General features: G+C 69.1%; 104 protein-coding genes, 1 pseudogene and 2 riboswitches. Of the genes and pseudogenes, 62 read left to right on the top strand and 43 right to left on the bottom strand.

The features are described 5' to 3' along the window. Window positions 1-152: 152 nt before the first annotated feature. From RGD00_RS08985 to RGD00_RS09035, 11 genes are all read right to left on the bottom strand, one after another. Entirely contained in the window at window positions 153-773 is a 621-nt protein-coding gene (locus RGD00_RS08985; RefSeq protein ID WP_310456985.1) for an ANTAR domain-containing response regulator, read from the bottom strand. A gap of 47 nt (window positions 774-820) precedes the next feature. Beyond that, window positions 821-1,984, bottom strand: a complete 1,164-nt coding sequence (locus tag RGD00_RS08990) for a transporter substrate-binding domain-containing protein (protein ID WP_310456986.1) — start codon at window positions 1,982-1,984, stop codon at window positions 821-823. Further along, complete coding sequence (locus tag RGD00_RS08995; RefSeq protein WP_310456987.1) at window positions 1,971-3,113, bottom strand: AAA family ATPase; 1,143 nt, start codon at window positions 3,111-3,113, stop codon at window positions 1,971-1,973. Before RGD00_RS08995 ends, RGD00_RS08990 begins: the two co-directional genes overlap by 14 nt. Window positions 3,114-3,172: 59 nt before the next feature. Beyond that, window positions 3,173-4,213: an aliphatic amidase gene (locus RGD00_RS09000; RefSeq protein ID WP_310456988.1), complete on the bottom strand. Its 1,041-nt coding sequence runs from the start codon at window positions 4,211-4,213 to the stop codon at window positions 3,173-3,175. Between the two features lie 58 nt (window positions 4,214-4,271). Then, the gene (gene urtE, locus RGD00_RS09005) at window positions 4,272-4,967 is read right to left on the bottom strand and encodes an urea ABC transporter ATP-binding subunit UrtE (protein WP_310456989.1); all 696 of its coding nucleotides are present in this window, start codon (window positions 4,965-4,967) and stop codon (window positions 4,272-4,274) included. A 10-nt stretch (window positions 4,968-4,977) separates the two neighbouring features. After that, entirely contained in the window at window positions 4,978-5,706 is a 729-nt protein-coding gene (gene urtD, locus RGD00_RS09010) for an urea ABC transporter ATP-binding protein UrtD (RefSeq protein WP_310456990.1), read from the bottom strand. Beyond that, window positions 5,703-6,830, bottom strand: coding sequence for an urea ABC transporter permease subunit UrtC (gene urtC / locus RGD00_RS09015; RefSeq protein WP_310456991.1), 1,128 nt, complete (start codon window positions 6,828-6,830; stop codon window positions 5,703-5,705). The genes urtD and urtC overlap by 4 nt, the downstream gene beginning before the upstream one ends. Before the next feature lie 10 nt (window positions 6,831-6,840). After that, window positions 6,841-7,710, bottom strand: coding sequence for an urea ABC transporter permease subunit UrtB (gene urtB, locus RGD00_RS09020; RefSeq protein WP_310456992.1), 870 nt, complete (start codon window positions 7,708-7,710; stop codon window positions 6,841-6,843). Window positions 7,711-7,824: 114 nt separating this feature from the next. Next, entirely contained in the window at window positions 7,825-9,033 is a 1,209-nt protein-coding gene (locus RGD00_RS09025) for a transporter substrate-binding domain-containing protein (protein WP_310456993.1), read from the bottom strand. A 351-nt stretch (window positions 9,034-9,384) separates the two neighbouring features. Then, entirely contained in the window at window positions 9,385-11,418 is a 2,034-nt protein-coding gene (gene pbpC, locus RGD00_RS09030; RefSeq protein ID WP_310456994.1) for a penicillin-binding protein 1C, read from the bottom strand. After that, complete coding sequence (locus RGD00_RS09035) at window positions 11,415-16,856, bottom strand: alpha-2-macroglobulin family protein (protein ID WP_310456995.1); 5,442 nt, start codon at window positions 16,854-16,856, stop codon at window positions 11,415-11,417. Before RGD00_RS09035 ends, pbpC begins: the two co-directional genes overlap by 4 nt. Window positions 16,857-17,023: 167 nt before the next feature. Between RGD00_RS09035 and RGD00_RS09040 the strand changes: the two genes are divergently transcribed. Further along, window positions 17,024-19,576, top strand: a complete 2,553-nt coding sequence (locus tag RGD00_RS09040) for a hybrid sensor histidine kinase/response regulator (protein ID WP_310456996.1) — start codon at window positions 17,024-17,026, stop codon at window positions 19,574-19,576. A gap of 194 nt (window positions 19,577-19,770) precedes the next feature. Here the strand turns inward: RGD00_RS09040 and RGD00_RS09045 are convergent, their stop codons facing one another. From RGD00_RS09045 to RGD00_RS09055, 3 genes are read right to left on the bottom strand one after another with little or no spacing between them, the layout of a single operon-like run. After that, a complete protein-coding gene (locus RGD00_RS09045) occupies window positions 19,771-20,136 on the bottom strand; it encodes an ASCH domain-containing protein (RefSeq protein ID WP_310456997.1) in 366 nt (121 codons plus the stop codon). 21 nt (window positions 20,137-20,157) lie between these two features. After that, window positions 20,158-22,209, bottom strand: a complete 2,052-nt coding sequence (gene recQ, locus RGD00_RS09050) for a DNA helicase RecQ (protein WP_310456998.1) — start codon at window positions 22,207-22,209, stop codon at window positions 20,158-20,160. A gap of 24 nt (window positions 22,210-22,233) precedes the next feature. Next, complete coding sequence (locus RGD00_RS09055; protein ID WP_310456999.1) at window positions 22,234-22,521, bottom strand: YggT family protein; 288 nt, start codon at window positions 22,519-22,521, stop codon at window positions 22,234-22,236. Window positions 22,522-22,650: 129 nt separating this feature from the next. Between RGD00_RS09055 and RGD00_RS09060 the strand changes: the two genes are divergently transcribed. The 6 genes from RGD00_RS09060 to arfB all read left to right on the top strand — a co-directional run bounded on the left by RGD00_RS09060 (window position 22,651) and on the right by arfB (window position 27,861). Next, window positions 22,651-23,226 carry a thioesterase family protein gene (locus RGD00_RS09060; RefSeq protein WP_310457000.1) on the top strand — a complete coding sequence of 192 codons (576 nt, stop codon included), beginning with the start codon at window positions 22,651-22,653 and terminating at the stop codon, window positions 23,224-23,226. Window positions 23,227-23,330: 104 nt separating this feature from the next. Beyond that, the gene (locus tag RGD00_RS09065; protein WP_310457001.1) at window positions 23,331-24,689 is read left to right on the top strand and encodes an MFS transporter; all 1,359 of its coding nucleotides are present in this window, start codon (window positions 23,331-23,333) and stop codon (window positions 24,687-24,689) included. After that, entirely contained in the window at window positions 24,668-25,558 is an 891-nt protein-coding gene (gene mepA / locus RGD00_RS09070) for a penicillin-insensitive murein endopeptidase (protein WP_310457002.1), read from the top strand. Before RGD00_RS09065 ends, mepA begins: the two co-directional genes overlap by 22 nt. After that, the gene (locus RGD00_RS09075; protein WP_310457003.1) at window positions 25,531-26,415 is read left to right on the top strand and encodes an esterase-like activity of phytase family protein; all 885 of its coding nucleotides are present in this window, start codon (window positions 25,531-25,533) and stop codon (window positions 26,413-26,415) included. Before mepA ends, RGD00_RS09075 begins: the two co-directional genes overlap by 28 nt. A 98-nt stretch (window positions 26,416-26,513) precedes the next feature. Continuing rightward, the gene (locus tag RGD00_RS09080) at window positions 26,514-27,137 is read left to right on the top strand and encodes a queuosine precursor transporter (RefSeq protein WP_310457004.1); all 624 of its coding nucleotides are present in this window, start codon (window positions 26,514-26,516) and stop codon (window positions 27,135-27,137) included. Window positions 27,138-27,438: 301 nt separating this feature from the next. Continuing rightward, a complete protein-coding gene (gene arfB / locus RGD00_RS09085) occupies window positions 27,439-27,861 on the top strand; it encodes an alternative ribosome rescue aminoacyl-tRNA hydrolase ArfB (RefSeq protein WP_310457005.1) in 423 nt (140 codons plus the stop codon). 27 nt (window positions 27,862-27,888) lie between these two features. Here arfB and RGD00_RS09090 read toward each other — a convergent pair whose 3' ends face one another. After that, window positions 27,889-29,064 (bottom strand): acetyl-CoA C-acyltransferase family protein, encoded by a 1,176-nt coding sequence (locus tag RGD00_RS09090; protein ID WP_310457006.1) that lies wholly within the window; start codon window positions 29,062-29,064, stop codon window positions 27,889-27,891. Window positions 29,065-29,273: 209 nt separating this feature from the next. Between RGD00_RS09090 and RGD00_RS09095 the strand changes: the two genes are divergently transcribed. The 6 genes from RGD00_RS09095 to phoB are packed head-to-tail and all read left to right on the top strand — an operon-like array spanning window position 29,274 to window position 35,448. After that, window positions 29,274-30,326, top strand: a complete 1,053-nt coding sequence (locus RGD00_RS09095; protein WP_310457007.1) for a substrate-binding domain-containing protein — start codon at window positions 29,274-29,276, stop codon at window positions 30,324-30,326. Between the two features lie 58 nt (window positions 30,327-30,384). Then, entirely contained in the window at window positions 30,385-31,845 is a 1,461-nt protein-coding gene (gene pstC, locus RGD00_RS09100) for a phosphate ABC transporter permease subunit PstC (protein WP_310457008.1), read from the top strand. Then, entirely contained in the window at window positions 31,842-33,212 is a 1,371-nt protein-coding gene (gene pstA / locus RGD00_RS09105) for a phosphate ABC transporter permease PstA (protein ID WP_425603398.1), read from the top strand. Before pstC ends, pstA begins: the two co-directional genes overlap by 4 nt. Before the next feature lie 10 nt (window positions 33,213-33,222). Next, entirely contained in the window at window positions 33,223-34,020 is a 798-nt protein-coding gene (gene pstB, locus RGD00_RS09110) for a phosphate ABC transporter ATP-binding protein PstB (protein ID WP_310457009.1), read from the top strand. Window positions 34,021-34,033: 13 nt separating this feature from the next. After that, window positions 34,034-34,747 carry a phosphate signaling complex protein PhoU gene (gene phoU, locus RGD00_RS09115; protein WP_310457010.1) on the top strand — a complete coding sequence of 238 codons (714 nt, stop codon included), beginning with the start codon at window positions 34,034-34,036 and terminating at the stop codon, window positions 34,745-34,747. 8 nt (window positions 34,748-34,755) lie between these two features. Beyond that, window positions 34,756-35,448, top strand: a complete 693-nt coding sequence (phoB, locus tag RGD00_RS09120; protein WP_310457011.1) for a phosphate regulon transcriptional regulator PhoB — start codon at window positions 34,756-34,758, stop codon at window positions 35,446-35,448. 272 nt (window positions 35,449-35,720) lie between these two features. On the opposite strand, the gene RGD00_RS09125 is transcribed toward phoB, so the two are convergent. Together RGD00_RS09125 and irrA are read right to left on the bottom strand one after the other, a co-directional pair. Continuing rightward, entirely contained in the window at window positions 35,721-36,560 is an 840-nt protein-coding gene (locus tag RGD00_RS09125) for an alpha/beta fold hydrolase (RefSeq protein WP_310457012.1), read from the bottom strand. 213 nt (window positions 36,561-36,773) lie between these two features. Then, window positions 36,774-37,214 carry an iron response transcriptional regulator IrrA gene (irrA, locus tag RGD00_RS09130; protein ID WP_310457013.1) on the bottom strand — a complete coding sequence of 147 codons (441 nt, stop codon included), beginning with the start codon at window positions 37,212-37,214 and terminating at the stop codon, window positions 36,774-36,776. 181 nt (window positions 37,215-37,395) lie between these two features. On the opposite strand from irrA, the gene fabA reads away from it, so the two are divergent. Genes fabA through RGD00_RS09145 form a run of 3 tightly spaced genes read left to right on the top strand, consistent with a single transcriptional unit; the run spans window position 37,396 to window position 39,954 of the window. After that, a complete protein-coding gene (fabA, locus tag RGD00_RS09135; protein ID WP_310457014.1) occupies window positions 37,396-37,905 on the top strand; it encodes a bifunctional 3-hydroxydecanoyl-ACP dehydratase/trans-2-decenoyl-ACP isomerase in 510 nt (169 codons plus the stop codon). Between the two features lie 26 nt (window positions 37,906-37,931). Next, on the top strand, window positions 37,932-39,161 hold the full coding sequence (fabB, locus tag RGD00_RS09140; protein ID WP_310457015.1) for a beta-ketoacyl-ACP synthase I: 1,230 nt from the start codon (window positions 37,932-37,934) through the stop codon (window positions 39,159-39,161). A gap of 4 nt (window positions 39,162-39,165) precedes the next feature. Further along, window positions 39,166-39,954: an enoyl-ACP reductase FabI gene (locus RGD00_RS09145; RefSeq protein WP_310457016.1), complete on the top strand. Its 789-nt coding sequence runs from the start codon at window positions 39,166-39,168 to the stop codon at window positions 39,952-39,954. On the opposite strand, the gene RGD00_RS09150 is transcribed toward RGD00_RS09145, so the two are convergent. Then, a complete protein-coding gene (locus RGD00_RS09150; protein WP_310457017.1) occupies window positions 39,896-40,195 on the bottom strand; it encodes a DUF6525 family protein in 300 nt (99 codons plus the stop codon). The genes RGD00_RS09145 and RGD00_RS09150 overlap by 59 nt on opposite strands. 4 nt (window positions 40,196-40,199) lie before the next feature. Then, a pseudogene (locus tag RGD00_RS09155) lies at window positions 40,200-41,399 on the bottom strand (GTP-binding protein). 166 nt (window positions 41,400-41,565) lie between these two features. Between RGD00_RS09155 and RGD00_RS09160 the strand changes: the two are divergent. Beyond that, window positions 41,566-42,792 (top strand): glutathionylspermidine synthase family protein, encoded by a 1,227-nt coding sequence (locus RGD00_RS09160; protein ID WP_310457132.1) that lies wholly within the window; start codon window positions 41,566-41,568, stop codon window positions 42,790-42,792. A 19-nt stretch (window positions 42,793-42,811) separates the two neighbouring features. Then, window positions 42,812-43,387, top strand: coding sequence for a DUF1190 domain-containing protein (locus tag RGD00_RS09165; protein WP_310457018.1), 576 nt, complete (start codon window positions 42,812-42,814; stop codon window positions 43,385-43,387). Here the strand turns inward: RGD00_RS09165 and RGD00_RS09170 are convergent, their stop codons facing one another. Beyond that, complete coding sequence (locus RGD00_RS09170) at window positions 43,388-44,617, bottom strand: CaiB/BaiF CoA transferase family protein (RefSeq protein ID WP_310457019.1); 1,230 nt, start codon at window positions 44,615-44,617, stop codon at window positions 43,388-43,390. A gap of 88 nt (window positions 44,618-44,705) precedes the next feature. On the opposite strand from RGD00_RS09170, the gene RGD00_RS09175 reads away from it, so the two are divergent. Beyond that, the gene (locus tag RGD00_RS09175; protein ID WP_310457020.1) at window positions 44,706-45,479 is read left to right on the top strand and encodes an IclR family transcriptional regulator domain-containing protein; all 774 of its coding nucleotides are present in this window, start codon (window positions 44,706-44,708) and stop codon (window positions 45,477-45,479) included. Between the two features lie 26 nt (window positions 45,480-45,505). Here the strand turns inward: RGD00_RS09175 and RGD00_RS09180 are convergent, their stop codons facing one another. From RGD00_RS09180 to RGD00_RS09200, 5 genes are read right to left on the bottom strand one after another with little or no spacing between them, the layout of a single operon-like run. Continuing rightward, complete coding sequence (locus tag RGD00_RS09180; RefSeq protein ID WP_310457021.1) at window positions 45,506-46,306, bottom strand: crotonase/enoyl-CoA hydratase family protein; 801 nt, start codon at window positions 46,304-46,306, stop codon at window positions 45,506-45,508. A 15-nt stretch (window positions 46,307-46,321) separates the two neighbouring features. Then, window positions 46,322-47,470, bottom strand: coding sequence for an acyl-CoA dehydrogenase family protein (locus RGD00_RS09185; RefSeq protein ID WP_310457022.1), 1,149 nt, complete (start codon window positions 47,468-47,470; stop codon window positions 46,322-46,324). Continuing rightward, window positions 47,467-48,501, bottom strand: a complete 1,035-nt coding sequence (locus RGD00_RS09190) for an acyl-CoA dehydrogenase family protein (protein ID WP_310457023.1) — start codon at window positions 48,499-48,501, stop codon at window positions 47,467-47,469. Before RGD00_RS09190 ends, RGD00_RS09185 begins: the two co-directional genes overlap by 4 nt. Next, window positions 48,498-49,409 (bottom strand): NAD(P)-dependent oxidoreductase, encoded by a 912-nt coding sequence (locus tag RGD00_RS09195; RefSeq protein WP_310457024.1) that lies wholly within the window; start codon window positions 49,407-49,409, stop codon window positions 48,498-48,500. Before RGD00_RS09195 ends, RGD00_RS09190 begins: the two co-directional genes overlap by 4 nt. Window positions 49,410-49,428: 19 nt before the next feature. Further along, complete coding sequence (locus RGD00_RS09200) at window positions 49,429-50,868, bottom strand: aldehyde dehydrogenase family protein (protein WP_310457025.1); 1,440 nt, start codon at window positions 50,866-50,868, stop codon at window positions 49,429-49,431. 310 nt (window positions 50,869-51,178) lie between these two features. Here RGD00_RS09200 and RGD00_RS09205 point away from each other — a divergent pair, with 310 nt between their 5' ends. From RGD00_RS09205 to RGD00_RS09260, 12 genes are all read left to right on the top strand, one after another. Next, window positions 51,179-51,973 (top strand): enoyl-CoA hydratase/isomerase family protein, encoded by a 795-nt coding sequence (locus RGD00_RS09205; RefSeq protein WP_310457026.1) that lies wholly within the window; start codon window positions 51,179-51,181, stop codon window positions 51,971-51,973. Window positions 51,974-51,983: 10 nt separating this feature from the next. After that, window positions 51,984-53,147 (top strand): acyl-CoA dehydrogenase family protein, encoded by a 1,164-nt coding sequence (locus RGD00_RS09210; protein ID WP_310457027.1) that lies wholly within the window; start codon window positions 51,984-51,986, stop codon window positions 53,145-53,147. A 40-nt stretch (window positions 53,148-53,187) separates the two neighbouring features. Next, entirely contained in the window at window positions 53,188-53,988 is an 801-nt protein-coding gene (locus RGD00_RS09215) for an SDR family NAD(P)-dependent oxidoreductase (RefSeq protein ID WP_310457028.1), read from the top strand. Continuing rightward, window positions 53,985-55,565 (top strand): class I adenylate-forming enzyme family protein, encoded by a 1,581-nt coding sequence (locus tag RGD00_RS09220; RefSeq protein ID WP_310457029.1) that lies wholly within the window; start codon window positions 53,985-53,987, stop codon window positions 55,563-55,565. The genes RGD00_RS09215 and RGD00_RS09220 overlap by 4 nt, the downstream gene beginning before the upstream one ends. A gap of 33 nt (window positions 55,566-55,598) precedes the next feature. Beyond that, window positions 55,599-56,849, top strand: a complete 1,251-nt coding sequence (locus RGD00_RS09225; RefSeq protein ID WP_310457030.1) for an ABC transporter substrate-binding protein — start codon at window positions 55,599-55,601, stop codon at window positions 56,847-56,849. 75 nt (window positions 56,850-56,924) lie between these two features. Then, the gene (locus tag RGD00_RS09230; protein ID WP_310457031.1) at window positions 56,925-57,806 is read left to right on the top strand and encodes a branched-chain amino acid ABC transporter permease; all 882 of its coding nucleotides are present in this window, start codon (window positions 56,925-56,927) and stop codon (window positions 57,804-57,806) included. Between the two features lies 1 nt (window position 57,807). After that, entirely contained in the window at window positions 57,808-58,818 is a 1,011-nt protein-coding gene (locus tag RGD00_RS09235; protein WP_310457032.1) for a branched-chain amino acid ABC transporter permease, read from the top strand. Continuing rightward, window positions 58,815-59,585 (top strand): ABC transporter ATP-binding protein, encoded by a 771-nt coding sequence (locus tag RGD00_RS09240; protein ID WP_310457033.1) that lies wholly within the window; start codon window positions 58,815-58,817, stop codon window positions 59,583-59,585. The genes RGD00_RS09235 and RGD00_RS09240 overlap by 4 nt, the downstream gene beginning before the upstream one ends. Next, complete coding sequence (locus tag RGD00_RS09245; RefSeq protein WP_310457034.1) at window positions 59,578-60,282, top strand: ABC transporter ATP-binding protein; 705 nt, start codon at window positions 59,578-59,580, stop codon at window positions 60,280-60,282. The genes RGD00_RS09240 and RGD00_RS09245 overlap by 8 nt, the downstream gene beginning before the upstream one ends. An 8-nt stretch (window positions 60,283-60,290) precedes the next feature. Further along, window positions 60,291-61,892 (top strand): AMP-binding protein, encoded by a 1,602-nt coding sequence (locus RGD00_RS09250; RefSeq protein WP_310457035.1) that lies wholly within the window; start codon window positions 60,291-60,293, stop codon window positions 61,890-61,892. An 82-nt stretch (window positions 61,893-61,974) separates the two neighbouring features. Beyond that, complete coding sequence (locus RGD00_RS09255; RefSeq protein ID WP_310457036.1) at window positions 61,975-62,670, top strand: TetR/AcrR family transcriptional regulator; 696 nt, start codon at window positions 61,975-61,977, stop codon at window positions 62,668-62,670. Beyond that, window positions 62,651-63,508, top strand: coding sequence for a PaaI family thioesterase (locus RGD00_RS09260; RefSeq protein WP_310457037.1), 858 nt, complete (start codon window positions 62,651-62,653; stop codon window positions 63,506-63,508). The genes RGD00_RS09255 and RGD00_RS09260 overlap by 20 nt, the downstream gene beginning before the upstream one ends. Before the next feature lie 143 nt (window positions 63,509-63,651). Here the strand turns inward: RGD00_RS09260 and RGD00_RS09265 are convergent, their stop codons facing one another. After that, a complete protein-coding gene (locus tag RGD00_RS09265) occupies window positions 63,652-64,074 on the bottom strand; it encodes a MerR family transcriptional regulator (protein ID WP_310457038.1) in 423 nt (140 codons plus the stop codon). A gap of 84 nt (window positions 64,075-64,158) precedes the next feature. Here RGD00_RS09265 and RGD00_RS09270 point away from each other — a divergent pair, with 84 nt between their 5' ends. After that, entirely contained in the window at window positions 64,159-66,372 is a 2,214-nt protein-coding gene (locus tag RGD00_RS09270) for a heavy metal translocating P-type ATPase (RefSeq protein ID WP_310457039.1), read from the top strand. 234 nt (window positions 66,373-66,606) lie between these two features. Here RGD00_RS09270 and RGD00_RS09275 read toward each other — a convergent pair whose 3' ends face one another. Beyond that, window positions 66,607-67,476 (bottom strand): hypothetical protein, encoded by an 870-nt coding sequence (locus RGD00_RS09275; protein ID WP_310457040.1) that lies wholly within the window; start codon window positions 67,474-67,476, stop codon window positions 66,607-66,609. Between the two features lie 124 nt (window positions 67,477-67,600). Between RGD00_RS09275 and miaB the strand changes: the two genes are divergently transcribed. The 23 genes from miaB to RGD00_RS09390 all read left to right on the top strand — a co-directional run bounded on the left by miaB (window position 67,601) and on the right by RGD00_RS09390 (window position 86,752). Continuing rightward, window positions 67,601-68,923, top strand: coding sequence for a tRNA (N6-isopentenyl adenosine(37)-C2)-methylthiotransferase MiaB (gene miaB, locus RGD00_RS09280; RefSeq protein WP_310457041.1), 1,323 nt, complete (start codon window positions 67,601-67,603; stop codon window positions 68,921-68,923). A gap of 200 nt (window positions 68,924-69,123) precedes the next feature. Next, complete coding sequence (locus tag RGD00_RS09285) at window positions 69,124-69,666, top strand: OmpA family protein (protein ID WP_310457042.1); 543 nt, start codon at window positions 69,124-69,126, stop codon at window positions 69,664-69,666. A 1-nt stretch (window position 69,667) separates the two neighbouring features. Further along, on the top strand, window positions 69,668-70,021 hold the full coding sequence (locus RGD00_RS09290; protein WP_310457043.1) for a hypothetical protein: 354 nt from the start codon (window positions 69,668-69,670) through the stop codon (window positions 70,019-70,021). A gap of 254 nt (window positions 70,022-70,275) precedes the next feature. Next, window positions 70,276-71,292 (top strand): PhoH family protein, encoded by a 1,017-nt coding sequence (locus RGD00_RS09295; protein ID WP_310457044.1) that lies wholly within the window; start codon window positions 70,276-70,278, stop codon window positions 71,290-71,292. After that, complete coding sequence (gene ybeY, locus RGD00_RS09300) at window positions 71,276-71,779, top strand: rRNA maturation RNase YbeY (RefSeq protein WP_310457045.1); 504 nt, start codon at window positions 71,276-71,278, stop codon at window positions 71,777-71,779. The genes RGD00_RS09295 and ybeY overlap by 17 nt, the downstream gene beginning before the upstream one ends. Window positions 71,780-71,819: 40 nt before the next feature. Beyond that, window positions 71,820-72,713, top strand: coding sequence for a hemolysin family protein (locus tag RGD00_RS09305; RefSeq protein WP_310457046.1), 894 nt, complete (start codon window positions 71,820-71,822; stop codon window positions 72,711-72,713). Between the two features lie 36 nt (window positions 72,714-72,749). After that, complete coding sequence (gene lnt / locus RGD00_RS09310) at window positions 72,750-74,258, top strand: apolipoprotein N-acyltransferase (RefSeq protein ID WP_310457047.1); 1,509 nt, start codon at window positions 72,750-72,752, stop codon at window positions 74,256-74,258. 31 nt (window positions 74,259-74,289) lie between these two features. After that, window positions 74,290-74,339: riboswitch (SAM-SAH riboswitch) on the top strand. Window positions 74,340-74,345: 6 nt separating this feature from the next. Further along, window positions 74,346-75,512, top strand: a complete 1,167-nt coding sequence (gene metK / locus RGD00_RS09315) for a methionine adenosyltransferase (RefSeq protein WP_310457048.1) — start codon at window positions 74,346-74,348, stop codon at window positions 75,510-75,512. 97 nt (window positions 75,513-75,609) lie between these two features. After that, window positions 75,610-75,712: riboswitch (TPP riboswitch) on the top strand. Window positions 75,713-75,769: 57 nt separating this feature from the next. After that, window positions 75,770-76,573: a bifunctional hydroxymethylpyrimidine kinase/phosphomethylpyrimidine kinase gene (gene thiD, locus RGD00_RS09320; RefSeq protein WP_310457049.1), complete on the top strand. Its 804-nt coding sequence runs from the start codon at window positions 75,770-75,772 to the stop codon at window positions 76,571-76,573. Continuing rightward, window positions 76,570-77,523: an FAD-dependent oxidoreductase gene (locus RGD00_RS09325; RefSeq protein ID WP_310457050.1), complete on the top strand. Its 954-nt coding sequence runs from the start codon at window positions 76,570-76,572 to the stop codon at window positions 77,521-77,523. The genes thiD and RGD00_RS09325 overlap by 4 nt, the downstream gene beginning before the upstream one ends. Beyond that, on the top strand, window positions 77,520-77,717 hold the full coding sequence (gene thiS, locus RGD00_RS09330) for a sulfur carrier protein ThiS (protein ID WP_310457051.1): 198 nt from the start codon (window positions 77,520-77,522) through the stop codon (window positions 77,715-77,717). Before RGD00_RS09325 ends, thiS begins: the two co-directional genes overlap by 4 nt. 1 nt (window position 77,718) lies before the next feature. Further along, on the top strand, window positions 77,719-78,492 hold the full coding sequence (locus RGD00_RS09335; RefSeq protein WP_310457052.1) for a thiazole synthase: 774 nt from the start codon (window positions 77,719-77,721) through the stop codon (window positions 78,490-78,492). 7 nt (window positions 78,493-78,499) lie between these two features. Continuing rightward, complete coding sequence (locus tag RGD00_RS09340; RefSeq protein WP_310457053.1) at window positions 78,500-79,096, top strand: thiamine phosphate synthase; 597 nt, start codon at window positions 78,500-78,502, stop codon at window positions 79,094-79,096. Beyond that, window positions 79,093-80,076 (top strand): HesA/MoeB/ThiF family protein, encoded by a 984-nt coding sequence (locus tag RGD00_RS09345; protein ID WP_310457054.1) that lies wholly within the window; start codon window positions 79,093-79,095, stop codon window positions 80,074-80,076. The genes RGD00_RS09340 and RGD00_RS09345 overlap by 4 nt, the downstream gene beginning before the upstream one ends. After that, the gene (locus RGD00_RS09350) at window positions 80,073-81,005 is read left to right on the top strand and encodes an ABC transporter substrate-binding protein (protein WP_310457055.1); all 933 of its coding nucleotides are present in this window, start codon (window positions 80,073-80,075) and stop codon (window positions 81,003-81,005) included. Before RGD00_RS09345 ends, RGD00_RS09350 begins: the two co-directional genes overlap by 4 nt. Further along, a complete protein-coding gene (locus RGD00_RS09355) occupies window positions 81,005-81,676 on the top strand; it encodes a TenA family protein (protein ID WP_310457056.1) in 672 nt (223 codons plus the stop codon). Before RGD00_RS09350 ends, RGD00_RS09355 begins: the two co-directional genes overlap by 1 nt. Then, a complete protein-coding gene (locus RGD00_RS09360) occupies window positions 81,676-82,407 on the top strand; it encodes an ABC transporter ATP-binding protein (RefSeq protein ID WP_425603399.1) in 732 nt (243 codons plus the stop codon). The genes RGD00_RS09355 and RGD00_RS09360 overlap by 1 nt, the downstream gene beginning before the upstream one ends. Beyond that, a complete protein-coding gene (locus RGD00_RS09365; RefSeq protein WP_310457057.1) occupies window positions 82,404-83,168 on the top strand; it encodes an ABC transporter permease in 765 nt (254 codons plus the stop codon). The genes RGD00_RS09360 and RGD00_RS09365 overlap by 4 nt, the downstream gene beginning before the upstream one ends. A gap of 17 nt (window positions 83,169-83,185) precedes the next feature. Further along, window positions 83,186-83,785 (top strand): TetR/AcrR family transcriptional regulator, encoded by a 600-nt coding sequence (locus tag RGD00_RS09370; protein ID WP_310457058.1) that lies wholly within the window; start codon window positions 83,186-83,188, stop codon window positions 83,783-83,785. Next, window positions 83,782-84,522, top strand: coding sequence for an enoyl-CoA hydratase/isomerase family protein (locus RGD00_RS09375; protein WP_310457059.1), 741 nt, complete (start codon window positions 83,782-83,784; stop codon window positions 84,520-84,522). Before RGD00_RS09370 ends, RGD00_RS09375 begins: the two co-directional genes overlap by 4 nt. A 24-nt stretch (window positions 84,523-84,546) precedes the next feature. Further along, complete coding sequence (locus RGD00_RS09380; RefSeq protein WP_310457060.1) at window positions 84,547-86,040, top strand: class I adenylate-forming enzyme family protein; 1,494 nt, start codon at window positions 84,547-84,549, stop codon at window positions 86,038-86,040. Continuing rightward, a complete protein-coding gene (locus RGD00_RS09385; RefSeq protein WP_310457061.1) occupies window positions 86,040-86,390 on the top strand; it encodes a MaoC/PaaZ C-terminal domain-containing protein in 351 nt (116 codons plus the stop codon). Before RGD00_RS09380 ends, RGD00_RS09385 begins: the two co-directional genes overlap by 1 nt. Then, a complete protein-coding gene (locus RGD00_RS09390) occupies window positions 86,390-86,752 on the top strand; it encodes a hotdog family protein (RefSeq protein WP_310457062.1) in 363 nt (120 codons plus the stop codon). The genes RGD00_RS09385 and RGD00_RS09390 overlap by 1 nt, the downstream gene beginning before the upstream one ends. Before the next feature lie 109 nt (window positions 86,753-86,861). Here RGD00_RS09390 and RGD00_RS09395 read toward each other — a convergent pair whose 3' ends face one another. From RGD00_RS09395 to RGD00_RS09420, 6 genes are all read right to left on the bottom strand, one after another. Beyond that, entirely contained in the window at window positions 86,862-87,620 is a 759-nt protein-coding gene (locus RGD00_RS09395) for an alpha/beta fold hydrolase (RefSeq protein ID WP_310457063.1), read from the bottom strand. Further along, window positions 87,617-88,669, bottom strand: coding sequence for a branched-chain amino acid ABC transporter permease (locus RGD00_RS09400; protein WP_310457064.1), 1,053 nt, complete (start codon window positions 88,667-88,669; stop codon window positions 87,617-87,619). Before RGD00_RS09400 ends, RGD00_RS09395 begins: the two co-directional genes overlap by 4 nt. Window positions 88,670-88,679: 10 nt before the next feature. Further along, on the bottom strand, window positions 88,680-89,717 hold the full coding sequence (locus tag RGD00_RS09405; RefSeq protein WP_310457065.1) for a branched-chain amino acid ABC transporter permease: 1,038 nt from the start codon (window positions 89,715-89,717) through the stop codon (window positions 88,680-88,682). Between the two features lies 1 nt (window position 89,718). Next, window positions 89,719-90,441, bottom strand: coding sequence for an ABC transporter ATP-binding protein (locus RGD00_RS09410; protein ID WP_310457066.1), 723 nt, complete (start codon window positions 90,439-90,441; stop codon window positions 89,719-89,721). Then, window positions 90,434-91,198 carry an ABC transporter ATP-binding protein gene (locus tag RGD00_RS09415; protein ID WP_310457067.1) on the bottom strand — a complete coding sequence of 255 codons (765 nt, stop codon included), beginning with the start codon at window positions 91,196-91,198 and terminating at the stop codon, window positions 90,434-90,436. Before RGD00_RS09415 ends, RGD00_RS09410 begins: the two co-directional genes overlap by 8 nt. 70 nt (window positions 91,199-91,268) lie before the next feature. After that, a complete protein-coding gene (locus tag RGD00_RS09420) occupies window positions 91,269-92,453 on the bottom strand; it encodes a substrate-binding domain-containing protein (protein ID WP_310457068.1) in 1,185 nt (394 codons plus the stop codon). A 193-nt stretch (window positions 92,454-92,646) separates the two neighbouring features. Here RGD00_RS09420 and trmB point away from each other — a divergent pair, with 193 nt between their 5' ends. Beyond that, entirely contained in the window at window positions 92,647-93,342 is a 696-nt protein-coding gene (trmB, locus tag RGD00_RS09425) for a tRNA (guanine(46)-N(7))-methyltransferase TrmB (protein WP_310457069.1), read from the top strand. A 151-nt stretch (window positions 93,343-93,493) separates the two neighbouring features. Here trmB and RGD00_RS09430 read toward each other — a convergent pair whose 3' ends face one another. The 8 genes from RGD00_RS09430 to def (RGD00_RS09465) form a co-directional block, all read right to left on the bottom strand. Further along, window positions 93,494-94,882 (bottom strand): glutamine synthetase family protein, encoded by a 1,389-nt coding sequence (locus RGD00_RS09430; protein ID WP_310457070.1) that lies wholly within the window; start codon window positions 94,880-94,882, stop codon window positions 93,494-93,496. Continuing rightward, window positions 94,879-96,255 (bottom strand): aspartate aminotransferase family protein, encoded by a 1,377-nt coding sequence (locus tag RGD00_RS09435; RefSeq protein WP_310457071.1) that lies wholly within the window; start codon window positions 96,253-96,255, stop codon window positions 94,879-94,881. The genes RGD00_RS09430 and RGD00_RS09435 overlap by 4 nt, the downstream gene beginning before the upstream one ends. A 27-nt stretch (window positions 96,256-96,282) precedes the next feature. Then, on the bottom strand, window positions 96,283-97,614 hold the full coding sequence (locus RGD00_RS09440; RefSeq protein ID WP_310457072.1) for a 3-deoxy-D-manno-octulosonic acid transferase: 1,332 nt from the start codon (window positions 97,612-97,614) through the stop codon (window positions 96,283-96,285). Between the two features lie 3 nt (window positions 97,615-97,617). Next, a complete protein-coding gene (locus tag RGD00_RS09445) occupies window positions 97,618-97,857 on the bottom strand; it encodes a GlsB/YeaQ/YmgE family stress response membrane protein (RefSeq protein ID WP_310457073.1) in 240 nt (79 codons plus the stop codon). A 275-nt stretch (window positions 97,858-98,132) separates the two neighbouring features. Then, window positions 98,133-99,029 (bottom strand): methionyl-tRNA formyltransferase, encoded by an 897-nt coding sequence (gene fmt, locus RGD00_RS09450; protein ID WP_310457074.1) that lies wholly within the window; start codon window positions 99,027-99,029, stop codon window positions 98,133-98,135. Beyond that, window positions 99,029-99,526 carry a peptide deformylase gene (gene def / locus RGD00_RS09455; protein WP_310457075.1) on the bottom strand — a complete coding sequence of 166 codons (498 nt, stop codon included), beginning with the start codon at window positions 99,524-99,526 and terminating at the stop codon, window positions 99,029-99,031. The genes fmt and def (RGD00_RS09455) overlap by 1 nt, the downstream gene beginning before the upstream one ends. Then, a complete protein-coding gene (def, locus tag RGD00_RS09460) occupies window positions 99,523-100,029 on the bottom strand; it encodes a peptide deformylase (RefSeq protein ID WP_310457076.1) in 507 nt (168 codons plus the stop codon). Before def (RGD00_RS09460) ends, def (RGD00_RS09455) begins: the two co-directional genes overlap by 4 nt. 263 nt (window positions 100,030-100,292) lie before the next feature. Then, window positions 100,293-100,817 (bottom strand): peptide deformylase, encoded by a 525-nt coding sequence (gene def / locus RGD00_RS09465; protein WP_310457077.1) that lies wholly within the window; start codon window positions 100,815-100,817, stop codon window positions 100,293-100,295. 131 nt (window positions 100,818-100,948) lie between these two features. Between def (RGD00_RS09465) and RGD00_RS09470 the strand changes: the two genes are divergently transcribed. Then, window positions 100,949-102,127, top strand: coding sequence for a MalY/PatB family protein (locus RGD00_RS09470; protein WP_310457078.1), 1,179 nt, complete (start codon window positions 100,949-100,951; stop codon window positions 102,125-102,127). A 39-nt stretch (window positions 102,128-102,166) separates the two neighbouring features. Here the strand turns inward: RGD00_RS09470 and RGD00_RS09475 are convergent, their stop codons facing one another. Then, window positions 102,167-102,553, bottom strand: a complete 387-nt coding sequence (locus RGD00_RS09475) for a hypothetical protein (RefSeq protein WP_310457079.1) — start codon at window positions 102,551-102,553, stop codon at window positions 102,167-102,169. 195 nt (window positions 102,554-102,748) lie between these two features. On the opposite strand from RGD00_RS09475, the gene RGD00_RS09480 reads away from it, so the two are divergent. From RGD00_RS09480 to RGD00_RS09490, 3 genes are read left to right on the top strand one after another with little or no spacing between them, the layout of a single operon-like run. Then, on the top strand, window positions 102,749-103,735 hold the full coding sequence (locus RGD00_RS09480; protein WP_310457080.1) for a glutathione S-transferase family protein: 987 nt from the start codon (window positions 102,749-102,751) through the stop codon (window positions 103,733-103,735). Window positions 103,736-103,791: 56 nt separating this feature from the next. Beyond that, the gene (locus RGD00_RS09485) at window positions 103,792-104,964 is read left to right on the top strand and encodes a lytic murein transglycosylase (protein WP_310457081.1); all 1,173 of its coding nucleotides are present in this window, start codon (window positions 103,792-103,794) and stop codon (window positions 104,962-104,964) included. Then, window positions 104,964-105,851: a glycosyltransferase family 2 protein gene (locus RGD00_RS09490; RefSeq protein WP_310457082.1), complete on the top strand. Its 888-nt coding sequence runs from the start codon at window positions 104,964-104,966 to the stop codon at window positions 105,849-105,851. The genes RGD00_RS09485 and RGD00_RS09490 overlap by 1 nt, the downstream gene beginning before the upstream one ends. Before the next feature lie 181 nt (window positions 105,852-106,032). Here RGD00_RS09490 and smc read toward each other — a convergent pair whose 3' ends face one another. Next, window positions 106,033-109,488, bottom strand: coding sequence for a chromosome segregation protein SMC (gene smc / locus RGD00_RS09495; protein ID WP_310457083.1), 3,456 nt, complete (start codon window positions 109,486-109,488; stop codon window positions 106,033-106,035). Between the two features lie 225 nt (window positions 109,489-109,713). Here smc and RGD00_RS09500 point away from each other — a divergent pair, with 225 nt between their 5' ends. Further along, window positions 109,714-109,929 (top strand): hypothetical protein, encoded by a 216-nt coding sequence (locus RGD00_RS09500; RefSeq protein ID WP_310457084.1) that lies wholly within the window; start codon window positions 109,714-109,716, stop codon window positions 109,927-109,929. Between the two features lie 497 nt (window positions 109,930-110,426). Beyond that, window positions 110,427-111,128: a sugar transferase gene (locus RGD00_RS09505; protein WP_310457085.1), complete on the top strand. Its 702-nt coding sequence runs from the start codon at window positions 110,427-110,429 to the stop codon at window positions 111,126-111,128. Window positions 111,129-111,214 lie beyond the last annotated feature (86 nt).

Below are 111,214 nucleotides of genomic sequence, written 5' to 3' on the forward strand. Positions count from 1 at the left end.
CCCCGCAGGATCCGACACCGACGACGCATACAGACGCGCGTAGCCATCAGCGTCAAGGTGCGCCGTGGACGTGAATTCGGGAGAAGCGTGATGGATGGTTTCGTGTTGGCTATGGGCAGGCATGCTTTCTTCTCCTCGTTTCCGTCCGGGGGTCATTCCCGGCCATCCTTCTTTTCGACCACCAGCTTGCTGAGAAGCCCGTCGGCGTTGATGATCGCATTCGCGATCTCTATCGTGGAACTGCGCCGGGACATCGCATGGCTGCGGATCACGCGATAGGCGTCCTTTTCATTGATGCCGTGATGCCGCATCAGGATGAATTTCGCCTCGGTGATGATATGGACATGTTCCAGCTTCTGGCGCAGCTTTTCTTCGTTCTGCGCCGCCTCGATGCGTTCCTGCCAGGCATGGCGGGCCATCATCATCGAACTCAGCACCCCGAAGGCGCGCAGGGGTTTGGAAATCACCGCCTGCACGCCCAGTTCCAGGATGCAGCCCAGGACCGAGGGGTTTTCATAGCCGATCAGCCCGATCAGCGTCGGGCGCTGGTCGGGGCGGTGCGAGAAAAGCTTGGCCAGCGCCGGGGGAATGGATTCCTTCACCTCGACGAAAACGATGTCGACCATCGGCGGCAGGTTTTCCGGCAATAGCCAGAGCGCCTCGACATTGCAGCCGATGCGGTTGAGTTGCTGGATGAGGTCGTCCGCGTCCGAATCCCGCGGATGCAGTACGAGAACGTTCAGGCTCCGTAGATTGCTGATGATGTCTGGCATCCTGACCCAGGCTCTCCCCCATGCCCGTCCGATCCTACCCGTATTCCCTAGGACTTCGCGGTCTTTCTCAGGCGCAGCCGCCGGTCGTTGAGGTCGGGTGTGACCAGGTAGGGATCGGGCTTGACGGCCCGCACGACCTCTCGCTGCACGATGAATTCGCCGTGGCTGTCGACCCGCGCGATCCGCGAATGCAGATAGGTGTGGTTGTTGTCGGGGTCGATCTTGACCTGTCCCTGCGGCGCATCCCAGGTGGAACCGAGCAGGCATTCGCGCAGCAGGTCGGTATCGAGGCGGCCGACCTTGGAAAGTGCCGCGGCGAACATCCGGGTCTGGAAATACGCCGCCTCGGCGCAGCTTGTGGCCATGATCTCTTTCCCGAACTGTCGTTCGTAATTTTCCAGGAACCGCCGGTTCGCCTCGCCGCCGATGCTGCGGAAATAGGGGGCGGCGGTGATGTTGCCGGCCGCGGCCTCTGCCCCGATGCGGCCGATCTCTGCCTCGTTCGTGGTCAGGCTGGCGATGGGAACCTTGAGCGCGTCATGCCCCGCGGCGTGATAGGCGCGATAGAAGGCGACGGTCATCTCGCCCACCACGGTGGAAAAGATCACGTCGGGCTTCTTTTCGGCGATGTCGGCCAGAACGGGGCCGAACATTTCCGGGCCGCCGTCGAAGGGCAGATAGACCTCGCCCAGAACCTCGCCCCCGCCCTGACGCAGGATGTTGCGCATCACCCGGTTGGATTCGCGCGGATAGATATAGTCGGAGCCCACGAAGTAGAAACGATTGCCGTAGTTTTCCAGCAGATAGCTTGCCAGCGGCACGCTGTTCTGGTTGGGGCAGGCGCCGCCGTAGATGACGTTCGGGGAATATTCGAACCCCTCGTAGAGCGTGGGATAGAAGAACAGCGCATTGCGGCGTTCGACCACGGGCAGCACTTCCTTGCGCGCCGACGATTTGTAGCAGCCGATCAGCACGCGGACGTGATCCTCGACGATCAGCTTTTCGGCCATCCGGCCGTATTCCGAAGGCACCGATCCCGGATCGCACAGAACGGGTTCCACCATCCGGCCCGCAACGCCCCCGGCGGCGTTGATTTCATGGATGGCCAGCAGCACCCCGCATTTCTGCGACCGTTCGATGATCGCCGTCGGCCCGGTATCCGAAAAGAGGACGCCGAGTTTCCAGGGACTGCGTGAGTCAATTGCGCACATGCTCTGATCTGTCCTGAATGGTCCCGCTGCGGAACGTCACCTCGCCATGTCTGTATTCCGCCACGAATGGGTGAAGCTCCTCCTGCACCGATCCACTGCCCAAAAAATACCTTGCGAAGGGAATTTCGACGAACCGCCGTACCGCGCGGCGCAGCGAACGCGCGCCGAACTGGCGGTCGAACCCCTCCTGCGCGATATGGTCGCGCAACGACGGGGCGAGTTCAATATGGCACAGGTGCTTGGCGAGCCGCCGGTTGAGCTTTTCCAGTTCCAGCGAGATCAGGGTGTCGACATCGGCGCGGTCGATCCAGTCGAACACATCCACATGGTCGATGCGGTTGACGAATTCGGGTGGAAACTTCTTCAGCAGCGCCTTCTGCGCGATGGCCTCGGCCCGTTCGCGGTGGGTGCCGCGCTGGAACAGGCGGTGGAAGGGGTTCTCGGCGGCCTCCGCCTCGCGCCGCAATTCCTCGGCCCCGAGGTTCGAGGTCATGAAGATGATCGCGTTGCGGAAGGAATAGGTGCGTTCGCCCGACGCCGTGGTCAGGATCCCGTTGTCGAAGATGTTCAGCAGCGACAGAACCACCTCGGGGCTGGCCTTTTCCAGTTCGTCGAACAGCACGATCCCGGGCTTGTCGCTGGTGCCCTCGATCTTTTCCTGGTCGAGGATCGTGCGTCCCTCTTTCGACCCGACATAGCCGGGCGGGGCGCCGGAAATCGCGGCGGCGTAATGTTCCTGCGACAGGGTATTCATGTCCACCCGGCAGAGCGCATCGGCATCGCCGTGGATCGCCCGGGCCAGCACGCGCACCAGTTCGGTCTTGCCCACCCCCGTGGGGCCGAGCAGGAGCGAGGTGTAAAGCGGCCGGCGCGGGTCGGCGATGTCGGCGCGCACGATGCGCAGCATGTCGATCACCGCGGTCACGGCATCGGGCTGGCCGATGATCTCGCGTTGCAGAAGATGGGCGATCAGGTCCACGTCGAACCTGAACCGGCTGACGAACCCGCCGCTGCCAGAGGTGCGATGGGCGCCCACCACATCTTCGGCGGCAAGGGTTTCGGTCCGCAGGGCCTCGGTATCCAGCTTGCGCCGCTGTGTATCCGCCAGCATGTCGTTCAGGAACGGCATTCGACTGTCTCCTTGGTGGTGCGGCAGGCGGCCGAAGGGGGGCCGCCTGCCGCCGGCCGTCAGGCTTCCTGTTCCTTGGCGTTGTTCGGCAGGCTGCCCACCGGGCAGGATGCGACGCCGATGGTGGTGCGGGTGAAGGCCTCCACCTGTTCGCGCGCCTTCTGTGCGTCCGTGACCCAGGTCCTGTAGAACTCGAACGGGCAGTCGGCAATGCCGTGGTCGCCGTCGCCCGCCGCATGCACCCCGGTATAGCCGCGGTGCAGCAGCTTGAAGAGGTGGTTCTGCGACTGGTCGTTGGCTCGGGCGTCGCGGATTTCCGGGATCGACAGCTGCGCGTACTGGATGCCGTATTCCTCTTCGCCGCATTCGCCGAGCGTCCGGCCGTCGAAGCCGATGATCGCCGAATGGCCGAAATAGCAGTAGACGCCATCGAAGCCCGCCGCATTCGCCACCGCGACATAGCAGTTGTTCGCCCAGGCCATGCATTTGGCCATGGTGATCTGCTGGTCCTTGGCCGGGTACATGTAGCCCTGGCAGCGCACGATCAGTTCCGCCCCCTTCATCGCGCAGTCGCGCCAGATTTCGGGATAGTTGCCGTCGTCGCAGATGATCATCGACACCTTGAGGCCCTTCGGCCCCTCGGCCACCGAGGTCGCACCGCCGGGATACCAGCCCTCGATCGGGCACCAGGGCAGGATCTTGCGATAGGTGTTTACGATCTCGCCCTTGTTGTTCATCAGGATGAGCGTGTTGTAGGGCGGCTTGCGCGGGTGATCCTCGTGCCGTTCGCCGGTCAGCGAAAAGACGCCCCAGACATTGGCCTTGCGGCAGGCGCGGGCAAGGATCTCGGTTTCCTCGCCGGGGATGGTGACGGCGGTGTCATACATCTCCTTTTCGTCGTACATGATGCCTTGCAGCGAATATTCCGGGAAGATCACCAGATCCATGCCCGGCAGGCCCTGTTTCATCCCGACGATCATCTCGCCGATCTTGTTGGCGTTTTCGGCCACTTCGGCGCGGGTGTGCAGCCGAGGCATCTTGTAGTTCACGACAGCGACACCGACCGTATTCGGGCTGCTGGAAATGTCCCCGTGTCTCATGGGGTTCTCCTCTCTCTGGTTGGACGATGACTTGCCTGCCGTTCCTTCGGCTGGCGGATCAGAAGGTCAGGTGCCGTTCCGCAACCTCGTCGGAAAGGTCGGCCCCTGTCCCGCTGATGGCGACGCGCCCCTTGTCCATCACGACGAAACGGTCGGAAACCGCGCGCGCAAAGGGCACATTCTGTTCGACAAGCACCACGGTCAGCCCGAATTCGCGGTTCAGGCGGACGATCACGTCATGGATCTGCTTGACGATATTGGGCTGGATCCCCTCTGTCGGTTCGTCGAGGATCAGCAGTTTCGGGTCCATCGCCAGCACCCGGGCGAAGGCCAGCTGCTGTTGCTGCCCGCCCGACAGGTCGCCCCCGCGCCGGTCGATGAAATCCTTGAGGATGGGGAACAGTTCGAACACCAGTTCGGGAAGAACCCGCTTGCCGTCGGTGCGGGCATAGGTGCCCATCACGATGTTCTCGCGCACGGTGAAGCGGGGGATGATCTCGCGCCCCTGCGGGATATAGCCGATGCCAAGGCGCGCGCGTTCGTCGGTGCGCATGCGGGTGATGTCCTGCCCGTTGAAGGTCAGCCGGCCTTCCAGCTTGTCGGTCAGGCCCATGAAGCTGCGCATCAGGGTGGTCTTGCCCACCCCGTTGCGGCCCAGAACGCTCAGCAGTTCGCCTTGACGCAGGGAAAAGCTGACGTCTTGCAGGACCGGGCTCTTGCCGTAATAGGAATAGAGGTTGGTCGCCTCGATCATGGTTCTGCCCTCAATGTCCCAGGTAGACGGCCTTGACGCGCGGGTCGGCCTCGATCTGCGCGATGGAGCCCTCGGCCAGAAGGCCGCCCTGGTTCATCACGATCACCCGTTCGGCCACCTGGCGGACGAACTGCATGTCGTGTTCCACCACGATGATCGTGTGCGTGCCCTTGAGCCGGTTGAAGATGTCGGCGGTCTTGAGCGTTTCCTGAATGGTCATGCCCGCGGTGGGTTCATCCATCAGGATCAGCTTGCTGTCCTGCGCCAGCAGCATGGCGATTTCCAGCCACTGGGTCTGCCCGTGCGACAGGTTGCCGGCGCGGGTGTCGATCAGGTCGATCAGCCCGACAAGGTTCAGGATCTCGCGCACCCGGCCGGTCAGCGGCGTGCGGAACACCCGCAGCGCGTTCAGGATACCGGGGCGCCGCGACCGCGCGACCTCGATGTTTTCCAGCACCGTCAGGCCCTTGAACACCGAAGGCACTTGGAACTTGCGCCCGATCCCGTGGCGGGCCCGGCGGTATTCCTTCAGGTGGGTGATGTCGTGCCCCTCGAACACGATCCGCCCGCCGGTCGATTGCGTCTTGCCGCAGATCAGGTCGAGCGTGGTCGATTTCCCGGCCCCGTTCGGGCCCAGAAGGCACAGCAATTCTCCCTTGCGCACCGTGATGCTGAGGTCGTTGACGGCCTTGAGCCCGCCGAACTGCACCGTCAGGTTGCTGATTTCCATCAGGTTCATTGCGTGGCCTCCTGCGCGGGCATGGCGGCGGTCTCTGTCCGGGCGGCGGGCCGGGGGGCGGGTTTCGCCCCCCGCAGGCTGCGCATCAGCCGGCGTGCCGTCGCATCCACCAGCCCGAACAGGCCGCGCGGCAGGAACAGCACGAAGAGGATGAACAGGATGCCCAGCATCAACAGCCAGCTTTCCACGAACATGTCGGAAAGCCGCCCCTCGGCCATATTCACCAGGATCGCGCCCGATGCCGCGCCGAACAGCGATTCCCGCCCGCCCACGGCGACCCAGATCACGATGGCCAGGCTGAATGCGACGCCGATATAGGTGGGCGAGGCGAATTCGAGCACGAGTGCGTAAAGCATCCCCGCCCAACCCGCGATGGCGGCCGACAGGCAGAACACGAAGGTCTCATAGCGCGCGACGTCATAGCCGAAATAGCGAACCCGCATGTTGTCCTCGCGGATGGCGCGCAGGATCAGCCCGACCTTGGACCGCACCACCAGCATGCCCACCACCAGCGCCGCGATCAGACAGCCCGCGACGAGGTAGTAGAAGGACAGGCTGTAGGTATCGACGGTCCAGCCGAACAGCGTCAGCGGCGCAAGCCCCGTCAGCCCGTTCTGCCCGCCGGTGAAGCGTTGTTCCTCGATGAACACCAGCTGCACGGCGACAAGGAAGGCCAGCGTGATGATGGCGACGAACACCCCGGTGATCCGGGCGCGGAACATGAAGATCCCCATCACCCCAGCCACCAGCGCCGGCACCGCCAGCCCCGCGATCAGCGTCACGGGCAGCGAATGGAAGATGGTCCAGAACCACGGCAGGCTGTCGACGTTGTTCCAGCCCATGAAATCCGGCAGGCCGCCGGGGTTGCCCGCGCTTGCCTTCAGTTTCAGGTGCATCGCCATGATATAGGCGCCGATGCCGAAGGTCGCCGCCTGCCCGAGGTTCAGGATCCCCGCCGTCCCCCAGGACAGCGCCAGCGCGGCGGCGACGATGGCCAGCGACAGATAGCGGGCGAAGGTGTTCAGCTCGAACCCGTCGAAGCCGAGCGCGGCAGGCACCCCGAGCAGGATCACGGCCACGAACGCCAGATGCCCCAGATAGTCGAGTTTGTTGGTACGGTTCATCGGTCGGACCTCAGCGCCGGACGGTTTGCGGGAACAGGCCCGCAGGCCGGAAGCGGATGAACAGGATGATGGCGACCAGAACGGCGATACGGCCCGTCGTGTCGTTCATCAGCATGGAAAAGAACGCGGTGGTTTCCCCCACCACACCGGATGCGACGGCGGTGCCCGCGATGCTGCCCACGCCGCCCACGACGACGACCAGGAAGGCATCGACCACCAGATAGGTGCCCATCGACGGCGTGGTGTTGACCAGCGGCGCGATCAGCGCCCCGGCCACGCCCGCCAGCGCGGCGCCATAGGCGAAGGTCATGGAATAGACCCGTTCGGCCCGGATGCCGTAGCATTCCGAAATCTCGCGGTTCTGGATCACGGCGCGCAGCTTGCGGCCGAATTCGGTGCGCGCCAGCAGCGCCCAGGTGGCGACGAAGATCGCGATGGCGAACAGCAGCACGAAGATGCGGTAGTTCGACATCACCACATTGCCGATGATGACATTGCCGGTCAGGAATTCCGGCCCCGCGACGAAACGCGATTCCGGCCCGATGAACATCCGCACCAGTTGCTGCAACACGATGCCGATGCCCCAGGTGGCCAGGATCGTGTCCAGCGGGCGGCGGTAAAGGCGGTGGACGATCCCCCGCTCGATCAGCCAACCCACGGCCCCGATCACCAGGAACACCACCGGCAGCGCCGGCAGCAGGCCGATGCCCAGAAAGGTCTGCAACGCCCAGGTCACATAGGCGCCCAGCATGACGAATTCGCCATGCGCAAGGTTGATGACGCCCATCGCGCCATAGATGATCGCCAGCCCCAGCGCGACCATGAGCAGGATCGAGGCCATGCTGGCGCCGGCAAACAGCTGATTGATGATGGTTTCCATGTCTGTCACTCGCAGCCCGGCGGTGGACGGCGCCCGGCAAGGGGCCGCCGTCCGGTGCCGGACAGGCCGCCCGGCACCGCTGGTTCGGTTGATGGATGGGAAGCGTCGCGCCGGTCAGGCGCGTTTCAGCCCCTCGCCGGTGCAGGTCTCGCCCTCATAGGCCCAATAGGGGTCCGGGGCGACGCGTTCGGCCGACTGGCGCAGGATCTCGGCCTGCCCGTCGCTTTTCCAGCGGGCGACCTTGGGCCACAGATGGGTGTGCAGGTTCTCGTCCACCAGCACCTCGCCCTGCGGCGCCTGGATCGTCAGGCCCACCGCCGCATCGCGGATCGCGGTCGGCGTGATCGCCGCGGGGTCCAGCTTCTCCATCGCGGCCTTGAACTGGTAGATCTGGAAATAGGCCGCCTCGGACACGAAATGCGTCACGGAATCGCCGCCATAGCGGGATTTGTACGCCTCGACGAAGCGTTCGTTCTCGGGCGACTGGTGGCCCATGAAATAGGGCGCGGACGAGAAGTTGTCGACCGCCGCCTCGCCCCCGATCGCGGCGACCTCGATTTCCGAACGGGTGAGGCTGGCGCAGGGCGTCTTGGTCCGGTCGAAGCCCGCGGCATGGTACTGGCGCGCAAAGGCCACGTCGCTGTCGCCCACGAGCGTGAGGAAGATGACGCTCGGCCCGGTGGACCGGATCCGGTTGATGATCGAGCTGAAATCCGAATGCCCCATGGGGACGTATTCTTCGTGCACGACCTCGCCGCCATGCCGTTCCAGCAGCATCCGGCAGACGTTGTTTTCTTCCTTCGGGTACACATAGTTGTTGCCCAGAAGATAGAACTTGCCGCCGAAGGTCTCGATCAGCCACGGGATCAGGTCCTGTTGCTGCTGGTTCGGGCAGGCGCCGCCATACATGATGTTGCGCGAACATTCGCGCCCCTCGTACAGCGTCGGATACCAGTAAAGGCCCTGACGCTGTTCCACCACCGGCATCACCGCCTGACGGCTGGCAGAGGTGTAGGATCCGAACACGCTCACGCATTTGTCGCGGATGAACAGGCGCCGCGCGCGGTCGGCATAGGTGGCGGGGTCGGAGGCCGGGTCCTCGATGAAGGTTTTCAACTGCATGCCGTGGATCCCGCCGGCGGCGTTGATTTCCTCGATCGCCAGCAGCGCCGCGTCATGCAGCGTGCGTTCCACCACCGCGACCTCGCCGGTCAGCGAGAACAGCAGCCCCACCGGGATCTCGCCCCCCTGCGCCCAGACCTGCCGTGTGGTGGTCAGCAGCGCCGGGGCGGACAGCCCGCCAACGGCGCCAAGCGTTCCCATCGCGCCAAGGCGCGTCAAAAAAGTCCGACGTTTCATCGGATCGTACTCCATGTTGGTGATTTTTGTCGCGAACGCAAAAAACCCTGCGGACAGCATCATCATTGATGCGGTTCGCAAGGCTGCATTGCCTGATTATATGGAGATCTCTGTTGATCTCTGGGTAATATGATTGCGCGAGAACCGGATTCGATGCAAGAAAAAATAATCGAGCCGAATCATGTATTTAGTACACAGTATACGAAAGAAGGTGTGACAGCCTGCCGCGATTCGCGCCACCCCATGACTTCATCTTGCCGGAAATACTCCGGGGGTCCGGGGGCTGGCCCCCGGCACCGACCCCGCCCCCAAGACCTACGGCAGCAACCGCACCCCCACCCGCGCCGCCCGGCCCTGCGCGTCGATCACCGCCAGCGTCACGAACCCCGGCCCGGAAAGCGGCAACAACACCTCGCGCGCGCCTTCGCCCACGGCCAGCGGGCGGCCATCGGCCAGCCAGGTGAAGGGCGCGTCGCCGCCGCGCACCCGCGCCATCAGCGGCCCGCCGTCCAGCGCGACCTCTGCCCCGTCGGGGGGAAAGGCGACCTCGGGCGCGCCCGGGGCGGCGGCGAAGGCGGCGTTGCGGGGGCGGAACCGTTGCAGGGGCGGCGGCAGGCCCGCGTTCGGCACCAGCAGCGTGGCGGGCGGCGGCGGGGGCAGGGGGTCGAAGCCGGGCTTGATGCGGGTGAAGGTCTGGAACAGCACCGGCGCCGCCAGATCGCCGCCGAAGGCCCCCGGCACCGGCGTGCCGTCGGCCCGGCCCATCCAGACGCCCGCCACATGCCGCCCGTCGAACCCCACCGCCCAGGCATCGCGGTGGCCATAGCTGGTGCCGGTCTTGTAGGCCAGCCGGTCCGCCGGCGCGCCGGGCGGCGGGGCGACGCCCGACAGGATGTTGCCCACCTGCCATGCCGCCACCGCCGATACGACGCGATCCCCCGCCGCACCCTCGCCCGTCACCCGCAGGGGCAGGGCCGCCCCGCCCCGGGCCAGCGCCGCGTAAAGCTGCACCATGTCCGCCAGCGTCACCCCCACGCCGCCAAGCGCCACCGCCAGCCCCGGTCGCCCCTCGGGCAGCACCGCCCGCACCCCCGCCCGCCGCAGCCCGGCCAGCAGCCGTTCCGGCCCCATCGCATCGGTCAGCAGCACCACCGGGATGTTGAGCGAGGCTTGCAGCGCCTCTTTCACCCGCACCGTCCCCCGGAACACCCGGTCGAAGTTCTGTGGCGCATAGCTGCCGAAGGCGACCGGGCGGTCCTCGATCATGGTTTCGGGATGCGCCAGCCCCTCGTCGAAGGCCAGCGCATAGACCAGCGGCTTCAGCGTCGATCCGGGCGAACGCAACGCCTGCGTCATGTCCACGAACCCCTGCCGCGCATCCGCCTGATAGGCGGCGGAACCGACAGAGGCCAGCACCGCGCCCGACCGATGATCAGCCACCAGCAGCGCGATCTGCAGCCGGTCGCCCTGTCCCGCCACGGCCTCTGCCGCCAGCCGTTCCAGTTGCGCCTGCAAGGTCACGTCCAGCGTGGTGCGGTGGCGGCGCAGCGCGGGGTCGGCGGCGACCAGCCGGTCCGCCAGATGCGGGGCGAGCATGGGGAAGGCCCGGCGCGCCGTGGGCACCGTTTCACGCCGTGCCGCGGCGGCGGTCGCGGCGTCGATCAGCCCCGCAGCCTCTGCCCGCGCCAGAACCCGGTCGCGCCCGGCCGCAGCCGCCTTGGGGGCGCGGTCGGGGCGGCGGGATTCGGGCGCCTGCGGCAGGGCGACCAGCAGCGCGGCCTCGGCCGGGGTCAGGCGGCCGGGTTCCTTGCCGAACCACGCCAGCGCCGCGGCCCGCACCCCCTCGATATTCCCGCCATAGGGCGCAAGATGCAGGTAGAGCGACAGGATCCGATCCTTGCCCAACACCCGTTCCAGCGCCAGCGCCACGCGGATCTGGCGCAGCTTGCCGGGCAGACGGCCCGTCCCGCTGTCCTCCAGCAGCCGCGCCACCTGCATCGTCAGGGTCGATCCGCCCGACACCACCCGGCCGGCGGCCAGCGCCTGCACCCCCGCCCGCAGCAGCGCGCGCAGGTCCACCCCGGGGTGGCTGTAGAACTGCCGGTCCTCATAGGCCAGCAGCAGCGACACGAAGAACGGGTCCACCTGCGCCGGTTCCGCCGCCAGCCGCCAGCGGCCGTCAGCCACCATGTAGGCGCGCAGCAGCCGCCCGTCGCGGGCCAGAACCTCGGCCCCCGTGTCCACCGTCAGCGCCGGCAGATCGGTTGCCGCGACCCAGCCGTCCACCCCGTCCCGCGCCGCGGCGGCAAGCCACAGGCCCGCCGCCAGCGCGAAAAGCCAGCGGCTCATTCCGCCACGATCACCCGGCCCGCGTCGGTATGGGCGCGGTACGCCGGGCGGTACATGTCCTCGACGCTGGCCGCCGGGTGGTGAAAGCTGCCGGGCGTCACCGCGCGCACGATATAGGCCAGCCGGATCGTGCCGTCGCCGCGCTGATCGACCGCGGAAACGAAGCGGTCCTGCCGGAATTCGGCATGCTGCACATCCTCGGTCAGTTCCAGCCAGTCGAGCGCGGACACCTGCCCGTCGCGCAGCAGGTTGGGGTTGTCGATTTCCCACCCGGCGGGCAGGGGGTCGGTGATGACCAGCCGCGCCTCGGTATCGGCGAAGGGATCGACCTCGATCACCGTCACCAGGCGGGTGCCGGGGGCCACGTGGTCGGGCGTGGTCTCCTCTCCCTCCAGCGTATAGTGACTGCGGCGGATGGCATAGCCGTTGCCGCTGGCGGGTTCCGGCACCTCGGACACGCCGAAGGTGGAAACCGTCAGCTGCGTGGCCGCGCTGCCGGTGTTGGCCACCGTCACCGGGGCCGCCGCATCGTCCAGCAGCCGCACCAGCGGCCCGGCAACCGGCGTACCGTCCAGCACCAGCCCCTCGGCCCCCGGCTGGCCGATCAGCGCATGGGTGGCCAGCAGGGTCCAGGCGGCTTCCTGCGTCGACAGCGCCCGGTGGCCCGCCCGCGCCGCGATGCGTTCGGTCAGCGCCGCGCGGTCCACCGCATTGCTGCCCGATTCCGTCGCCAGCGCCAGCACCGCCGCCGAATCCCGCAGCGCGGTGCCATAGTCGGCCCGCCAGACCTGCCCGTCATCGGCACCGCCCGCCAGCAGGCGCGCCGCCCGGGCGAACATCGCATCCGCCCGCGGCTGGTCGCCATACATCGCCAGCGCCGCGCCCAGTTGTGCCGCACCGATGGGGGTGGTGAAGGCGTCGCCCTTCACATCCGCATAATAGCGCAGGTCGCCGATCGCCGCCGCGCCTTCGCGCGCCAGAACCATCAGCGCATAGGCCAGATCGCCGCCGCCTTCCTCGAAATCCTCGGTATAGTTCACCCGCGTCCGCAGGTTGTCGAGCGCGGCGCGGAAGGCGGTCTGCGGCACCTCGAACCCCTGCACCCGGGCGCGCGACAGGAAGTCGGTGACGTAGGAATCGAGCCACAGGTCGCCGGTATAATCCGCCGACCACAGGCCGAAACCGCCCTCGGTGGTCTGGTTCAGCAGCACCTCGGCCACCGCCTGCCCGATGCGTTCGCGCAGGTTGCCGGCGCCCGGCAGGTCCATCGCCCGCGCCACCTGATCGAAATAGAGCAGGGGCAGCGCGCGCGACGTCACCTGTTCGGTGCAGCCATAGGGATAGCGGTCCAGCGCCGCCAGCAGGCCGGGCGCGTCGAACCGCGCCACCGGCCCCGCCGCCAGCGTCGCCGTGGCGGACCCGGGCAGAAGGCCCGCGAAGATGTCGCGATCCACCGTCAGCGTCTGGCCGGGGCCAAGGTCGAACCGGCTGACGCGCACGGTTTCGGGGTCGTTCACCTGTACCGGCAGGGCCAGCGTTTTCGTCAGGCGGCGGCCGTCGGGGGTGGTCAGCACCACTTCCAGCCGCGCCACGCCGCCCACCCCGGTACTGACCGGGACGGACACCACGGCCTTGCCGCCCTCTGCCAGATCCACGCCCGAGGGCACGGGGCCGAGGCTCAGGCCCTCTGCCGTCACGTCGAGGCTCATCCGCCCCGCCGGTCCCTTGGTATGGTGGATTTCCAGCAGCAGCCGGCTTTCGTCGCGCGGGTCGAGGAAACGCGGCAGGCTGGCCGTCACCACCACCGGGTCGCGCACCAAAACGTCTGCCTCTGCCTGCCCGACGCCGGTGGGCGACCATGCGACGGCCATCACCCGCACGGTGCCGTTGAAGGCGGGCAGGTCGAAGCTGACCCGCGCATGGCCATCCGCGCCGACCTCCACCGGGCCGGTGAAATAGGCCACCAGTTCCTCGGTGGGCGGCGGGGCCTGCAACCGCGCGCCAAGGCCCGCGTCGCCGCCCGAACGCACGGCGCCCGTGGCCCCGTTCATCCCGTCGATCAGCCGGCCGTAAAGGTCGCGGATACCGACCCCCAGCTTGCGCTGGCCGAAGTAATGGCCCGCCGGATCGGGGCTTTTGAACGCGGTGAGGTTGAGGATGCCCACATCCACCGCCGCAACGGTGACATAGGCCGTCTCGCCGGGTTGCACGCCCTCCACCTTCACGGCGATGTCCAGCGGCGCGCGCGGGTCGGATTCGGCCGCGACTTCCACCACCGTGTCCAGCCGCCGCTTGCCCGGGTCGATCGCCGCATGCGCCAGCCCGATCGCACGGGCCGGCAGCCGCCCCGCCGCCGCATCCATCGGCCGCAGGACCGATGCGGTGACATAGACCCCCGCGCCCCAGTCGTCGGTGACGGGCAGGTCGATGAGGTTTTCGCCCTCGGCCACCTCGACCGCCTTCATCGCGATCAGCCGGTTCGACAGCACCGTCACCAGCGCCGTCCCCGCCGCCCGCGGCACCAGCCGCAGCCGCGCCGTATCGCCCGGCGCATAGGCGGGCTTGTCCAGCGACAGTTCCAGCGTGTCGGGCGTGCTGGTCGTATCCGCCGCCGCATACCACCCCGCGCTGAACCGCAGCGCGGAGGACGCGCGCGTACCGTCGGCGCGTTCCACCGTCAGCTCGTATTCGCCCCATTGCACCGGCACCGCGATTTCGGCGGGCCCGGCGGCGGTCAGCGCCGCCTCGCCCTCGGCCACGCGGGCGCGGGTGGTCACGGGTTCCCAGTTCCAGTCGCCGTACTGGCTGTACCACTGATAGCGCGTCTCGATCCGGTCGAGCCGCCATTTCACCGGCATCGCCGTGGGCGTCAAATCGGGCGAAACCGCCAGCAGCGAAAACCGCGCCTCGGCGCCTTCGGCCACCACGCCGTCGAAGCCGGGCCGGATGCCGATCATCGCAGCGGCGGGCCGCACGGGGCGGATGACCTCGCGTTCCACCGGGCGGCCGGACCCTTCCGACAGCCGCAGACGGATCCGCGCCTCCAGCGGGCGGCCGGGGTCGGGCAGGTCGGGCAGCACGGCGGTCACGGTCGCGGTGCCGTCGTCGCCGGTCTGCTGGCCGTATTCCACCGGCTCCATCACCGCGTTGAACGGGTCGTCCGCGCGGCCGAACCGATAGCCGGGAAAGGCGGCAAGCCCATCGGCGGCGCGCAGGATCGCCTCGCCCTCGATCGCCAGCCCGGCGCCGGGCGCGCCGAACAGATAGCGGGCATCGACGCCCAGTTCCGCCACGCCGCCCACCGTCAGCGGGGTATCGGCGAGCGTCAGGTTGAAGTCGATGCGCTCGGGCAGGAAATCCTCGACCAGAAAGGTGCGCGCGGTCAGCGGCGGGGCCTCGGGGTCGGCCAGAACCTCCATCCGCCAGACGCCGCGGGGGGCGGACCCCGCGATGGGCATCGAAAACACATGCCCGCCCGCGCCCGCATCGGGCACCAGCGCGCGGGAATATTCCACCCCGTCGGGGCGTTTCAGCACCGCCGTCAGCGGCAGGCCGGTGATCGCAGCCGCCTGTGAATCGCGCGCCAGCGCCGTGGCATGCACGGTTTCCCCGGCGCGATAGGCGCCGCGGTCGGTGGTCAGGAACACGTCGATGGGGGGTGCTGCCTCGCGCCCCTCCACCCCGCGGTCGGACAGGTCGAATTCGGGGTCCGTCAGCGACAGGAAGGCGGTGTCGGTGTCGCCCTCCGTCACCGTCACCAGCCCGGGCGCGGACGACCCCGTGCCCCGGGTCAGCCCCTCGGGGAAACGGGCATGGCCCTGATCGTCGGTCGTCACCCGGCCCAGTTCGCGGTTGGCGCGGGAAAACAGCGCGACCTCCACCCCCGCCTTGGCCCCTGCGGTGGCGAGGCTGCGCACGAACACATGCAGCCCGTCCACCCCCGACAGGGTGGTCATACCCAGATCGGAAATCACGAACCACTGCCAGCCGCGCGGCACGTCATAGGGATCGGTCCCCGGCACCTCTGCCTTCAGCGCATAGATGCCGGCGGGCAGACCTTCCAGCGCCGCATCCAGCGGCAGGCGGGTGGTCACGTCGCGGTTGACCTCCATCGGCACCTCGGCGCTGCCGGACCACAGCTTTTCGGCGATCTCGGTGCCGAAATCCTCGACCCGCCACGCCTCCATCGGGGTGCCGAAATAGCGGTTCTGGATCGACCGCAGCAGGTTGCGGTCGCTGACGCGGTAAAGTTCCAGATCCAGCGCCGTGGTGTTCACCGTTTCCACCGGCAGCGCGGCCTGCCCCGTGCGCGGCAGCACATAACCGCGGCCCGGAAACCGCACCCCGGGGTTGCGGTCGCGGACATAGGCGGTGACGGCCACCGATTTCGCCATCGCCTCGCCATTCGCCGCCGGCAGCCCCTCGCGGAAGGTCAGGGTGTAGCGTTTGCCATGGGTCAGCCCGGCGACGCACAACTGCCGCCATTCGCCCGGTTCCACCGTCAGGCCGGGTTCGGGCAGTTGCACATAGGGGGTGTAGTCGAACCCCTTCTCGATCAGTTGCTCGGTGAACACGGCGCAGACACGGGGCCGGGCCAGATCGCTTTCGACCATGTGTTCCTCGATGCGGAACCCGTAAAGGCCCACCAGCCGGTCCAGCGACGCCGCGGTGTCGTCGCGCGGTTGCAACTGCTGCGCCAGCCGCAGCGCCGGGATCCCGTCGCGGCCGCGGCCCGCGCGCTCGAACCCCCGGGCGATCACCAGCAGCGCGTTGTGGCGGATCGCGGCGCCCGAGGCGCGCAGATAGGCGTTCACCGCCGCAGTGGCGGCGCGGCGGGCGAATTCGCGCGATTCGCTGCTATTCTGGTCCACCGGGATTGCCATCAGAATGCGGGCATATTCGACCCAGTGTTCCGCCGAATCGGTCGCATTCGCCGCCGCGCCCATCAGGTTCGCGGCGCGGCGCGGGTCGCCTTCGGCCCCGGCGGCCGCCGCCAGATCGGCGCCCGACAGGCCATTCACCAGATGCGCCCGCCCCAGATCGCGCGCCTGCCGCAGCGCCGCCTGCAGGTCGGACGGCGACAGGAACGCCAGTTCCCCCGCCCGTTCCGCCGCACGCGCCTTCGCGGCGGCATCGGCGGCGATCACCCGGCCCGCATAGGCGCCGCGATAGGGGGCGGCCGCGCCCGGGTCGGCCTTGGGAAAACACGATCCGTTGCGGCTGTTGAAGGTCAGCGCCGTGCATTGCGCATTGGACAGACAGGCGCGTTCGCAGGCCTCCAGCGTGGTGTCGAGGATCGTTTGCAGATCGCCCCCGGGCAGGTCTGTATCCTCGCTCAGCACGATGCGGCGATCGGGGATCAGGTCCTGCGCGGCCAGCGGCGCGGGGGTTGCGGTCAGCACGGCCAGAATACCGAGGGCCCGAAGAATGGCACGCATCACAACCTCCTGCCTGAAATCAGCCGCGATGCTGCCACGCAGCCCCGGGGTCTGGCAAGCGCGCCCGCGGTGTTTTCGGTTCGTTCCGGTTAACCGCACGTTCACCCAGAGCGCGGATGGTGGGCCCCGGGTGAAAGACCCGCGACGGAACAGCCGGCAGAATCGGAATGGACATCACGGAACGGTTGGCAAGGGAACGCAGGGGGCGTCTGGCGGCGGAACGGCTGCTGGAACAGAAAAGCCGCGAGCTGTTCGCCGCCAATGAAAAGCTGGCGATGCATGCGCGCGCGCTGTCCGACCAGATCGTGGAACAGCGTCAGGTCGTCGCCTCCGCCCGGTCGGAGGCGGAGGCGCTGAAGGGCCAGAACACCCGCTTCCTGTCGGATCTGGAACGCGCGCATACCGCGGCGGTGATGGCCGAACGGCGGCTGTGGGATTCGATCAACACCATCCGCGACGGTTTCGCCGTGTTCGACGCGAACCAGCGGATGGTGGCCGCGAACCGCGCCTATCTGCAACCCTTCGGCGGGCATGCAGAGGCCGCACCCGGCATCGCCTACGCCGATCTGCTGCGCCTTGCGGGCGAACGCGGCGTGATCGACACCGAAGGGCAGGAGGTCGACGCCTGGGTCGCCCGCATGCTGGCGCGGTGGGACAGCGACCCGATAGAACCCGTGGTCGTCCGCTTCACCGCCGGTATCTGGGTGCGGCTGGTGGACCGGCGCGCGCGCGACGGCGACATGGTGACGCTCGCGCTCAACATCACCGACCAGATGCGCATCCTCGCCGCGATCGAGGCCATACCGGACGGTTTCGTCCTTTTCGACAGGGAACGGAGGCTCATCATGGCCAACCAGCACTTCAAGGAAATGATCCCCGCCATCGCCCCCCACGTCCAGCCCGGCGTGACGGTCGAGGATCTGTTGCGCGCCGGCATCGCCGGCGGCGCCTTCGCCGAGGCGGGCGGGCGGGAAGAGGAATGGCTTGCCGAACGCATGGCCCATTACCACGCGGCAGAAGGCGAACTGGTCGTGCGCACCAGCGACGACCGCTGGCTGCGCTTTCTCGACCGCGCGACGCCCGATGGCGGCCGGGTGGGCCTCAGGATGGACATCACCGAACTCAAGGCCCACGAGGCGGCGCTCGAATCCGCCCGCAAGGCCGCCGAGGCCGCGAACCGCGCCAAATCCGCCTTCCTCGCCAACATGAGCCACGAAATCCGCACCCCCATGAACGGGGTCGTCGGCATGGCCGAACTGCTGTGCGACACCGCGCTGACCGAGGAACAGCGGCTTTTCGCCGAAACCATCAGATCCTCGGGCGAGGCGCTGCTGGTCATCATCAACGACATCCTCGACTATTCCAAGATCGAGGCCGAAAAGCTGACGCTCTTCCCCGAACCCTTCGATCTGGAACGCACCATCCACGAGGTGGCGATGCTGCTGCAACCGCGCGCGCGGGCGAAGGGGATCGACCTCTTGATCGACTTCGACATGTTCCTGCCCACCCGTTTCGTGGGCGATCCCGGGCGGCTGCGGCAGGTGCTGACCAATCTGGTGGGCAATGCGGTGAAGTTCACCGAAAAGGGCCATGTGCTGATCCGCGTCGTGGGGATCGAGGCGGAACAGAAATGCCAGCAATTGCACATCACCGTGGAAGACACCGGCATCGGCATCGCGCCCGAACACCTCGACCACATCTTCGGCGAATTCAACCAGGTGGAGGACGAGGCGAACCGCAAGTTCGAAGGCACGGGGCTGGGCCTCGCCATCACCCGGCGGCTGATCGAACGGATGGAGGGCGCGGTCTGGGTCGAATCCGAACCCGGCAAGGGGTCCTGCTTCGGTTTCCGCCTGATGCTGCCGGTGGCAGAGGACGCCGCCCCCGGCCCCCGGGTGCCGATCACGCTTGCCCGCGCGCTGGTGGTGGACGACCAGTTCATCAACCGCACCATCCTGGAACGGCAACTGGCGACGGCGGGGGTGGCGGTCACGCTCTGCCGGTCCGGGGCAGAGGCGCTGGAGGTGCTGGCCCGCGACCCCGGCCACGACGTGGTGCTGACCGATCACGACATGCCGGAAATGGACGGGCTGGTGCTGGCCGCGCGGATCCGGGCGGCGGGGCATGCGATGCCCATCGTGCTGCTGTCGTCGAACCCCGCGCAGGCGCGCGAAGGCGCGGGGGCCGAGGAACTGGCGGCGATCCTGCAGAAACCGCTTCTGCGCAGCGAGTTGTTCCGGCGGTTGCAGGCGCTGTCCATGCCCGCACCCCCGCCGCCGCCCCTGCCCGCCGAAACCGCCGGGCGCCGCGCCATGCGGGTGCTGGCGGCAGAGGACAACCGCACCAACCAGCTGGTGTTCCGCAAGATGGTGCGCGATCTCGACATCGACCTGAGCTTTGCCGGCAACGGCCGCGAGGCGGTCGAGATGTGGCAGGAATTGCAGCCCGACATGATCTTCATGGACATCTCGATGCCAGAGATGGACGGGCGCGAGGCGGCCCGCGCCATCCGCCGGCTGGAGGAAGGCACCGGCCGCCACGTGCCCATCGTCGCGCTGACCGCCCATGCGATGGACGGCGACGACGAAGGCATCCTTGCCGCCGGCATCGACCGCTACATGACCAAACCCCTGCGCCGCAACGCGATCGGCGAAGCCATCGCCAGCCTCTGCCCGCCCGAGGCGCGGCCCATCCTGATCCAGGAGGAAACCGGGGAGTGACCTTCGGCGGTGGTGCGGGTGGAAAGGTCGGCGGCCTCCGGCGGGGATATTTGGGGACAGAAAATGAAGCCGCCGCGTCTTCATCGGATGCGCCTTTCCTCATTTTCTGTCCCTAAATATCCTCAGGGGGTGAATTGGCGCAGCCAAGAGGGGGCAGAATGCCCCCTGCACCGCTTGCTGCAGGCGCGGCGGGGTCAGCGAAGGGGGCTGTCGAGCGTGACCTCGTAGATCCCCCGTGCTGCGGCGACCCTCGGCCCGCAGGTCAGCGGTCGGATATGGGTCAGTTCCCAGGCAAGCCAGCCGTCTTCGAAAGATCCGGCGCAGGCGGCGGCCATGTCGGCGGGGGTGAAGAGGCGGATGCGGGCGACCCGCACGACCGCCACCGCGCGGCCATCGGGGTCTTCTTCGCCGTCATGGCGAAGGAAGCGGCGGTTCTCGACGATCAGCAGATCTTCGGCCGGGGACAGGCCGGGGGACCAGCGCCTGACCTCCAGCGTTTTCAGCCCCGCGGCGATCCGGCTGCCGCCCGGCTGGACGATGGAGAGCGCCTTGATCCGCATCGTCCCGACCGCCGCCGCGCGCTATTCTTCCCGCAGCGCCGCCAGAAAGGCCGCGCCGAAGCGTTCGGTCTTCTGCGGGCCCATGCCGCCGATCCGTTCCAGATCCGCCAGCGTTGCCGGGCGGGTTTCGGCGATGCGGGTCAGGGTGGCGGTGGTGCAGCCGAGGTATTTGCCCGTCCCGTCCGCGCCGCGCGCCAGATCGGTCTGGATCTGCACCAGCCGGTCCAGCAGCGCCCCCGCGGGCCGGCCGGCCAGGCGCATCCGCGCCGGATGCACCGCGGGCACATCCGCGCCGGTGATGACCTCCAGAAACGCCGCGCCATAGCTTTCCAGCTTCTTCGCCCCCACGCCGGTGATGCCCGCCATCGCGTCCAGCGTCGCCGGGCGGCGTTCGGCCATTTCGATCAGCGTGCGGTCGGTGAAGACGACATAGGCGGGCACGCCCTGCGATTCCGCCAGCGCCCGCCGCTTGGCCTTGAGCGCGGACAGAAGTGGCGCGTCCTCTTCGCCCACCATCGCCTTCACCGCCGGGCGCGCGCGCGCGTCCAGCACGTCGCGGCGCAGCCGGATCGGCTGTTCGCCGCGCAGGATGGGGCGGGCGGCGTCGGTCATGCGCAGGGCGCCGTGGCGTTCGGGGTCGGGGCGGATCAGGTCGTGGCCCATCATCTGACGGAAGACGGCGGACCAGACGGGTTTCGTCAGCTCGCGCCCCACGGCGAAGGTGGGCAGCTGGTCGTGGCCCCGTTCGCGCACCCTGGCGGTGGCGTTGCCGGTCAGGATATCGATCAGATGCCCCGCGCCGAACCACTCGCCGGTCCGCAGGATGGCCGACAGCGCCTTGCGCACCGCTTCGGTCGCGTCGAACACCTCTGCCGGGCGGTCGCAGAGGTCGCAGTTGCCGCAGGGCCCCGGATCCTCGCCGAAATAGCGCAACAGCGACTGGCGGCGGCAGCCCACGGCCTCTGCCAGACCCAGAAGCGCGTTGAGCCGCCCGTGGTCGGCCGCCTTGCGTTCGGGGGGTGCGAGGCTTTCGTCGATCTGCGCCCGGCGCAGGCGGATGTCGTCGGCGCCATAGAGCGTGAGGGTTTCCGCCGGCGCCCCGTCGCGGCCCGCGCGGCCGATTTCCTGATAATAGCCCTCGATCGACTTCGGCAGGTCGGCGTGCGCGACCCAACGGATGTCGGGCTTGTCGATGCCCATCCCGAAGGCCACGGTGGCGACGACGATCAACCCGTCTTCCTGCTGGAACCGCATTTCCACATGGCGCCGCTCGTCCGCATCCAGCCCGCCGTGATAGGCGCAGGCGGGGTGGCCGGCCTCGCGCAGCGCCTGGGCCAGCGTTTCGGTCTTGGCCCGCGTGGCGCAATAGACGATGCCGGAAAGGCCCCGGCGGCGGGCGGCGAAGGCGAGGATCTGGTCGCGCGGCTTGTCCTTGGGCGCGAAGGCAAGGTGGATGTTCGGCCGGTCGAACCCGCGCAGGAAGGTTTCGGGCGGCTGACCGTCGAACAGCCGCGTGACGATTTCCGCCTGCGTTTCGGCGTCCGCCGTGGCGGTGAAGGCGGCCAGCGGCACATCGAGCGCGCGCCGCAGATCGCCGATGCGCAGGTAATCGGGGCGGAAGTCGTGGCCCCACTGGCTGACGCAATGCGCCTCGTCCACCGCGATCATGGTGGTGCCGATCCGGCGCAGCATCGCCGCCGTGCCCCCCGCCGCCAGCCGTTCGGGCGCCATGTAGAGCAGTTTCAGCCGCCCTTCATCCAGCGCGCGGAACACCTCTTCCGTCTCGGCCTCGGTATTGCCGGAGGTCAGCGCCCCCGCCTCTACCCCCACGGCCCGCAGCGCGCGGACCTGATCGCGCATCAGCGCGATGAGCGGCGAGATGACCACCGTCACCCCGGGACGGCACAGCGCGGGCAACTGATAGCACAGCGACTTGCCCCCGCCCGTCGGCATGATGGCCAGCGTGTTGCGCCCGGCGGTGACGGCCGACACGATGTCCTCTTGCCCCGGGCGGAATTCGGAAAAGCCGAATACCTGCGCCAGCAGGCTGCGGGCCCGGGGCGGTTCGGCCATCGCTGTCTGCGCCGCGCCCACGGGTCAGTAGAACAGGGCGGCGTTGTTTTGCAGGACGATCCGCAGCGCATAGACCGCCAGCAGCACCGCCAGCGGCGCAAGGTCGATCCCCGCCACCGCGGGCAGCACCGCGCGGATGCGGGAATAGACCGGATCGAGCAGCCGGTTGATGCCGTCCCACACCTGCGCGACCAGCGGCTGGCGCAGGTTCAGCACCTGAAAGGCGATCAGCCAGCTGAGGATGATATGGGCCAGGATCAGGAACCATACGAGGTCGAGGATCAGCAGCAGGATTTGCAGGATCGAGGTCATGGTCCGGGCCCTTCGCCAAAGCGTCGTGGCCAGAGGTAGCCGCAGCCGCCGCCAAGGGCAACCCGGGATGGGCAGCGATGCTTGACCGCAGCCGCCGGATCGGGCAGGCGCAGGGGCAAGGAGACCGCGATGTACCCATTCTTCCGTTTCGCCGCCGCCGTCGCCCGCGCCCGCCGCGCCCCCCGCATCGGCCTGTTCGAGGCCACGGCGTCCGACCACTGGTGCCTGCCCTGGGATCTGGACCCCTGGGTGGAACTGAACAACGGCCGCACGCTGACGCTCTATGATCTGGGGCGGATCCCCTTTGCGGTGCGGGTCGGGTTCCACGAGGCGATGCAGGCGAACCGCTGGGGGCTGACGGTGGCGGGGGTATCCGTCCGCTATCGCCGCCGCGTGCGGGCGATGGAGAAATTCAGCATCGTCACCCGCATGCACGGCTGGGACGACCGCTTCATCTATATCGACCAGAGCATCTGGAAGGGCGCCGAATGCGCCAACCAGATGTTGCTGCGCTGGGCGCTGACCGGGAAGGGCGGGATCGTACATCCCGCGCGGCTGATCGAGGCGGTGGCGGGTCCGCAGGACAGCCCGCCCCTGCCCGGCTGGGTCGCCGCCTGGATCGCGGCGGATGCCGAACGCCCCTGGCCGCCCGAACCGGGCCCGGGGGCCGGTGCGCCGGGGGTTGCGCAGCGGCGGCCGGGGTGATCTTGTCGCCGGCGAGGGTGCCGTAACGGCAACCAGGCCGGGCAGGTGGAAACGGCATAGGCATGAGGCGTGCCACATCGGCACGGACAGGGGCAGGAAACGGCATGGCGGCGGCATTCGACAAGCGGCGCATCTGGGGCTGGTACTTCTTCGACTGGGCCAGCCAGCCCTTCCTTACACTGATGCTGAGCTTCATCTTCGCGCCCTATTTCGCCACCGTGGTCGGCGATGCCGTCCACGCGCAGGAATTGTGGGGCGCGGGGCTTGCCGTGTCGGGGATAACGATCGCGGTGCTGGCGCCGATCCTGGGCGCGGTGGCCGATACCGCCGGGCGGCGGATGCCGTGGATCGTGTTCTTCTCGGCGCTCTACGTCCTGGGGTCGGCGTCGCTGTGGTATGCGGTGCCGGGGGCGGATTCGGTGCTGTTCATCCTGATCGCCTTCGGCATCGGCATGATCGGGATGGAATTCGCCACCATCTTCACCAACGCCCTGCTGCCGGGCCTTGCGCCCAGTACCGAAACCGGGCGGATTTCTGGGTCGGGCTTTGCTTTCGGCTATTGGGGCGGGGTGCTGTCGCTGGCGGTCATGCTGGTGTTCTTCGCGGAAAACGAAAGCGGGCGGACGCTGGCGGGCCTTGCGCCTGCCTTCGGGCTCGACCCCGCGATGCGCGAGGGCACGCGGTTCGTCGGCCCCTTCACCGCGCTGTGGTATGTGGTGTTCATGGTGCCCTTCTTCCTGTGGGTGAAGGAACCCCGCACCATCGCCCCCGCGACCGCGCGGCTCAGCCTGCGGGCGGCGCTTCTGGATCTGTGGCAGTCGCTGCGCGGGATCCTGGGGCGGCGCAGCCTGATGGCGTGGCTGGGCGGGTCGATGTTCTACCGCGATGCGCTGAACGGGATGTATGCCTTCGGCGGGATCTATGCCGCGGGGATCCTCGACTGGTCGGTGACGCAGATCGGCACCTTCGGCGTCGTCGGCGCGGTGACGGCGGCGGTGGCTTCGTGGCTGGGGGGGCGCGCGGACCGGCGGTGGGGGCCGAAACCGGTGATCGTCACCTGCTGCCTGCTGCTGATCGGGGTCGGCATCCTGCTGGTGGGGATGAACCGCCACAGCCTGTTCGGCGTGGCCCTGCCGCCCGGGTCGCCGCTGCCGGATGTGATCTTCTACATCTGCGGCGCGATGATCGGGGGCGCGGGCGGTGCGCTGCAATCGGCCAGCCGCACGATGATGGTTCGCCACACCGACCCCGCCCGCCCGACAGAGGCATTCGGCCTTTACGCCCTGTCCGGCAAGGCCACGGCCTTCCTTGCCCCCGCGCTGATCGGGGTGGTCACGTTTGCGACAGGCAGCCAGCAATGGGGCGTCTCGCCGCTGATCGGGCTGTTTCTCGTGGGGCTGGTGTTGCTAGTCTGGGTCAAACCGGATGGAGATCCCCGCGCATGGTCCAGTTCCTCGCCCTGATCCTGGCGCTTGCCGCCGCCCTGCCCGCCGCCGCGCAGCCGCTGGCGAACCAGTTGTTCGGCGCCGCCAGGACCGCCTCGGCGCAGGCGCCGCATCCGGTCGGGTCCTATGCGCGGGGCTGTGCGGCGGGGCTGGTGCAACTGCCCGAAACCGGGCCGACATGGCAGGCGATGCGGCTGTCGCGCAACCGCAACTGGGGCCATCCCGCGATGATCGCCTTCCTTCAGGACCTCAGCCGCGAGGCCACGCGCTACGGTTGGGCGGGCCTTTACATCGGCGACATCAGCCAGCCGCGCGGGGGCCCGATGACATCGGGCCATGCCAGCCACCAGATCGGGCTGGATGCCGACATCTGGATGCTGCCGCCCGCGCGGGTGAACCTGACGCGGGCGGAACGGGAAAAGGTCGGTTCCATCCCCGTGCGGTCGGCCAACCAGAAATCGGTGACGCGGAACTGGTCGCCCGCGCATCACGCCATCATGCGGGCGGCGGCGCTGGACCCGCGGGTGGACCGCATCTTCGTGGCCGCCGCGGTGAAGATCGAGATGTGCCGGACGGCCAAGCGCGCCGATACCCCGTGGTTGCAGAAGATCCGCCCCATTCAGGGCCACGACACGCATTTCCACGTCCGCCTGAAATGCCCCGAGGGCGCGGGCCTGTGCCAGACGCAAAGCCCCACGGTCGCCGAACTGTCCAGGAACGGCAACGGCTGTGACGAGACGCTGATGTGGTGGGTGACGGATTACCTCAACCCGCCCAAGACCAAGGACAAGCCGAAAGAGCCCCCGAAGCCGCGCGAAAGGGGCCCGCGCGAATTCACCATGGCCGACCTGCCGCAGCAATGCGCCGCCGTACTTTCCTCGCGCTAGCGGGGGCGGCGGCGGTCCTGCCGGCGGCAGAGGCGTCTGCGGCGGGCCCTGCGCGGATCGCGGGGGTGACGCGATGGCGCGACGGCGCGGAAGGCTTCGGCGGGATTTCCGGCCTGTGGCTGGGCCCGGGGGGTGCGGCGCTGGCGCTTGGCGACCGGGGCGTGCTGTTCACAGCCGAGGTGACGCGCGACGCGACCGGCCGCATCGCCGCCCTGCGCACCACCGGCGCCCATCCCCTGCGCGGGCCCTCCGGCGCCGTGCTGCCGGAATTGCAACGCGATGCCGAAGGGCTGGCCGTCGCCCCCGATGGCCGCATCTTCGTGTCGTTCGAGGGGCGCGGCGGCGGGCGGATCCTGTCCTACGCCCACCCCGGCGCCCCCGCCCGCCGCGTGCCCGGGCCGCCGGAATTCGCCGGCCTTTCCGGCAACGCGGGGCTGGAATCGCTGGCGATCGACCCCCACGGCCGCCTGCATGCCCTGCCCGAAAAGGACGGGCCCGAGGGCTTTCGGCTCTGGGCCCAGACCGATACCGATACCGGCTGGACCGTCCGCACCCGCATTCCCCCAAGCGGCGGCTTTCGCGCGGTGGCGACGGATTTCGGGCCGGACGGGCGGTTCTACCTGCTGGAACGCCGCTTCAGCCTGCCGCTGCGGTTCGCCAGCCGCCTGCGCCGGTTCACCCTGCCCGACCCGGAAGGCGAGGTCCTGTGGCAAAGCCCGCCGGGGCGGTTCGACAACCTCGAAGGGCTGGCGATCACCCGCGACGGGGCCGGGCGGTTGCGCGCCGCCATGGTGTCGGACGACAACCTGATGCCCTTCCAGCGCACCGAAGTGGTGGAATGCCTGCTGCCCGGCTGACGCGCCCCCTTGATCCGTGCGGCGGGCAGGAGTAACAGCGCGGCGTCCCCGGGATACGGGGGCCAAGTCTCCGCCACCTTGTCAAAACGGAACCTGACATGAACCGACTTCTTTTCGCCGGCATGGCCGGTATGGCCGCCGTCGTCGTCGCCTCGAACATCCTCGTGCAGTTCCGCCTGGGCGACTGGCTGACCTGGGGCGCGCTGACCTATCCCTTCGCCTTTCTCGTCACCGACCTGATCAACCGCCTGCACGGCGCCGCCGCCGCGCGGCGCGTGGTGCTGGTGGGCTTTGCCGTGGGCATCGCCTGTTCGCTGATCGGCACCCGGATCACCGGCGACTTCGGCCCGCTGGTCACATTGCGCATCGCCATCGGATCGGGCGTCGCCTTTCTGACGGCGCAGATGCTGGACGTGGCGGTGTTCGACCGCCTGCGCGCCCGCACCTGGTGGCAGGCCCCCTTCGTGTCGAGCCTGATCGGATCGGCGCTGGATACGGTGCTGTTCTTCGGCATCGCCTTTTCCGCCGCGCTGACCTTCATCGAGCCCGCCAATGACGTGACCTGGGCGGCAGAGGTGCTGCCGATGCTGGGGATCGGCCCCATGGCGCCGCTGTGGGTGTCGCTCGCCGTGGCCGACTGGCTGGTGAAACTGGCGCTGGCGTTGGTCGCGCTGCTGCCGTTTCGCCTGATTGTGAGGCAGATCACGGCAGGGCTTGCGTGATTTCCTTTGACAACCACCAAATCTGTGTCAGCCTGCACCCATCGGCAACGCAATGAAAGGAGGTGGTCCAGTGTCTAGAGTGATATTGGAGAGAGGTGTCGGGACAGTCAGGGGGGCCGAGGCCTGAGGGCAACCCCAAGGGTTCAGAGCCCTGACTGGGAACCGGAGGACCGCTTTCTGGCCCTAACCGGACCATCTCCGTAGATCTCGGAAGGGCTGCGCGACGTGCAGCCCTTCTTCGTTGCAACCCCTGACGTTCGGGCCCCTTCCGCCGCCCGCGGCAAAAGGCTAGCCTGCGCCCATGCTGCGCATCACCGACACCCTGTCCATCGCCGAATGGGAGCTTGTAGAAAGCTTCACCCGGTCGCAGGGGCCGGGCGGGCAGAACGTCAACAAGGTGGAAACCGCGGTCGAACTGCGGTTCGAGGCAGAACGATCCCCCCATCTGACCCCCGCCGTGAAGGCGCGGCTGAAACGGCTGGCCGGGCGGCGCTGGACGCAGGACGGCGCCATCGTGATCCGGGCAGAGGAAACCCGCAGCCAGGCGCGCAACCGCGATCTGGCGCGCGAACGGCTGGCCGAACTGATCCGCGCCGCGCTGGTGGCGCCGAAACGCCGGATCGCCACCCGTCCCACGCTGGCCAGCCAGCGCCGCCGCGTCGCCGCCAAGGTGCAGCGGGGCGAGGTCAAGGCCCTGCGCGGCAAGGTCGAGGACGACGACTGACCGGCCCGCCGCCCCCGTCTGGCGATGTCACACCCGCTCGATCGCCAGCGCGATGCCCTGACCGCCGCCGATGCACATGGTGATCAGCGCGCGGCTGCCCCCGATCCGTTCCAGTTCGTACATCGCCTTGACGGTGATGATCGCCCCCGTGGCCCCCACCGGATGGCCAAGCGCGATGGCGCCGCCGTTCGGGTTCACCTTCGCCGGGTCGAGGCCCAGATCGTCGCTGACCGCCAGCGCCTGCGCGGCGAAAGCCTCGTTCGATTCGATCACGTCGAAATCGGCGAGTTTCAGCCCCGTGCGCGCCAGAAGGTTCTTGACCGCCGGGATCGGGCCGAGACCCATCACCCGCGGGTCCACCCCGGCATGGGCATAGCCGAGGATCCGCGCGCGCGGTTGCAGCCCGGCCTTCGCCGCCGCATCCGCCCGCGCCAGAACCAGCGCCGCCGCGCCGTCGTTGATGCCGCTGGCATTGCCCGCGGTCACGGTGCCGCCCTTCTGGAACACGGGCTTGAGACCGGCCAGCGCCTCGGCGCTGGTGGCCTTGGGATGTTCGTCCACCTTGAATTCCACGGTGCCCTTGCGGCCGGCGATTTCCACCGGGACGATCTGGCTTTCGAACCGTCCTTCCGCGATGGCGCGCGCCGCGCGGGTCTGGCTTTCCAGCGCGAAGGCGTCCTGCGCCTCTCGGCTGATGGAACACTGGGCGGCCACGTTTTCCGCCGTCACTCCCATATGCCCGGTGCCGAAGGGGCAGGACAGCGTGGCCGTCAGCATGTCGACCGCCTTGGTGTCGCCCATCTTCTGGCCCCACCGCGCGGTCGGCAGCAGATAGGGCGCGCGGCTCATCACCTCTGCCCCGCCCGCCAGCGCGAAATCGGCATCCCCCAGCATCAGCGCCTGCGCCGCCGACACGATCGCCTGCGCGCCCGACCCGCACAGCCGGTTGACGTTCATCGCCGGCACCGCATCCGGGATACCCGCCTGGATCGCGGCGACGCGGCTGAGGTACATGTCGCGCGGTTCGGTCGCCACCACGGTGCCGAACACCACATGGCCGATCTGGCCGGGCTCGATGCCCGCGCGTTCCAGTGCGGCCTTGGCGGGCACCGTCGCCAGATCCACCGGCGGAACCGAGGCCAGCGCCCCCCCGAAGGTGCCGATGGCGGTACGCGCGCCGGACAGGATGACGATCTCGGACATTGTGTTTCCTCCGGGGTTGGATGTGTCGGGCCTTTTGTCCGCCGCCGCCCCCTGCGCGTCAATCGGGGAATATGCCGCGGCGCAGCGGAAGGCGGTGCATTGTCATTCACATGTTACATTGATGTAGCACTACCGTCATGCGCGCTTGTTAGAGCGGCTGCCGAGGCCCACACCCACACCCGGGCCCTGACCAGATACAGGAGTGATCCATGTCCCTCGTGAAACTGACCGCCTCGGCGCTGGCCATTGCCGCGGTGTCGGCAACCGCCGCCGCGGCGCGCGACAATATCCAGTCGGCGGGTTCCTCGACCGTGCTGCCCTATGCCACCATCGTGGCCGAGGCTTTCGGCGAAAACTTCGACTTCCCCACCCCGGTGGTGGAATCGGGCGGCTCGGGCGCCGGGCGCAAGAAGATGTGCGAAGGCGTGGGCGAAAACACGGTGGACATCGCCAATTCGTCCTCGCGCATCACCCAGTCGGACATCGACCTGTGCGCCCAAAACGGCGTGACCGAGATCATGGAAGTCCGCTTCGGCTATGACGGCATCGTCTTTGCCAGCGACATCAACGGGCCGGAATTCGCCTTCACCCCCGCCGACTGGTTCGGCGCGCTGGCCGCGAACGTGGCGAAAGACGGCGCCATCGCCGCCAATACCGCGAAAACCTGGGCCGACGTGAACCCCGCCCTGCCGGCGCAGGACATCCTGGCCTTCATCCCCGGCACCAAGCACGGCACCCGCGAAGTGTTCGACGTGAAGGTGATCGAGGAAGGCTGCAAGGACAGCGGCGCCTATGACCTGTTCCTGGCGGCGGCAGAGGGCGACGACAAGGCGAAGAAATCCGCCGCGGTGAAATCCTGCCTGCAACTGCGCACGGACGGCGTCTCGGTCGACATCGACGGCGACTATACCGAAACGCTGGCGCGGATCGAGGCGAACAAGAACGGCATCGGCGTGTTCGGCCTGTCGTTCTACCAGAACAACACCGACAAGCTGCGCGTCGCCACCATCGACGGCGTGATGCCCTCGGTCGAGGCGGTGGCCTCGGGCGACTATCCGGTGTCGCGGCCGCTCTACTTCTACGTCAAGAAGGCGCATCTGGGCGTGATCCCGGGCCTGAAGGAATATATCGAGTTCTTCGTGTCCGACGACATGGCCGGGCCGGAAGGCCCGCTGGCGGCCTATGGGCTGGTGTCGGACCCGGAACTGGCGGCGACCCAGCAAATGGTTGCCGACGAGACCCCGATGGGGCCGCTGAACTGATCGACGGGGGCGCCCTTGCGGCGCCCCTTCCCCTTTCGCCCCACCACATGGATCGCAGATGAGTGCCGGGCTGATCATTCTTGTCTTGCTGGGCCTTGGCGCGCTCGGCTTCTTCTTGGGGCGGCGGCGGTCGCTGGCGGCGGCGGGGGGCGATTCGCGCCGCCTGCATTCGTTGCCGCGCTACCATGGCCAGTCGGCGCTGCTGTTCACCGTGGTGCCGGCGCTGCTGCTGATGTTCGCCTGGCTGCTGGTGCAGCCGCTGCTGGTGGATGCGCGGGTGTCGGCGGGGCTGGCGCAGGCGGATCTGCCGCCGGGGGCGTCGCAGACGCTGCTGATGGCCGATGTGCGGCGGGTGTCGGACGGCATCGGCCGGGTCGTCGCCGCGGGCCGGATGACGGAAACGCAGGTGGGCGCCCTGAACGCCGGGCAGACCGACGTGCGCGCCCTGCTGGCGCAGGTGGGCGTGGCGCTTGGCGCCGAGGTCCGCCCCGAGGTGTTCGAGGCCGCCAAGGACCATCGCGCCCTGTCGCAAACCGGCCGCAACGCGATGACCGTCGCGGTTCTGGCGCTGGCGCTGGCGGGGCTTGCCGTGTCGCTGAGCCGGATCCGGGCCGACTATCGCGCCCGCAACGTCTATGAACGGTTCGTGATGGCCCTGCTGGTTCTGGCCTCGCTGGTGGCGGTGCTGACCACGGTGGGGATCGTGCTGTCGCTGGTGTTCGAGACGCTGAACTTCTTCGAACGCTATCCGGCGCTGGATTTCTTCTTCGGCACGGTCTGGAACCCGCAGTTCCGCGGCGGGTCGGATCTGGGCATCCTGCCGCTGCTGTGGGGGACGCTGTACATCTCTTTCATCGCGCTGCTGGTGGCGGTGCCCATCGGCCTCATGGCCGCGATCTATCTTTCGGAATATGCCTCGCGCCGCGTGCGCACCGTCGCCAAGCCGCTGATCGAGATCCTCGCGGGCATCCCCACCATCGTCTACGGCCTTTTCGCGCTGGTGACGGTGGGGCCGATGCTGCGGGACTGGTTCGCGCAGCCGTTGGGACTGGGGAACAGTTCGTCCTCGGTGATGACGGCGGGGATCGTGATGGGGATCATGATCATCCCCTTCGTCTCGTCCCTGTCGGACGACATCATCAACGCCGTGCCGCAGTCGCTGCGCGACGGCTCGCTCGGCCTCGGCGCCACGCCGTCGGAAACGATCCGGCAGGTGGTGTTGCCCGCGGCGCTGCCCGGCGTGGTGGGGGCGATCCTGCTGGCCGCGAGCCGCGCCATCGGGGAAACCATGATCGTCGTCATGGGCGCGGGGGCGGCGGCCAAGCTCGACCTCAACCCGTTCGAGGCGATGACCACCGTTACCGTCAAGATCGTCAGCCAGCTGACCGGGGACACCGAATTCGCATCCGCCGAAACGCTGGTGGCCTTCGCGCTCGGCCTGACGCTGTTCGTGATCACACTGGGGCTCAACGTGCTCGCGCTGTATATCGTGCGCAAATACCGGGAGCAGTACGAATGACCGACGCAACCGGCACCCCCGCCGCGGCCGCCGCCGCCCCCATGCCCGCGCCGGCGCGCAAGTCGCTGCTGGTTCCCGACCCGCGCGTGCGCCGCCGCAACGCCGCCGAGGCGCGGTTCCGCATCTATGGCCTGATCGCGGTCGGCCTGTCGCTGGCGGCGCTGGCGGCGCTGCTGATCTCGATCCTTTCCGGCGGTCTGCCCGCCTTCCGCCAGACCTATCTGAGCTTTCCGGTGGAACTGGCCGAAGCGCGGCTGGACAAATCCGGCACCCGCGACCGGGCGGAGTTGCAGAAAGCCACCACGCTGACCTATGGCAACCTGCTGGCCGATGCGCTGCGCAAGGCGATCGCCGACCGCGGTATCGCCACCGACGGGCTGTCCGACAAGGATGTCGCGGGCCTGCTGTCGGCAGAGGCGGCGGCGCAACTGCGCAACCGCGTGCTGGCCGACCCCGCGCTGATCGGCAGGACCATCGAGGTTTCGGTTCTGGCCCATGGCCGGGTCGACGGCTATTTCAAGGGCCGGGTGACGATGGACTCGGCCGAGCGCGTGTCGAACATCAAGCCCGGACAACTGGTGCTGGCCGACCGGCTGGCGGCGGCGGGGATGTTGGGGCTGCGCTTCAACGCCGCCTTCATCACCGCGCCCGACGCTTCCGACCAGCGGCCGGAGGCCGCGGGGCTTGGCGTGGCGATCCTGGGGTCGCTTTACATGATGCTGGTGGTGCTGGTGCTGGCGCTGCCGCTTGGCGTCGCGGCCTCGATCTATCTGGAGGAATTCGCGCCCAGAAACCGGCTGACCGACCTGATCGAGGTGAACATCGCCAACCTTGCCGCGGTCCCCTCGATCGTGTTCGGGATCCTGGGCCTTGCGATCTTCATCAACTTCGCCGGGTTGCCGCAATCGGCGCCCATCGTCGGCGGGCTGGTGCTGACGCTGATGACGCTGCCGACCATCATCATCTCGACCCGCGCCGCGCTCAAGGCGGTGCCGCCGTCGATCCGCGATGCGGCGCTCGGCATCGGGGCGTCCAAACTGCAATCGGTGTTCCACCATGTGCTGCCGCTGGCTGCGCCCGGCATCCTGACCGGGGTCATCATCGGGCTGGCGCAGGCGCTTGGCGAAACCGCGCCGCTGTTGCTGATCGGGATGGTGGCCTTTGTGCGCGACTATCCCGCCGCCCCGCCGGAGGGGCTGTTCGATCCCGCCTCGGCCCTGCCGGTGCAGGTCTACAACTGGACGCAGCGCGGCGATCCGGGCTTTTTCGAACGCGCCTCGGGTGCGATCATCGTGCTGCTGCTGTTCCTGCTCGTGCTGAACGCGGTGGCGATCATCCTGCGCCGTCGCTTTGAACGCCGCTGGTAGAGGTGCCGAAATGAACGATATGCGAATCGTGGAGAGGAACGTGGACACGAAGGCAGTGAAGATCGCCGCCCGCAAGGTGCAGGTGTTCTACGGGCAGTCCCATGCGATCAAGGACGTGGACGTGGACATCCTCGACCAGACCGTGACGGCCTTCATCGGCCCCTCGGGCTGCGGCAAGTCCACCTTCCTGCGCTGTCTGAACCGGATGAACGACACCATCGATTCCTGCCGGGTCGAGGGGCGCATCACGCTGGACGACGAGGACATCTACGATCCCAAGGTCGACCCGGTGCAGTTGCGCGCGCGGGTGGGGATGGTGTTCCAGAAGCCAAACCCCTTCCCCAAGTCGATCTACGACAACGTGGCCTATGGGCCGCGCATCCACGGGCTGACGCGGTCACGCGCCGAACTGGACGAGATCGTGGAAAAATCCCTGCGCCGCGCCGCGCTGTGGAACGAGGTCAAGGACCGCCTCGCCGCCCCCGGCACCGGCCTGTCGGGCGGCCAGCAACAACGGCTGTGCATCGCGCGCGCCGTCGCCACCAACCCCGAGGTCCTGTTGATGGACGAGCCCTGTTCGGCGCTCGACCCGATCGCGACGGCGCAGGTGGAAGAACTGATCGACGAACTGCGCAGCGCCTTTTCGGTGGTGATCGTCACCCACTCGATGCAGCAGGCGGCGCGTGTCAGCCAGCGCACGGCCTTCTTCCACCTGGGCAATCTGGTGGAATACGGCGAGACGGGCCAGATCTTCACCAATCCGCACGACCAGCGGACCGAAAGCTACATCACCGGCCGCATCGGCTGACGGAGAGGGGACAATGACCCAGCAGCATATCGCATCCGCCTTCGACCGCGACCTCGAGGCGATCCAGGCGCTCATCATGAAGATGGGCGGGCTGGTCGAGGCGGCGACGCTCGACGCCGCGCAGGCGCTGGAAACGCGGGACGAGGAACTGGCGCACAAGCTGGTCGCCGGCGACAAGGCCATCGACGCGCTGGAGGTGCAGGTGAACGAGGAATGCGCCCGCCTGATCGCGATGCGCGCGCCCGCCGCCAGCGACCTGCGCACCGCGCTGACGGTGCTGAAGGTCGCGGGGGCGCTGGAACGGATGGGCGATTATGCCAAGAACATCGCCAAGCGGTCCACCGTGCTGGCCCAGATGCGCCCGATGGAGGGCACGGCGGGCACCGTGCGGCGGATGTCCAAGCTGGTGGAACAGATGCTGAAGGACGCGCTCGACGCCTATGTGCGCCGCGACGTGGCGCTGGCCGAGGACGTGCGCCAGCGCGACCAGGAGGTGGATCAGGTCTACAACGCGCTTTTCCGCGTGTTGCTGACCCACATGCTGGAAGATCCGCGCAACATCACCGTCTGCATGCACCTGCATTTCATCGCCAAGAACGTGGAACGCATGGGCGACCACGCCACCGGCATCGCCGAACAGGTGATCTACCTCGTCACCGGCCAGTTGCCCGACGACCCGCGGCCCAAGGGCGACCAGACGCCCTTCGTCGCCTCGGTGAACGACTGAGGCCCGCCATGCAGGTACAACGGCAACCCCGCGTGCTTCTGGTCGAGGACGAAAGCGCACAGCGCGAGGTCCTGACCTACAACCTCGAGGCCGAAGGGTTCGAGGTCATCACCGCCGTGACCGGCGACGAGGCGCTGCTGCTGATCCAGGAAGAGGCGCCCGACCTGATCCTGCTGGACTGGATGTTGCCCAATGTCTCGGGCATCGAGGTCTGCCGGCAGGTCAAGGCCCGCCCCGAGACCCGGCCGATCCCGGTCATCATGCTGTCGGCGCGGTCCGAGGAACTGGACCGCGTGCGCGGCCTGGAAACCGGGGCCGACGACTATGTGGTCAAGCCCTATTCGGTGGCCGAACTGATGGCGCGGCTGCGCACGCAACTGCGCCGCACCCGCCCGGCGGCGCTTGGCGAAAGGCTGATCTTCGACGACATCCTGCTGGATGCGGGCGAACACCGCGTCTACCGCGCGGGCAAGACCGTCAGCCTCGGCCCGACCGAATTCCGCCTGCTGTCCACGCTGATGGAAAAACCGGGCCGGGTCTGGAGCCGCGAACAGCTGCTGGACCGGGTCTGGGGCCGCGACATCTATGTCGATACCCGCACCGTGGACGTGCATATTGGCCGCCTGCGCAAGGCGCTGATGAAGGAAGGCGGAGACGATCCCGTGCGCACGGTGCGCGGCGCGGGCTACGCGCTCGGCTGAACGGGGGGGCGCTATTCGACCTCGCGCGCTCTGTCTGGCGAAGGCGCGTGCCTTCGCCATGGGATAAGGGTGCCGCTGCCCCGGCCGGGGGCCCAAAGCCCCCGGCCAGCGCCCGCCCCGCCCATGGCGGGCGCTTCTCGCCCGCCGGGGCAGGCGCTGGCCTATCCATTTCTTCCAGCATCACCGCCCCTGATGGCACCGCCGCGCGACGGGCGGGGAAACGCGGTGCGTTTCCTGTTCCCGCCCGGCCCGAACGGTGGATGGTGCGAATGTCAGCCCGCCGCGCACCGGGCCAGCCAGGCATGGATCGCGGCCAGGCTTTCGGGTTCGTCCAGAAACGGGATATGCCCGCGCCCCGGTACATCCGCCCGGATCATGTCGGGCCGCCGGCGTGCCATCTCGTCCGCCGTGGCGCGGGTCAGCAGATCCGAATTCGCCCCCCGGATCAGCGCCAGCGGCAGCCCCGCGCAGGCGTCGAACAGGGGCCACAGGTCGGCGGGCGGGCCGGTGAAGGCGGCCGCGAACGCCTCGCGCAGGCGGGGGTCGTAGTCGATGCGCAGCCCGCTTCCGGTCAGCACGTAGTGCCGCTGCGCCTCTTCCAGCCAGCGGGCGGGGGGCACGCCCTCGAACCCCGGCAGGGTTGCGGCCAGCGCCCGCGCCGCATCCTCATGCGTGCGGGCGGCGGGGTTGCGGCCCAGATAGTCCTGGATCCGCGCCAGCGCGTCGGTCTCGATCACCGGGCCGACATCGTTGAGGCATATCCCCAGAAGCCGCCCATGCGCCACCGCCGCCAGCATCATCGCGATCAGCCCCCCGCGCGACGCACCCAGAACCGCCGCCCGCATCAGGCCCAGATGGTCCAGCAACTCGACCGCATCGCGCCCCTCGCGCGGGACGGTATAGCTGTCGGGGCCGGTCCATTCGGATGCGCCGCGGCCGCGGTAGTCCATGCGGATCACGCGCCAGCCCGGCGGCAGATGGGGGGCGAGGTAGTCGAAATCCGTGCCGTTGCGGGTCAGCCCCGACAGGCACAGAAGCGCCCGGCCCGCGCCCCCGCTGTCACGAAAGGCGATACGCGCCCCGTCCGAGGCTGTGAAATACTGTACGGTCATGGTGGTCTGGCGTGCTCCGGCTGTCAGAGGCAGAGGGGGAGGCAGGGGGGATCGGCGACCGCGCCGGGGCCGTGCCGCGCCCCGCGCCATCCTCCGCGTGCGGGGCGCGGCGGACAGCGGGGGTCGAACGGACGGCAGCAGGCATCGGCGTTTCCTCGTCGCGCACGACTTGACCCTTGCACAGCGCGGGTCCGCAGGAAACAGGAAAGAGGCTCAGGCGCTGCGCCGCAGCCGGATCACCACATCGACGCGCGCGATCTCTGCCCCCTGCGGGGCGGGGGGCAGGCCGACGATCTGCAACGCCTCGCCCGGCGCATCGGTCAGCGTGGCGCTGTCTTCCCAGAAGAAATGCGGGTGTTCGTCGATTCGCGTGTCGAAATAGCTGCGCGCGCCATCGACCGTCACCTCGTGCATCAGCCCCGCGTCGCAGAAGGCGCGCAGGGTGTTGTAGACGGTGGCGAGCGATACCTTTTCGCCCGCGGCCTGGCTGGCGGCGAACAGGCTTTCGGCGGTCACATGGCGGTCGTTGCCGTCGCCCACCAGCAACGTCGCCAGCGCCAGCCGCTGGCGGGTGGGCCGCAGCCCGGCCTGCCCCAGCCATTGCGCCCCGCGCGTGGTCGCCCGATCGTCGATCTGAGGAACATCATGTGACATGGAATGAATATAAGTCCTGCCTTGGCACGATTTCAATTCCAAATCCGCAGGAATGCACGGCTGTTGCGCATTCCCCATTGCGGGGTTCCGACGCAGGCGCCGCCATGCCCACCGCCCTTGCCACTCTGCCAAGCGCGATGCTAGAGGATCGGAAGCATCGTGCAGAAAGGTCAGGGGCAACGTGCCTGGATACCCGACAAGCTTTGGCAAGGAAGACCTGTTGAAATGCGCCCGCGGCGAACTGTTCGGCCCGGGCAATGCCCAGCTTCCGGCGCCGCCGATGCTGATGATGGACCGCATCACCGACATTTCGGCCGATGGCGGCGCGCATGGCAAGGGCCATGTCGTCGCCGAATTCGACATCACGCCGGACCTGTGGTTCTTCGCCTGCCATTTCCCCGGCAACCCGATCATGCCCGGCTGCCTCGGCCTTGACGGGCTGTGGCAATTGACCGGCTTCAACCTCGGCTGGCGCGGCTGGCAGGGGCGGGGCTATGCGCTCGGCGTGGGCGAGGTCAAGCTGACCGGCATGGTCCGCCCGGACCGCAAGCTGCTGACCTACCGGGTCGATTTCACCAAGGCCGTGCAGACCCGCCGCCTGACCATGGGTGTCGCCGACGGGGTTGTGGAGGCCGATGGCGACGTGATCTATCAGGTCAAGGACATGAAGGTCGCTCTTTCCGAGAGCTGACCGAAGGATTCAAGGAGGCCACCACCATGCGCCGCGTCGTCATCACCGGGCTTGGGATCGTGTCGCCCATCGGCAACAACGCCGCCGAGGTCGAAGCGAGCCTGCGTGCCGGGCGGTCGGGGATCGTCTTTGCCCCCGAATACGCCGAACACGGGTTCCGCAGCCAGATCCACGGCATGCCCCAGATCGTGGTCGAGGATCACATCGACAAGCGCAACATGCGCTTCATGGGGCCGGGCGCGGCCTACAACTTCCTCGCCATGGAACAGGCCATCGCCGACAGCGGGCTGGAACCCGGCGACGTGTCGAACGAACGCACCGGGCTGATCGTGGGGTCGGGCGGGCCCTCGACCTCGAACTTCTTCCTGGCGCATCAGATCGTGATCGAAAAGGGCGCGCCCAAGCGCATGGGCCCCTTCATGGTGACGCGCTGCATGTCGTCCACCAATTCGGCCTGCCTTGCCACGCCCTTCCGCATCAAGGGCGTGAACTATTCGATCACCTCGGCCTGTTCGACCTCTGCCCATTGCATCGGCAACGGGGTGGAACAGATCCAGATGGGCAAGCAGGACATCGTGTTCGCCGGCGGGGGCGAGGAACTGGACTGGACGCTTTCGTGCCTGTTCGACGCGATGGGGGCGATGTCGTCCAAGTACAACGACACCCCCGCGACGGCGAGCCGCCCCTTCGACGCCACCCGCGACGGGTTCGTCATCGCCGGCGGCGGCGGCGTGGTGGTGCTGGAAGAATTGAACCACGCCCTTGCCCGCGGCGCCAAGATCTATGCCGAGGTGACGGGCTATGGCGCGACCTCGGACGGCCACGACATGGTGGCGCCCTCGGGCGAGGGGGGCGAACGGTCGATGCGGCTGGCGCTGGCCACCCTGCCCCAGGGGCGCAAGATCAGCTATATCAACGCCCACGGCACCTCGACCCCCGCGGGCGACGTGACCGAGGTGCAGGCCGTCCGCCGCGTCTTTGGCGAAGATGCCGTGCCGCCGATCAGTTCCACCAAGTCGCTGACCGGGCACAGCCTCGGCGCGACCGGGGTGCACGAGGCGATCTATTCGCTGTTGATGATGCAGGGCGGGTTCATCGCCGCCTCGGCCAACGTGACCCAGCTCGACCCCGAACTGAAGCCGGAAGAAATCGCCACCACCCTGCGCGAGGGGGTGGAGTTCGACTCTGTGCTGTCCAACAGCTTCGGCTTCGGCGGCACCAATGCCACGCTGGTCCTCAGCAAATACAACGGGTGATCGCATGGCCGGACTGATGCAGGGCAAACGCGGGCTGGTCATGGGCGTCGCGAACGACCGTTCGATCGCCTGGGGCATCGCCAAGGCGATGCATGCCGAAGGGGCGGAGCTTGCGTTTTCCTATCAGGGCGAGGCGTTCGGCAAGCGGGTCGAACCGCTGGCGCAAAGCCTCGGGTCCGATTTCCTGGTGGATGTGGACGTGATGGACGACGCCTCGCTGGATGCGGCCTTTGGCCGTATCAAGGCGCAATGGGGCAAGATGGATTTCCTTGTCCACGCCATCGCCTATTCCGACAAGAACGAACTTTCGGGCCGGTTCATCAACACCAGCCGCGAGAACTTCAAGACCTCGCTGTGCATTTCCTGTTTCAGCTTCATCGACGTGGCGCGGCGCGCATCGGAACTGATGCCGGATGGCGGCAGCCTAATGACGATGACCTATCAGGGGTCGAACCGCGTGACGCCCTATTACAACGTGATGGGCGTGGCCAAGGCGGCGCTGGAATCGGCGGTGCGCTATCTGGCGAACGATCTGGGGCCGCAGGGCATCCGCGTGAACGCGATCAGCCCCGGCCCGATGAAGACGCTGGCCGGCGCCGCCATCGGGGGCGCGCGCAAGACCTTTCGCCAGACCGAGGCGAACGCGCCGCTGCGGTCCAACGCCACGCTGGAATCGGTGGGCGGGACGGCGGTCTACCTCGCCTCGGACTACGGCGCCTTCACGACCGGAGAGATCATCCGGGTGGACGGCGGCTATCATGTTCTGGGCATGCCGCAGCCGGAAAACCTGTGACCGGATAGCCCGCGCCCCAGACCCGGGGCGCGTCGCGTGCCAGCAACCGGGCCTCTGCCGCGTCCAGCCGCGCCTGCGCGGCGGCCGGATCCCCCTTTCGCCACAGCCGCAGCGCCGAGGCCGGGCTCCACGGCAGGGCGGCCTGTGCCAGCCAGGCGCGCAGGTCGGCGGGCAGGCGGTCGTAACCGGCCATCGGCTGCGCCCGCCGCCGGGGCAGGGTGGTGGCAAGGTTGCGCCGCACCGGCTCAGCCCCTGCCCCAGTGCGGGAAGGGATCGGGCAGCCCCGACCAGGCCCGGGGGGCAAAGCCCCGGTCCCCCACCAGCGCGGCATCCAGCGCCGCGGTGATCGCGCCGCGGTCCATCCCCAACCCGATGAACACCAGTTCCTGCCGCCGGTCGCCCCAGGGGTCCATCCAGACCTTGCCGATTTCCGCCAGCGCCTCGGGGTGATCGGGCTAGCGGTCCAGCGGCACCCCCGCCCACCAGCGGCCAAGCGGCGCAACGCTGGACAGCGCCCCGGCAAGCGAGAATTCGGCCACCCAGTCGGGCCGGGTGGCGACCCAGAAATGCCCCTTGGCGCGGATCACCCCGGGCAGGTCGCCGTTCAGCACATCATGCACCCGCTGCGGGTGGAATGGCCGCCGCGCGCGATAGACGAAAGAGGCGATCCCGTATTCCTCGGTTTCCGGCACATGGTCGGCAAAACCGTAAAGTTCCCGCGCCCAGAGGGGATGTTCATGGGCGCGGTCGAAATCGAACAGGCCCGTGTTCAGGATCGCCGCCGGGGCCACATGGCCGAAATCGGCCTCGACGATCCGCGCACCGGCGTTCAGCGCCCGCACGATCCGCCGCGCGGCCGCCAGCCCGTCGGGCCCGGCGGCGGTGGCCTTGTTCAGCACCACCACATCGGCGAATTCGATCTGGTCGGTCAGCAGGTCCACCAGATGGCGGGTGTCGTCCTCGCCCAGGCTTTCGCCCCGGTCGGCCAGGAAATCGTGGCTGGAAAAATCCCGCGTCAGGTTCACCGCATCCACCACCGTCACCATCGTGTCCAGCCGCGCGACATCCGACAGGCTGGCCCCGGCGGCATCGCGGAAGTCGAAGGTGGCGGCGACGGGCAGCGGTTCGGCGATGCCGGTGGATTCGATCAGCAGATAGTCGAACCGCCCCGCAACGGCGAGCCGCCGCACCTCTGCCAGCAGGTCGTCGCGCAGGGTGCAGCAGATGCAGCCGTTGGTCATCTCGACCAGCTTTTCCTCGGCCCGCGACAGTTCGGCCCCCTCGCGGATCAGGTCGGCGTCGATGTTCACCTCTGACAGGTCGTTGACGATGACCGCGACGCGCAGCCCGCTGCGGTTGTTGAGGATGTGGTTGAGAAGCGTGGTCTTTCCGGCGCCCAGAAAACCGGACAGGACGGTGACGGGCAGGCGGGGGTCGGTGGGCATGGGGGCCTCGAATCTGTTATGATATAATATAACATATTTGTACCCCCCAAACTGTGCAACACCCTCTTCCCGGCGGGGCGGGGGAAATGCCGCAGGGCGGGCCTGCGCGCTGGCCCGTCCTGCGGCATCGTGCTATGGGGCGGCGGAATTCCAGTTGGCGGAGACCATGCAGAAGATCGCGCTTCCCGAACGGCCGAACTGGCGCCAGAAGGCCGAGGAACTGGGCTTTACCTTCGCCGACATGCATGGCGAGCCCTATTGGGACGAAAGTTCCGCCTATCGTTTCACCCTGCGCCAGATCGAGGACGATCTGGAGGACCCGGCGACGGAGCTGCACGCCATGTGCCGCGAGGCGGTGGCGCAGGTGGTGGCGAGCGAGGAACTGATGGACCGGCTGGCGATCCCGGCCGGGCGCCGCGATCTGGTGGCCGAAAGCTGGCGGCGGGGCGAACCCGAAATCTATGGCCGCTTCGATCTGGCCTATGACGGCACCGGCCCGGCCAAGCTGCTGGAATACAACGCCGACACGCCGACCTCGCTTTACGAAAGCGCGTCGTTCCAATGGGGCTGGCTGGAAGACCAGATCGCCGCCGACCAGCTGGATGCGGGGGACGATCAGTTCAACGGCATCCACGAGGCGCTGGTGGAACGGTTCCGCGACCTGTTCGCCCCCGGCACGGACCTGCATTTCACCGCCACGGGCGGCAACCCCGAGGATTATGCGACCGTCGAATGCATGGGCTGGGCCGCGCGCGAGGCGGGTCTGGGCGCGCATTACTGCGATCTGGAAAAGATCGGCCTGTCGGACGAAGGCCAGTTCCTCGACGACGAGAACCGGGTGATCGGTACGCTGTTCAAGCTCTACCCGTGGGAAGACCTGCTGCGCGACGATTATGCCGCGCATCTGGCCGGGTCGGGGGCGCTGCTGCTGGAACCGGCGTGGAAGGCGGTTCTGTCGAACAAGGGTATCCTGCCGGTGCTGTGGCAGATGTTCGAGGGGCACCCCAACCTTCTGCCCGCGTTCTTTGCCGATGACGTCGCCGATGCGCTGGCAGGGTGCGGCGCGCCTGCCGCCCCCGTGGCCGCCGCTTTCGGCCGCGCCGCCGAGGCGCTGCGCAAGGGCCATGTGACCAAGCCGGTGTTTTCGCGCGAAGGCGCCTCCGTCGACATCGTGGAATGGGGTGCGGTGCTGGAAACCGCGCCGAACCGCGACTATGATAATCACCCGCGCATCGTGCAGGCCTATCATCCCCTGCCGGTTTTCGATGGCTTCCGCCCCGTCGTCGGCGCCTGGATCGTGGGCGAGACCTGTGCCGGCATCGGCCTGCGCGAGGATCGCGCGCGCATCACGCAGGACCTGTCGCGGTTCAAGCCGCATTTCATTCGCGATTGACCAACCGGGAAGGCCGAAGATGAAGAAACGTTCCTCGCATGTCGCCCTCGCCATCCTTGGCGCCGCCGCCTTCACCCTTGCCGGCTGCGTCGAGGAAAAGGTCGAGGCAGAGGCCTTCCCCGATCTGACAAGCTGCAAGGCGGCGGCGAACCAGGGCGGGCTTTTTTCGCCCGCCGAATGCGACACCGCCTTTGCCGAGGCGCAGGCGCTGCATGTCGAATCCGCCCCGCGCTATGACAGCCAGCAGGTGTGCGAGGAAATCCACGGCCCCGGCAACTGCGGCAGCGAACAGCAGGCGGTCAGCGGCGGGTCGGGGTCGATCTTCATGCCGATGATGATGGGCTATCTGATCGGCAGCATGCTGGGCAACGCCCGCGGCGCGGCGGCGGCGCAGCCGCTCTACAAGACCGCCGACGGGCGCTACAGCAATGCGGCGGGCACGGGGACCTATGCGTCCAACAACGGCAAGGGCAAGCTTTCGGCGGCAGAGTTCCAGAAACCCGCTGCGACCGTGGGCAAGGCGCCGATGACCAAGGCCACGGCGCAGTCGCGCGGCGGCTTCGGTGCGTCGTCCAGCCGCGGGGTGGGCGGCTGATCAGCCGATCACGCCCCGGTCGCGTAGCGCCGCCAGCGCCGCCGCGTCCAGCCCCGCCAGCCCGCCGAGAACCGCGTCGGTATCCGCGCCAAGGCCGGGGGGCAGGCGGCGGATCTGCGCGGGCGTGGCCGACAGCACGGCGGGAAAGCGGGTAAGCGGCAGTTCGGTGCCCGCGGCGGTGACGTGGCGTTCCAACATGCCGCGCGCAATGACCTGCGGATCCTCGAACGCCTGCGCAACGGTGTTGATCGGCCCGCCGGGCACGCCGAAGGACAGCATCGCCGCCAGCACCTCTGCGCGCGGCCGGGGGGCGAGATCGGCCGCCAGCAGCGATTCCAGCGCCACGCGGTTTTCCACCCGCCCCCGGTTGTCGGCAAAGCGGGGATCGGCGGCGATGTCGTCGCGCCCCAGCATCCGGCACAGCGCCTGGAACTGGCCGTCATTGCCCACCGCGACGACGACATGGCCGTCGGCGACCTCGAACGGGCGGTAGGGCACGACATTGGGATGCGCGTTGCCCATCGGCCGCGGCACCGTGCCGCCGATCAGGTAGTTCGTCCCCTGATTGGCGAGGATGGTGATCGCCGTGTCCAGCAGCGCGCAGTCGATATGCTGGCCCTCGCCGGTCCGGTCGCGGTGGCGCAGCGCGGCCTGGATGGCGATGGTGGCATAAAGCCCGGTGAAGATGTCGACCACCGGCACGCCGACCTTGGTAGGCTCGCCCCCGTCCGGGCCGGTGACGCTCATCAACCCGCCGAGCGCCTGGATCAGGAAATCATACCCCCCGCGCGGCGCATAGGGGCCGTCCTGGCCGAAACCGGTGACGGAACAGTAGACGAGCCGCGGGTTCACCTGCCGCAGGCTGTCATAGTCGAGCCCGTATTTCGCCAGCCCCCCGACCTTGAAATTCTCGATCACCACATCGCTTTCCGCCGCCAGCCGCCGGATCAGCCCGGCGCCCTCGGGGCGGGACATGTCGATGGCCACCGCCTGCTTGTTGCGGTTGCAGGCGAGGTAATAGCCGGTGAAAAGCTGCCCCGGCCCCTCGCCCGCCGCGATGAAGGGCGGGCCCCAGGCGCGGGTATCGTCGCCCCGGCCGGGCTGTTCGACCTTGATCACCTCTGCCCCCAGATCGCCCAGAATCTGCGCCGCCCAGGGGCCGGCCAGTACGCGGCTGAGGTCGAGAACGCGGATGCCGGAAAGTGCGGCGGCGGGCGGGGTGGGGGGCATGCGGGGCTCCTGCGATATTTCAGTGGTCGAAACCGTATTTCAGCGATAGGATGGGCCGCATCACCCGCCCATCCGAGAAAGCACGACCATGCCGTCCTATCAACCCGTCGCCGCCGCCCTGCGCGGGCTGGAGATCCTGCGCCAGGTGAACGCGCTGCAACCCGCCAGCGTCAAGGCGCTGCACCAGGCCACGGGGATCGACAAGGCCACCATCGTGCGGATGCTGGAAACGCTGATCCACGCGGGCTATGTCGCGCAGCATCCGGCCGGCTATCAGGTCACGGGCCGGGTGCTGCAACTGAGCGCGGGGTTCGACCTGCACCAGAAGGCGGCGCAACTGGCGGGGCCGGTGATGGCGCGGTTTCGGCAGGCGGTGGGCTGGCCCTCCGACATCGCGGTGCGCGATGGCGATGCGATGATCGTCGTCGGCACCTCGCGCGAACCGGGGCCGCTGTCGTTCAACCGCCGCCCCGGGTTCCGCGCGCCGATCCCCCAGACCTCGATCGGCAAGGCCTATCTGGCGCATTGCCCCGATACGGAACGGGCAGAGATCCTCGCGCAACTGCGCGCAAGCGCAGAGGGCGACCCCCTGCCCGCCGACGGGGTGCTGGACCGCATGCTGGCCGGGATCCGCGAACAGGGTTTTGCGGTGATGGATGACGGCTATAGCGAACGGGAATACGGCGGCACCCTGTGGGCGATGGCGGTGCCGGTGATGGCCGGCGGGCGGCTTTACGGCGCGCTCAACATCATGATGCTGCGGCAGGCGGTGACGCAGGACATGGCGCGCGAAACCTACCTGCCGCAATTGCGCGCCGCCGCCGCCGAACTGGCGGCGGCGTTTCGCGACGGCGGGCTCTGACCGCCGTCCGGGCGCGCGCGGGTGCGTCATCTGCCGGTCAGTTGCGCGGGGCGGCGTTCCAGCATGGCGGCGACGGATTCCTTGTGGTCGGCGGTGGCATGGGCCAGCGCCTGATAGGCCGCCGACAGTTCCAGCGCCTGATCCAGCCGCATCTGCCCCGCCTGCCGCAGGATGCGCTTGGTCATCCGCACCGCATGGGTGGGGTTCGCCGCGATCTTGCGCGCCACGTCGCGGGCGGTTTCCAGCAGGTCGGCATCCGGCACCACGCGCGACACGAGGCCGATCCGCAACGCCTCTGCCGCGTCGATCATCTCGCCGGTCAGGGCCATCTCGCAGGCTTTGGAAAAGCCCACCACCCGGGGCAGCAGCCACGCCCCGCCATCGCCCGGAATGATGCCGAGCCTGACGAAGCTTTCGGCAAAGCGCGCCGATTCCCCCGCGATGCGCACGTCGCACATCAGCGTCAGGTCGCACCCCGCGCCCACCGCCGGGCCGTTGACCGCGGCGACCACGGGCAGTTCCATCGCCTCCATCGCCAGCGGGATGCGCTGGATGCCGGCGCGGTAGTTCTGCCGGGTGCGCGCGGGCAGCGGGTCGTTCAGCCCGCCGCTTTCGCCCATCTTCTTGATGTTCCCGCCAGAGGAAAACGCGCTGCCGGTTCCCGTCAGCACGATCACGCGGGCCGCCGGGTCGGCCTCTGCCGCGGCCAGCGCGGCCAGGATCGCCTCGACCATGGGCAGGTCGGAAATCGCATTGCGCGAGCCGGGGTCGTTGAGCGTCAGCGTGACGATGCCTTCGCCATCCATTTCCGTCAGAACTAGGGTCATGTTGGTCCTTTCCGTTCAACGCAGCCCAAGGCCGCGGGCAATGATGCCGCGCAGGATTTCGCGGGTGCCGCCGCGCAGGGAAAAGCTTGGGGCGGCAAGCAGGGTCCGCGCAAGCGTGGCGGCAAAGGGATCGGCGCTGCCGGGTATCGGTTCGGCCTCTATCAGGCTGCGGGCGATTTCGGGGATCTGCTGTTCCAGCGTCGTGCCCAGATCCTTGACGATGGTGGCCTGAAGCGCGGGGTTTTCGCCCCGCGACAACATGCCTGCGACGGATTGCGACATCTGCCGCAGCACCATCAGATGCGCCGACAGCCGCCCCACCGCCCGCCGCGCCGCCAGATCGGGCGCGGTGCCCAGAACGCGCAGCAGTTCGTTCACCAGCGCGAAGGACGACAGGAAACGGTCGGGCCCCGACCGTTCGAACGCCAGTTCCCCCATGACCTGCGTCCAGCCCTGCCCCAACGCGCCCAGAACCGCGGTTTCGGGCAGGAACACGTTGTCGAACGCGACCTCGTTGAAGTGATGTTCGCCCGCGATGTCGAGGATCGGGCGGATGCTGATGCCCGGCGTCGTCAGGTCCACCAGCAACTGGCTGGTGCCGCCGTGGCGGTCGTCGGAACGGTCGGTGCGGCAGAACAGGATCATGTAATGCGCCTTGTGCGCATAGGTGGTCCACAGTTTGGTGCCGTTCACCCGGAACCCGCCCGGTTCGGGCAGGGCGCGGGTGCGTACCGCCGCAAGGTCCGACCCGCTGTCGGGTTCGGACATGCCGATGCAGAAATAGCATTCGCCCGCCGCGATCCGGGGCAGGATGGTGCGGCGCTGGTCCTCGGTGCCGTGGTGCAGGATCAGGGGGGCGGACTGGCGGTCCGCGATCCAGTGCGCGGCGACCGGCGCGCCGGCGGCCAGCAGTTCCTCGATCACCACATAGCGTTCGATGGCGCTGCGCCCGTGCCCGCCATAGGCGCGCGGCAGGGTCATGCCCAGCCATCCGCGCTGGCCGAGCTTGCGGCTGAAATCCGGGTCGTGCCCGTTCCAGGACCGCGCGCGTTCGGCGGCGGGATAACCGGGGCCGAGCGTTTCCGAAAGGAACGCCCGCACCTCTGCCCGCAGCGCGGGGAAGGTGGCGTCGTCGGGCGGGGCGGGGAAAGTCAGCAGGCTCATGCGGCCTCCGTTCCGGTGAGGAAGGGCCAGAAACCCCGGGGGCCAAGGGTGCAGGCCAGATCGCCCAAGATCCCGGCCCACTGGCTTTCGGACCCGCATTCGTCGCGCCAGGCCCAGAGGCGCCGGGTCAGCGGGTGCAGCGGATATTCGGCGGTGAAGCCGATCGCGCCATGCACCTGATGCGCGATCCCGGCGGCGATGCCCGCGGCCTCGCCCGCGCGCAGTTTCGCCGCCGCGGCGGCCATGGTGAAGGCGCGGGCGTCGCTGCGGGCAAGGGGCAGGGCGGCGGCGGCCATCCCCGCCCCGGCGCGGGCGGCGGCGACTTCGGTCGCCATCACGGCCAGCGATTGCTGGATCGCCTGGAACTTGCCGATGGCGCGGCCGAACTGCATCCGTTCGTTGGCATAGGCCACCGTCCGGTTCAGCGCCGCATCCAGTGCCCCCGCCAGCGCCTGTGCGCGCAGCATGGCCATCAGCGCGTGCAGGGTATCGGCGCTGACCGGCGCCGCGGCCTGCGTGTCGGCGGGGGTGTCGAAGGTCAGGGTGTCGCGCGGTTCGGCGGCGATGTTGTGGCTTTCGTCCACCTGCCAGCCGGTGGTCAGCCGCATCAGCCGGTCGCCCGCCAGCGCCACCACCACCGCCGCATCCCGGCCCCAGGGCACGCGCGGCGCCTTCCCCGTGACCCGCCCGCCCGCCAGCGTCAGGCCGGACACCACCGCCGCCGGCCCCTCTGCCGGGTCCAGCCCCGCCGCGGCCAGCAGCCAGTTGGCCAGCATGGTTTCCGCCAGCGGCACCGGCGCGGCATGGGCGGCGGCGATCTGGACCAGTTGCAACGCCTCTGCCGCATCCAGCCCGAAGCCGCCCTGATCCTCTGACAGCAGCGCAAGGGGCAGGCCGGCGGCCTCGATGTCGGCCCACAGCGCGGCGGGGAAGGGGGCGGTGGCGTCGGCCTGCGGGGGGGCGGCGGCGCGCAGCGCCTCGGCATGCGCCCCGAACAGGCGGCGGCCGGTGTCGGCGACCAGATCGCTCATGCCCCTTGCTCCAGCCGGATCGGCGCTACCCCGGCAAGATCCGCCGCATAATCCAGCAGCGCGGTGAAATCCTTGCCCGCATAGTCGCCCGCGCGCGCCTGCCCCAGAACCGCATGCGCCGCCGCCCCCGCTGGAAGGCCGATGCGCACCGCATTCGCGGCCTCCAGCGCCAGCGTCAGGTCCTTGTGCGCAAGGTCGATGGTGAAGCCGGGCGTGGTGTCGCCCGCCAGCACCTTGGTGGCGAAGTTGAACTGGAACTGCCCGTTGGTGCCCGAGGTGCCGGCGTTCACCTCTTTCAGCATGGCGATGTCGAGCCCCAGTTTCGCCGCCAGCGTCAGCCCCTCTGCCGTGATCTGGGCGATGGACAGGATCATGAAGTTGTTCACCAGCTTGGTGCGGATCCCGCTGCCGGTGGGGCCGCAGCGGTGGATGGTGGTGCCCATCTTGTCCAGCAGCGGGCGCACGGCCTCGAAAGCCTGATCGTTCTCGCCGCCCACCATGAACAGCGATTCGCCCCGCTGCGCGTGGATCACCAGCCGCCCCACCGGCGCATCGATGAACACCAGCCCCCGCGCCGCGCAGGCGGCGGCGATGCGGTCGGTGCCGGTGGGGGCGATGGTCGACATGTCCATGACGATCCCGCCCGGCGCGATGACATCGGCCACGCCGCCCTCGCCCAGGATCACCTGTTCGACATGCGGCGTGGCGGGCAGCATGGTGATGACGATCTGCGCGCCCTCCGCCGCCTCTGCCACCGATGCGGCGAGCGTCGCGCCCAGATCGCGCAGCGGCTCCATCCGCGCCGGATTCGTGTCGAACACCACCAGTTCCGTGCCCTTGCGCAGGATGTTGGCGGCCATCGGCTGGCCCATCGCGCCAAGGCCGATGAAGGCGATTTTCCTCGACATGGTTCCTCCCTTCCCGGCGTCAGGGGCGGCCGGGGTTGATGTAATGGGTGCGGGTTTCGGTAAAGAACTGGATCGCGGCGAGGCCCTGTTCGCCGCCGCCGAAGCCCGATCCGTCGCGCCCGCCGAAGGGCACATGGAAATCCACCCCCGCGGTGGGGGCGTTGACCATCACCATCCCGGCCTTGGAGATGCGGCGAAAGGCCGTCGCGGCGGCAAGGCTGCGGGTGACGATGCCGCTCGACAGGCCGAATTCGGTGTCGTTGGCGATGGCGAAGGCATGGTCGAGGTCGTCGGCGCGAATCACCGCGGCGACGGGGCCGAAGATTTCCTCGCGGCAGATGCGCATGGCGTTGTGCGCGCGGGTGAACAGCGTGGGTGCGACGAAATAGCCGCCAGTGTTGGTTTCGACCGCATGGCCGCCGGTGGCGACTTCGGCCCCCTCGGCGCGGCCGATGGCGATATAGTCCAGCACCTTGTCGCGCTGCACCGCATTGGCAACGGGGCCGATCCGGATTTCGGGCAGCAGCGGATCGCCCGGTTTCAGGCCCGCCACCGCCGCCGTCAGCCGCTCGACAAAGGCGTCGTGGACCGGCGCCTCGACCACCAGCCGGGACGAGGCGGTGCAGCGTTGCCCGCTGGCAAAGAACGCGCCGTCCAGCGCCACCTGCACCGCAAGGTCCAGATCGGCATCCGCGGCCACCACAAGGGGGTTCTTGCCGCCCAGTTCCAGCTGCACCTTTTTCATCAGCGGCGCGGCCTGCGCCATGATCACCCGCCCCGTCGGCCCCGCGCCGGTAAAGCTGATGGCATCCGCACCGGCGATCAGCGCCGGCCCGACCGCGCGCCCATCGCCGCCGACAAGGTTCAGCACCCCGCCCGGCAGGCCCGCGCGGTGAAAGATGTCGGCCAGTTCCCACGCGCATGCGGGCGTGTATTCCGAGGGTTTCAGCACCACCGTGTTGCCGTAGACGATGGCGGCGGCGCATTTCCACGCCGGGACGACCATGGGAAAGTTCCACGGCGTGATCGCCGCCACCACGCCCACCGGCGCGCGCGTCACCACGACCTCGAACCCCTCGCGCAGGCCGGGCAGGTGATGGCCCGCGGTGCGGAACGCCTCGCCCGCGAAATAGTCGATCACGGCGGCGGCGCGGCGGATTTCGCCGATCCCTTCGGGCAGGGTCTTGCCCTCTTCGCGCGACAGAAGCCGGCCGAGGTCCTCTGCCCGGGCGGAAAGCTCCTGCGCCACGCGGCGCAGAATGGCGGCGCGGGTGTCGGGCAGCGTGGCCGACCAGGCGGGCAGGGCGGCGCGGGCGGCGTCGATGGCGGCGGCGGCCTGCGCCGCGTCGCACCAGCCGTATTCGCCGATCACCTCATCCGGCCGGGCCGGGTTCAGGTTGGGCACGCTGCGCGCGGCAGGCACCCATGCCCCGCCGATCAGTACCGAAGTGGTTTGCATGTTCCCCCGCTGTTCATTTCATTGAATGAAGCATGGTTTCATTATAGGTGTGGCGGGGCGGGCTCTGGCAAGAGAAAATTTGCGTCCAGCACATTTCGTTGAATGAAATAAAATTTCAGTTGACGAAAGGCAGATACCCGTCGTTGGATGGACGGGCCGCCGATGCAGCGCCCTGCCCGCCTCCGACGTCAAAACAATGAACACTGAACCATGGTTCATTTTTTTGTTGACCGAAGGCCGGAACCTGTGCTGACTGGCGGCAAGGCAGGGCAGGAGGAAGCCCGCCACCGGGACGAGGAGAAAGCATCACATGGCCTACGAAGCCTACCGCGAGCTGCGCATCGAGAACCGCGACCGCGTGCTGACGATCACGATGGCGCGGCCCGAAAAGCTCAACGCCGTGAACGAACGCATGCACGAGGAACTGGCGCAGGTCTTTACCGATGCGGCGCTGGATCCGGCGGTGGATGTGATCGTGCTGACCGGCGAGGGGCGGGCGTTCTCGGCCGGCGGCGACATCGAGTGGATGCAGAAGATGATCGACGAGGAAGGCGCGTTCGACAAGACCGCCGCCGAGGGCCGCCGCATCGTCTTTTCCATGCTCGACTGCGAAAAGCCCATCGTCGCCAAGGTCAACGGCCATGCCGCCGGTCTGGGGGCCACGCTGGCGCTGTTCTGCGATGTGATCTTCGCGTCGGAAAAGGCCAGGATCTCTGACCCGCATGTGTCGGTCGGCTTCGTGGCGGGCGATGGCGGGGCGGTGATCTGGCCGCAGCTGATCGGCTATGCCCGCGCCAAGGAATATCTGATGACGGGCGATGCGATCCCTGCCGCCAAGGCCGCGGAAATGGGCCTGATCAACCACGCCGTCGCGCCCGAGGAACTGGATGCCGCCGTCGACGCCTTCGTCGCCCGTCTGCAATCGGGCGCCAAGAAGGCGATCCGCTGGTCCAAGATGTCGGTCAACATCGGGCTCAAGCAGCTGGCGCATTCGATCATGGACGCCTCGCTGTCGATGGAGGCGCTGTCGAACAGGACCGCCGACCATCAGGAGGCGGTGAACGCCTTCCGCGAAAAGCGCGAACCCCGGTTCACCGGGCGTTGAGGGGCGGGTGATGAATTTCGACGAACCCGAACATATCACCATGGTCCGCGACACCGTGCGCAGGTTCGTGGAGGCCGAGATGCCCCGCGAACTGGCGCGCAAGTGGGACAAGGAAAACCATTTCCCCCGCGACGTGTTCGCGAAACTGGCGGGCCTCGGCATGATGGGCCTGACGGTGGAAGAGGACTATGGCGGCGCCGGGCGCGACATTCCCGCCACCATGGTGGTGATCGAGGAACTCGCCCGCCGCTCGCTGGCCGTCGCCGTGCCCTATATCATGAGCGCCTGCTACGCCGGCATGAACCTTCAGGAATGCGCGTCCGAGGAACAGAAGCGCGATCTTCTGCCCAGGGTCGCGGCGGGCGAACTGCTGTTCGCCTATGGCTGGACGGAACCCGACGTGGGCGCCGATGTCGCCTCGGTCAAGACGACCTGCGTGCGCGACGGGGACGAACTGGTCATCAACGGGTCCAAGCGGTTCTGTTCCGGCGCGGGGATCTGCGACTACATCTATACGCTGGTGCGCACGGGGCCTGCGGATGCGCGCTATCGCAACCTGTCGTTCGTGCTGATCCCGCCGACCGCGCCGGGTGTGTCGATCACCCCCATCGACTGCATGGGAATGAAGGGCGCGCCGACGACCGACGTGGCCTTCACCGATGTACGGGTGCCGGTGGCGAACCTGATGGGCGGCGAGGCGGGCTGGAACCGGGGCTGGGATTATGTCGTGGGCTCCGGCCTCGACGTGGAAAAGCTGGAGGTGGCGGCGATCGCGCTCGGCCTCGCCTCGGCGGCCTATGACGACGCCTGGGAATATGTGCAGGAACGCAGGCAGTTCGGCCGGATCATCGCGGCGAACCAGTCGATCCGCCACCTGCTGGCCGACATGCGCACCGCGCTGCACGGCTGCCGGCTGATGATGGCGCATGCCGCCTGGCTGGCGCAGGAAGGGCGGCCCTGCCGGCTGGAAACCTCGATGACGAAACTGCACCTGTGCGAGATGGGCAAGAAGATCGCGCTGGATGCGCAGACCATCTTCGGCGCCTACGGCTATGCCAAGGATTTCGACGTCGAGCGGTATGTCCGCGACAGCCTGCTGATGCCGATCATCGGCGGTTCGGCCGCGATCCAGCGCAACAACATCGTCAACTGGATGGGGCTGCCCAAGGGCTAGGCACGGCAGGAATTTCCGCAAGCGACTGGGGAGGAGCGACATGGCGGAAGACACGGGGGTCAGATTCGATTTCGGCGGCCGGGTGGCGGTGATCACCGGCGCGGCCAGCGGCATCGGCCTGCAATGCGCGCGCGATTTCGCGGCGGCGGGGGCACGGGTTGCGGTGAACGACCTCGACCCGGCGAAGGTTCAGGCCGTGGCGGCGGAAATCGGGGCCATGCCCCTGCCCGGCGACGTGACGGACGAGGCGGTGGTAAAGGCGCTGGTGGCGCGGGTCGCGGGCGAATGGGGGCGGATCGACTATCTGGTCAACTGCGCCGGCATCGCCGACGAGATGAAGCCGACGCTGGACCAGGATATCGACCGCTGGCAGCGCGTTCTGGATGTGTCGCTGCGCGGCAGCTACCTGATGGCGCGCGAATGCGGCCGGGCGATGACCGCGGCGCGTTCGGGGGTGATCGTCAACCTGTCCTCGATCGCCGGGCTGGTGGGCCTGCCGGGGCGCAACGCCTATTCGGCGGCCAAGGCGGGGCTGGCGATGATGACGCGGGGGCTGGCCGCCGAATGGGGCGGCCATGGCATCCGGGTGAACGCCATCGCGCCGGGCTATATCGACACGCCCATGGTCGAGGGGCTGCTGTCGCGCGGCCGCATCGGCACAGAGGGCATCCTGCGCCGCACCCCCCTTGGCCGGTTCGGCCAGCCGGCAGAGATTTCGGCGGCGATCCAGTTCCTGTGTTCGCCCGCCGCCAGCTATGTCACCGGCGTCACGCTGGCGGTGGATGGCGGCTATTCCGCCTTCGGCGGCAATGCCTTGCCAGAGGCGGGGCAATTGCAATGACGCTGCCCGCCCACCCCCTGCCGCCCGGGGTCAGATGGCGCACGCCGTTCGACCTGCTGGCGCGCAACGCGCGGCTCTACCCCAACAAGCTGGCGCTGATCGCCGCCAGCGCCATGGGGGGCGAGGCGCGGCTGAGCCATGCCGCGCTGGCCTTCGCCATCGACAAGGCGGCGGATGCGCTGCGCGGCTGGGGCCTGCGGCGCGGGGATCATCTGGCGATCCTGATGAACAACAGTGCGGCGGCGGAATATATCGTCATCGCCTGGGGGGCGATGCGCCTCGGCGCGGTGGTGGTGCCGCTCAACACCCGTTTCGCGCTGCCGGAACTGCGCGCGGCGGTCGAGGACATGGATTGCCGCGCCATCGTGCATGAGGCGGCTTTCGCCGAAACCGTCGCCGCGCTGGACGCAGGGGGCGAACGTTTCGGCCCCCGGCGGATCGCGGTGGGGCCGGGCGGCGACTGGGGTGCGATCTACGCCACCGGCCAGCCCGCGCGCGGGGGTTTTCCGGTGCTCGGGTCCGACGACCTGGCCGACATCCTGCTGACATCGGGCACCACCGGGCGGTCCAAGGGGGTGATGCTGACGCATGGCAATGCGGTGGCGACGGGTGCGGCGATTGCCGGGGGCCTCGATCTGGGGCCGCAGGACACGTATCAGAGCCCGTTTCCCCTGTTCACCTCTTCGGGCTTTCATTTCAACATCATGGCCGCCTGGTGGGCGGGTGCGACGATGGTGGTGGAACCGGGGGTGGACCTGCCGGCGACGCTGGCGCGGATGACGCGCGAACGCACGACCGTCTATTGCGCGGTGCCTGCGGTCTATATCTTCATGCTGGATGCCTACGATCCCGCGCAGCACGACCTGTCGGCGATGCGCGTCTTCGACTACGGCGGCGCCCCGATGGCGCGCGAGGTCATCCGGCGGCTGGCCGATACCTTTCCGCAGGTCGAACTGCGCCAGACCTACGGGCTGACCGAGGCGGGGCCCTCGGGCACCTTCCTTGCGGGGCGGGATGCGCTGCGCAAGCTCGGCTCGCTCGGTACCCCGATGCCGATGTGCGACGTGCGCGTCCTGCGCCCCGACGGGTCCGAGGCCGCCCCGGGCGAGATGGGCGAGATCGCGATGCGCGGCCCCGCCGTCAGCCGCGGCTACTACAACCGGCCCGAGGCGACGGCCGAAACCTTCCGCGACGGCTGGCTCTGGACCGGCGATCTGGGCCAGCGGGATGCGGACGGGTACCTGTTCTACATGGACCGCGGCAAGGACGTGATCATCCGCGGCGGCTACAACATCACCTCGATGGAGGTGGAAAACGCCATCTTCGAACATCCCGGCGTGAAAGAGGTCGCGGTCGTCGCCATCCCCCACGACCGGCTGGGCGAGGATCTGTGCGCCTTCGTCGTGCCCCAGGGCGACCCGCCGCCCGCGCCCGCCGATCTGCAAGCCTTCGCCGCCGCGCGGATCGCCGACTACAAGGTGCCGCGCCGGTGGGTGTTCGTTCCCGACCTGCCCCGCAATCCCACGGGCAAGATCCTCAAGAACCGCTTGCGGGAAAGGGCGCAGCAAGACGCCTGACATTCAACCCTTCTGAACACAGTGGAGGAGAACATGGTTCAGACCAACAGACGCAATGTGATGAAGATGCTGGGCGCCAGCGTGGCGGCCGGCGCGCTCGGCCTGCCGATGTATGCGCGCGCGCAATCGGCGCCCTACAAGATGGGCATGGTGACGGCGCTCAGCGGCCCGTCGGAAATGCTCGGCCGGCCGATGCTGGCGGGGGCGGAATATGCGGTGGCGGAAATCAACGCCGCGGGTGGCATCAACGGCCGGCAGATCGAACTGCTGGTGCGCGACAGCAAGGGCCGCCCCGACGCGGGCACCGTCGCCGCGCGCGAACTGATCGGCGAGGGCTGCGTCATGCTGCTCGGCACGGTGTCGAGCGCGGTGGCGCTGGCCATCAGCGGCATCCTGCAACAGGAAAACGCCCTGCTGATGACGGCGGCGGCGCATTCGCTCCGGCTGACGCACGAGGATTTCAACCGCCATTACTTCCGCGTCACCGACAACCCCTACATGCGCCAGCGCGCGCAGGCCAAGCTGATGGCCGAACTCAACGGCGACGTGACCGCATGGGGCGGGCTGGTGCCCGACCACGAATACGGCCGGTCCACCTGGGACAGCTTCAAGCACGGACTCGAAACCTACTACCCCGAGATCGCGGGCAAGACGCCCTCCATCTCGGACCCGATCCTGTGCCAGTACGGCGGCAGCGACTATCGCAACTACATCGCCTCGGCGATGCGCGACCCGGGGGTGGGTTTCTTCAACTCGCTCTACGGCGGCGATGCGATCACCATGTTCCAGCAGGCCAAGCCCTACGGCTTCTTCCAGCGCAAGGCGCCCATCGTGGATTCGGCGAACGAATTCATCGCCGCCCGCGCGATGAAGGCGGAAATGCCCGACATGTGGATCGGATCGCACTGGTATCACGGCGCGTTCAAGGGCAACGAGATCAACGACCGGATCTATGCCAAGTACCTTGAACAGACCGGCATCCGCTTTCCCGACGGGTTCCTGTCGGAAGGCCATGCCGCGGTCATGGCCTATGCGGGCGCGCTGGCGAAGGACGGGGCGGGCACGGCGGAGGCGCTGATCCCCGCGCTGGAAGGGCTGTCGTTCGAAACCGCGACCGGCACCCGCACCATCCGGGCAGAGGACCATCAGGCGATCAAGCCGGTGATCAACTACCGCGTGCGCAGCGCGCAGAACGAGGACGGGTTCGAGGTCGTGGATTTCCGCGTCATCGACGGCGCCGAGACGATCGAGCCCGCCAGCCCCGGCGCGCCGGTGGCCTGGTAAGCGACCGCCCGGGCGGACGGGCCCCGCGCCCGTCCGCCCGTCTTTATCCAGTTGCCATCGAAGAGGTGCCTGCTGATGCTGGCCGATTTCCTGTTGATCGCCATCAACGGCCTTGTCTGGGCCATGGCGGTGTTCCTGGTCGCCTCGGGCCTGACGCTGATCTTCGGGATATTGCATATCCTGAACTTCTCGCACGGGGGCTTCGTGATGATCGGGGCCTATCTGGCCTTCACCGCCATGCAACTGCTGACCGGCAGCGTGGGGATCGCGGCCTTTCTGGGCATCGCGGCGCTGTGCGCCGTCGCCGTGGCGGGGATGGGGTTCGTCATCGACCGGGTGGTGTTCAAGCGGCTCAAGGGCGTGGACGACAGCTATTCGCTGATCGCGACCTATGCGGTGCTGCTTTTGTCCGAGGGCGCGGTGAAATCCGTCTGGGGCCCGAACTTCGAAAGCGTCTACCCGCCCGAGGGTCTGGGGGGTGCGCTGTTTCTGGGCGACCTGTTCCTGCCCTCCTATGCGCTGTTCGTGATCGGCGCGGGGCTGGCGGTGTTTCTGGTGCTGGACTGGTGGCTGCACCGCACCGCCTCGGGCAAGATCATGAAGTCGGTGGCGCTCGACCCCTGGATGGCCAGCATCCTCGGCATCAACGTGAACGCGATCTTCACCACCGCGGTGGTGGCGGGGTTCGCGCTGGCGGGGCTCGCGGGCGGGCTTCTGGCCCCGAACCAGAGCCTGTCGCCGATGATGGGCGGCAGCTACATCATCCAGGCTTTCGGCGTGATCATCGTCGGCGGGATCGGCAATGTGCGCGGCGCCTTTCTGGCGGCGATCCTTCTGGGGCTGATCGACGCCTTCGGCACGGTCTTCGTGCCGCAGTTCCCCGGCATCTTCTTCTTCATCGCGGTGGCGGTGATCATCCTCTTCCGGCCTCAGGGCCTTCTGAGCGGGATTCGCTGAGATGACGACGAAACCGAACATTCCGCAGGCGGGCGGGAACGCGGGCATGGTGGGCCCGGTGCTGATCGCCGTGGCGCTGGCCGTCTTTGCCACCCTGCCCCTGTGGGCGGAAAAGGGGCTGGTCTTTCTGGCCGGCATCGTCATGGCGCAGATCGTCTTTGCGCTGGCCTTCAACCTGATCTTCGGGCTGACCGGGCTGGTCAGTTTCGGTCAGGCGGCGTTCTTTGCCGCCGGGGCCTATGCGTCGGCCTGGCTGGCGCGCATGGCGCCGGACCTGCCGTTCTTCCTGACGCTCGCCTTCGGCGGTGCGGTGGGGGCGGTGCTGGCATGGGTCATCGGGCTGGTGGCGCTGCGCCGCGCCAGTGGCATCTATTTCGCCATCCTGACGCTGGCGCTCGGCCAATTGGTCTATACCGCCATCGGCAAGACCACCGCGCTCGGCCGCGAGGACGGGCTGATCGGCATCGCCCGGCCGGTGCTGGATTTCGGCCTGTTCCGCATCAATCTGGCGGCGGGGGACAATTACTATTACCTGATCCTTGTCGCCTCGGTCGTGCTGATCTTCTGCCTGTGGTGGGTCTGGCACGGCAGTCTCGGCCGCATCCTGTCCGCCATCCGGCAGGAACCGGAACGGGTGCGCTTTCTGGGCGTCAACGTGCGGCGCTATCGCGAATATGCCTTCGTGATCTCGGGCACCGTCACGGCGCTGGCCGGCGCGCTGATGGCACCGTGGAGCCAGATCATCACCCCGATGATCGCCCATTGGTCCTATTCGGCGCTGCCCATCCTGTTCTGCCTTCTGGGCGGCAGCGCGCGGTTCTGGGGGCCGGCGGTGGGGGCGGTGGTCTTTGCCGGGCTCGAACATTCCACCCGCACCATGGTCGGCATGGCCGAACTGGTGGTGGGCGGCGCGCTGCTGGTGGTCGTGCTGGCGATGCCGGGCGGCATTCTGGGGGCGCTGGCGGCGCTGCGGCAGAAATACGTCACCGACCGCCGGGGGGCCGCGGAATGACCAACCTTCTGGAAGCCAAGGGCATCAACTTCGCCTACCCGTCCGTGCGCGTGCTGACCGATGTGGACATCACCGTGCAGGCGAACGAAAGCCATGTGATCATCGGGCCGAACGGCGCGGGCAAGACGACGCTGTTCAAGGTGCTGTCGGGCGAGATGTTCCCGCAATCGGGCACCGTGCATTATTCGGGTGAAAACGTGACCGGGCTGGACGCCTGGCAGCGCGTGCACCGCGGCATCGGGCGCACCTTCCAGGTGGCGCGGCTGTTCGCGGACCAGACGGTGCTGAACAACGCCATCCTCGCGCTGGAATGCCGTGAACGGATCGCGGGCACGCCCCAGGGCCGCTGGTGGCGCCTGCGCCCCGCCCCCGAACTGGTGGACGAGGCGATGGCGCGGCTGGAATCCTACGGCCTTGCGGCGCGGGCGCAGGACCGGGCGGCGGTGCTGTCGCATGGCGACAAGAAGCGGCTGGAACTGCTGCTGACGCTGTCGCTGCACCCCAAGCTGATCATGCTGGACGAACCCACCGCCGGCATGGCCCCCGACGACCGCCGCGCCGTGGTCGAGATGATCAACCGCCTGCGCGCGGAAGAGGGGCTGACGCTGCTGCTGACCGAACACGACATGGAGGTGGTGTTCGATCTGGCCACCCGGCTGACGGTGCTCAACCACGGCCAGATCATCGCCAGCGGCGACCCGGCAGAGGTCCGCCGCGACCCGATGGTGCACGAGATCTATTTCGGCAAGAGGGGCGGCCATGCTTGAACTGACCAATCTCGACGCCTTCTATGGCCAGAGCCACATCCTGCACGACATCTCGCTGCGGCTGGAGGATGGCGCGGGCGTCGCCATCGTCGGGCTGAACGGGATGGGCAAATCCACCCTGCTGAAGTCGATCATGGGCGCGGGCCCCACGGTGCGCGGCGGCGTGCGGTTCGACGGCAAGGACATCGCATCCCTGCTGCCGCATCAGCGCGCGCGATTGGGCCTTGCGCTGGTGCCCGAGGACCGGCGCATCTATCCCCATCTGACGGTGGCCGAAAACCTCGCGCTGGCGGGCTATGCCCGGATCGAGGGGCGCACGCCCTATTCCGTCGAAGAAGTGCTGGAATTCTTCCCGCTGCTGAAAAAGCTGGCCGGGCGCAAGGGGTTCCAGCTGTCGGGGGGCGAACAGCAACTGGCGGCGGTGGCGCGCGCGGTGCTGGCGCGGCCGCGGTTCCTGCTGCTGGACGAACCGACAGAGGGGTTGGCGCCCCTGATCGTCGATGCGATGGGCGACGAGATCCAGGCGATCCGGCGGCGCGAGAAGATGGCGCTGCTGCTGGCCGAACAGAATGTGGACTTCGCCCGCGCCTGCACCGAACATGTCATGGTGCTGAACGTCGGCCGGATCGCCTTTTCCGGCACCTGGGCCGAATTCGACGCCGACCCGACGATCCGCGACCGCCACCTTTCGCTGTAAGGCCCGCCATGACCCCGCTCGACTGGCCCCGCCACCACCCCGATGCCGCCGCCGCCTTTCGTGCGGCGGGCCAGTGGCGCGACCGGAGCTTGGCGCAATCGCTGGCCCTGCGGCTGGCGGAAACACCCGGGGCCATCGCCATCACCGACGATCTGGGCGCCTACAGTTACGCGGCGCTGGATGCCAGGGCGCGGGCGCTGGCGGGCTGGCTGGTGGCGCGGGGAATGCGGCGGGGGGATGTGCTGGCCTTCCAGCTGCCCAACTGGCACGAAACCGCGGCGATCGCGCTGGCCACCTCGATGCTGGGGCTGGTGTGCCTGCCCATCATCCCGATCTACCGCGAGGCCGAGGTGCGGTTCATCCTCACCGCCTCGCGCGCGCGTCTGTTCCTGTGTCCGCGCAGTTTCCGCAACTTCGACCATGCGGGACTGGCCGCGCGGATGGTGGCGGAAATCCCGACGCTGGACGCCGCGGTGCTGATCCGCGACCCCGGGGCCGAGGATCCCTTTGCCCATGCCCCATGGCAGGGCGCGCCCGCCACCGATGCGGCGGCGCCGTGGCTGTTGATGTACACATCCGGCACCACCGGCCATCCCAAGGGGGTGGTGCATCCGGCCAACACGCTCGACTGCGATCTTGACCATACCGTGCGCTGGTGGGGGCTGGCGGCGGGGCGGGATGCGGTGCTGATGCCCTCGCCGGTGACGCATGTGACGGGGTTTCTTTATGGGCTGATGCTGCCTTTCACCCATGGCGTCGCCTCGCGCCTGATGGAACGGTGGGATGCCGGGGCCGCGGTGCGGATCATCGACGCGGGCGGGGCTACCTTCACGCTGGCCGCAACGCCCTTCCTGCGCGAACTGCTGGATGCCGCGGCGGATACGGGCAGCCGCCTGCCGGGGCTGCGCATCTTTGCCTGCGGCGGCGCCCCGGTGCCGCCCGACCTGATCCGCCGCACCTGGGCCGCCTTCCCCGATCTGCTCGCCTGCCGCGTCTACGGCTCGACCGAGGCGCCGACGGTCACGCTCGGCGTCGCCTCGCGCGCGGATCCGGGGCCGGCGGCGGAAACCGATGGGCGCATCGTGGGCCACGAGGTCCGCGTGGTCGACGACGCGGGCCGCCCCCTGCCCCCCGGCGCGGAAGGCGAGATCGTCACCCGCGGGCCGGAGATGATGGCGGGCTACCTCGACCCTGCCGACAATGCCGGTGCCTTCGACGCCGAGGGGTTCTTTCGCACCGGCGATCTGGGCCATGTAAGCGCGGATGGTTTCGTCACCATCACCGGGCGCAAGAAGGACCTGATCATCCGCGGCGGCGAGAACCTGTCGGCCAAGGAAATCGAGGATGCCCTGCACCGCCATCCCGCGATCCGCGAGGCCGCGGTGGTCGCCATGCCCCACCCCCGGCTTGGCGAAACCGGCTGTGCCTTTCTGGTCACGGACGGCCGCAACCTTGACCTTGCCGAACTGTCCGCCTTTCTGGACGCACAGGGCCTCGCCCGCCAGAAGCATCCCGAAAAGATCATCATTGCCAAGGATTTGCCCCGCACCGCATCGGGCAAGATCCAGAAATACCTGCTGCGTGCCCAACTGGCCGGGGATCCGGCATGACCCGGCGGGGGGTTGCGGAATCGGTGTGCCTTGTCCACCGCAATGTGCCGCCACCCGGCGGAACGGTTGCGAGGAAAGACGCATGAAGGCCGCAGCACCGCGCAAACCCCGCAAGACCCGCGCCGAAAAATCGGCCGAGAACCGCCGCGCGCTGATGCAGGCGGCGGCAGAGGTGGTGGGCGAGGTCGGCTATCGCGAAGCCTCCATCGCGCGGATCACGCAGCGCGCGGGGCTGGCGCAGGGCACCTTCTACCTCTACTTCCAGAGCCAGCAGGACCTGTTCGATCAGCTTCTGCCCTCCATCGGCAGCGAATTGCTGGACCGGCTGGCGCGGGACGTGCACGGGTCGCGCAACATTCTGGAGGTCGAGGAGGCGGGCTTTCGCGGTTTCTTCGCCTTCCTGCGCGAAAACCCCGCCTTCTTCCGCATCCTCAACGAGGCCGAGGTCGCCGCCCCCGTCGCCTATGAACAGCATTTCAACCTGTTGCGCGCCCGCTATATCCAGTCGCTGGAACGCAGCTGGAAACGGGGCGAACTGCCCGACTACCGCCCCGAGGAACTGGAGGTGCTGGCCTATATCCTGATGGCGGCGCGCAGTTATCTGTACCTGCGCTATTCCAAGGACCAGCAGGGGCCGCGGCCGATCCCGGAATGGGTGGTGGACACCTTCATGAAATTCGTGCGCGGGGGCTTCTTGCAGGGCCGCGGCGGTCTGGACGACCCGCCGGTGCAGCAGGCCGGGACAGGGGACAAGACAGGTGCCGACAGCCAGCCATGAGGTGCTGCGCACCCGCGTCTACGACCTTTACGGCGGCGTGCTGTGCTTCAGCGAATGGTGCGGGCTGCGCTATGACCAGTCGCGCCCCGAAGATGCGCGGATGCACCTGCCCTGGGCGGACAGGATCGCTGGACCCGACGGCGCGATCGGGCCGGGGATGATGACGACGCTGGCCGATGCGGCCAGCGGGCAGGTGGCGGCGGCGATTTTCGACTGGCGCGCGCAGATCGCCACCATCAGCCTGGGGCTGAACCTGATCCGCCCCGCACCTGCGGGTGCCGGTCTGGTGGCCGAGGCCGCGCGGATCTGGTCGGACGACCGCACCGTCCTGACCGAGGTGCGCATCCATGCCGACGGGCCCGGCGGCGCGGCGCTGGTCGCGGCGGCGCGGCTGCGGATGATCGTGGTCGCGCAATGCGCGCCCCCGGAAACGCCCGGCCGCTATCCGGTGGAAACCCCGGCCCCGGGCCGCCCGTTCTGGTGCGGCGCGGGGGCGGATACCGGGGGCGTGGCGGAGGACGGGCGGCTGGTCCTGCGCATTCCGCCCGCGCCGCAGTTCCTGGGCAACCGCATGCGCGGCGCGCTGCATGGCGGCTATGTCGCCGGTTGTCTGTTCGAGGGGCTCGCCCGTCTCGGCCGTGCGACGGGGGCGGGGTTCCGGCCGCTGGACGGGGTGGTGGATTTCCTGCGCAGCGCCGCCGAGGCGGACATGGTGCTGACCGCCGAACTGCCCCGCGCCGGCGCGCGCATCGGCTTTGCCACCGCCCGGCTGGACCAGACCCCGCCCGGCCGCCCCCCGGCCCTGACCGCCCGCCTGTCGGCCACGCTGATGCGGTAGGGCGCCGAACCCGGGGCGAGCCCCGGCCTGCGGATCCATCGCGCCATCCGGCGGGTGGTGCCGGTGACGCGGGCGGCGGCCTCCGGCGGGGATATTTTGGGACAGAAAGTGGGGAAGGGCGCTGTCCGTTGAAGGCGCGGCGGTCAGGCGGCGTGGTCGTCGTGCAGGCACAGATCGTGGTTGCCCAGAACCTCGATCACCCGGCAGTCAGAGATCGTCCCGTGGGCGCATTGGGCCACCATCCGTTCCAGTTCCGTCCGCAGCGCCTCCAGCCGCGCGATCCGTTCCCGGACGGCGGCCAGCTGCCGGGCGGCGATGATGTCGGCCTCGGCGCAGGGGCGGTCGGGGTCGTCGGCGAGGCTCAGCAGTTCGCGGATCGCGTCGAGCGGAAAACCGAGGTCGCGGGCATGGCGGATGAAGGACAGCCGTTCCCGCGTGGCGCGGCCGTAGAGGCGCTGGTTGCCCTCGCTGCGTTCGGCCTCTGGCAGCAGGCCGATCTGTTCGTAATAGCGGATCGTGGGCACCTTCACCCCCGTCGCCGTGGCCAGTTTTCCGATAGTGAGCATGAGAAAACCCTTGAACCTATAGTTGCTATAGCAATTAGGGTCCCGAATCGATGAGGACAAGCCCCTTGCGGGCGGAGGACGACGATGACGGATCGGCAGGGCGACAGGCTGGAATGGACGGTGACGGGCATGGATTGCGCGGCCTGCACCGTCAAGGTGACGCGGGCGGTCGAAAGGCTGCCGGGCGTCAGCGATGTGAAGGTGGCGCTGATGGGCGAGCGGCTGTCGCTGGATCTGGCGCCGGGCACGACCCCCGCCGCAGAGGTGGAGGGCGTGGTGCGCCGGTTGGGATACGGCATCGCGCCGCGCGGGCCGGGCGCCGCCGCGCCGGGGGCGGCGGGCGGTTGCTGCGGCGCGGGGGCGCATGACCACGGCGCCGATGCGGGCCACGGCGCCCCCGGCCATGTGCATGACGATCCCGCCGACCGGGGCAAGGCGTGGTATCGCACCGCCAAGGGCCGGCTGGTGATCCTGACCGGGGTGCTGCTGGCCGCCGCCTGGGCGTTCGAACTGTCGGCCCCGGAAGGCACCGGCCATTGGGCCTTCGTTCTGGCCTGTGCCATCGGTCTTGCCCCGGTCGCGCGGCGCGCCCTTGCGGCCTTGCGGATGGGCCAGCCCTTCACCATCGAAAGCCTGATGACCCTTGCCGCGGTGGGTGCGCTGGTCATCGGCGCGGCCGAAGAAGCCGCGCTGGTCGTGTTCCTGTTCGCCGTGGGCGAGGTGCTGGAGGGCGTGGCGGCCAATCAGGCCCGCAATGGCATCCGCGCGCTGGCGAACCTCGTTCCCCGCACCGCGCTGCTGGAGGAGGGCGGGCGCACCCGCGAGGTTCCGGCGGAAACGCTGGCCATCGGGCAGATGGTTCTGGTCCGCCCCGGCGACCGCATTCCGGCGGATGGCGAGATCGCCGAGGGCGTGTCGGGCATCGACGAAAGCCCGGTGACGGGCGAAAGCGTGCCGCGCAGCAAGGGCCCCGGCGAGGCGGTCTTTGCCGGGTCGATCAATACCGAGGCCGCGCTGCGGGTGCGCGTCACCCGGGCCGCCGCCGACAACACCATCGCCCGCATCATCCGGCTGGTGGAAGAGGCCGAAGAGGCCCGCGCGCCGACGGAGCGGTTCATCGACCGTTTCTCGCGGCTCTACATGCCGGCCATCGTGGGGGTGGCGGCGCTGGTGATCCTGATCCCGCCGCTGGCCTTCGGGGCCGATTGGGGGACGTGGATCTATCGGGGGCTGGCGCTGCTGCTGATCGGCTGCCCCTGCGCGCTGGTGATCTCTGTCCCCGCCTCCATCGCCTCGGCGCTGTCGTCGGGGGCGCGCAGGGGGCTGCTGATGAAGGGCGGCGCGGTGATCGAGGCGGCGGCGAAGGTCACGCAGGTGGCCTTCGACAAGACCGGCACGCTGACCCATGGCGCCCCCGCCGTGACCGATCTGGTGCCCGCCCCGGGGGTGACGGAAACCGGATTGCTGGCCGTGGCGGGCGGGGTGGAAGCGGGGTCGAGCCACCCTCTGGCGCAGGCGATCCTGCGCCGGGCCGGGGGGGCGGCGCTGCCCGCGCAGGGTGCGAGGGCCATCCCCGGCAAGGGGGCCGAGGCGATGGTGGACGGGGCGATGGCCTGGGTATCCTCGCCCCGCCATGCCGCCGGGGCGGGCGGGATCGGCGATGCGGCAATGGCCCGCGCGGCGGAGCTGGAGGCAGAGGGCAAGACGGTCGTCGCGGTGTACCGCGAAGGCCGGCCGCTCGGCCTGATCGCGCTGCGGGACGAGCCGCGCGCGGATGCCGCCGGTGCGGTGCGGCAGTTGAAGGCCATGGGCGTCGGCGCCACCATCCTGACCGGCGACAACCCCCGCACGGCGGCGGCCATCGCCGGCGGCCTCGGCATGGGCTGGCGGGCAGAGATGATGCCGGGGGACAAGCTGGCCGCGATCCGCGACATGGGCGCGCAGGGCGGGGTGATGATGATCGGCGACGGCATCAACGACGCCCCGGCGCTGAAACAGGCGGGGGTGGGCGTCGCCATGGGGTCGGGCACCGACGTGGCGCTGGAAACCGCCGATGCCGCGATCCTGCGCGACCGGGTGGGCGACGTGCCGGCGCTGATCCGGCTGGCGCGGGCGACGATGGGCAATATCCGGCAGAACATCGCGCTGGCGCTCGGGCTGAAGGCGGTGTTCCTCGTCACCTCGATCCTCGGCATCACGGGGCTGTGGATCGCCATCCTCGCCGATACCGGCGCGACGGTTCTGGTGACGCTGAACGCGCTGCGCCTGCTGGCCTTCGACCCGGCGAAGGAGGGGTAGGCGTTCAGTCCCGGTTTATCGTGCTGGCTGGCGAAGGCGTGTGCCTTCGCCACCGTGATCCGCGTGGATTTCCCCCGGCCGGGGGCCCAAAGCCCCGTCCACCATGGCCTCGGCCCGCTTGCCGAGAATGGCCTTCGTCCCCTGCGCGGACTGCGCCGCCTGACCGGGCCGAAACCCGATCCGCCCCGGTGCAGCCCCGGGGGGCCGGTCAATGCGGAACCCGGGCCGCCCGTGTCAGAACCATTGCCCCGGTTCCATCAGCCCGAGGCTCATCAACTGCTGGCTGTGCCATTCGAACGGTTCCGAATTGCGCCAGCGGAAGGTCTCGATGTCGTATTTCGACCCCGGATTGGTGCGCAGCGCCTTGGCGGTGCGGAAGGAACAGATCGCCGCCGTCAGGTTGTTGTGCCAGGGGCAGGCGTAGGTGTTGTATTCCTCGATGTTGAAGGTGTGGTTCGACAACAGCTTCAACCCCGGCTGCGCGCGGAAGATGCCGATCCGGTCGATGCGCCGCTTTGCGGGGGGCACATGTTCCTCGAACCGCCAGCGCAGGCCGCCGAAGAAATCCAGCTGCCGTTCCCGGGGGTGGTTGTGGTTCGCCGGGTCGGGGCGGCCGAGCGCGTAATAGCCCGAACGGTCCAGCATCGCATCGTCCAGCGACACCGCATCGGGGTGGCGTGTCAGGTCGGCGGAATAGAGGTCGATGACATAGGTCAGCATCGCGTCGCGCCGTTCCTCGGTGTGGAAGGTCACGAGATCGCGGATGGTGCGGCTTTCGCAGAATGGGAAGAACAGGAACTCGGCGTTGTAGCAATAGTGGAACCATGCCCCGGGTGCGGCGGCGGCGATGCGGTTGACCGCCTCGGGCACGGCGTCGTCGGCGTAGACGTCATGGGCGATCCGGTGGACGGAGGCGGCGAACTGCACCGGCAGCGGCAGTTCGCGCGGCATCAGCGCCACCACCAGCCCGAAGCCCAGTTCCAGCGCATGCGCCAGCGTCGCGGCAACCGCCACCGGGTCTTCCACCACCACGATCGCCGTGGGCCCCTTGGCCAGCTTTGCCCGCGTCTTTTCGACGAAGGCGTCGATGCTGTCGTAGTCCATAGCCGTCCTGCCCGGGTTCTGCCGCCGTTCCTGCCGCAGAATCCGTGAACGCCGCCCAAGATGCAAGCGTTGCGGCAGCACCCCGCCTGCGTGTAAGAGAACGCCTTGAAGTCAGGAGTCGCCGATGGCCGAGGGCAAGAAGCTGTTCATCAAGACCTACGGGTGCCAGATGAACGTCTATGACAGCGAGCGGATGGCAGAGGCGCTCGGGGCCGAGGGCTATGTCGTCACCGACCGGGCCGAGGATGCGGACATGGTGTTGCTGAACACCTGCCATATCCGCGAAAAGGCGTCGGAAAAGGTCTATTCCGACATCGGCCGCCTGCGCCCGCTGAAACAGGCGAAACCGGATCTGAAGGTCGCCGTCGCCGGCTGTGTCGCGCAGGCGGAGGGCGAGGAGATCCTGCGCCGCGCGCCGATGGTGGATCTGGTGGTGGGTCCGCAGGCGTACCATCGCCTGCCGGAAATGGCCCGGCGGGTGGCGGCGGGGGGCCGCGCGCTCGACACCGATTTCCCGGCGGAGGACAAGTTCGACCACCTGCCCAAGCTGCGGTCGAGGGCCGCACCCGCCGCCTTCCTGACGGTGCAGGAGGGATGCGACAAGTTCTGCGCCTTTTGCGTCGTGCCCTATACGCGGGGGGCAGAGGTCAGCCGCCCCGCGGCGCGGATCCTGTCGGAGGCCCGCGCGCTGGTGGACTGCGGCGTGCGCGAACTCACCCTGCTGGGCCAGAACGTCAACGCCTATCACGGCGAGGGCGAGGGGGGCACCTGGGGTCTGGGGCGGCTCGTGCGCGCGCTGGCGCAGATCGAGGGGCTGGAACGCATCCGCTATACCACCAGCCACCCCAACGACATGGCCGACGACCTGATCGAGGCGCATGCCGAGGTGCCGCAGCTGATGCCCTATCTGCACCTGCCGGTGCAATCGGGGTCCGACCGCATCCTCAAGGCGATGAACCGCCGCCATACGGCGGAACAATACCTGCGGCTGGTCGAACGCATCCGCGCCGCGCGGCCCGACATGCTGCTGTCGGGCGATTTCATCGTCGGTTTCCCCGGCGAGACCGAGGCCGATTTCGACGCCACGATGCAGATCCTGCGCGAAGTGAACTATGGCATGGCCTACAGCTTCAAGTATTCCGCCCGCCCCGGCACCCCCGCCGCGGGCCGCACGCCGGTGGACGACGCGGTGGCGGACGACCGGCTGCAACGGCTTCAGGCGCAGATCACCGCGCAGCAGCGCGCCGCGCAGGACGCGATGGTGGGCCGCGAGGTCGGCGTTCTGTACGAAAAGCCCGGGCGGCTGGACGGGCAGCTTGCCGGCAAGTCCGATCACCTGCATGCTGTGCATGTCCATGACCCTGCCGGCCGGGTGGGCGAACTGGTGCGCGTGCGCATCACCGCCGCCGGGCCGAATTCGCTGGCCGGCGAAAGGCTTGGCGGCTGAGGGTTTCCTGCCGGTGGACGGTGCCCGCCGGCAACGCGCATTGTTGTGTCCTGCGCAACAGGTGGTACGATTCGAGGCGCGAATCCATAGATTTTGCTGGACTTCTGGCTATCCTGTGGCATTTCTAAGGCGTTGAATTACGAGGTGGCGTTGCAAGGGGGGCTGCGGCTGTGGAAAGGCGTTTTTCCGGCGCATTGCGAATGGCTGTGACAGGGCTGGTCCTGGCGCTCGGGCTCGGGGTCGCGTCCGAGGGCCTGGCGCAGGCCAAGCCCGAGGTCAGCGGCAGGATCGACTGGGGCGTCTGGGTGGACCCGGACGGCTGCATGCACTGGTGGGCCGACGGCGGCCTCGAAGGCTATATGGTCGAGCGGGTGAACCCCAAGACCGGCAAGCCGGTCTGCCTCAAGCTCAATACCTGCCTGGTCGAGAACACGGATACCCTGTTCGCCACCGACAGCCACAAGCTGACGGCTTCGGGCCGGTCGCGGCTGGAACATTTCTTCCGCAGCTCGGGCGCCTTCGCCTATGCCATCTACGGGCATACCGACAGCCGCGCCTCGGATGAATACAACATGGCCCTGTCGCAGCGCCGGGCCGCCAGCGTGGCAGCGGTCGCACGGTCTGTCGGTGCGGTGGTGGATCGCGAAATCGGCTTCGGCGAACGCCGGCCGATCGCCACCAATTCCACCGCCGCCGGCATGCAGAAGAACCGCCGCGTCGAAGTCGTTTGCTACAGGTGGTGACATGAAAAAGGTGAACCTCAAGGCCCTGAAACTTGCCGCTGCCGGTGTTCTGCTGGCGGTCACGGGCGCCTGCACCACCGCAGGGGGCGTCGATGCGAACGGCCAGCCGCGGCTGATCGCGCAGCCGCGCGACACCTCGTTCATCGACCGCCAGACCCTGCCGCAACAGCAGGCGGCCATCGCCTACGACCCGGACGGTTGCCAGAACTGGCTGATCGACGACGGGGCCGAAGGCTATGCCAGCCGCCGCCGGGACCCGGTGTCGGGCCTGCCGGTCTGCAACAGCGAATACCCGCCGGGCTATGTGGTCAAGAACTACAAGACCAACACCTTCATCGACATCCTGCCGGAATGACGGCGGCGCGCATCGGGCGCGAGGGATCGGGGGGGCCGCGGGGAAACCTGCGGCCCCTACTCTTTGCGGCCCCTTGTCTTTGCGGGCCCGGCATCCCATCTGCGGCCTGTCACGCGGATGTCGTGCAAATCGGCGGATGTATGCGGGGGGCGGGCAACATGCTTGCACCCGGGACCGCAAGGCCGCACACTCGATCCAAGACCCGCGCAACCGACCGAACCGCAACGCCCCACCCGCAGCAGAAGGAACCGCACTTGGGCATCAGCGCGCTGACCCCCCCGCCCCGCCCCGAAGAGTTGACAGAGACGCTTCTGGAATTTCCCGACAACCGCCTGCTGATCGAACTTTGCGGCGAATTCGACCGCAATCTGGCGCAGGTCGAACATGGGCTGGGGGTGCAGATCCTGCGCCGGGGCAACCGGCTGGCGGTGATGGGCGAGGCGGCGGCGCGCCAGCAGGCGGCGCTGGTGCTCGAGGCGCTCTATGCCCGGCTCGAAGCCGGGCGCGGCGTGGGCTCGGGCGACATCGACGCGGCCCTGCGCCCGGCCCGCGGCGGCGATCCCGCGCGCGCGGGGGATGACCAGCTGGAAATGTTCGGCGCGCAGGGGCTGGAACTGCGCACCCGCAAGAAGCCGGTCGAACCCCGGACAGAGGCGCAGAAGGCCTATGTCGCCAACCTTTTCAACCACGAACTCGGCTTCGGCATCGGGCCTGCGGGCACCGGCAAGACCTATCTGGCCGTCGCCGTGGGCGTGACGATGTTCATCGGCGGGCTGGTCGACAAGATCGTCCTGTCGCGCCCCGCGGTCGAGGCGGGCGAACGGTTGGGCTTCCTTCCCGGCGACATGAAGGAAAAGGTCGATCCCTACATGCAGCCGCTTTACGACGCGCTGAACGATTTCCTGCCGGCCAAGCAGGTCGAAAAGCTGATGCAGGAAAAGCGGATCGAGATCGCGCCGCTGGCCTTCATGCGGGGCCGCACGCTGTCGAACGCCTTCATCGTGCTGGACGAGGCGCAGAACGCCACCACCATGCAGATGAAGATGTTCCTGACCCGTCTGGGCGAGGGCAGCCGCATGGTCATCACCGGCGACCGCACGCAGGTGGACCTGCCGCGCGGCGTGGCCTCCGGCCTTGCCGATGCCGAACGGATCCTGAAGGGGGTCAAGGGCGTCAGCTTCAACTATTTCACCGCGCAGGACGTGGTGCGCCACCCGCTTGTCGCCCGCATCATCGAGGCGTATGACCGCGCGGATGGAGACGCTGGTTGACACCGTGATCGAGGACCCGAGGTGGGACGCCTTCGGCCTGCCCGCGCTGGCCGAAACGGCGGCCCATGCGGCGCTGGCCGAACTGGGGCTGCCGGCGCGGGGGTTCGCGATCTGCCTGATGGGCTGCGACGACGCGCGGATCGCGGATCTCAACGCCGATTTCCGCGGCAAGCCGCAGCCGACGAACGTCCTGTCATGGCCATCGGACGAACGCGGGGCGGACCGGCCCGGCGATGCCCCCGGCCTGCCCGAACCGGGCGATGCGGACGACCCCGAGGAACTGGGCGACATCGCCATCGCGTATGAGACCTGCATGGCCGAGGCGGCGGCGCAGGCCAAGCCCCCCCGCGACCATGTGGCGCATCTGATCGTCCATGGCGTCCTGCATCTGCTGGGCTACGACCATGTGGAAGACGCCGACGCCGCGCTGATGGAAAGGATCGAGATCAGCGCCCTTGCGCGGCTGGGTATTGCTGACCCATATTGATCCTGCGCCCCCTGCCGGGCGTGCCAGATGGAAAGGGACAATGGGAAGTAGCAACGACGCGGTGGCCGAAGGACAGCCGGGCCAGTCCGCCGATCCTGACGAGGGTAGTAGTCAACGCGGCTTTTTCGGCCGCATCCTCAGCGCGCTGTCGCCTTCGGACCACGAATCCGACGAAGAGCCACCCGCGCGCAGCGCCGCCGCCACCGCGATTTCGGTGATGCACAACTTGCGCCAGCAGCGGGTCTATGACGTGGCGATGCCCAAGGCCGAAATCGTCGCCGTGCCGCTGGACATCACCCGCGAGGAACTGGTCGAGGTCTTTCGCGAACACGGCTTTTCCCGGGTGCCGGTCTACAAGGACACGCTGGATTCGCCCCAGGGCCTTGTCATGCTCAAGGATTTCGCGCTGACCTACGGCTTCGGCAAGGAAAACGGCGCGTTCGATCTGAAAACACTGATCCGCCCGGTGATCTATGCGCCGCCGTCGATGCCGCTGGCCGTGTTGTTGCAGCGGATGCAGGCCGAACGGGTGCATATGGCGCTGGTGATCGACGAATACGGCGGCGTGGACGGGCTGGTCACGATCGAGGACCTGCTGGAAACCATCGTCGGCGACATCGCCGATGAACATGACATCGACGAGGACACCCTGTGGGTGGCCGAAAAGCCCGGCACCTATCTGGTGCAGGCCCGCATCCCGCTGGAGGAACTCGAATCCGTCACCGGGCTTAGCCTGCGCGCCGACGAGGACGACGAGGATGTCGATACGCTCGGCGGGCTGGTGTTCCTGCGCGTGGGGCGGGTGCCGGAACGGGGCGAGGTCGTGGTGCACGAATCGGGGGCAGAGATCGAGGTGGTCGATGCCGATCCGCGGCGGATCAACCGGCTGCGGCTGCGCCTGCCCGGGGCGGCCCGCGGCGCGATTCCGGCCTGAGGGCGCAGGTTGACGGGCAGGGCGGGGGCCTTCGGCATGCGTGCGCGGCAATGGGGCCTTGGGCTGTCGCGGCCTAGGGCGCTGATGCTGGCCGCCCTGCTGGGGGCCTTGGCGGCGCTTGGGCAGGTGCCGTTTTCGCTGTGGTTCGTGGCGCTGCCGGCCTGGGCGGCGGGGCTGGCGCTGATCGCTGCCGCGCCGCGCCCGGGGTTGGCGGCGGGGCGGGCGTGGCTGTTCGGCGCCGGGCATTTCGCCGTCGCGCTGCACTGGATCGTGGAACCGTTTCAGGTCGATCCCGCCCGCGACGGCTGGATGGCGCCCTTCGCGCTGGTCGGCATGGCCTTTGGGCTCGCGCTGTTCTGGGCGGGGGCCGGCTGGCTGGCGGCGCGGGTCATGCGCGATGGGCCGGGCCGTGCGCTGGCGCTGGTGGCGGCGCTGAGCCTGGCGGAGTTCATCCGCGGCCATATCTTCACCGGCTTTCCCTGGGCGCTGCCCGGCCATATCTGGATCGGCCTTGCGCCGATGCAGCTGGCCGCCTGGGTCGGGGCCTATGGGCTGACGTTGCTGACGCTGCTGGCGGTGGCGCTGCCCGCCGCGGCGGGCTGGCGCGGCGGGGCGGTGGGGGCGCTGCTGGTCGCGGGCATGGCGGCGGCGGGGTACTGGCAGGGGGCGCAGCCCGTGCCGCCCGCGCCGGGGCCGGTGGTCCGGCTGGTGCAGCCCAACGCCATCCAGTCGCTGAAATGGGACCCGGACTGGGCGCGCGAATTCTTCGGCCGTCAGATCGCCGCCACCGCTGCCCCCGGCGACCGCCGCCCCGACCTGATCGTCTGGCCCGAAACCGCGGTGCCCTTCCTGCTGAACGACCCGGGCCGGGGGCTCGACCTGATCGCAGAGGCGGCGGATGGTGTTCCCGTCGCGCTCGGCATCCAGCGGACGGAAGGGTGGCGCGGCTTCAACAGCCTTGCGGTGCTGGCGACCGACGGCGCGATGCCCGCCATCAGCGCGGTCTATGACAAGCACCATCTGGTGCCCTTCGGCGAATATATCCCCTTCGGCGACCGGATGGCGGACTGGTTCGGCATCATCGCCTTTGCCGCGCAGGAAGGGCACGGCTATTCCGCCGGCCCGGGGCCGGAACTGATCGACCTCGGCCCCCTTGGCCGGGCGCTGCCGCTGATCTGCTACGAGGCCGTGTTTCCTCAGGACATCCGCCGCCTGCCGCGCGCCGACTGGCTGTTGCAGGTGACGAATGACGCCTGGTTCGGCGATCTGGCGGGGCCGTGGCAGCACCTTAGCCTCGCCCGCCTGCGTGCGGTGGAACAGGGGCTGCCGCTGATGCGCGCGGCCAATACCGGCGTGACGGCGGTGGTCGATGCGCGCGGCCGCGTGCTGGCGCAGATGGGGTTGGGCGAGGTCGGCCATCTGGATGCGCCCCTGCCCGCCGCGCTGCCGCCCACCGTTTATGCCCGCGCGGGGGAATGGCCGTTCTTCGGCCTTCTTGCCACAGTCGCCCTTTTCGCCGCCATTCGCCGCAGGCGGCGCGATTGACCTGCCCCCGCGGCGGGCCTAAGACTTCACCGAACCGTCACAACGGCTTCCTGGCGTGACGGGGATCAACCCAATGGAGCACTTCCCATGCCGCGCAAGAACTATGTGTTTACCTCCGAATCCGTGTCGGAGGGGCACCCCGACAAGCTGTGCGACCGCATTTCCGATGCGGTTCTCGACGCGCTTCTGACCGAAGAACCCAACGCGCGCGTCGCCTGCGAGACGTTCGCGACCTCGGGCCTTGTCGTGATTGGCGGCGAAGTCGGCCTGTCGAACCAGGAACGGCTGAAGGACTATATGGGCCGCATCGGCCAGATCGCCCGCGACTGCATCAAGGACATCGGATACGAACAGGAAAAGTTCCACTGGAACACCTGCCATGTGATGAACTTCCTGCACGAACAATCCGCCCATATCGCGCAGGGCGTGGACCGGGACGGTGCGGGCGATCAGGGCATCATGTTCGGCTATGCCGTGAACGAAACGCCGGAACTGATGCCCGCCCCGATCCAGTACGCCCATGCGATCCTGCGGCGGCTGGCAGAGGTGCGCAAATCCGGCAGGGAACCCGAACTGCGCCCCGACGCGAAATCGCAGCTTTCCGTGCGGTACGAGGATGGCAAGCCGGTCGAGGTCACGTCCATCGTGCTGTCGCACCAGCACGCGCACGAGGGGCAGAGTTCAGACGACATCCGCGCCATCGTGGAGCCCTATATCCGCGAGGTGCTGCCCTCGGGCTGGATCACCGACAAGACCGAGTGGCATGTGAACCCCACCGGCTGCTTCGTGATCGGCGGGCCGGATGGCGACGCCGGCCTGACCGGGCGCAAGATCATCGTGGATACCTATGGCGGGGCCGCCCCGCATGGCGGCGGCGCGTTTTCCGGCAAGGACCCGACCAAGGTGGACCGCTCGGCCGCCTATGCCGCGCGCTATCTGGCCAAGAACGTGGTCGCGGCGGGGCTGGCGGAACGCTGCACGCTGCAACTGTCCTACGCCATCGGCGTCGCGCGGCCGCTGTCGATCTATGTCGACACCCACGGCACCGGCCGGGTGGAGGAAGAGGCGATCGAGCGGGCGGCGATGCAGGTGATGGACCTGACGCCGCGCGGGATCCGCGAACATCTGGGGCTCAACAAGCCGATCTACAGCCGCACCGCCGCCTATGGCCATTTCGGCCGCGCGCCGGAGGCGGACGGCGGTTTCAGCTGGGAAAAGACCGATCTGGTCGAGGCGCTGAAAAAAGCCGTCTGACCCCTGCCCATATCCTGCAAAGGGCGCCCCCCGGGGCGCCCTTTCGCATTCTGCACCCCGGGGGCTTGCCCGCCGCGCCGGAACGCCCTACCCTGCGCGCATTCCGTTGGGGTGCCCCGTTCCGGGGCTGAGAGGCATCGCGCCAACCCATCGAACCTGATCCGGGCAATACCGGCGTAGGGAACGGAGCAAGACCGGGCGTTCGCGCCCCTTATGCCCCCCGTGCCCTTCCCTGTTGTCCGTAACCGGAGGGGAACATGGCAAGGGTCGCAAGGCTTCTGATCATTGCGGGGTCCGACAGCGGCGGAGGGGCGGGGATTCAGGCCGACCTGAAGGCCGCATCCGCGCTTGGCGTCTATGCCATGACCGCCGTCACCGCGATCACGGCGCAGAATACGGTGGGCGTGCAGGCCGTGGCGGGCATCGACCCCGCGCTGGTGCGGGCGCAGATCGCATCGGTGCTGGACGACATCGGCGCGGATGCGGTGAAGATCGGGATGCTGGGTTCCGCCGCCGTCACCCGGGTGGTGGCCGAGGCGCTGGCGGGGTACGCGGGCCCGGTGGTGCTCGATCCCGTGATGGTGGCGAAATCGGGCGATACGCTGCTGGCGGATGCGGCCATCGGCGCGCTGCACGAATATCTGCTGCCCCGCGCCACCCTGCTGACCCCCAACCTGCCGGAGGCCGCGCGGCTTCTGGGCCTTGCGCCCGCGCGCGATGCGGCGGGGGCAGAGTTGCAGGGCCATGCGCTGCGGGCGCTCGGCCCCGGGGCGGTGCTGATGAAGGGCGGGCATGCGGCGGGGCCGGTCTGCCGCGACCTGCTGGTGACGCCCGGCGGCACGGCGGAATTCACCGCCCCCCGCATCGCCACCCGCAACACGCATGGCACGGGCTGTTCGCTGTCGTCGGCCATCGCGGCGGAACTGGCCAAGGGCGCGGCGCTGGAACAGGCGGTGCGCCGGGCGCATGGCTGGCTGCACGGCGCCATCGTCGCCGCCGACGGGTTGCAGATCGGGCAGGGCCACGGCCCCGTCCACCATTTCCACGAGGTCTGGGCATGACCCGCGTCACCGTCCTTGGCGCAGGTGTTGCGGGCCTTTGCGTGGCGCAGGAACTGGCCTGCCGCGGGGCGCAGGTCACGGTGATCGACCCGGCAGGCGCGCCCGGCCCCGGGGCCTGTTCGTGGTGGGCGGGCGGCATGCTCGCCCCCTTTTGCGAGGGCGAGGTGGCCGAACCCGAGGTCGTCGACCTGGGCCGGACGGCCGCCGCATGGTGGTGCGCGGCGGGGGCGGATGTGACCGATGCCGGAACGCTGGTGCTGGCGCTGTCGCGCGACCGGGCGGAGCTTGACCGCTTTGCCCGCCGCACGCAGGGCCACCGCTGGCTGGACCGGGCGGGGATCGCCGGGCTGGAACCCGCGCTGGCCGAACGGTTCGACCGCGCGCTGTTCTTCGATACCGAGGCGCATCTGGCCCCGCGCGCCACGCTGACCGGCCTGCGCGACAGGCTGGCGGCGCGGGGTGTGGCGTTCCTGACCGAAGGTGCCCCGGAGGGGACGGTGATCGACTGCCGCGGCCTCGCCGCCCGCGACAGGCTGGCGGACCTGCGCGGGGTCAGGGGCGAAATGGCGGTCCTGCGCGCGCCGGGCCTTGGCCTTGCCCGCCCCGTCCGGCTGCTGCACCCGCGCCATCCGCTCTACCTCGTGCCGCGGGGGGATGACGTCTACATGCTTGGCGCCACGCAGATCGAGGGCGACGGGCGCGGCCCCGCCACGCTGCGCGCGGTGGTGGAACTGCTGAACGCGGCCTATGCGATCCACCCCGCTTTCGCAGAGGCCGAGGTGCTGGAAATCGGCGCCGACGCCCGCCCCGCCTTCCCCGACAACATGCCGCGTGTGCTGCGGGCAGGCGGGCGGCTGCATGTCAACGGATTGTATCGGCACGGTTTTCTGCTGGCCCCCGCACTGGCGCGGCAGGCGGCGGATATGGTTCTGACGCAGGAGGGAACATGAACATCATCGTGAACGGCGAACCCCGGCAGGTGACGGCCCCCGATCTGGCGGGCGCGCTGGCGGAACTGGGTTACGGCGGCGCGCGGGTGGCGACGGCGGTGAACGGGGCCTTCGTCCCCGCCGGGGCGCGGGCCGGGCAGGCACTGGCCGAAGGCGACCGGGTGGAGGTTCTGGCGCCAAGGCAAGGGGGCTGAGATGCCGGTTTTCTATGGCACCGACATCGCCTCGTCCCTGATGCTGGGGACGGCGCAATACCCCTCGCCCAAGGTGCTGGCCGATGCCTTTCGCCGGTCGGGCGCCGGGGTGGCCACCGTTTCGCTGCGCCGTGAAAGCGCGGCGGGCGGGGCGGGCCGGGCGTTCGGCGACCTGATCCGGGGCCTTGGCGTGCCTGTCCTGCCCAACACCGCCGGTTGCCACAGCGTGCGGGATGCCGTGACCACCGCCCATATGGCGCGGGAAGTCTTCGGCACCGACTGGATCAAGCTGGAGGTCATCGGCCACCCCGACACGCTGCAACCCGACCCCTTCGGGTTGGTGGAGGCGGCGCGGATCCTTGCCGCCGACGGCTTCAAGGTCTTTCCCTATACGACCGAGGATGGCGTTCTGGCCGGCCGGCTGCTGGATGCGGGTTGTCGGGTGCTGATGCCTTGGGGCGCGCCCATCGGCACCGGGCGGGGGCTCGCCAACCCCTACGCCCTGCGCACCCTGCGCGCGCAGTTCCCCGATGTGCCGATGGTGATCGACGCGGGGTTGGGCCTGCCGAGCCATGCCGCGCAGGCGATGGAACTGGGCTTCGACGCCGTGCTGCTGAACACCGCCGTGGCGAAGGCGGGCGACCCGGCGGCGATGGCCGAGGCGTTCGCGCTCGCCGTCCGCGCCGGGCGGCTGGCCCATGGCGCCGACCCGATGGAGCCGCGCGACATGGCCGCGCCCTCGACCCCCGTTCTGGGACTGGCGGTGCTGGAGTGATGCTGGAATGAGCCTCGACCGTTTCTATCCCATCTTCGAGTCTGCCGACTGGCTGGCCCGCGCGCTGCCCCTTGGCGTGCGGCTGGTGCAGTTGCGCATCAAGGATGCCGCCCGCGATGCGCTGCGGGCAGAAATCGCCCGTTCCCGCGATCTCTGCCGTGCCGCCGGGGCGGTGCTGGTGGTCAACGACCATTGGCAAGAGGCGATGGACCTCGGCTGCGGCTGGATCCATCTGGGGCAGGAGGATCTGGATACCGCCGACCTGCCCGCGATCCGCCGCGCGGGGCTGCGGCTCGGCATCTCGACGCATGACGAGGGCGAGCTGGACCGCGCCTTGGCATTGGCCCCGGACTATATCGCCCTCGGCCCCGTCTGGCCGACGATCCTCAAGCAGATGAAATGGCACCGGCAAGGGGTGGGCCGGCTGCGGGACTGGAAGGCCCGTATCGGCGGCATTCCCCTTGTCGCCATCGGCGGTCTGACCCCCGCGCGGGCGGCAGAGGCTTTCGCCGCCGGGGCCGACATCGCCTCGGTCGTCACCGACATCACCCTGAACCCCGACCCCGAAGCCCGCATCCGCCAGTGGGTAGGGGCGACGCGATGACCCGCCATGCCCGCCAGATGGCCGTGCCCGGGATGGGCCCGGCGGCGCAGGCGCGGCTGGCGGCGGCGCGGGTGCTGGTGGTGGGCGCGGGGGGGCTTGCCGCGCCGGTGCTGCCTTATCTGGCGGGTGCCGGGGTGGGGGCGATCCGGTTGGTGGACCCGGACGGGATAGAGGTCGGCAACCTGCACCGCCAGACCCTGTTCCGCATGGCCGACATCGGCCGCCCCAAGGCGCTGGCCGCCGCCGACAGCCTGCGCGCCCTTGCCCCCGGCTGCGCGGTGGAACCCGTGGTGGGCATGCTCGACCCCCACAATGCCGCCGCATTGGCCGAGGGGGCGGATGTGGTGCTCGACTGCGCCGACAGTTTCGCGGTCAGCTATATCCTGTCGGACCTGTGCCTTGCGCGCGGGGTGCCGCTGATCCACGCCTCGGTCGTGGGGATGGAGGGATATGCGGGCGGCTTCTGCGGCGGTGCGCCCTCGCTGCGCGCGGTGTTTCCCGACCTGCCGCCCCGGATGGGCAGTTGCGCAGAGGATGGCGTTCTGGGCCCGGTGGTCGGCGTGATCGGCGCGCTTCAGGCGCAGATGGCGCTGGAGGTGCTGGCGGGGCTTGCGCCCTCGCCCCTCGGCCGCCTCGCCAGCTATGACGCGCGCGCGCACCGTTTCGGCGGTTTCGCCTTCGACGCCGCGCCGGAACCCCGCGCCGCGCATCGTTTCATCGCCCCCGCCGCGATCCGCCCCGGGGATTTCATCATCGACCTGCGGGCAGAGGATGAGGGCCCGCTGGCCCATCCCGCCGCCCTGCGCCTGCCCGCCGACGCCTTCGGCCCCGCCGGTCCCCGCCCCGTGCCGGGCCAGCGCGCGGTGCTGTGCTGCCGGTCCGGCCTGCGCGCCTGGACCGCCGCCGAACGCCTTGCCGCCGTCTGGGACGGCGAAATCACCCTCGTCGCGCTTGGCGACATGACCGGAGACACCGCATGAGATATGCCGCCTTTCTGGCCCTTCTGCTGGCCACCCCCGCCGCGGCGCAGGACCGCATGACCGTGATGCTGGACTGGTTCGTGAATCCCGACCACGGCCCCCTGATCATCGCGCAGGAAAAGGGCTATTTCGCCGCGCAGGGGCTGGAGGTGGACCTGATCGCCCCCGCCGACCCCGCCGACCCGCCCAAGATGGCCGCCGCTGGCCGGGCGGATCTGGCGATCTCCTATCAGCCGCAACTGCATCTTCAGGTAGCCGAGGGGCTGCCGCTGGCCCGTGTCGGCACGCTGGTGGCGACGCCGCTGAACTGCCTGCTGGTGCTGGCCGACGGGCCGGTGCAGGACCTGGCGGACCTCAGGGGCCGCAAGGTCGGCTTTTCCATCGCCGGGGTGGAAGAGGCGCTTTTGTCCGCCATGCTGCGTCCCGCCGGTCTGGGGTTCGACGATATCGAACGGGTGAACGTGAACTGGTCGCTGTCGCCTGCCCTGATGTCGGGGCAGGTGGATGCCGTCATCGGCGCCTTCCGCAATTTCGAACTGAACCAGATGGAGATCGAGGGGGTGAAGGGCCGGTGTTTCTACCCCGAGGAAGAGGGCGTGCCCGCCTATGACGAACTGATCTATGTCGCCAACCCCGCCTTGGCGGACCGCGACCGGATCGCCCGCTTCCTGGCCGCCACCGAACAGGCGGTGCAGTACATCATCAACCATCCCGTTGAAAGCTGGGAGGTTTTCGCCGCGACTTCTGCCGAACTGGATGACGACCTGAACGCCCGCGCCTGGGCCGATACCCTGCCCCGTTTTGCCCTGCGTCCCGCGGCGCTGGACCACGCGCGCTATGCGCGGTTCGAGGCGTTTCTGGCAGAGGCGGGCCTAATCCCGCAGGTGCGGCCGGTTTCCGAACTGGCATTCGATCCGGGGGCGCGATGATGGGCTACGGGCGGACCTTCGCCCTGTGGCGCGCCGCCGCCGGGCCTGCGTGGGATGCCTATACCCGGCATCCCTTCGTGCAGGGGCTGGCCGACGGCAGCCTGCCGCGCGCGGCGTTCCTGCATTATCTGGTGCAGGACTATCTGTTTCTTGTGCATTTCGCCCGGGCCTGGGCGCTGGCCGTCACCAAGGCCGACACCATAGGGGAAATGCGCATCTGCGCCGCCACTGTCCATGCCCTGATCGACGGCGAAATGCGCCTGCATATCCAGACCTGCGCCGAGGCCGGGCTGGACGAGGCCACGCTGTTCGCGGCGGAAGAGCGGGCGGAGAACCTCGCCTATACCCGCTATGTGCTGGATGCCGGGCATGCGGGGGATTTCCTCGACCTGCTGGCGGCGCTGGCGCCCTGTGTGCTGGGATACGGCGAAATCGGCGCGCGGCTGCTGCGCGAGGCGGGCGACACCCCCTATCGCGGCTGGATCGAGACCTATGGCGGGGCGGACTATCAACAGGTCTGCGCCCGGGTCGGTGCGCTGATCGACGGCGCCGCCGTCCGACGGCTTGGCCCCGACCCGGCCGCCACCCCCCGCTGGCCCGCGATCTGCCGCCGCTTCACCACCGCGACGCGGCTGGAATCCGGGTTCTGGGACATGGGCCTGCGCCCGTGATCCAGCCCGTGACCCCGCCGGGGCTGGTGTTCGACGGCCGGGTTCTGGGGCCTGCGGGGCCGATCCTCGGGCCGCTGCGGTTCGCCGCCGGGGCGGGGCGGTGGACCTGCCTTCTGGGTCCATCCGGCATCGGCAAGTCCACCCTGCTGCATTGTTTCGCGGGCACGGCGCAGGGCCTGCGGCTCGACGGTACGGCGGGCGCGGATGACGGTGGCCTGCTGGCGGGCCGCGTGGCGCTGATGGCGCAGGCGGATAGCCTGTTGCCCTGGTTGACGGCGGCGGAAAACGTCACCCTCGGCGCGCGGCTGCGGCGGCAGCGGCCGGACCCGGCCCGCGCCCGCGACCTGCTGGACTGGGTGGGGCTTGGCCCCCTCGCCGCGCGCAGGCCCGGCGCGCTGTCGGGCGGCCAGCGGCAGCGGGTGGCGCTGGCCCGCACGCTGTACGAGGACCGCCCGGTGATCCTGCTGGACGAACCCTTTTCGGCGCTGGACGTGGCGACGCGCACGCGGATGCAGGATCTGGCGGCGGCGCTGCTGGCCGGGCGCACCGTGCTGCACGTGACCCACGACCCGGCAGAGGCCGCGCGGTTGGGCGATGCGATCCATATGCTGACCCCGGGGGGCCTGCATCCGGTGCCGCCCCCCGCGGCCCCGGCCCCCCGCGCCCCCGACGCCGCCGGAACGCTGGCCGCCACCGGCCACCTGACCCGCCTGCTGCTGGAGGCGGTATGAGGATCGTCCTGCCCCTGCTGCCCCTGCTGGCGCTGGTGACGGTGTGGCAGGGCCTCGTCTGGGTGCTGGCGATGCCGCATTTCATCCTGCCCGGGCCGGGGCGGGTGCTGGCGGCGCTGTGGCAGTCGCGCGCGCTGATCGCGGAACATGCGCTGGTGACGCTGGCCGAGGTGCTGGCGGGCCTTGCCCTTGGCGCGATCCTCGGCGGGCTGTCGGCGGTGGGGCTGGTGCTGTCGCCCGCGGCGCGGCGGCTGGTGCAACCGATGCTGGTGATCAGCCAGGCGATCCCGGTGTTCGCGCTGGCCCCGGTGTTCACGCTGTGGTTCGGCTATGGCATGGCGTCCAAGGTGGCGATGGCGCTGCTGATCATCTATTTCCCCGTCACCTCGGCCTTTTTCGATGCGCTGATGGCGACGCCGCCCGGCTGGCTGGCGCAGGCGCGGGTGATGGGGGCGGATGCGCGGACGGCGCTGTGGCGCATCCGCATTCCCGCCGCGCTGCCGGGGTTTCTGTCGGGCCTGCGGATGGCCGCCGTTTACGCCCCCATCGGGGCGGTGATCGGGGAATGGGTGGGCGCCTCGCGGGGTTTGGGCTATCTGATGCTGCTGGCGAACGGGCGGGCGAAGATCGACCTGATGTTCGCCACCGTGCTGGTGGTGGCGGCGCTGGCGCTGTCGCTGCACCGGGGGGTGGATGTGCTGTCCGCGCGGCTGCTGGCGCGGCGGATGCAGGCATCAAAACGGTTGCCACATGAAACGTGAATCACTATTCAAGAGGCATGGCAACGAGAGCACCGAAAACCAAGCGCGGCACCGCGCGGCGTGAAACCCTCCTGCGGTCGGCCGAAAGGGTGATCGGGGAAAAGGGCTTCGCCGCCGCCTCCATCGCCGACATCACCCGCGACTGCGGCGCGGCCCTTGGCACATTCTATATCTACTTCACCTCGAAGGAAGACGTGTTCCGCGAGCTGGTGGGGATGATGGGCAGCCTGACCCGCCGGATGATGACAGAGGCCGTGCAGGACGCCCCCAACCGGCTGGAGGCCGAAAGGCTGGGCCTGCGCGCCTTCCTTGCCTTCGTGGCGGAACGCCCGTCGCTCTACCGGATCGTGGAGGAGGCGCGGTTCGTCGATCCCGATGCCTACCGCGCCTATTTCACCGGCTTTGCCAGCGCCTATGCCACGCATCTGGAAAAGGCCGTGGCCAAGGGCGACATCCGCCCCGGCGATGCCGAAGTGCGGGCCTGGGCGCTGATGGGCATGGCGAAAAGCCTGGGCGACCGGTTCGTGATGGCGGCGGAAAAGCCGGATCTGGACCGCGTGACGGACGAGGCTTTCGCCATGATCCGCGACGGGCTGGCCCCCGGGGGTGCGGCATGAGCGGCCCGCTGCGGCTGGACCACGGCGCGGTGATGCGCCTGACGCTGGCCGCGCCGCGGGCGAATGCGCTGGAACCGGGGCTGCTGGATGCGATCCGCCGGGCACTGGATACGGTAGAGGCCGCGGCGCCCGAGGCATTGCTGATCGCGGGCGGGCGGAATTTCTGTTCCGGCGGCGATGTGGCGCGGTTCCGCGATGCGGCGCGCGAAGGCCGGGCGGTGGACTATGCCCGGCAGGTGGTGCCGGTGTTGCAGGACATCGTGCTGCGCCTGCTGGCGCTGCCCTGCACCGTCGCGGTGGCGGCGCGGGGGGCGGTGACGGGCGGCGGGGCGGGGTTCTTGTTCGCCGCCGATCTGGCCGTAGTCGCGCCCGACTGCTTCGTCCAGCCCTATTACGCGGCGATGGGTTTCGCCCCCGATGGCGGCTGGACGGCGCTTTTGCCCGAACGGATCGGGGCGGGGGCGGCGCTGGCGTGGCTGGCGGCGGACCGGCGGGTGGATGCCGGAGGGCTTGTCGCGCGCGGGCTGGCGCAGGCGGTCGGCGACCGGCCAGAGGACCGCGCGGCGGATCTGCTGGCCGATACCGACCCCGCGACCCGCCGCCACCTGCGCGCGCTGGTCTGGGACGATGCCCGCCGCGCCGCCGCCGCGCGCCGTCTGGATGCGGAAACCGAGGCGTTCATGGACATGATCGCCCGGCCCGAAACCCTGCACAGGATGGAACATTTCCTGTCCTGACCCGCCATTCGCCTGGGAGGAGCGATGTTCGACCACGTACCCGACATGGCGGCCCGCCGCGCCGATCTGGGCCCCGACGCGCTGGCCTTGCGCGATCATGACAGCGGGCGCGACTGGACCTTCGCCGCCATCAACGCCGCCGCGAACGGCATGGCCGAAGGCTTGCGCGCGCAGGGGCTGGCCGAGGGCGACCGGATCGCCATCCTCTGCCAGAACCGGGTGGAGTTCTTCGTGGCGCTGTTCGCCTGCCAGAAGACGGGGATCATCCTCTGCCCGCTGAACTGGCGCCAGCCCGCGCCGGAACTGGTGGACGTGCTGGAACCCTTCGCGCCCCGGGCGCTGCTTTACGAGGATGCCTTTGCCGATACCGCCGCCACCGTCGCAGGTAGCCTGGCGCTGCCCGCATGGCGGCTGGAGGGAGAGGCTGCGGGCTGGATGGCCGCGGGCGGGCCCGGCAGCGCGGGGGCGATTCCGGCGGGGCGAGTGTGGTATCTCTTGTTCACATCCGGCACCACCGGGCGGCCCAAGGCGGTGATCCAGACCGCGCGGATGGCCTGGGCCAACGCGGTCAACATCGGGCAGGCGATCGGGCTGACGGGGGCGGACCGGTCGGTCAACTTCCTGCCGCTGTTCCATACCGCGGGGATCAACCTCTACACCCTGCCGGTGTTCCTGACCGGCGGCAGTTCCACCGTGCTGCGCAAGTTCGATGCGGGTGCGGCGCTGGATCTGATCCGGTCCGGCGCGGTGACGCAGTTCTTCGGCGTGCCCGCGATCTATCAGGCGCTCAGCCTGCTGGCCGAGGTGGATGGGGTCGACTGGTCGCGCCTGCGCTGCGGCTGCGGCGGCGCGCCCTTGCCGGAACCGCTGATCCGGTTCTTTGCCGCGCGGGGCTGCAAGGTACTGAACGGTTTCGGCATGACGGAAACCGGCCCCACGGTGTTCCTGATGGATGCGGCGCATGCGGAAACGAAAATCGGGTCGGTGGGCCGGCCGCAGGTGCTGACCGAATGCCGGCTGGACGGTGTGCCCGACGGCCAGCCCGGCACCGGCGAGGTGCTGTTCCGCGGCCCCAACATCACCCCGGGCTACTACGGCAACCCCGAGGCGACGGCGGCCGCCTTTGACCCCGATGGCTGGCTGCGGTCGGGCGATGTGGGGCGGCGGGATGCGGATGGCTTCGTCTGGGTCGTGGACCGGATCAAGGACATGTACATATCCGGCGGCGAGAACGTCTATCCGGCAGAGGTGGAACGGGTGCTGAACGAACACGCGGACGTGCTGGAGGCCGCGGTGGTCGGCGTGCCGGATGCGAAATGGGGCGAGGTCGGCGCGGCCTTCGTCATTCCCCGCCCCGGTGCGCGGGTGGATGCGGCGGCGTTGCGGGCGTGGTGCCGCGAACGGCTGGCCGCCTACAAGGTGCCGGCGACGGTGCGGGCGGTGGACGACCTGCCGCGCACCGCGGCGGGCAAGGTGCGCAAGCCCGACCTGCGGCTGTGGGCGCAAAGGGGGGAATGATGGAACTGACCGCGGAATGGATGCCGGTGCAGGCGGATTACGACCTGTTCGCCCGCGTATCCGGCGACGACAACCCGATCCATGTGGACCCGGATTTTTCCGCCCGCACCGCCTTTGGCCGCACGGTCAGCCATGGGATGCTGATCTATGCCAAGCTCTGGGGCATGATCCGCGCCGCCCGGCCGGGGGCGGTGCAGTTGCGGGCGTCGATGATGTTCCCCAACCCCGCCTATACCGGCGAGGCGGTGGTGCTGCGCGTGGCGGGCGACCTGCCGGGCGTGGTGACGCTGACCGCGACCCGCGCGGCGGACGGGGCGGAACTGTTTCTGGGCGAGGCGGAGGTGGCGTGATGCAGGTGGGCGATTTCGCGGAACTGCGCCGGACCTTCACGGCAGGGGACATGGCGGGCTTTGCCGCGCTGGCCGGGGTGGAGGCCGGCGACAGGGTGCCCGAGCCCCTGCTGGCCGCGCTGGTGTCCTATCTTCTGGGGGTGAAACTGCCGGGGCCGGGGACGAACTACCTCAAACAGGAACTCGCCTTCCCCGCCCCCGCGCCGCTGGACGCGCCCCTGACCGCGCGGGTCGAGGTCACGCGGCTGCGCGCGGACAAGCGCATCGCCGATCTGTGGGCGACCTGCCGGACCGCCGATGGCACGCTGGTGGCCGAGGGGCGCAGTCTGGTGAAATATGCCGACAGTGCGCATGGGCGTTGAGGGCGCGCCGGGGGCCAGCCCCCGGACCCCCGGAGTATTTGGGGCAAGATGAAGCCAGCCGCGGCTCTTGCGGGGCGGAGGCGTCGCTTTCACGAGGCGCGGGTGCCGGTCAGAGGGCGGCGGCGAAATCCCGGATCGCGGCGGCGAAGGTTTCCGGTTCTTCCAGATGGGGGGAATGGCCGGATGCCGCGAAGGCCAGCCGCCGGGCCTGCGGGGCGGTGGCGGCCAGCCATTCCGCGGCCGCGGCGGGGTAGACGCGGCTTTGCCCGCCATGCGCGACCAGATAGGGCAGGCGCAGGGCAGGGATCGCCGGGCGCAGGTCCATCGCCAGCATTTCATCCCAATAGGGGGCGATGCGGGCGGGGTCGTTGTCCAGCACCAGCGCGGCGGCGGCTTCGCGGCTCAGGTCCGCGCCGCCCTCGCGGCGGGCGAACATGGTGCGGGCGATCTTCTGCGCCGCCACGGGCCAGTCGCCGCGGATCTCTTCCACCGTCTGGCGCAGGCGGGCGGGGGTCTGGCCCAGAAGCCCGGCCTGCCAGTCCGGCCCGTTGACCAGCCGCGGCGCCATGTCGATGGTGATAAGCCCCGCCATCCGCCCCACACCGTGGCGCGCCGCATAGGTCCAGGCCACCGCCGCGCCCATCGACCAGCCCACGACCAGCGCGGGCGCGGGCAGCGCTGCCAGCACATCCGCCAGCACGCCCGCGCAGGTGCCGAGGCCCCCCGGCACCTCGCGCGCCGCGCCATGGCCCGGCAGGTCGGGCGCCACGCAGGCAAACCCGGGGCCGAGCCGCGCCGCCAGCGGCGCGAACACCGCCCCCCGCATGGTCCAGCCATGCAGCAGGACGACCGGGCGCGGGGGGCTCATCGCCCTTTCCTCAGCCGCCCGACGATGCCGGTGGGGAAGAAATAGACCGACAGGATGAACAGCACGCCGAGCCACAGCAGCCAGCGGTCGGCATCGAGGAGCCGCGACAGGAACGGGATCGCCTCGGTCGCCACGGCGGCCTTTTCCATCAGGACCTGAAGATAGGTCTGCGCCAGCACCAGAAGCGTCGCCCCGATCACCGCGCCCCAGATCGTGCCCATGCCGCCGATCACCACCATCAGCAGGATATCCAGCATCAGCCCGAAGCTGAGCGTGGTATCGGGCCCGACATAGCGCAGCCAGACCGCGAACAGGCTGCCCGCCAGCGCGGCCACCCCGGCCGACAGGCAGGTGGCGACGGTGCGGTACCAGACGACGCGAAAGCCGATCGCCTCTGCCCGGAAGTCGTTCTCGCGGATCGCCTGCAGCACCCGGCCGAAGGGGGAATTCACCACCCGCAGCAGGAACAGGAACAGCAGCAGGCAGCCGGTGAACACGACGTAATAGTTCACCACCTTGCCGGTGATCTGCACGCCCAGAAACTCGCCGCCGCGGAAGGCCGGGGTCAGTTCGCGCGGGATCTGGAAGGTGAACCCGTCCTCGCCCCCGGTCAGCCACGACAGCTGGCTGACCAGCACCGCGACGGCAGAGGCGACGGCGAGCGTGATCATCGCAAAGAAGATCGCCCGCACCCGCAGCGAAAAAAGCGCGATGACGAAGGCCAGCGCCGCGGCCAGCACCATGCCGCCGACCGTGCCCACCGCCAGCGCGCCCCATCCGCGCCCCATGTGCATCGAGGCCAGCCCGACGCCATAGGCCCCCATGGCGAAGAACATCGTATGGGCAAAGCTGACGATGCCGGTATAGCCCAGAAGCAGGTCGTAGCTGGCCGCCAGCACGATCATGATGGCGATCTTGGCCGTGGTTTCCAGCGCACGCACGCCGGGAAACAGGAAGGGCGCCAGCGCCAGCCCGAGAAAGATCGCCAGCAGCACCACCGCCAGCACCTTCGACCGGGGCCGGTCGCCCGAGATGAGGTTGATCAGCATCCCCGCCCCCCTATTTCGCCTTGACCACGGGCATCATGCCCTGCGGCCGCCACATCAGGATCACCGTCATCAGCCCGATGTTGGAAATCAGCGCGAGCTTGGGTTCCAGAAAGGCGATGTAGTTCTGCAAGAGCCCCACCAGCAGCGCGCCGATGAACGCCCCCTCGACCGAGCCGAGCCCGCCGATGATGACCACGATGAAGACGAGGATCATCATGCTTTCGCCCATGCCGGCGGTGATGACCTCCTGATACATCCCCCACATCACCCCGCCGAGGCCGGCCAGCGCGGACCCGGCGATGAACACGCCCACGAACACCAGCCGCAGACGATAGCCCAAGGCCTCGACCATCTCGCGGTTCTGGACGCCCGCGCGCACGATCAGCCCGATGCGCGTGCGCCGCAGCACCAGCCGCATGACGACGAACAGCACGATCCCGATGGCGACGGCCAGCAGCCGGTATTTTTCCAGCGCCGCGCCCCAGAAGGTGACGGCGCCCTTGAGCATCTGGGGCCGGGTGAAAAAGATCTCCTGCGGGCCCCAGAAGACGTGGATCAACTGTTCGATCACGATCAGCCCGCCGACGGTGACGAGGATCTGTTTCAGATGCGCGCCGTAGACGGGCTTGACGATCACCCGCTCGAACGCCCAACCGAGCGCGCCCGTCACCGCCATCGCCGCGATCACCGCCAGCAGCACCGCGCCGAGGTTCAGCGCCAGTGAGGGCGCGCCCGTCCAGTGGCCGAGCGCCAGCAGCACCGACACCCCCACGAAGGCGCCCACGGAAATGAACGCGCCATGGCCGAAGTTGATGACATCCATCAGCCCGAAGACCAGCGTCATGCCCGAGGCCATGATGAAGATCATCATCCCCATCGCCAGCCCCGATACCGTCAGCGTCAGCCAGCTTGACGGGTTGCCGATGGCGAGAAAGCCCAACACCACCAGCAGCGGGATCAGGATCAGCGGCATCGCCCGGCCGATGCGTTCGGGCAGCGGTACGCTGGCGAAGGTGGGTTTGTGTTCGGGGGCGGGGGCATGCGTCATGTCAATGCGCCTCCATGCTCAGGCCCATCAGGCGTTCCTGTAGCGTGGCATCGCCCGCCAGTTCCGCCATCGTGCCGGTCCAGACGATGCGGCCGTCATCCATCACCGCGGCATGATCGCCAAGCGCGCGCGCGACGGCAAAGTTCTGTTCGACCATCAGGATCGTCGCACCCTGCGCCTTCAACTCGCGCAGCGCGCCCGCCATGGTGGACACGATGGCGGGGGCAAGGCCCTTGGTGGGCTCGTCGATGAGGTAGAGCTTGCGGTCCTCTGCCATCGCGCGGGCGATGGACAGCATCTGTTTCTGCCCGCCCGACAGGTTGCCCGCCTCGGATTTCCAGAAGGTCTTGAGCGGCGGAAAGGCGGTGAAGATCCGGTCGCGGCGCGCGGGGTCCAAAGGCCCGGATGCGGCGGCCAGCACCATGTTTTCCTCGACCGTCAGGTCGGTGAAAACGCCCATGTCCTCGGGCACATAGCCGATACCGGCGCGGGCGCGGGCGGGAACCGGGGCGGCGGTGATGTCGTGGCCGTCGAAGGTGACGCGGCCCGCGCGCGCCTTCCACAGGCCCATGATCGTGCGCAGGGTGGTGGTCTTGCCCACGCCGTTGCGGCCCAGAAGCATTGTCACCCCGCCGCGCGGCACCATCAGGTCCACCCCGTGCAGGATATGGTACTGGGCGATGTCGGTATGCACGCCCGCAAGGGTCAGGATCGCGTCAGACAAGGCTCAGCCCCTTTCCCATATAGGCTTCCTGCACCACGTCGGAGGCCATCACGGCCCCCGGTTCGCCATCCGCCACCAGCGCGCCGTTGTGCAGCACGATGATCCGGTCGGCCAGGGTGCGGATCACGTCCATCTTGTGTTCGACCAGCAGGATGGTGCGGTCGGTTTCGGCCTTCAGTTCCGCGATCAGATCCAGCACCACGGGGGCCTCGTCCACGCTCATCCCCGCGGTGGGTTCGTCGAACATGTAGACCCGGGGGGCGAGCGCGATCAGCATCGCCACCTCCAGCTTGCGCTGGTTGCCGTGGCTGAGTTCGCTGACCCTGTGGTCGCGCAGCGCGTCGAGCCGCACCCGTTCCAGCACCGCCATCGCCTCTTGGGTCAGCGCGGTGCGGGCCGTGGCCATCGACAGGATCGACCCGCTGCCGGGCCGGTGCGCCTGAATGGCCAGCCGCACGTTTTCCAGCACCGTCAGCCCGGGGAAAAGGTTCGTCAGCTGGAACGCCCGCCCGATCCCCCTGCGGCAGCGGTCCGAGGCGGTAAGGCGCGTGATCTCTTCGCCCGACAGCCGCACCTTGCCGGATGTGACCGGGATCTGGCCCGAGATCAGGTTGAAATAGGTGGTCTTGCCGGCCCCGTTGGGCCCGACGATGGCGGTCAACTGGCCCGCATGAAAGGCGCAGGTCACGGCATCGACCGCCACATGGCCGCCGAAACGCACCGTCAGCGCCTCTGTCTCCAGAAGGCTCCGGGTCATGGTCTCTCCTGTCCGGGGGTGGGTGCGTGGCGGGGGCGGGCGCGCAAAGGGCGCCCGCCGCCCCGGTGTCTTACCGCTTGTTGCGGATCGGGATGTCCATGTCCTCGATGCCCAGTTCACGCACCAGCACCGGCACGCCGTAATCCTTGCCGTCCTGCACCTCGGTGCGGAAGTGGTACATGGATTGCAGCGCCTGATGGTCCTCGGCGCGGAAGATCATCTTGCCCTTGGGCGTCTCCCACTCCATCCCTTCCATGGCGGCGATCAGCGCCTCGGTATCCTCGACGCCGCCCGCCTTCTTGATCGCCTCGACGATGGCGATGCCGGCCGACATGCCGCCCGCGGTGAAGAAATCCGGCGGGCCGTTGTGGCGGGCGAAATGTTCCTTCACGAACCACTCGTTCACCGGGTTCTGCGGGATTTCGTAGTAATAGTAGGTCGCGCCTTCCAGCCCCGGCAGTTCCTTGTAGGCGGTCAGCGCGGCGATGATGTTGCCGCCCGTGGTGATCTGCACGCCGTGCCGGCCCGGGTCCATCGCGTTGATCTTGCCCATCGGGTTGCCGCCGCCGGCCCAGATGATGAACAGCTTCTTGTCGCCCTCGACCTTGCCCATGGCGTTGAAGATACGCTCGGCCGCGGCGGTGAAATCGGTGGTGTCGGTGGGCACGTATTCCTCGTGCACCATTTCGGCCCCGGTCGGCGCCAGCGCCTCGCGGAAGGCCGCCACGCCGTCGCGGCCGAAGGCATAGTCCTGCGCCAGCGTCGCGATCTTCACGTTCGCGCCGCCAAGCGCCACGGCGTTGGAAATCGCGTCCTGGCTGGAATTGCGCCCGGTGCGGAAGATGTAGCGGTTCCACGCCTCGCCGGTGATCGAATCGGCCACCGCCGGTTCCACGACGAAGATGCGTTCATATTCCTCTGCCACCGGCAGCATCGCCAGCGCCACGCCCGACCCCACGCCGCCCACGGCGATATGCGCGTTGTCGTCGCCGTAAGCCTCTGCCAGCATCGCGCGGCCCACCGCGGGGTCGAGCTGGGTGTCCTTCTCGATCACGACGATCTTTTCGCCGTTGATCTCCATCGTGCCGCCGGTGGCGTATTCCAGCCCCATCATCAGCCCGATATGCGACTGCTTGGCATAGGCTTCCAGCGCGCCGGTGATGTCGTAGACATGGGCGATGCGGATCTCGGCCCAGGCCGCCGATCCCGCCATCAGCGCGATCGCCGCCGCGCCGGCCGTAAGAAGTTTCTTCATGGGTTCCTCCTCCACTGACCGCGCGTGCCGGACCGGCCGCGGGAGTCCCTGAATATGAGACATGAACCACCCTTCATGTCAATCGCCCGTTGCAACGCGCCGCAACGTCATGCCGCGGGGGCGGGTGCTTGACCGCCCCCGCCCGGCCCGCTATCCCCCGCGGGTCCGCGCCCGAGGTTCCCCCGACATCGCCATGACCGATCCCGCCCTCCGCCCGCATCGCAACTTCTATGGCCGCACCCACGGCAAGACCCTGCGCCGCAGCCAGAAGACCTACCTTACAGAGGATCTGGAGGTCCTGCGCCTGCCCGGCGTCACCTTCGACGAAAACCCCGACCGCCACCCGCTGGACCTGGCCGCGCGGTTCGGCGGCCGGCTGGTCTGGCTGGAAATCGGTTTCGGCGGGGGCGAGCATCTGGTGCATATGGCGGGCCTGCACCCCGAGGTCGGCCTGATCGGCTGCGAGCCCTTCGTGAACGGCATCGCCATGGCGCTCGGCAAGCTGCGCGCGGCCGAGGGGGGGAATGTGGCGATCCATCCGGGCGACGTGCGCGACCTGTTCGACGTGCTGCCCGATGCCGCGCTGTCGAAGGTGTTCCTGAACTACCCCGACCCCTGGCCCAAGGCGCGCCACCACCGCCGCCGCTTCGTGACGCCGGAATACCTGCTGCCGCTGGCCCGCGCCTGCGCGCCCGGGGCGGAATTGCGCGTGGCGACCGACATCCCCGATTACGTCCGCCAGACGCTGGAAGAGGTGCCCCCCGCCGGGTTCGACCTGATCCGCCACAGTGGCGAGCCCTGGGCCGACTGGATCTCCACCCGCTATGAACAGAAGGCTTTGCGCGAGGGGCGGGTGCCGGATTACCTGACCTTCCGTCGCTGCGGCTGATCCGTCGCGCCGGGGGCCAGCCCCCGGACCCCCGGGATATTTAAGGACAGAAAGTGAAGAAAGGCGCAGCCGCTTGCCCGCGCCTTTCTTCACTTTCTGTCTGAAAATATCCCACGGGGGTGCGGGGGTGTGAAACCCCCGCCGCCGACCTCTACACCGTATGCAGGTAGAGGTCGTAGTCCACATCCGCGATGGTCCGCGCCACGCGGGCCTGTTCCGCCGCCTTGATCGCGGTGAAGGTGCGGTGCATGTCGGGGCCGAGCGCGTCTTTCAGGAAGGCCGACCCTTCGGCCGCGGCGATGGCCGACCGCCAGTCCACCGGGATCGGCGGCGCCTCGGGGGCGGCAACATAGCCGTTGCCGGTGGTTTCCGGCCCCGGGTCGAGCCGCTGCGTCAGCCCGTGGCGGATCCCGGCCAGCACGGTCGCCGCCACCAGATAGGGGTTCGCATCCACCCCCGCCGGGCGGTGTTCGATCCGCCGGGCGCGGATGTCGCCCGCCGGGATGCGCAGCGCGACAGAGCGGTTGTTGACGCCCCATGTCGGGCTGACGGGGGCATAGCTTTGCGCCGCGAACCGCCGCCAGCTGTTGGCATGCGGCGCGAAGACCAGCATGGATTCCCCCATCGTCGCGATCAGCCCGCCGAGCGCGTGGCGGATGGTGTCGTTCCACCGGCCTTCGATGGTTTCCACGAACAGGTTGCGCCCGGAAAGGTCGGGCAGCGAGACGTGGAAATGCATGCCGGACCCGGCGTATTGTTCCACCGGCTTGGCCATGAAACAGGCGGTCATGCCGTGCTGGCGCGCCTGCAGCCGCACGATCCGTTTCAGCCGCATCAGATCGTCCGCCGCCTGCATCACATCCTCGCGGTAATGCAGCGTCAGTTCGTACTGGCCGGGGGCGTATTCGGAAATCAGCGTTTCCGCCCTGATCCCGCAAGCCTCTGCCGCGCGGTAGATGTCGGAGAAAAGCGGCAGCATCCCGTGCAGGTGATCGACCGAATAGACCTCGGTTTTCGCCGAAGGGCGCCCGTCCAGCACCGCGCGGGCGGGTTGCACGCGGCCCTGCGCGTCGCGGTCGTTCGCCAGCAGGAAGAATTCCAGCTCGAACGCGCCTGCGGGGCGCATGCCTTCGGCCGCCATCGCCGCCACCTGCCGGGCCAGCGCGTGGCGGGGGTCCGAGGTCATCGGCGCGCCGTCGAGCGTGTACATGCACATGAACACCTCTGCCCGCGGCGGGGTGGTGCCGTGCAGGCGCTTCAGCGTGCCGGGGATCGGCCAGGCGCGCAGGTCGCCATCGCCCTGATCCCAGATCAGGCCGGTTTCGTGCACATCCTCGCCGCAGATGTCGAGGCCGAGGATGGAAATCGGCAGGTGCCGGCCCCCGGTGTAGAAGCCCATCAGTTCGTGCCGCCGGATGATCTTGCCGCGCCCGATACCGTTGGCGTCGTGCAGCACGATGTCGATCGCCTCGATATCGGGGTTGGCGGCGAGGAAATCCTCTGCCTCCTGGGGCAGCGAACCGGAGGGGCTGTGGGTCATGGCGCGAAAAGCTCTGCAAGGGATTCGTCGAAGGCTGCGATCAGGCGGTCGACCTGCCGCTTTTTCGTCGCCGGGCTGACGAGCATCATGTTGTGGAAGGGCGCGATCAGGCAGCCGCGGTTGAGCAGCATCAGATGCAGCGCGCGTTCCGCATCGGGGTGGTGGGCGGCGGCGGCCTCGGCCCCGTTGCGCAAGGGGCCGGGGGCGCAGACGAATTCCACCCGCGCGCCGACGCGCAGCACATGCCAGGGCGCGGCGTGGCGGGCGATGGCCTGCGCCAGACCCGCTTCCAGCCGCGCGGCGCGCTTTTCCATCCGGGCATAGGCGGCGGGGGTCATCACCTCGGACAGGGTGGCGGCAAGGCAGGCGAACTGCATCGGATTCGCGGACAGGGTGGTGCCCATGCCGGAATGGCCGGGGGGCCGCATGGCGTCACAGGCCGCGAACCGGTCCGCGACCGGCGGGGCCAGCCCCCAGACCGCCGCAGGCATGCCGCCCGCGATGCATTTGCCCACCACGAAAATGTCGGGGTCGAGCCCGTGGCGCCGCGTATATCCGCCGTAACCCGAGGAAATCGTGTGGGTTTCATCCACGATCAGCAGCGCGCCATAGCGGCGGGTCAGGGCGCGCAACCCTTCGTGAAAGCCGGGGCCGGGCAGGACCATGGCCGAATTTGTCATCACGGGTTCGGTCAGCACGGCGGCGATGTCACCGCCCGCCAGCGCGGTTTCCACCCCCGCCAGATCGTTGAACTGCACCGCCGTGGCCAGCGTCGACAGGTCCGTCACCTGCCCGACCAGCCCGGGGCGGTTCACCGTCTGCCCGGCGTTCAGCGTCACCATCGCGTCGTCCACCGTGCCGTGATAGCAGCCGTCGAACACCAGCACCTTCGCCCGCCCCGTCACCGCCCGCGCCACCCGCAGGGCAAAGCGGTTGGCATCCGTCGCGGTGGTCGCGATCTGCCACAGGTAGTCGCCAAAGACCCCGGTCAGCAGCCGCCCGGCCTCATATGCGGCCTCGGTGGGCAGCATGCAGGTCAGGCCCCGGCGGGCCTGCGCCCGGATCGCGCGCGCCACGGGTTTCGGTGAATGGCCGAACATCGACCCGGTGTCGCCCAGACAGAAATCGTCGATCCCGAAGCCGTCGATGTCGGTCAGATGCGCGCCCTCTGCCCGGTCCACCACCAGCGGAAAGGGCATCGGCCAGTCGCGCATCCAGTGCATCGGCACCCGGTTCAGGAATACCGTCCCGCCCCGTTCGGCCGCGGCGCGGGATTTCGGCCGCAGGGCCGCATAGCGGCGGCGTTCGCGCGCGGTGATGCCGGTCAGCCGGCGGCGGTCGATACCGGCGATGCGGGCGGGATCGGTGGTCATGGCAGGGCCCTTCGGGTTCGGGTCTGCTTAGGGCTTTTGATCATATTTGTCCACCGCCGCCCCTTCGGCCGGCCCGTCCAGCAGCGCCAGCACCGCGTCCAGCGCGATCTCCAGCGGCGCCTGCTGTTCGGCCATCACCCGGGCCGCACCGGGCAGATGGGGCGCCCGCGCCGCCGGATCCTGCAACGCCAGCACCGCGCGGGCCAGCGCGGGGGCATCTTCCGTCAGGATCGCCGCATCCGCCGCCGCCAATGCGGCATAGCTTTCGGAAAACATGTCGACCTCGGGCCCATGCAGGATCACGGAACCGAGCGCCGCCGCCTCGAACGGGTTCTTGCCCGACAGGGGCTCGCCCTCCACCCGCAGGGAATGGCCGACGAAGGACACCGGCGACAGGCGGTACCACAGGCCCATTTCGCCGATCGTGTCGGCGATATAGACCTGCGTGTCGGGGCCGATCACCTCGCCCCGGCTGCGGCGGGCGACATGGGCAAAGGCGGCGCGGGCCAGGGCCTCGGTCCCGTCGGCATCGCGGGCATGGCGCGGCGCGATGATCAGCAGCAGGCGGGGCGCGCGCAGGCTGGCCTGCCGGTGCGCCTCGATCACCTGCGGTTCCTCCCGCCGTTCGGTGGCGGCGGCGAACCACAGCGGCCGGTCGCCGATCGCCGCGGCAAGGGCGGCGCGTTCGGCGGGCGCATCGGGCAGGGGCGCGGCCGCGGCCTTGAGCACGCCCATCACCGCCACCCGGTCCGCCGGCGCGCCAAGCGCCACGAACCGGGGAACCGAGGCCGCGTCCTGCAACAGGATCCGCCGGAACCGCACCAGCAGCCAGCCATAGACCCGCGCCATGCGCATCCGCTGTTCGAACCGGCCTGCGGACAGGCGGGAATTGATCAGGATCGCGGGCACCCCCGCCCCCGTGGTTTCCAACATCCGCACCGGCCAGAGGTCGAATTCCGCGAACACCGCCGCCGCCGGTTTCCAGTGGCGCAGGAACCGCCGCATCGGCCCGGGCGCATCGACGGGGGCATATTGGTGGATCACCCGGGGCGGCAGGCCCACCCTGTCCCATGCCTCCACCGAGGTGCGGGTCGAGGTGGTCAGCAGCACCCATAGATCCGGCCGCGCCGCCACCAGCCGGTTCAGCAGCGCCAGCAGCGCCAGCGATTCGCCCACCGACAGCGCGTGGAACCAGATCACCGGACAGCCGGGCCGGGGCGCCATGCCGCGGCCGAACTTTTCCGCCATGCGGGCCGGATCCTCGCGCCCCCGCCGGGCACGGCGGTGCAGCGCCAGCCGCCACAGCGGTTCCGACACCCGCGCGAAGGCGAGATAGAGGGTCAGAAGCGGCGGCATCATGCGTCAGATACGGCCCACATAGGTGCGCCACAGCCAGATCAGCGCCATGGCCCCCAGCACCGCACCCACGAACCCGGCCATCCATCCGGTCATCGTCAGCAGCACCCGCAGCAGCAACCCGCCCAGCAATGCGCCGAATACGCCGATGGCGATGGTGGTCAGCATATCGGCCTGAACCTTCATCACCCGGGTGGCGATGAACCCGGCGGCGGCACCGACGATGATCAGCAAGACGATGGGCATCGGCAGACTCCTGCAACGGCGCGCAGACTATGGGGGGAAAACGCCCGGCTGTGAAGCGGCTTGACGGGGGAAGAGACGGGGGCGGATGCCCGCCCCCGATGGGGCCTCAGGCCGGATCCCGGAACCGCAACCCCTCCGCATGCGAACGCCCGAACAGATGATTCGATGACCACCTCTGCCCCGTATGTGCGATCCTTCCCCGGTCGGAGGGGGGAGGCGCGGGCCGAGCCTGCCGGAACGCTAGCGCAGCCAGGCCACCCAGGCAGGCGCGGGGGTCAGTCCAGCCGCGCGGGCAGGGTGAAGCCGCGCAGGAAATCTTCGGGCGGCATCGGCCGCTTGCCCTCGCGCTGCGCCAGCGTGATGTCCACCGCGCCGGTGCCGCAGGCGATGGTAAGGCCCCCCAACACCTGCCCCGGCGCACCCTGCCCGGGCACAAGGCGGGACCGCAGCAGTTTCACCCGTTCCCCCCCGATCCCGCACCATGCGCCGGGAAAGGGCGACAGGCCCCGGATCAGCCGGTCCACCTCTGCCGCCGGGCGGGTCCAGTCCACGCGCGCCTCGGCCTTGTCGATCTTGGCGGCATAGGTGACGCCTTCCTCGGGCTGCGGTTCCGCCGCCAGATCGGGCAGCCCTGCCAGCGCCCGCAGGATCAGCCGCGCGCCCATGGCGGACAGCCGGTCGTGCAGGTCGGCGGTGGTGTCCTCCGCCCCGATCGGGGTCGCCTCGCGCAGCAGGACGGGGCCGGTGTCCAGCCCCGCCTCCATCCGCATGATGCAGACGCCGGTTTCCGCATCCCCCGCCATGATCGCCCGATGGATCGGCGCGGCGCCCCGCCAGCGCGGCAAAAGCGATGCATGGATGTTCAGGCAGCCCATCCGCGGCGCATCCAGCACCGGCTGCGGCAGGATCAGCCCATAGGCCACCACCACCGCCGCATCCGCCCGCAGATCGGCGAATGCCGCCTGTTCCGCCGCATCGCGCAGACGCGCGGGATGGCGCACGGGCAGGCCGAGCACCTCTGCCCGCGCATGGACCGCCGAAGGGCGCGGCTGCTTGCCCCGGCCCGCGGGGCGGGGGGGCTGGGTATAGACCGCCACGACTTCATGCGCCGCCGCCACCGCATCCAGCGCGGGCACCGAAAACTCGGGCGTGCCCATGAAGATCACCCGCATCAGCGCCTCCGCAGCTTTTCGGCCCGCGCGATCAGCATCTTGCGCTTGAGCGGGCTGAGCCGGTCGAAATACATCCGCCCGTCCAGATGGTCGATCTGGTGTTGGACCGAGGTGGCCCAGAGATGCACGAAATCGCGCTCCTCCACCGCGCCCTTCTCGTTCAGGAACCGTACCGTCACCGCCCGGGGGCGCGAAATCACCGCCGATACCCCGGGCAGGTTGGGCGATGCCTCGTCATGGTCCCGCAACTGGCCCGAGGCATGCAGGATCACCGGGTTCGCCAGCCGGACCGCCTGCCCGCGCGCGTCGGAACAATCGACGACCGCCAGCCGCAGCATCACCCCCACCTGCGGCCCCGCCAGCCCCACGCCGGGCATGGCGTCCATGGTTTCCACCATGTCGTCCCAGATGGCGCGGATGTCATCGGTGATCGCCTCCACCGGCGCGGCGGGAGTGCGCAGGCGGCGGTCGGGCCAGGGCAGGAAGGGGCGGATCATCGGGCCTCCAATGCAGCCAGAACGGGCGCGGCGGCGGCGCGCGCCGCCCTGTCCATCAGGTCGATGCAGAGCCGGCCGTCAAGGTGATCGAGCTCATGCTGCGCGCAGGTGGCGGCGATGCCGGCCAGCCGCTCGCTGCGCCGGATGCCGTCGAGCCCGGTCCAGCACAGCGTCACCTCAGCCGGGCGCGTGACCGGCGCGGGGACGCCGGGGATGGACAGGCACCCCTCCTCGCAGGTCGCGGTGGCGTCCGAGGGGTCGAGGATTTCCGGGTCGATGCAGATGCGCGGCGCGGGCGGGCCCGTGCGCCAGTCCGGATCCATCACGAACAGCCGCAGCATGACCCCCACCTGCGGCGCGGCAAGGCCCCGGCCCGGGGCGGCATACATCGTCTCCAGCATATCCGCCGCCAGTTGCCGCACGGCGGCATCCACCGCCCCCACCGGCAGGCAGGGCCGGCGCAGGCGCGGGTCGGGATAGGTCAGGATCTGCAAAACCGCCATGCCCGCCGCTTACCATCCCCCGCCACAGCCGTCCACACGCCCCGGCGCCATGCCCGGCGGCGATGACAGCGCCGGGGGCCAGCCCCCGGACCCCCGGGATATTTATGGACAGAAAATGAGGAAGGCCGGGCATCCAAACCCGCTCCTGTTCATTTTCTGTCCCCAAATATCCCCGCCGGAGGCCCCCGCACCATCCACCCGCACTGCCGCTGGGCGGATACCGCCGCCGCCGGGACAGGCTGCGGGCCGGGCCGCGCCCCGGCTCAGGTCCCGCCCCGCGCGCGGTCGCGTTTGAGCTTTTCCATCCGCCGCGTGATCATCTGCCGCTTGATCGGCCCGAGGTAGTCGATGAAAAGCTTTCCATCCAGATGGTCGATCTCGTGCTGCACGCAGGTCGCCCAGAGGCCGGTGAACTCTTCCTCCTGCGCCGCACCGTCCAGCCCGGTCCAGCGCACGCGCACCATGGCGGGGCGCGTGACCTCGGCATATTGGTCGGGGATCGACAGGCAGCCTTCCTCGTAGACGTTCGTTTCCTCCGACCGCCAGGTGATCTCGGGGTTGATCAGCACCATCGGGCGCGGCGCGGCCTCGGGGTCCTTCACGCAGTCCATGACCAGAAGCCGCTTCATCACCCCCACCTGCGGCGCGGCGAGGCCGACGCCGGGGGCGTCGTACATGGTTTCCAGCATGTCCTCGGCCAGGCGGCCGATTTCCGCCCCGATGTCGGCAACGGGGGCGCAGAGCTTCTTGAGCCGGGGGTCGGGATGGATCAGGATCGGGCGCAGCATGGCCCCGATTTAGGCGAAGCCCCCGGGCCGCGCAATGCCGCCTTTGCGGTTGCGCGCGGTTGTTCCATGCGAACGGCATCTTGCGCCCCGGGGGCCGGGGAAACACCCCGGGCGCGACCAGAGGAGAAGGCATGAATTTCGACGAAATCATTGATCGCCGCGGGACGCATTGCCAGAAGTGGGACATGCTCGACCATTACTACCCCGCGACCGCGGGGCGGGGGCTGGCGATGTGGGTGGCCGACATGGATTTCCGCCCGCCCGCCCGCGTCCAGCAGGCGGTGGAGAAAATGGCCGGCCACGGCGTCTACGGCTATTTCGGCGACGACCGCGACTACAAGGCCGCGATCCGCTGGTGGATGGCGGCGCGCCACGGCTGGCAGGTCGAGGACGAGGCGATCTTCACCACCCACGGGCTGGTGAACGGCACCGGCATGTGCATCGACGCCTTCACCGCGCCGGGTGACGGGGTGGTGCTGATGACGCCGGTCTATCACGCCTTCGCTCGCGTCACCCGCGCCGCCGGGCGCGAGGTGATCGAATGCCCGCTGGCACTGCGCGATGGCCGGTATGAAATGGATTTCGACGCCTGGGACGGGCTGGTGGCGGCGCAAGGACGGGCGCGGATGCTGATCCTCTGTTCGCCCCACAACCCCGGCGGGCGGGTCTGGACGGCGGGCGAGTTGCGCGGCGTGGCCGATTTCTGCCGCCGCCACGGGCTGATCCTGGTGTCGGACGAGATCCACCACGATCTGGTCTATCCCGGCCAGCGCCATATCCCCATGCCGCTGGCCGCGCCCGACATGCTCGACCGGCTGGTGATGATGACGGCGACGACCAAGACCTTCAACATCGCCGGCGCCCATACCGGCAATGTCATCATCCCCGACCCCGGCCTGCGCGCGGCTTTCGCGGCGCGGATGATGGCGCTTGGCATTTCCGGCAATGCCTTCGGGCAGGTCATGGCCACCGCCGCCTATTCGCCCGAGGGCGCGGACTGGGTGGATGCGCTGATGGTCTATCTCGCCGGCAACCGCGACCTGTTCGACGAAGGGTTGCGCGCGATCCCGGGCCTTGCGCCGATGCGGCTGGAGGCGACCTACCTCGCCTGGGTGGATTTCGACGCCACCGGCATGGGCGCCGAGGAATTCACCGCCCGCGTGGAACGCGACGCCGCGATTGCCGCCAACCACGGCCCCACCTTCGGCAAGGGGGGCGAAAGCTTTCTGCGCTTCAACCTCGCCACCCCCCGCGCAAGGGTGGCCGAGGCGGTGGAGCGTCTGCAAAACGCCTTCGCCGACCTGCAATAACCGACACGGCGGGGCGGGATCCGCCCCGCCCTTCGCCGGTCACAACCGGGGCAGCAGCGACAGTAGTTTGCGCGGCGGGGACTCGCCGCGCCAGTAATCCGCCGCCGGGGCATCCGCCGCGGCGGTCGCGCGCTTGAAGGTGCAGATCAGCTCGCCCGCCTCGATCTCGCTCGCCACGATCAGGCAGGTCAGCAGCAGGTTCGGCCCCTCATGCACCTCGACGAAGCCGCGCAGCCGTTGCGGCACGCGCGCGGCGTCCAGCGAAAAGCCGTCGTGCCACAGCCGCAGGATGGGAAACACCGCCCCGCCCACTTGCAAGCGCAGCCGCTTGCCCCCCGCCCGTTCAAGGCGGCGCGCGCGGGCAAAGCCCTCGGCGATCTCCGGCGGCAGATGTTCCAGCATGGTGCCCCCCCCCGGCCCGGGCATTCCCGGGCCCCTGACGATTCCCACCCATCATACCGCGAATTCACGACAATTGCGCATCGCACCGCGCAATGCGCGGGGGCGTGGCGCGGCGGCTACAGCCGGATGTGCGGCAGCGCAGGGAACATGCGCGCGCGCCAAGGGTTGCACCAGATCGCGTGGCCGCTATCTCGGGCAGGGAAACAAGGAGGCGCGGCCATGGGGCAACTGGTCAACGGGATCTGGGATCCGTCCTGGTACGACACCAAAAGCACCGGCGGGCGGTTCGAGCGCACGGTGACGCGGTTCCGCAACTGGATCACCCCCGACGGCGCGCCGGGGCCCTCCGGCACCGGCGGGTTCGCCGCCGAATCGGGGCGCTATCACCTCTATGTCTCTTACGCCTGCCCATGGGCGCACCGCACGCTGATCTTCCGCGCGCTGAAGGGGCTGGCGCCGCATATCGGCGTGTCTGTCGTCCATCCCGACATGCTGGCCGATGGCTGGACCTTCGCCGGCGATTTCCCCGGCGCGACGGGCGACCGGCTGCACGGCCTGCCCTTCCTGCGCGACCTTTATACCCGCGCGGTCCCCGATGTGTCGGGCCGCGTCACGGTGCCGGTGCTGTGGGATACGGCGAGCGGCGCCATCGTGTCGAACGAAAGTTCGGAAATCATCCGCATGTTCAATTCGGCCTTCGACGGGCTGACCGGCAACACCGCCGATTTCTGGCCCGAACCTTTGCGCGCGGCGATCGAGGCGGTGAACGACCGCATCTATCCGGGCTTCAACAACGGCGTCTACCGCGCCGGTTTCGCCACCACGCAGGACGCCTACGACACCGCGGTGCAGGAGGTCTTCGATACCCTCGACTGGCTGGAGGATCTTCTGACCCGCCAGCCCTTCCTTGCGGGGGAGCGGGTGACAGAGGCGGACTGGCGGCTTTTCACCACGCTGGTGCGGTTCGACATGGTGTATCACCTGCATTTCAAGTGCAACCGCAGGCGGCTGATCGACTATCCGGCGCTTTGGGCCTATACGCGGCAGCTTTACCAATGGCCCGGCGTGGCGGCGACGGTGAAGATGGACCATATTGTGCGCCACTATCACTACAGCCACGACACGATAAACCCGAACCGGATCATCCCCATCAACCCGGTGCTGGACTTCACGGCCCCCCATGGCCGCCCCGCCCCGCGGGGCTGAGCGGTTGCCACAGGCGGGCGGGGTGCTAATCTGCGCGGGAATTTCAGGAGTTTCCGATGCGTTTGCCCCTTGCCCTCGCCTTCGCCCTTCTGGCCCTTCCCGCGCGGGCGGATGTGCCCTGCGGCGGCCCCTTCCCCGCCTTCATCGCGGGGCTGAAGGCAGAGGCCGTGGCGCAGGGCCATGACCGGGCCAGGGCCGACGCCTTCTTCCGCACCGCCGCGCAGGATCCGGCGGTGATCCGTGCCGACCGCGCGCAGGGCGTGTTCCGCAAGACCTTCACCGAATTCGCGCGCAGCCTGATCAGCCAGAACCGCGTCACCACCGCCGCCGCCAAGTCGCGCCAGCATGACGCGCTGTTCACCCGTGCCGCGCGCGACTACGGCGTGCCGCGCGGGATCCTGCTGGCCTTCTGGGCGTTCGAGACCGATTTCGGCGCGGTGCAGGGCGATTACAACACCCTGAACGCGCTGGTGACGCTGGCCCATGACTGCCGCCGCCCGGGCCTCTTCCGCCCGCAGGTGCTGGCCGCGCTGGCGCTGTGGGAACGCGGCCAGTTCGACCCCGCGCGCACCACCGGGGCATGGGCGGGCGAAATCGGGATGGTGCAGATGCTGCCCGCCGACATCCTCGCCCGCGGGGTGGATGGTGACGGCGACGGCAAGGTGCTGCTGAAAACCTCGGTTGCGGATGCGATCCTGTCGGGCGCGCGGATGCTGCGCGATCTGGGCTGGCGACCGGGCGAGCCGTGGTTGCAGGAAGTCACCGTGCCCCCCGATCTCGACTGGTCGCTGTCGGGTATCGACAAGGCCCCGCGCACCGCGGACTGGGCCCGGCGCGGGGTGAAGCCCCGCCACGGCCACCTGCCCGAGGGCGGGTTGCCCGCATCCCTGCTGTTGCCGCAGGGCAGGAAGGGGCCGGCGTTCCTCGTCTATCCGAACTTCCATGTGCTGTTCGAATGGAACAAGAGCTTCGTCTATGTCACCACCGCCGCCTATTTCGCCGCCCGTATCGAGGGCGCGCCGGTGTTCGACGCAGGCGCCCCCGACCCGGCGTTGGGTGCCGACCAGATGAAGGCGCTGCAAACGAAACTCCGGGCGCGGGGCCATGACGTGGGGGCGGTGGACGGCATCCTCGGCGCGATGACGCGGGTGGCGGTGCAGAAGGAACAGATGCGTCTCGGCCTGCCCGCCGACGCCTGGCCCACGCGCGCGCTGCTGGACGCGCTCTGATGCCGCGTTGGGGGGTCTGCGCCACCGTCAAGGCGCCGGTGGATCAGGTGCTGGCCTTCGTCGCCCATCACCGCGCCTTGGGGGCGGAACGGATCTGGATCCACCTCGACGACCCCGACGATCCGGCGGTGGCGGTGCTGGAACCGCTGAAGGGCGTCCGCGTCATCCGCTGCACCGACGACTACTGGCAGCGCAGCGTGGGCCGCCGCCCGCCCACGCATCAGCTGCGCCAGTTCCGCAACGTGAACCGTTGCTATCACCGCGCCAGGGTCGATTTCCTCGCCCATCTGGACGTGGACGAATACCTGTTGGCCGACCGCCCGGTGGCCGAGGTGCTGGCCGATCTGCCCGAGGATCGCCTGATCCTGCGGGTCGAACCGTGGGAGGCGCTGCACACCCCCGGCCTGCCCGACGACATCTTCACCGCCCGCCACTTCCGCCGCCAGATGCCGGGGCCGGACCCGGCGCTGGCCGCCCGCCTTTTCGGCCGCTTCGCGCCGCTGCTGGAAAAGGGGATGCTGAGCCATACCGTCGGCAAATGCTTCTTCCGCACCGGCGAGCCGCGGCTGAAACCCAATATCCACGGCGCAAGGATCGAGGGCGAACGCGTGTTCGGCGGCCGTTTCAGCCCCGACCTCGCGCTGCTGCATTTCCATGCCGAAGATCCCGCACGCTGGCAAAAGGGCCTCGCCTTCCGCCTGTCGAAGGGCGCCTACCAGTTCCTGCCCGATCTTCAGGCGCATCTGCTGGCCGCCGACGCGGCCGAAATCGCCGCCTTCTACGACATGGTGCAGACCGCCCGCCCCGAGGCGCTGGAGGCCCTGCGCGAGGCCGGATTGCTGCGGGAACATGACCTGGGATTGCGGGCGAAGGTGGCGGCGCTGTAGCCCAAGCCCGGCGGTGGTGCGGGTGGAGGGGGCGGTGGCCTCCGGCGGGGATATTTAAAGACAGAAAGTGAAGAGGGCGCGCCCTTATTGCAGGGCGGGTGCGGCTTCATCTTTTCCCAAATACTCCCGCCGGAGGCTGCCGACAGAAGCCACGGGCACCGCCGCCGGGCGGGCGCACAGGTCAGGCCACAAGCTGTTCCGCGCGCTTGAGGTCGACGCTCACCAGCTGGCTCACCCCCTGTTCGCCCATCGTCACGCCGAACAGCCGGTCCATCCGCGCCATCGTCACCGCATGGTGGGTGATGATGAGAAACCGGGTTTCCGTGCGCCGGGTCATCTCGTCCAGCAGGTCGCAGAAGCGGGTGACGTTCGCGTCGTCCAGCGGCGCGTCCACCTCGTCCAGCACGCAGATCGGCGCGGGGTTGGTCAGGAACACGGCGAAGATCAGCGCCATTGCCGTCAGCGTCTGTTCGCCCCCCGACAGCAGGCTGAGGGTGGACAGCTTCTTGCCCGGCGGCTGGCACATGATTTCCAGCCCGGCTTCCAGCGGATCGTCGGATTCGACCAGCACCAGCCGCGCCTCGCCCCCGCCGAAGAGATGGGTGAAGAGCGTGGCGAAGGTGGTGTTGACCTGTTCGAACGCCGTCAGCAGCCGTTCGCGCCCCTCGCGGTTCAGCCCGGCGATGCCGGCGCGCAGTTTGCGGATCGCCTCTTCCAGATCGAGTTTTTCGCCCTTCAGCGTGTCATGTTCCACCTGCACCTCGCGCGCGTCCTCTTCCGCGCGCAGGTTGACGGCGCCGAGCGCGTCGCGGGCGCGGCGCAGGCGGGCGGCCTCTGATTCCAGCGCGTCGGCGGCGGGCAGGGTCGCGGGGTCGGCCTGCAATTGCGCGGCAAGCGCGGCGGGGGTGCAGTCGGCGGCCTCGGCGATGCGTTCGGCGGCCAGCGTCACGGCGGTGCGGGCGGCCTCTGCCCGGGCATCCGCACGGGCGCGGGATTCGCGCGCCTCGCCAGCCGCGCGTTCGGCGCTGCGTTCGCCGTCCTGCGCGGCGCGCAGGGCATCCTCGGCGGCGGCAAGCGCCGTGGCGGCGGCGGTGCGGCGTGCCTCTGCCGTGGCGATCGCATCGGACAGTTCGGCGCGCTTGGCGGCGATTTCGTCGGGGCGGGTGGCGGCCTCGGCCTGTTCGGCCTCGGTCGCGGTGCGGCGGTCGGCCAGTTCGGCGATGCGCTTTTCCGCCGTGTCCAGCCGGTGCCGCCAGCCAGAGATTTCCTTGGCGATTTCCTGACGGCGGCGGGTGCGGGCCTCGCCCTCGCGCCGCGCCTCGTCATGGGCGGACCGGCGGGCGATCATGGCCAGCCGCGCGGCCTCCACCCCCGTCTTGGCGGCCTCCAGCCCGGCGCGGGCGGCGGCCATGTCGGGCAGGGCGGCGGCGGCTTCTTCCGCCTCGGCCAGCCGCGCGCGCGCCTCTGCCGCCTCGGCGGAAAACCGGGTGACGGCCAGCGCCGCCGCGTCGCGTTTGGCCCCGGCGATGGAACGGTCTGCCTCTGCCTTGGCCAGCGCCCGGTTCGCCTCGGTCACGCGCTGGTCGGCGGCGCGGCGGGCCTCGCGCGCCTGCTGGTCGGCGCGGGTCAGGTCTGCCAGCCGGGCCTGCAATGCCTCATGCGCCTGTTTCGCCCCGGCGGCACGGGCGGCGACTTCCTCCAGATCGCGTTTCAGCGCGACGAGGCGGTTCAGTTGCCGCAACCGCAGCGCGGTGGCGTTGGGGGCATCATCCGCCCCGGCGCGGAAACCGTCCCACCGCCACAGGTCGCCCTCGGCCGAGACCAGCCGCTGACCCGGCGCCAGCAGCGGTTGCAGCCGCGCGCCATCGGCCCGGGCGACCACGCCGATGCGGGCGATGCGGCGGGCCAGCGCGGCGGGGGCGGTGACGCGGGGGGCCAGCGGTTCGGCCCCCGCGGGCAGGGCGGGGGCATCGGCGTAATCCGCCAGCGTGACCCAGCCAGAGGGCGCGTCGGCCGCGATTTCCGGCGCGCGCAGGTCGTCGGCCAATGCCGCGCCGAACGCGGCCTCGTACCCCGGTTCGACCTGCACGCGGTCGAGCAATTGTTCCCCCGCATGGCTTTCGCGTTCCACCAGCCGGGCGAGTGCCGCGACCTCTGCCCTCAGGGCATTCGCCTCGCCCTCTGCGGCGGATCGGGCGGCGCGGGCCTCTGCCTCGCGCCCCTGTGCCTCTGCCCGGGCGGTTTCGGCCTCGGCCAGAACCTCTTCCGCGCGGGCGGCGGTGGTCTGGGATTCGGTCAGCGCGGCGGCGGCGCGGTCGTGATCCTCTGCCGCGCGGGAAAGGGCGGTTTCGGCGGCCCCGGCGGCCCCCGTGGCGCGGTCGGATTCCGCCGTGGCGCGGGTCAGCGCCGTGCGCGTGTCGGCCAGCAGGCGTTGCGCGGACTGGTGGCGGGCGGACAGGCGCGCGGCGTCCTCGGTCCGTTCGGCCAGGGCGCTTTCCTCTGCCGCCAGATGCGCCGCGGCTTCGCGCGCGGCCTCTGCCAGCGTGGCAAGGCGGGCGTCGTGGCCGTCATGGGCGCGGGCCAGCTGGTCCTGTTCCCATTCCAGCCGCTGGATGGTTTCGCCCGCGTCGCGGTTCAGGCCCGCTTCGCGGTCCATGTCTTTCGACAGTTGCGCGATGCGGGCGGTCAGGGTGGCCAGTGTGTCGCGCGCGCGGGTTTCCTGTTCGTCCAGCGCGTCGCGCTGCACCGTCAGGCGTTGCAGGATCGCGGCGGCGATGGTTTCTTCCTCGCGCCGCGGGGGCAGGGCGTCTTCGGCCTGCACCCGGGCCTTCTGCGCGGCACGTGCGGCACCTTCGGCCCCCGCGGCGGCGCGGGTCTGGGCCTGAAGGTCGGCCTCTGCCTGCATGCGGGCGGCGTCGGATTCGTGCCAGCGGCGGAACAGCAACAGCCCCTCGGTCCGCCGCAGGTCGGCCCCGATCTCGCGATAGCGCGCGGCCTGCCGGGCCTGCCGGGCCAGCGCTGCCAGCTGCGCCGCCAGCTGTTCGATCACGTCCTCCACCCGGGCGAGGTTCTGTTCCGTCGCGTTCAGGCGCAGTTCGGCCTCGTGCCGCCGCTGGTAGAGGCCGGAAATCCCGGCGGCCTCTTCCAGTATCCGGCGGCGGTTCTTGGGCTTGGCGTTGATCAGTTCGGCAATCTGCCCCTGCCGCACCAGCGCGGGCGAATGCGCCCCGGTCGAGGCATCGGCGAACAGCATCTGCACGTCGCGCGCGCGGACCTCTTTGCCGTTCACCTTGTAGGCCGACCCCGCCTCGCGCGTGATGCGGCGGCTGATGTCCAGCGTATCGGAATCGTTGAAGCCCGAGGGCGCCAGCCGGTCGGAATTGTCGATCGACAGCGCGACCTCGGCGAAGGGGCGCGCGGGGCGGGTGGCGGCGCCGGCAAAGATCACGTCTTCCATCCCCTCGCCGCGCATGGCGGTGGGGCGGTTTTCGCCCATCACCCACCGCAGCGCCTCGAGCAGGTTCGACTTGCCGCAACCGTTCGGCCCGACAACGCCGGTCAGCCCCTCTGCGATCGTCAGATCGGTGGGGTCGACGAAGCTCTTGAACCCGTTGAGCCTGAGCCGGGTGAAGCGCACGGGGCCTCCTGCGATGCGGTTGGCGCGATGGTCGGGGCCGGGCGGGTGCAAGTCAACCCGGCCGGGGCATGCGGGTTACAGGGCGGGGCGCGCGGGGGCAAGCCATCTGTTGCGGCGGCGGGAAACCGCGCGGTTTTCGCCCTCATCTCGCCACATTTCGCGCGCGTAAATGTCTGTCAGGTCCACTGGTGCGGTGCCAACCGTGGCGGGGCGAGGAGGCGGTTGATGGCGATCATGGTCATTCTGTTCGGCTGCGTGGCGGGGCTTCTGTCCGGCGCGGTGATGCTGGTGCAGGGCCATGGCCTGCTGGCCGCGCTGATGGCCTATCCGGTTGCCGGTCTGGTGGGGGCGATGCTGGGGCTCGGCTGGGTCCTGTTGCGCCGTAATGCCCGCACCGCCCCCCTGCGCTATCCCGCGGGGGCAGAGGCGCTGCGCCGCTGACGCATCCCGGCGCGGTTGCGCCGGATCTGGAAACATTGCCGGGGGCCCTGCGGGGCCCGCCCCGGCATCGGCGCCATCGGGCGCGGCGCCAGCCTGCGGGCCGGCCCGGCGCCCGTCGTGGCGCGAATCACCCCCGATTCCCGATCTTGTATCCGCTGCCGGTTTCGCGGCCCGGCTGCTACGGGATTCCCCGGGTTCCCGTCAGGGTTGTGGGTGGCGACCGTTGGGCGAAAGAATGGCCGAATTGTGGCGAACAATGCGGCACGATTGACCCTGCGTCGTGCAAAATCGCGCTGTCTTTTCGGTACGAATTCCCCGCGAATAAACATAAAATCGTTCCTAGGGCTGGGGGCTCTGAAAACGGAACGGATCAGATGACGAAGGGATGCGAAAGCAGCCTTGGGGGGCGCGTGGCCTGCCGGGTGCCCGAGGGCGCACGGGCCGGGACAAGATCCGCGTCGGATATGTTTCGGCTTATTGTGCGAAAGTAAGAAACAATGACGATCAACTATACCAAGTTTCCTCGGTCCGAGGCGGTTGCGCGGTCGTTGTCGGATATTTCCTCGACGCAGGATTTCGCCACCATCGGCCTGTCGCCTTATCGGCGCCTGGGCAAACGCCTGTTCGATATTTTTCTTGTCCTTCTGTCGGCGCCTTTCGTGGTGCCGCTGGTGCTGGTGCTCGCCCTGCTGATCGCGCGCGAGGGCGGGCGGCCTTTCTACACCCAGATCCGCGTCGGCCGGGGCGGGCGGATGTTCCGCATGTGGAAACTGCGCAGCATGGTCGTCGATGCCGATGCCCGGATGGCCGCGCATCTGGCCGCCGACCCCGAGGCGCGGCGCGAATGGGACGAAACGCAAAAGCTGCGCAACGATCCCCGCATCACGCGCTTCGGCCGCTTTCTGCGCATGTCCTCGCTGGATGAACTGCCGCAGCTGTGGAACGTGCTGATCGGCGACATGAGCCTTGTGGGCCCGCGCCCGATGATGCCCGACCAGCAGGAAATCTATCCCGGCCGCGCCTATTATGCCCTGCGCCCGGGGATCACAGGTTATTGGCAGACGGCGGGGCGCAACCGCACCAGCTTTGCCGCCCGGGCGCATTACGATGCCGAATATGTCCGCAACCTGTCGCTGCCGACCGATGCGGCGATCCTGATGCGCACCGTGCGGGTCGTGATCGACTGCACCGGCTACTGAAACCGGAAGCCGGATACGAAAGGGCCGCGCCCGCCATGGCGCGGCCCTATTGCGTCGGGGCGGCCGGTTCAGACCAGCCCGTAGGA

The organism is Ruixingdingia sedimenti (genome assembly GCF_031432425.1).
GTDB lineage: Bacteria > Pseudomonadota > Alphaproteobacteria > Rhodobacterales > Rhodobacteraceae > Ruixingdingia > Ruixingdingia sedimenti.

Bases quoted from the DNA above. Each gene is read 5' to 3' on its own strand.
- phoB (WP_310457011.1), top strand. From the start codon at position 34,756: ATGCAGGTACAACGGCAACCCCGCGTGCTTCTGGTCGAGGACGAAAGC.
- trmB (WP_310457069.1), top strand. From the start codon at position 92,647: ATGACCGATCCCGCCCTCCGCCCGCATCGCAACTTCTATGGCCGCACC.
- RGD00_RS09365 (WP_310457057.1), top strand. From the start codon at position 82,404: ATGAGGATCGTCCTGCCCCTGCTGCCCCTGCTGGCGCTGGTGACGGTG.
- RGD00_RS09245 (WP_310457034.1), top strand. From the start codon at position 59,578: ATGCTTGAACTGACCAATCTCGACGCCTTCTATGGCCAGAGCCACATC.
- RGD00_RS09040 (WP_310456996.1), top strand. From the start codon at position 17,024: ATGGACATCACGGAACGGTTGGCAAGGGAACGCAGGGGGCGTCTGGCG.
- RGD00_RS09055 (WP_310456999.1), bottom strand. From the start codon at position 22,521: ATGACCTCGATCCTGCAAATCCTGCTGCTGATCCTCGACCTCGTATGG.
- RGD00_RS09390 (WP_310457062.1), top strand. From the start codon at position 86,390: ATGCAGGTGGGCGATTTCGCGGAACTGCGCCGGACCTTCACGGCAGGG.
- RGD00_RS09215 (WP_310457028.1), top strand. From the start codon at position 53,188: ATGGCGGAAGACACGGGGGTCAGATTCGATTTCGGCGGCCGGGTGGCG.
- def (WP_310457076.1), bottom strand. From the start codon at position 100,029: ATGGCGGTTTTGCAGATCCTGACCTATCCCGACCCGCGCCTGCGCCGG.
- RGD00_RS08995 (WP_310456987.1), bottom strand. From the start codon at position 3,113: ATGCCGTTCCTGAACGACATGCTGGCGGATACACAGCGGCGCAAGCTG.
- RGD00_RS09125 (WP_310457012.1), bottom strand. From the start codon at position 36,560: ATGACCGTACAGTATTTCACAGCCTCGGACGGGGCGCGTATCGCCTTT.
- RGD00_RS09380 (WP_310457060.1), top strand. From the start codon at position 84,547: ATGTTCGACCACGTACCCGACATGGCGGCCCGCCGCGCCGATCTGGGC.
- RGD00_RS09270 (WP_310457039.1), top strand. From the start codon at position 64,159: ATGACGGATCGGCAGGGCGACAGGCTGGAATGGACGGTGACGGGCATG.
- urtE (WP_310456989.1), bottom strand. From the start codon at position 4,967: ATGATCGAGGCGACCAACCTCTATTCCTATTACGGCAAGAGCCCGGTC.
- RGD00_RS09160 (WP_310457132.1), top strand. From the start codon at position 41,566: ATGCAGAAGATCGCGCTTCCCGAACGGCCGAACTGGCGCCAGAAGGCC.
- RGD00_RS09505 (WP_310457085.1), top strand. From the start codon at position 110,427: ATGACGATCAACTATACCAAGTTTCCTCGGTCCGAGGCGGTTGCGCGG.
- RGD00_RS09025 (WP_310456993.1), bottom strand. From the start codon at position 9,033: ATGGGAACGCTTGGCGCCGTTGGCGGGCTGTCCGCCCCGGCGCTGCTG.
- RGD00_RS09265 (WP_310457038.1), bottom strand. From the start codon at position 64,074: ATGCTCACTATCGGAAAACTGGCCACGGCGACGGGGGTGAAGGTGCCC.
- RGD00_RS09235 (WP_310457032.1), top strand. From the start codon at position 57,808: ATGACGACGAAACCGAACATTCCGCAGGCGGGCGGGAACGCGGGCATG.
- RGD00_RS08985 (WP_310456985.1), bottom strand. From the start codon at position 773: ATGCCAGACATCATCAGCAATCTACGGAGCCTGAACGTTCTCGTACTG.
- RGD00_RS09230 (WP_310457031.1), top strand. From the start codon at position 56,925: ATGCTGGCCGATTTCCTGTTGATCGCCATCAACGGCCTTGTCTGGGCC.
- urtD (WP_310456990.1), bottom strand. From the start codon at position 5,706: ATGAACCTGATGGAAATCAGCAACCTGACGGTGCAGTTCGGCGGGCTC.
- RGD00_RS09445 (WP_310457073.1), bottom strand. From the start codon at position 97,857: ATGCCCATCGTCTTGCTGATCATCGTCGGTGCCGCCGCCGGGTTCATC.
- phoU (WP_310457010.1), top strand. From the start codon at position 34,034: ATGACCCAGCAGCATATCGCATCCGCCTTCGACCGCGACCTCGAGGCG.
- RGD00_RS09355 (WP_310457056.1), top strand. From the start codon at position 81,005: ATGGGCTACGGGCGGACCTTCGCCCTGTGGCGCGCCGCCGCCGGGCCT.
- RGD00_RS09255 (WP_310457036.1), top strand. From the start codon at position 61,975: ATGAAGGCCGCAGCACCGCGCAAACCCCGCAAGACCCGCGCCGAAAAA.
- irrA (WP_310457013.1), bottom strand. From the start codon at position 37,214: ATGTCACATGATGTTCCTCAGATCGACGATCGGGCGACCACGCGCGGG.
- RGD00_RS08990 (WP_310456986.1), bottom strand. From the start codon at position 1,984: ATGTGCGCAATTGACTCACGCAGTCCCTGGAAACTCGGCGTCCTCTTT.
- urtB (WP_310456992.1), bottom strand. From the start codon at position 7,710: ATGGAAACCATCATCAATCAGCTGTTTGCCGGCGCCAGCATGGCCTCG.
- RGD00_RS09335 (WP_310457052.1), top strand. From the start codon at position 77,719: ATGCCGGTTTTCTATGGCACCGACATCGCCTCGTCCCTGATGCTGGGG.
- RGD00_RS09275 (WP_310457040.1), bottom strand. From the start codon at position 67,476: ATGGACTACGACAGCATCGACGCCTTCGTCGAAAAGACGCGGGCAAAG.
- RGD00_RS09180 (WP_310457021.1), bottom strand. From the start codon at position 46,306: ATGACCCTAGTTCTGACGGAAATGGATGGCGAAGGCATCGTCACGCTG.
- RGD00_RS09490 (WP_310457082.1), top strand. From the start codon at position 104,964: ATGCCGCGTTGGGGGGTCTGCGCCACCGTCAAGGCGCCGGTGGATCAG.
- RGD00_RS09375 (WP_310457059.1), top strand. From the start codon at position 83,782: ATGAGCGGCCCGCTGCGGCTGGACCACGGCGCGGTGATGCGCCTGACG.
- RGD00_RS09420 (WP_310457068.1), bottom strand. From the start codon at position 92,453: ATGAAGAAACTTCTTACGGCCGGCGCGGCGGCGATCGCGCTGATGGCG.
- pbpC (WP_310456994.1), bottom strand. From the start codon at position 11,418: ATGAGCCGCTGGCTTTTCGCGCTGGCGGCGGGCCTGTGGCTTGCCGCC.
- metK (WP_310457048.1), top strand. From the start codon at position 74,346: ATGCCGCGCAAGAACTATGTGTTTACCTCCGAATCCGTGTCGGAGGGG.
- RGD00_RS09165 (WP_310457018.1), top strand. From the start codon at position 42,812: ATGAAGAAACGTTCCTCGCATGTCGCCCTCGCCATCCTTGGCGCCGCC.
- RGD00_RS09190 (WP_310457023.1), bottom strand. From the start codon at position 48,501: ATGAGCGATCTGGTCGCCGACACCGGCCGCCGCCTGTTCGGGGCGCAT.
- pstC (WP_310457008.1), top strand. From the start codon at position 30,385: ATGAGTGCCGGGCTGATCATTCTTGTCTTGCTGGGCCTTGGCGCGCTC.
- RGD00_RS09395 (WP_310457063.1), bottom strand. From the start codon at position 87,620: ATGAGCCCCCCGCGCCCGGTCGTCCTGCTGCATGGCTGGACCATGCGG.
- RGD00_RS09285 (WP_310457042.1), top strand. From the start codon at position 69,124: ATGGCTGTGACAGGGCTGGTCCTGGCGCTCGGGCTCGGGGTCGCGTCC.
- RGD00_RS09175 (WP_310457020.1), top strand. From the start codon at position 44,706: ATGCCGTCCTATCAACCCGTCGCCGCCGCCCTGCGCGGGCTGGAGATC.
- miaB (WP_310457041.1), top strand. From the start codon at position 67,601: ATGGCCGAGGGCAAGAAGCTGTTCATCAAGACCTACGGGTGCCAGATG.
- RGD00_RS09470 (WP_310457078.1), top strand. From the start codon at position 100,949: ATGAATTTCGACGAAATCATTGATCGCCGCGGGACGCATTGCCAGAAG.
- RGD00_RS09035 (WP_310456995.1), bottom strand. From the start codon at position 16,856: ATGCGTGCCATTCTTCGGGCCCTCGGTATTCTGGCCGTGCTGACCGCA.
- RGD00_RS09345 (WP_310457054.1), top strand. From the start codon at position 79,093: ATGACCCGCCATGCCCGCCAGATGGCCGTGCCCGGGATGGGCCCGGCG.
- ybeY (WP_310457045.1), top strand. From the start codon at position 71,276: ATGGAGACGCTGGTTGACACCGTGATCGAGGACCCGAGGTGGGACGCC.
- def (WP_310457075.1), bottom strand. From the start codon at position 99,526: ATGATCCGCCCCTTCCTGCCCTGGCCCGACCGCCGCCTGCGCACTCCC.
- RGD00_RS09400 (WP_310457064.1), bottom strand. From the start codon at position 88,669: ATGCTGATCAACCTCATCTCGGGCGACCGGCCCCGGTCGAAGGTGCTG.
- pstA (WP_425603398.1), top strand. From the start codon at position 31,842: ATGACCGACGCAACCGGCACCCCCGCCGCGGCCGCCGCCGCCCCCATG.
- RGD00_RS09075 (WP_310457003.1), top strand. From the start codon at position 25,531: ATGCGCCGCCGTACTTTCCTCGCGCTAGCGGGGGCGGCGGCGGTCCTG.
- RGD00_RS09240 (WP_310457033.1), top strand. From the start codon at position 58,815: ATGACCAACCTTCTGGAAGCCAAGGGCATCAACTTCGCCTACCCGTCC.
- RGD00_RS09065 (WP_310457001.1), top strand. From the start codon at position 23,331: ATGGCGGCGGCATTCGACAAGCGGCGCATCTGGGGCTGGTACTTCTTC.
- RGD00_RS09210 (WP_310457027.1), top strand. From the start codon at position 51,984: ATGAATTTCGACGAACCCGAACATATCACCATGGTCCGCGACACCGTG.
- RGD00_RS09170 (WP_310457019.1), bottom strand. From the start codon at position 44,617: ATGCCCCCCACCCCGCCCGCCGCCGCACTTTCCGGCATCCGCGTTCTC.
- RGD00_RS09195 (WP_310457024.1), bottom strand. From the start codon at position 49,409: ATGTCGAGGAAAATCGCCTTCATCGGCCTTGGCGCGATGGGCCAGCCG.
- RGD00_RS09045 (WP_310456997.1), bottom strand. From the start codon at position 20,136: ATGCGGATCAAGGCGCTCTCCATCGTCCAGCCGGGCGGCAGCCGGATC.
- fabB (WP_310457015.1), top strand. From the start codon at position 37,932: ATGCGCCGCGTCGTCATCACCGGGCTTGGGATCGTGTCGCCCATCGGC.
- RGD00_RS09435 (WP_310457071.1), bottom strand. From the start codon at position 96,255: ATGACCACCGATCCCGCCCGCATCGCCGGTATCGACCGCCGCCGGCTG.
- RGD00_RS09205 (WP_310457026.1), top strand. From the start codon at position 51,179: ATGGCCTACGAAGCCTACCGCGAGCTGCGCATCGAGAACCGCGACCGC.
- RGD00_RS09200 (WP_310457025.1), bottom strand. From the start codon at position 50,868: ATGCAAACCACTTCGGTACTGATCGGCGGGGCATGGGTGCCTGCCGCG.
- RGD00_RS09095 (WP_310457007.1), top strand. From the start codon at position 29,274: ATGTCCCTCGTGAAACTGACCGCCTCGGCGCTGGCCATTGCCGCGGTG.
- RGD00_RS09090 (WP_310457006.1), bottom strand. From the start codon at position 29,064: ATGTCCGAGATCGTCATCCTGTCCGGCGCGCGTACCGCCATCGGCACC.
- RGD00_RS09350 (WP_310457055.1), top strand. From the start codon at position 80,073: ATGAGATATGCCGCCTTTCTGGCCCTTCTGCTGGCCACCCCCGCCGCG.
- RGD00_RS09385 (WP_310457061.1), top strand. From the start codon at position 86,040: ATGGAACTGACCGCGGAATGGATGCCGGTGCAGGCGGATTACGACCTG.
- RGD00_RS09340 (WP_310457053.1), top strand. From the start codon at position 78,500: ATGAGCCTCGACCGTTTCTATCCCATCTTCGAGTCTGCCGACTGGCTG.
- RGD00_RS09225 (WP_310457030.1), top strand. From the start codon at position 55,599: ATGGTTCAGACCAACAGACGCAATGTGATGAAGATGCTGGGCGCCAGC.
- lnt (WP_310457047.1), top strand. From the start codon at position 72,750: ATGCGTGCGCGGCAATGGGGCCTTGGGCTGTCGCGGCCTAGGGCGCTG.
- RGD00_RS09290 (WP_310457043.1), top strand. From the start codon at position 69,668: ATGAAAAAGGTGAACCTCAAGGCCCTGAAACTTGCCGCTGCCGGTGTT.
- urtC (WP_310456991.1), bottom strand. From the start codon at position 6,830: ATGAACCGTACCAACAAACTCGACTATCTGGGGCATCTGGCGTTCGTG.
- RGD00_RS09325 (WP_310457050.1), top strand. From the start codon at position 76,570: ATGACCCGCGTCACCGTCCTTGGCGCAGGTGTTGCGGGCCTTTGCGTG.
- RGD00_RS09485 (WP_310457081.1), top strand. From the start codon at position 103,792: ATGCGTTTGCCCCTTGCCCTCGCCTTCGCCCTTCTGGCCCTTCCCGCG.
- RGD00_RS09000 (WP_310456988.1), bottom strand. From the start codon at position 4,213: ATGAGACACGGGGACATTTCCAGCAGCCCGAATACGGTCGGTGTCGCT.
- RGD00_RS09405 (WP_310457065.1), bottom strand. From the start codon at position 89,717: ATGACGCATGCCCCCGCCCCCGAACACAAACCCACCTTCGCCAGCGTA.
- RGD00_RS09370 (WP_310457058.1), top strand. From the start codon at position 83,186: ATGGCAACGAGAGCACCGAAAACCAAGCGCGGCACCGCGCGGCGTGAA.
- recQ (WP_310456998.1), bottom strand. From the start codon at position 22,209: ATGGCCGAACCGCCCCGGGCCCGCAGCCTGCTGGCGCAGGTATTCGGC.
- RGD00_RS09305 (WP_310457046.1), top strand. From the start codon at position 71,820: ATGGGAAGTAGCAACGACGCGGTGGCCGAAGGACAGCCGGGCCAGTCC.
- mepA (WP_310457002.1), top strand. From the start codon at position 24,668: ATGGTCCAGTTCCTCGCCCTGATCCTGGCGCTTGCCGCCGCCCTGCCC.
- arfB (WP_310457005.1), top strand. From the start codon at position 27,439: ATGCTGCGCATCACCGACACCCTGTCCATCGCCGAATGGGAGCTTGTA.
- RGD00_RS09060 (WP_310457000.1), top strand. From the start codon at position 22,651: ATGTACCCATTCTTCCGTTTCGCCGCCGCCGTCGCCCGCGCCCGCCGC.
- thiD (WP_310457049.1), top strand. From the start codon at position 75,770: ATGGCAAGGGTCGCAAGGCTTCTGATCATTGCGGGGTCCGACAGCGGC.
- RGD00_RS09500 (WP_310457084.1), top strand. From the start codon at position 109,714: ATGGCGATCATGGTCATTCTGTTCGGCTGCGTGGCGGGGCTTCTGTCC.
- RGD00_RS09145 (WP_310457016.1), top strand. From the start codon at position 39,166: ATGGCCGGACTGATGCAGGGCAAACGCGGGCTGGTCATGGGCGTCGCG.
- RGD00_RS09475 (WP_310457079.1), bottom strand. From the start codon at position 102,553: ATGCCCGGGCCGGGGGGGGGCACCATGCTGGAACATCTGCCGCCGGAG.
- RGD00_RS09440 (WP_310457072.1), bottom strand. From the start codon at position 97,614: ATGATGCCGCCGCTTCTGACCCTCTATCTCGCCTTCGCGCGGGTGTCG.
- RGD00_RS09430 (WP_310457070.1), bottom strand. From the start codon at position 94,882: ATGACCCACAGCCCCTCCGGTTCGCTGCCCCAGGAGGCAGAGGATTTC.
- RGD00_RS09220 (WP_310457029.1), top strand. From the start codon at position 53,985: ATGACGCTGCCCGCCCACCCCCTGCCGCCCGGGGTCAGATGGCGCACG.
- RGD00_RS09415 (WP_310457067.1), bottom strand. From the start codon at position 91,198: ATGACCCGGAGCCTTCTGGAGACAGAGGCGCTGACGGTGCGTTTCGGC.
- def (WP_310457077.1), bottom strand. From the start codon at position 100,817: ATGCTGCGCCCGATCCTGATCCATCCCGACCCCCGGCTCAAGAAGCTC.
- pstB (WP_310457009.1), top strand. From the start codon at position 33,223: ATGAACGATATGCGAATCGTGGAGAGGAACGTGGACACGAAGGCAGTG.
- RGD00_RS09250 (WP_310457035.1), top strand. From the start codon at position 60,291: ATGACCCCGCTCGACTGGCCCCGCCACCACCCCGATGCCGCCGCCGCC.
- RGD00_RS09480 (WP_310457080.1), top strand. From the start codon at position 102,749: ATGGGGCAACTGGTCAACGGGATCTGGGATCCGTCCTGGTACGACACC.
- RGD00_RS09185 (WP_310457022.1), bottom strand. From the start codon at position 47,470: ATGAGCCTGCTGACTTTCCCCGCCCCGCCCGACGACGCCACCTTCCCC.
- thiS (WP_310457051.1), top strand. From the start codon at position 77,520: ATGAACATCATCGTGAACGGCGAACCCCGGCAGGTGACGGCCCCCGAT.
- RGD00_RS09080 (WP_310457004.1), top strand. From the start codon at position 26,514: ATGAACCGACTTCTTTTCGCCGGCATGGCCGGTATGGCCGCCGTCGTC.
- fmt (WP_310457074.1), bottom strand. From the start codon at position 99,029: ATGCGGGTGATCTTCATGGGCACGCCCGAGTTTTCGGTGCCCGCGCTG.